Here is a 115,343-nt window from a genome sequence, read left to right as displayed (position 1 = left end):
TCGGGCTCTACCCGGACGTGTTCGCCGCCGGTGCCGCCTACTCCGGCGTACCGTTCGGCTGCTTCGCCACCAACAACGGTTCGGAATGGAACAGCGAGTGCGCCAACGGGCAGGTCATCCGCACCCCGCAGCAGTGGGGTGACCTGGTGCGCAACGCGTACCCGGGCTATACCGGCCCGCGACCGCGGATGCAGATCTGGCACGGCACCAACGACGAGACCCTGCGCTACCCGAACTTCGGTGAGCAGGTCAAGCAGTGGACCAACCTGCACGGGCTGAGCCAGACGCCTACCTTCACCGACAGCCCGCAGGCGGGCTACACCCGTACCCGCTACGGCAGTTCCGGAGGTACTGCTCCGGTCGAGGCGATCAGCATGCAGGGCGTGACGCACAACCTGCCGGTCGACGCCGCCCAGGCCGTACGCTTCTTCGGCCTCAACTCCCCGACCCCGACGTCGTCGCCGACCCCGACGTCGTCGCCGAGCCCCACCCCGTCGCCGACGGTGCCCCCCACCAGCACTCCGCCGCCGAGCCCGACCCTGCCGCCGGGCACCGGATGCCGGATCGGTTACACCGTCAGCGCCTGGAACACCGGGCTGACCGCCTCGGTGACCATCACCAACACCGGCCCCAGCACGGTGAACGGCTGGAGCCTGGCGTTCACCCTGCCCGGCGGGCAGAGCATCACAAACGGCTGGAACGCGACCTACTCGCCCACCTCCGGCGCGGTGACCGCACGCAACGTCTCCTACAACGGCACCATCGCCCCGAACGCCTCGACCACCATCGGCTTCCAGGCCAACCACAGCGGCAACACCGCCAGCCCGACCTCGTTCACCCTCAACGGCACCCCCTGTTCGATCGGCTGAGCCCGGACGCGCCAGTCCTTACCGATCCGTAGATTTCGTTGAGAGGAAATGAATGCTGTTCCAGACAAGGACGCGACGACCACGCCGCTTGCTGGTCGTCGCCGGCACGCTGGCCGTGCTCGGCGCCGCCACGGCGGTCGCCGCGCCGAGCGCGCTGGCCGCCACCGTCGACCCCAACGCCACGTACGTGTTCGTCAACCGACACAGCGGCAAGGCGATGGACGTGTACAACTGGTCCACCGCCGACAACGCCCCGATCAACCAGTACGCCCGCAGCGACGCCGCAGTGCAGCAGTGGCGCTTCGTCGACGTCGGCGGCGGCTACTACCAGGTCCGCTCGGTGCACAGCGGCAAGGTCCTCGAGCTGCCCAACGCCACCGACGGCGTACAGCTGGTGCAGAACGCTGCGGTCAGCGGCAACACCCGTCAGCACTTCCGGCTGGCCGACTCCGACGCCGGCCACGTCCGCTTCATCAACCGGCACTCGAACAAGGCGCTGGACGTCTGGGGCTGGTCCACCGCCGACGGTGGCATGATCTCCCAGTACCAGGACGTCAACGGCGCCAACCAACAGTGGCAGCTCGTCAACCTCGGCGGCGGCAACGGCTGCGGCAGCGGCTCCTTCCAGGCCGAGGCCGTGCTGAGCGGCGGTACGTGGACCGCCCGCAACGGCGGCACCACGGTCTACACCGGCGGCGACATGCGGGCGGCCGTGCAGGCCGCGGTGAACAGCCTCAGCGCGGGCCGGACCAGCAAGCAACGGGTCGTGGTACGCGGCTCCGGCTCGATCAGCGCCGGATCCCGCATCTCGCTGCCCAGCTACACCACGATCGACGTGTGCGGCACGATAAACGTGACCGGCTCCGGCAGCGGTGACCAGGCGCCGATCTACTCGCGCGGCACCACCCAGATCGAGGTGCAGCACCTCACCGTCACCGGTTCCCCGCTGTACGGCATCTTCCTGCGCAACGTCACCGACGTGGTGCTCGGTCAGATCGACATGCGGCTCTCCGGCGGGCTGGGCGTACGCATCGACAACCGGGGTGACACCAGCCAGTGGACCCGCAACGTCCGCATCGACAACGTGTACGTCTCCGGCGCCAGCTCGCACGGCGTGGAGACGTACGGGGTGGACGGGTTGACCGTCGGCACCGTCACCGCGCGCAACGTCGGCGAGTCGGGGCTGCTGCTCAACCAGACGATAAACGCCACGGTGACCACGGTCGACGCCGAGAACGCCGGCACCGGCACCGGGTACGCCGCGTTCCGGATCGCCAACCGGGCCGGCCGGATCGGCTCCGGCTACCCGACAAACATCCGGGTGGGCACCGTACGGGCGCGCGGCGGTGGCCGGGGCATCTTCTGCGTCTCGGAGTCCGGCGGGCTCGCGGTCAACCGGGTGGACATCGCCAACACCGGCAACAACGCGATCCTGCTGGAGAACTGCTACGGCGTGGACATCGCCGCGGGCGGTGGCACGATCAGCGGCGGCGGTGAGGTGCGGCTGGCCGCCCGCACCGAGTTCCCCGGCAACCGGGATCTGACCCTGCGCAACTTCACGCTGGTCAACAGCCGGATCGTGGAGAACCCCTGCACGACCAACCTGACCATCAGCAACATCACCCTGAGCAACTCGACAATCAACCGCTGCTGAGCAGGCCGGCCCGGCCACACCGGGTCGGGCAGTCAGACCGAGCCGGGCCGGCGTACGGGACGCCGGCCCGGCCGGTTTGTTAAGCGGGGCCCCTTGCTATGCACCAGGCGTTAAAAAGGGGCCCTTCCTTTCACTCAGCTGGCGGAGCAGGTGGGGGTGGCGGAGGGACCGGTGCCGGTGCCCTGGAAGCCGAACTCGGTGGTGGTTCCAGCGTTTACGGTGCCGTTGTAGCCGACGTTGCGGAAGGTGACGTTGCCGCTGCTACCGGACGCCTGGGCGTTCCAGGTGTTGGTGACACTGCTGCCACCAGGCAGCGCCAGGCCCACCGACCAGCCGTTGAGGTTGGCGGCACCGGCGGTGACCCGGATTGTGGCAACGTATCCGCCGTTCCACTGGTTCAGCGAGACGGTGGCGGTGCAGCCGTTGCCGCCGGGCGGCGGAGTCGTCGTCGGCGGCGGGGGCGGGGTCGTGGTGGGCGGCGGGGGCGGGGTGGTGGTCGGCGGCGGGGGCGCCGTGGTGGTGGGCGGCGGCGGGGTGGTGCCGCCCGCGTTCAGCGCCTCCAGGGTGGCGTTGTAGGCCTGCTTCTTGTTGCCGTTGTTGTCGAAGAGCAGCGGGGTGCCGTAGGAGCGCCAGGAGTCGCTGTCGCGGATGCCCCACACGGTGATGCCGTTGCAGCGCGGCACCGCGAGGCAGTCCTGGACCACCCGGCGGTACGTGTCGGCCTGTTGGGTACCGGAGCCCTCGATGTCCAGCTCGGTGATCTGCACGTCCACGCCGAGGGCGGCGAAGCTGGACAGGGTGGTGCGGTAGTTGCTGTTGTACGCCGATTGCGCGTTGAAGTGCGACTGGAAGCCGACGCAGTCGATCGGCACGCCACGGCTCTTGAAGTCGCGCACCATGTTGTAGACGGCCTGGGTCTTGGCCCAGGTCCAGTTGTCGGTGTTGTAGTCGTTGTAGCAGAGTTTGGCGCCCGGGTCGGCGGCGCGTGCGGCGCGGAACGCGGCCTCGATCCAGTCGTTACCGGTGCGCTGGAGGTTGGAGTTGCGGCGGGCGCCGTTGTTGCCGTCGTCGAACGCCTCGTTCACCACATCCCACGAGTCGATCTTGCCTCGGTAGTAGCTGGCAACCTGGGTGACGTGGTTGAGCATGGCCGATCGCAGCGCTTGACCTTCCATCCGCTCCATCCAGGAGGGCTGCTGCGAGTGCCAGGCCAGAGTGTGGCCCCGAACCTTCCAGCCCCGGGAGAGGGCGTGGTTGACGATCCGGTCCGCGGTGCCGTAGGTGAAGACGCCCTGCTGCGGCTCGAGTGCGTTGATCTTCATCTCGTTCTCGGCGGTGACCGAGTTGAATTCGCGGTTGAGGATGCCGACGTAGGTGGAGTCGCTCAGCTTGTGCGCCGCGATCGCGGCCCCGAAGTACCGGCCGCTCTCCGCTGCGGCGGCGCCCAGGGTGGTCGCCGCGCTGGCGCTGGAGGCCGTCACCACCACGCTGGCGGCGACGAGGGAGAGACCGACCACCGCCGAGATCAGCGCGGGGCGCGATCGCAGTCGGGTCGCCGGACGCCCGCTGGCGCGGGCGAACGCGTTGTTCATGGCATGAGCCTTTCGACGAAGCCGTCCTGATGGGAGCCGGCCCCGACTACCGCCCAACACGTGGCCTTCCGTCGCTCGCGCGGTCGCCCGGATGCCGCGCAAGCCGGTGCATTCCGCCGGCCAGCGTGAGTAGATCGAGGTCGTTCTATCGAAAACAATATCGAAACACAACCGCAAGCTCAACGTGTCTCGATCGCCTTCGGTGGACCGCCGCAGCTCGCCGCTGCGGTCTGACCGCAGTCAACCACAGCCAGCGGCTCAGAGCGCCGGTTCGGCGGGTACCGGAAGTTTCGGTGCCACGGCCGCCGCGTCCAGCCGGGCGGCCAGCCAGCGTAGCTGGCGCCGGACGTGGGTCGCGTCCCCGTGTTCGTGCCCGTTGAACGGGTAGACGTGCAGTTCCCGGGCCGGCCGCGGGCCACCGCCCGCGCTGCCGTACAGGTTGTGGGCGGCGAAGCCGGTGCTCGGCGGGCAGACCAGGTCGCGCAGCCCGATCCCGAAGTGCGCCGGTGCGGTGGCCCGGCGAGCGAAGCTGACGCCGTCCATGTAGGACAGGGTGCGCCGCACCGCTGGCTCGGCGTCCCGGTTGACCGCGAGGTAGTTGACGATCTCGCCGTACCCGCCGACCTCGGTGATCTCGATGGCCCGTTGCAGGTGGCAGAGGAACGGGGCGGTGGCGAGCACGGCGGCCAGGTCCGGCACCAGCCCGGCGACCGCCAGCGCCAGCCCGCCACCCTGACTGTTGCCCGCGACGACCACCCGCTGCGGGTCGACGCCCGGCAGGGCGCGGGCCGCCTGGACCGCCCGCACCGCGTCGGTGATGAGCCGGCGGTAGTAGTAGCCCTGCGGCGACAGGATGCCCCGGGTCACCGGCGTGGGACCGCCCGGCGCGCTGCCGTGCGGGTCGGCCGTGTCACCCGCGCCGTACTGCCCGGACTGCCCGCGGGCGTCCATCAGCAGGTGCGCGTACCCGGCGACCGGCCAGGTCAGCCGCTCGTGCGGCAGCCCTCGGCCCCGTCCGTAACCGACGTACTCGACGATCACCGGTAACTCGCCGTCCACTCCGGCCGGCCGGTTGTACCAGGCCCGGACGGGGTCACCTGCGAAACCGGCGAAGGTGACGTCCCAGGTGTCGACCAGGCGCAGGTCGGTCGGCTCGGGACGGACGTCGACAAGCACCGGCGGCTTCGCCGCCGAGTCCAGGGTGGTGCGCCAGAACCGGTCGAAGTCGGCCGGCTCGGCCACGGTGGGCGCGTACTCACGCAGTTGGTCGAGGGGCAGGTCGAACAGGGGCATGGCTCCTCGCAGGTGGTAGGGCGGTCAGGTGCGTCGGGGCGGCGCGGTGCTCTCGCGTACGACCAGTTCGGCGACCAGGTCGATCCGGCTGCTGGGCAGGGCCACCTCCCGCGCGAGGTCGAGCAGCATCTTGGCGGCGGTGCCGGCCATGTCGCGCAGCGGCTGGTTGACGGTGGTCAGCGCCGGCCCGATCCAGCGGGCGACCGGCAGGTTGTCGTACCCGACGACGGAGAGGTCACCGGGGACGTCGATGCCGAGCTGTCGGGCGGCCCGCAACACCCCCACCGCCTGCAGGTCCGAACCGGCGAAGATCGCCGTCGGCCGGTCCGGCCCGGTCAACAGCTCGATGCCCTGGTGGTAGCCGGCGTCCGTGTGGAAGTTCCCGGAGCGGACCAGGCGGGGATCGACGGGTACGCCGAACTCCTCGTGGGCGCAGCGGAAGCCCGCCGTACGCGCCCGCGCGCAGAGCACGTCCCGGGGGCCGGAGATGATCGCGATCCGGCGATGGCCGAGTTCCAGCAGGTGACGAGTGGCGAGCAGGCCACCGTTCCAGTTGTTCGAGCCGACGGTGGGCACCGAGGCCGCGCTGGCGCTGTCGGTGTCGACCACGACGACCGGGATCGCCTGGCGCCGCAGCTGCTGCCGCTGCTGGCCGGTCAGGTTGCACATCACCAGCACGATCCCGAGCGGACGCCTGCCGATCACCGCGTCCAGCCAGGACTGCGGCGGTCGGCGGGCGCCGCCCAGCTGGGACAGCACCACGGTCAGCCGCTCGGCGGCGGCCACTGCCTCAACCCCGCGGATGATCTCCAGTGCCCAGTCCGAACCGAACTCGTGGAACACCAGGTCGATCTGGCCGTCGGCGGTCGTCCGGCGGGCCCGGCGGCGGTAACGGTGCCGCTCCAGGCTCGCCTCTACCCGCGCCCTGGTGCCGGCGGCGACGTCCGACCGGCCGTTGAGGACCTTCGAGACCGTCGCCGACGAGACGCCGACCTCCCGCGCGATCGTCGCGATCGTCGCGGAGCCGGGCGCCGTCGGCGGGCGGTCTGCGGTCATCGGAATCCCTGCAACCGGTCGGCGAAAATTCCGGGGAACTGTAGCACGCTGGGAACCTCCGCCGATGACACCTGTCAATGGCGAAGCGGTGGTGGCCAGGCTACGGGCAATCGCTTACCAGCTCGGCATCACCCGCGTGGACAGTGTCTTTCCGGCCCTTGACACAGATTCATCAACGCCTTTAGGTTCCCGACACAGGTGTCGAACTGGTTTCCGAAATTTTCGAGAACCGCCGTGCCGCACGGCGGCTGGTACGGGCCGCCGGGGCGACCTCGCGGGCGCGGCCGGAGGGGTCCGCATGACAAGTCAGTTACCCGTCGACGATCGACTGGCCACACCGGACGCCTACCGATGGCGTGACCCGACGCTGCGACCCGACGAACGGGCCGATGCGCTCATCCCGCTGATGTCGCTTGAGGAAAAGGCCGCCCAACTGGTCGGCCTCTGGGTGGGCGCCGACGCCTCCGGCGAGGGCGTCGCGCCCCACCAGAACGACATGGTCGAACACACCCCACCCTGGCCGGAGGCGATCCGGCACGGGCTGGGGCAGCTGACCCGGCCGTTCGGGACCGCGCCCGTCGACCCGGCCCTCGGTGCCCGCTCCCTGACCGCCTCCCAGGCGCAGATCGTGGCGGCCAGCCGGTTCGGCATCCCGGCCCAGGTCCACGAGGAATGCCTGACCGGCTTCGCCGCCTGGCGGGCCACCGTCCATCCCGCGCCGCTGAGCTGGGGCGCGGCCTTCGATCCCGCCCTGGTGGAGGAGATGGCCGGCTGCATCGGCCGGACCATGCGGGCCGTCGGCGTCCACCAGGGGCTGGCACCGGTGCTCGACGTGACCCGCGACTACCGCTGGGGACGTACCGAGGAGACGATCGGCGAGGACCCCTACCTGGTCGGCACGATCGGCGCGGCGTACGTGCGCGGGCTGGAACGGTCCGGCGTGGTGGCCACGCTCAAGCACTTCGCCGGATACTCGGCCTCCCGGGGCGGGCGGAACCTGGCCCCGGTGCCGATGGGCCCCCGGGAACTCGCCGACGTGATCCTGCCCCCGTTCGAGATGGCCCTGCGGCTGGGCGGCGCGCGGTCGGTGATGCACTCGTACGCCGAGATCGACGGCGTGCCGGTGGCCGCCGACGAGCAGCTGCTGACCCGGGTGCTGCGCGAGCAGTGGGGGTTCAGCGGCACGCTGGTCGCCGACTACTTCGCGGTGCGGTTCCTACAGACCCTGCACGGCGTCGCCGCCGATGCCGGCGAGGCGGCCGGCCTGGCGCTGCGCGCCGGCATCGACGTGGAGTTGCCCACCGTGGACGCCTACGGTGCACCGCTGGTGGCCGCCGTGCGCGCCGGTAGCGTCGACGAGGCGCTTGTCGACCGGGCCCTGCGCCGGGTGTTGATCCAGAAGATCGAGCTGGGGCTGCTCGACGAGGGATGGCGCGGGACGCCCGCCGACCTCGACGAGGTGCGGCTGGACGACGACGGCAGCCGGGCGGCGGCGCTGCGGCTGGCCCGCCAGTCCGTGGTGCTGCTGCGCAACCGCGACGGGCTGCTGCCGCTCGCCGCCGACCGGCACGTCGCGCTGGTCGGTCCGGTAGCGGACGACCCGATGGCCATGCTCGGCTGCTACTCGTTCCCGCTGCACGTCGGGGTGCACCATCCGGAGCACGGGGTCGGGGTGGAGATCCCGTCGCTGCGCGCCGCCTTGCAGCAGCGACATCCTTGGCTCACCCACGTACCGGGCACCGCCATCGCCGGGGACGACACCTCCGGCATCGCCGCCGCCGTCGAGGCCGCGACGGGCGCCGACGTCTGTGTGCTCGCGGTCGGCGACCGGGCCGGCATGTTCGGCCGGGGCACCTCCGGCGAAGGCTGCGACGCCGCCGACCTTGAGCTGCCCGGGGTCCAGGCCGAGCTGGTACGCGCGGTGCTCGCCACCGGGACACCTGTGGTGCTGGTCGTGCTCTCCGGCCGTCCGTACGCGCTCGGCGCGGCGATGGAAACCGCCGGAGCGATCGTCCAGGCGTTCTTCCCCGGCCAGCTCGGCGGCCAGGCACTCGCCGAGGTGCTCACCGGCGAGGTCAACCCGTCCGGGCGGCTGCCGGTAAGCGTGCCCCGGCACGCCGGTGGCCTGCCCGGCACCTACCTCGCCCCGCCGCTGGGCCAGCATACCCGGGTGTCGTCGGTGGACCCGACGCCCGCGTTCCCGTTCGGCCACGGCCTGAGCTACACCACGTTCGAGTGGTCCGACGCCCAGGTGATCGGTGGTTCGGCCGGCACCACAGGTGGACCGGTCGACTGGCCGGTGGACGGTGAGGTGACGGTCGGCATCACGGTCCGCAACACCGGTGCCCGGTCCGGCACCGAGGTGGTACAGCTCTACCTGCACGACCCGGTGGCGCAGACCACCCGACCGGTGGTCCGCCTGATCGGTTACGCGCGGGTGCCTGTGGCACCGGGCGCGGCGGCGCGGGTCACCTTCGTGGTCCCCGCCGACCTCACCTCCTTCACCGGCGTGCGGAGCCGGCGCGTGATCGAGCCCGGTGACGTGTGGCTACGGCTCGGCCGCTCCAGCGGCGAGACCGTGGCGAGTCTGGCGCTGCGGCTGGTGGGCGACGAACGCGAGACCGGTCACCACCGGCAGCTCGTCTCCCGGGTGAGCGTCGAGCCGATCCCGGAGCACCTCCGATGAGCAGCCCGACGACGCTTACCTCGTCCGCACCGGCGGCGGACCCGCCGGCTGCACCCTCCGCTCCCCCACGGGCCGCCCGCAACACCTGGCGCCGGGCGCTGCGGCGGGACTGGCAGCTCTACTCGCTGGCGATCCTGCCACTGCTCTTCTTCCTGATCTTCCGGTACCTGCCGATGCTCGGCAACGTGATCGCCTTCCGCCGGTTCCAGCCCGGCGGCAACATCTTCGGCGAGTACTGGGTTGGGCTGCGGTACTTCAAGATGTTCCTGACCGACCCGACGTTCTGGAACGTCTTCACCAACACCCTGGTGCTGGGCGGGTTGACGCTGCTCTTCTGCTTCCCGCTGCCCATCGTGCTGGCGCTGCTGCTCAACGAGGTACGGGCCCGCCGGCTCAGGCGCCTCGTGCAGTCCGTGTCGTACCTGCCGCACTTCCTGTCCATCGTGATCGTGGCCGCCATGGTCATGCAGTTGCTCTCCGTGGACGGCACGGTCAACCAGCTCGTTGGCGCGGCCGGCGGGGACCCGATCCCGTTCCTGCAACGGCCGGAGTGGTTCCGCACCATCTACGTCTCCTCGGAGGTCTGGCAGACGGTTGGCTGGGGCACCATCCTCTACCTCGCCGCGCTCACCACCATCGACGACAACCTCTACGAAGCGGCCCGCATCGACGGTGCCAACCGGTGGCGGCAGACCTGGCACGTCACGCTGCCGGGCATCCGGCCGACAATGGTGACCCTGCTGATCCTCAACATCGGCACCTTCATGGCGGTCGGGTTCGAGAAGATCCTGCTGCTGTACAACCCGCTCACCTACCCGACGGCGGACGTCATCTCCACGTACCTGTTCCGGGTGGGCTTCGCGTCCAGCAACTTCAGTTACGCCGCCGCGATCGGGCTGTTCGAGGCGGTGATCGGGTTGATCCTGGTCCTGTCGGCGAACCTGATCGCCCGACGCACCGTGGGGACGAGCCTGTGGTGACCATCGACGCCGCCGAGCAACCCACCGAGAGCAGCCCCCGCCCACGTCGGCGGCGCGGCATCCAGGAGACCCGCGGCTACCGGGCGTTCCAGGTGGTGAACGGGATCATCCTGACCCTCGTGGTGCTGGTGACGCTCTACCCGTTCGTCAACATCGTGGCCCGCTCGATGAGTCACGAGGCGTACATCATCGCCGGCGAGGTGAACCTCGTGCCGCGCGGGTTCACGCTTGACACGTACCAGTTGCTGTTGTCGGACTCGCTGTTTTGGACGAACTACCGCAACACGGTGTTCTACACGGTGACCGCCACGATCATCTCGATCACGCTTACCACCTGCTACGCCTACGTGCTCTCCAAGAAGCAGCTCAAGGGACGCGGCGCGTTGGTCGGCATCGCGGTGTTCACCATGTTCTTCACCGGCGGGCTGATCCCCAACTACGTGCTGGTCACCAGCCTGGGGCTGAAGAACAGCGTCTGGGCCATCGCGCTGCCCAACGCGATAAGCGTGTTCAACCTGCTCGTGATGAAGGCGTTCTTCGAAAGCCTGCCGAGCGACCTGGAGGAGGCCGCGGCGGTGGACGGCCTCAACACGTACGGCATCCTGCTGCGGATCGTGTTGCCGCTGTCGAAGGCGATCGTCGCCACCATGGTGCTCTTCTACGCGGTCTCCTTCTGGAACTCCTGGTTCGCGGCCTTCCTCTACATGGACCGGCAGGAGCTGTGGCCGGTCACCGTCTATCTGCGCAACCTCATCGCCGGTGCCACCGGCGCGGAGAACGTCGGGGCCATCTCCGAGGCCAACGAGGTGCAGGCCGAGGCGACGCTCAAGGCCGTGACGATCGTGCTCACCACCCTGCCCATCCTGCTGGTCTATCCCTTCGTCCAGCGGTACTTCGTCCGCGGCATCATGCTCGGCGCGGTGAAGGGCTGAGACGGGCACACCACCCCCCACCACCGAATTCGAAAGGACCCGCCATGTTCCGCAGATCGTGGCGTCACGCGGCGGCAGCCACCGCCGCGCTGCTCGCCCTCACCAGCGTCACCGCCTGTAGCGACGACCCGTCCGAGAACCTGTCGGACAACCGGGCCGGTGCGATGGACAACTACGCCGCCGGTACGCAGTTCAAGGCCACCGAGCCGATCTCCTTCTCCGTCCTCTACAACAACCACCCGAACTACCCGCTTAAGAACGACTGGCTGTTCTGGTCGGAGCTGACGTCCCGGACCAACGTCACGCTGGAACCGGTCGCGGTGCCGCTGAGCGACTACAACCAGAAGCGCAGCCTGCTCATCGGCGCCGGTGACGCGCCGTTGCTCATCCCGAAGACGTACCCGCCGGACGTGCACGCGTACGTCTCGTCGGGGGCGATCCTGCCGGTAAGCGACTACCTCGACCTGATGCCGAACCTCAAGGACAAGATTGAGAAGTGGAACCTTCAGCCTGAGCTGGACACGCTGCGCCAGGCGGACGGCAAGTTCTACCTGCTGCCCGGCGTGCACGAGAAGCCCTGGCACGACTACTCGCTTGCGGTGCGCACCGACATCCTCGACGAGCTGAACCTGGAGATCCCGAAGACCTGGGACGAGGTCTACCAGATGCTCAAGGCGATGAAGGCGAAGTACCCGGACGTCTACCCGTTCTCCGAGCGGTGGAGCCAGCCGAACCCGGCCGGCAACCTGCTCAACCTGCTGGCCGTGTCGTACGGCCTGGAGGGCGCGGGCTGGAACTTCCAGCACGTGAGTTGGAACGCGCAGGCGCAGGAGTTCGAGTACACCGGCGCCACCGAGCAGTACAAGCAGCTGTTGCAGTACCTCAACAAGCTGGTCGCCGAGAAGCTGCTCGACCCGGAGAGCTTCACCCAGACCGACGACCTCGCCCGGCAGAAGCTCGCCAACAGCAAATCCTTCGTGATCGGCGCCAACGCCCAGGCCGTGGTGAACGACTACCGGCCGGACCTGGCCGCGACCAACCCGAAGGCGAAGATCTCGAAGATCCCGCTGCCGATCGGCCCGGCCGGTGAGATCAACCCGGCCAGCCGGCTGGAGAACGGCATGATGATCTCCTCGAAGGCCCGCGACAGCAAGAACTTCGTGGCGATGATGCAGTTCGTCGACTGGCTCTGGTATTCCGACGAGGGCCAGGAGTTCGCCAGGTGGGGCGTGGAGGGCACCACCTACGTCAAGGACGCCGCCGGCAAGGCCAGTCTCGCGCCGGACGTCGACATGATCGGTCTCAACCCGGGCGCGCCCAAGCACCTCCAGAAGGACTTCGGCTTCGCCAACGGGGTCTTCGCCTACGGCGGCAAGCCCGAACTGGTGCAGGCCTTCTTCTCCGCCGAGGAGCAGGAGTTCCAGCAGGTGATGAACGCCCGTACGCCGAAGTCGCCGCCGCCGCCGTACCCGCTCACCGACGAGGAGCGCGAGCAGGTGTCGCTCTGGGAAACCCCACTGAAGGACCACGTGTACCAGGCGACGCTCCAGTTCGTCCTGGGGCAGCGCGACCTCGCCCAGTGGGACGCCTACCTGGCGGAGTTGAAGAGCAAGAACATGGACGCCTACCTGGAGACGGTAAACAAGGCGTACGAGCGCTACCGCGAGGAGCACAGCTGAGGCCGGGCCGGTCCGGTCGAGTCAGCGCGACCGGACCGGCCACCACCTCCGCAGCCGGCACCGATCGAGAGGGACGAGGATGCACATGACCGCCGCCCGTCGGGAGTTCGGCGCGGGGCCGCTGTCCCGCGTCGCCGCGCTGGTCTACACGCTACTCGTGGTCGAGCTGCTGCTGTTGCTCTGCGCGGCCCCCGGTCTGGTCGCGCTCTTCGCGCTGGAACGGCACGTGAGCAACCTGCCGCTGGTCGCCGTCTGCGCGGTGCCGCTCGGTCCGGCGCTCGCCGCCGCGCTGTACGCGCTGCACCACCAGCGGCTCGATCTGACCGAGCTGCGCCCGGCGCGGCTGTTCTGGCGCGGCTACCGGGCCAACCTGGTCGGGTCGCTGCTGGTCTGGGTGCCGATGCTGCTGTGGTTGACCGTCATCGCGGTGAACCTGGTCAACCTGCCGGCGGCCGGGCTGCCCGGCTGGTGGGCGGTGCCCCTGGTACTGGTCGGCGTGGGGGTGGCAGTGGTCGCGGTCAACGCGCTGGTGATCACCGCGCTCTTCACGTTCCGGCTGCGCGACGTCGTCCGGCTGGCCGGGTACTTCGTGCTGCGTACCCCTCAGGTGGCGGTCGGCACCGCGTTGTTGCTGGCGGCGGCGACGGCGCTCACTCTGGTCGCCTCGGAGGCGGCGCTCGCCGCGTTGGGTTCGGTGCTGGCGTTGGCGCTGATCCGGGGCGGCGGACCGATGACCACAATCATCCGGAAGGAGTTCACCCGATGAGGCTGCCCGTCACGGCCAAGGTGCCGTTCGGCGGGGACTACAACCCCGAGCAGTGGCCCGAGCCGGTGTGGGCCGAGGACGACAAGCTCTTCGAACTGGCCTCCATCGACACGGTCACCCTCGGCGTCTTCGACTGGGCGCTGACCCAGCCAGCCCTCCAGACGTACGACTTCACCCTGCTGGACCGAATCGTGCAGCGGGCCACCGAACGGGGCCGGATGATCTGCCTGGCCACCGGCACGGGCGCCCACCCGGCGTGGCTGGCCCGCGCCCACCCCGAGGTGACCCGGGTCGACTTCGAGGGGCGTCGGCACCGGTTCGGGCAGCGGCACAACTCCTGCCCCAGCTCGCCGGTGTTCCGCCGGCTCTCGACCGAGCTGGCGCGCCGGGTGGCCCGCCGGTACGCCGCCAACCCGGCGGTGGTGGCCTGGCACGTCGGCAACGAGTACGGCGGCGCCTGCTACTGCGAACTATGCGCGGCCGGTTTCCGGGTCTGGCTACGCGAGCGATACGGCACCCTGGCGGCGTTGAACAGCGCCTGGTACACCACCTTCTGGTCGCACACCTTCACCGACTGGTCCGAGATCGAGCCGCCGTCGGCGCTTACCGAACACTGGCGCGGGCCGGACCACACCGCCTTCCAGGGCATCACCCTGGACTACCTGCGGTTCATGTCGGAGGCGATGCTCACCAACTTCCGCGACGAGAAGGCGGCCATCCGGGAGTCCAGCGAACTGCCGGTCACCACAAACTTCATGGGCATGTACCGGCCGATCGACTACCACCGCTGGGCCGACTACCTGGACTTCGCCTCCTGGGACAACTACCCGCCCGACGACAGCTCGCCCGAGTGGATGGCGCTCGGCCACGACCTGATGCGCGGGCTCAAGGGTGGCCAGCCGTTCTGGCTGATGGAGCAGACCCCGAGCACCACCGCGTGCCGGGACGTCAACCCGCTCAAACGGCCCGGCGTGCTGCGGCTGTGGAGTTGGCAGGCGATCGCGCACGGCGCCGACGCGGTACTTTTCTTCCAGCTACGAGCCTCGAAAGGCGCCTGCGAGAAGTACCACGGCGCGGTGATCGGCCACGCCGGGCGCGCCGACACCCGGGTCTTCCAGGAGGTCGCCGAGCTGGGCGCGGAGCTGGCTCGGCTCGGCGGTGTGACGCTCGGCGCGCGTACCCCGGCCCGGGTGGCGCTGCTCTTCGACTGGGACAGCTGGTGGGCGCTGGAGATCTCCGACGGCCCGTCCCGGCTGGTCCGCTACCAGCAGGTCGTACTCGCCTACTACCGCGCCCTCTGGGCGGCGGGGGTGGACGTCGACGTGCTGCCGGTAAGCGCGGATCTGGACGGCTACCAGGTGGTGGTCGCCCCGGCGCTGCACATGGTCAAGGACGATCTGGCCGACCGGCTGGCCCGGGTGGCCCAGCGCGGCGGGTCGGTGGTCACCACGTTCCTCTCCGGGAGGGTGGACGTCGACGGCAACGCGTTTCTGACCGACGTGCCCGGCCCGCTGGGACCGCTGCTCGGCGTCCGGGTCGACGAGTGGGACGCCCGCGACGCGGACGTGGTCAACCCGGTCCACCTGGGCACCGGCGCCGACCGGGTCGAGGCCGCCGGCCGGCTGCTCTTCGAGCTGGTCATCCCGCAGGGCGCGGAGGTGGTGGGCAGCTACCGGGCCGACTTCTACGCCGGCACCCCGGCCGTCACCCGCAACGCGTACGGCACCGGCCACGGTTGGTACGTCGGCACCGCGCTGGACCAGCCCGGTGTTTCCTGGGTGCTGCGCCAGGTGCTGGACCACCACCGCCTGACCGGGCCGTACCCGGACGTGCCGGGCCTGGAAACCGCCGTACGGGTCACTCCCGACGGCACCCGCCTGCTGTTCCTGCTCAACCACGCCACCGATCATGTGACGGTGACCGCCGCCATGGACGGCGTCGACCTGCTCACCGGCACCCGGGCCACGCGTGGCCATCCACTGCGCCTCGCCGGCCACGGCGTCATGCTGCTGCGCGAGCAGACCCGCCAACCGACCCGCGAGCCGACCACCGAGACAACGCGCCCCTGACCCGCACTCCCCCAACTCCACACCCGCCGAAGCGCCCCGCCGGCCGCGACAGCCACACCCTCAGCCTGTCCCGGCCCACCTGACGCGACAGCCGCACCCTCAGCCTGTCCCGGCCCACCGGCCGCGGCAGCCGCACCCTCAGCCTGTCCCGGCCCACCTGACGTGGCAGCCACACCCTCAGCCTGTCCCGGCCCACCTGACGTGGCAGCCACACCCTCAGCCTGTCCCGGCCGGACCTCGGCATCGAATACGCGGCCCTGATCCGACATCCCCGCCGCCCAGTGCCGCAGCCAGACCCTCGCTGCCCAGCACCACAACAGCCAAAGCCCCGCCGCCCAGTGTCGCAGGAGGCGGGCGAGGATGCCCGACGATCTGCGCGGCGGCGTCCAGTTGGGGCCAGTAGTCGCCGAGCGCGGGGGCTACTGGCTGACCCTCGCTGTCCAGCGTTGCTGGCTGGCCCTCGCGCCGCCCAAGGCCGCAGCCAGACTTCCGCTGCCCAACGCCGCAGGCTGGCGTCCGGACCCGGGATCTGCCCCTGCCACGACCCTGCCGCCCAACGCCACGGGCTACGGCAAACGGAGATGCTCGACGCTCGCGCCGCCCCAGGTCGCGGCCCAGGTCGCGGCCCAGGTCGCGGCCCAGGTCGCGGCTCAGGTGGTTTTTTCGGAAGCGCTATGCCTGCGGGCGAATTCTGTTGCGCCTCGTGCCGCCCCGGACTCCGCGTGGATTCTGATTCCCGAGCTGACTCGTCGCCCGCCGACGGTTTTTGGCGGACCGACGAAATTGCCCCTTCGGGAAAGCTACCGTGGTTTCGATTCCGTGAACTCACCAACGAGCCCACGGTTGGGCGCTGGTGCTGCTCGGGCGCAATGGTCACCGGGGAACAGCCCGGGACAACGCGCTCACGGCCCGGCTGGGAATCGGCCCGCCCGGTCGCGCGCGACGGCAGCCGACTGGAAGACCGCGTTCGAGCTTGCCGCAAACGGTCGGCATGGCGACGAGCCAGACCCCAGGCGCGGTGTCGTTCGTGGGTGCGGCGAAATTCGTCACGACTCGGGCAGTAGTTGCGGGAAGACCTCCTGTCCCGCATTCTTGCCACCTCGGCGGTGGTGAACAACTGCAGCTGCCGCATACGTTAATTATCTCGCGCCAGAACGATTCCCGCTCGCCCGAAGTAGTATTCGGTCACGTCTTTTCTTAAGGAGACCGGCAATAGGGTCCCGGGGGTTGCGGAGGGCTGGCGTGGTGGGCAGCACGGCCAGCAGAAGTACACGTACGCCCAAGAGCCGCCCGATGGGCGGGGCCGGCGGATCCAGGCCGTCCCTCGGCGCGACGTGCCCTTCGCCACCCGGCCGTGGCCGTGGTGCGCTAGCTGGGCTTCGTGGCGTGGATGCGCTCGATCATGCCCGCCTTGGACCGTTCGGTCTCGACGAGGTGGAAGCCTGCGGCCCGTACGAGTGGTAGCGAACGGCGGGTGAAATGCTCTCCGGCGGTGCGGATGGTGAGCCGCTCGACGAGCCATTGCAGGGCGTACACCGGCGGCCAGGTGCTGCCGACGTGGTCGAGCAGGAGCAGTTGTCCGCCCGGGACGAGAACCCGGGCCATCTCGGCGAGCGCCGCGGCCGGGTCCGGGATGGTGCACAGGGACAGTGCGCAGACGGCGGTGTCGAAGGTCGCGTCGGGGAACGGAAGCCGCTGCGCGTCTCCTTCGCGCAGGTCGGCGGGGCGGCCGAGGTCGGCGGCGCGGCGTCGGGCGATGGCGAGCATCTCCGCGCTGAGCTCGATGCCGGTGAGGTCGGCGTCCGCCGGATAGTGGGGCAGGCTGCGGCCGGTGCCGATGGCGACTTCGAGGATCCGGCCCCGGGCGCGGGCACCGAGCCATTCCCTGGCGCCGGTGAGCAGGTGCCGTTCGGCGAAGCCGATCTGCCGGTCGTAGCTGCCGGCCGTGCGGTCCCAGACCCGCCGCTGCCGTTCGGTCGGGTCTTCCGGTCGATTCGCGCCCACGTCGCACCTTTCCTCGCACGCGCCCCTCTGCGCGCTCCTCAAGTGTTAAGCAGGGGCCCCTTTACTACACCAGGCGTTAACAAGGGGCCCTTCCTTTCACCTGTCAGTGCAGGGGGCGGCCGTGGGCGTCGGGGATGCCGGACTTGCGGTGGAAGTAGGCGTTGATCTGGTCGCACCACTCGCGGGCACTGCGGAGTTGCTCGGTGAGCAGCTCGGCGACCCGGGTGTGCACGGCCGGGTCGATCAGGTCGGCGAGGCGCTGCCAGTGAGCAGCCATCTGCTCGACCTCCCGTACGCCGGTGAAGTGGGTGTCGTAGATGTGCTGGATGACGGTGCTGCCGCTGTGCAGCACGTGGTCGTAGGGCACGTGGTGGAAGAAGAGCAGCAGCTCGTCGGGGCACCGGTCGAGCGACTCGTAGATCTCGGCCCACGGCGACGGGTACTGGCCGGTGAAGCCGGTGCCGGTGGCCCGGGTGCGGTCCACGCCCACCCCGTCGCGGTCGGCGAAATGGTACGTGCCCCACGGCGTGTACTCGTACCCGTCCACGTCGGGGCCGTAGTGGTGGCCGGGGCGGACCATGAAGCCCACGCCCAGCGGGGCGGTGTACCGCTCGTAGCTGCGCCACGAGTCGTCCATGACCTGGTGCAGGGTGGCCCGCAGCAGGTCGGGATCGGGCGACGCCGCCGGGTCGAAGGTCAGGTCGATCCACTCGTCGAGCACCGCCTCCGGGCGCAGCCGGGGGTCCCAGGCGAGCCGGCCGAAGGCGTACAGGTTGGCCTGGGCCAGCGGGTGCCCGGTCCAGAACCGGTCGTCGCCCACGTTCGAGACCGCGACCAGGTCGGCGGTCACCTCGGCGACCGTCCGGTCACCGTCACCCCAGGGCGTGAACCGCAGCACCTCGCTCCACCAGGGGGCCAGGTGGCAGACGTGCCGCTGCTGACCGGTGTACTCCTGGGTCACCTGGAACTCCACAGCCAGCCGGGTGCCGGGCATCGCGGCGATCACCGGGGAGACCGGCTCGCGCGGCTGGAAGTCGATCGGACCGTACTTGACCTGCACGATCACGTTGTCCCGGAACCGGCCGTCGAGCGGGGCGAAGTGGTCGTAGGCGGCTCGGGCCCGGTCCGTCGAGCGGTCCCGCCAGTCCTGCCGGTGGTTGTAGACGAAGGCTCGCCAGTGCACCACACCGCCGTGCGGTGCCAGCGCCTCGGCCAGCAGGTTCGCCCCGTCGGCGTGGTCCCGGCCGTAGCTGAACGGCCCCGGCTGGCCCTCCGAGTCGGCCTTGACCAGGTAGCCGCCGAAATCCGGGATCCGGGCGTACACCCGCCGTGTGGTCTCCGCCCACCAGCCGCGTACCGCCTCGTCGAGCGGGTCGGCGGTGGGCAGGCCGGCGAGGACGACGGGCGCGGCGAAGGTGACCGCCAGGTGCACCCGGATGCCGTACGGCCGCAGTTCGTCGGCGATCTCGGCGACCTCGTCGAGCCGCTCGGTGAGCAGCCGCGCCTCGGTGGCGTGCACGTTTACGTTGTTCACCGCCACCGCGTTGATCCCGCACGCGGCCAGCAGTCGCGCGTACGCCCGCAGCCGGGCCCGGTCGCGTCGGGGTCGGCCGTGCCGCCAGAAGATCGACCCACCGGCGTACCCGCGCTCGACCTGCCCCATCACCGGATGCACGTCGATGTTGTCCCAGTGGTTCAGCATCCGCCGAGGCAGCGCGGGGCGGTGTACCCGCACCGGGTGCGGCGGACCGAACGCCGCCGCTCCGATCCGGACCACCTCGAACAGTCCGTAGAGGAGCCCGGCGGGCGCGTCGGCCAGCACCACCGTGACCCCGCCGGTACGAGCCAGCGCGAAGCCCTCGGCACCGAGCGGCCCGACGTCGGCGGCGACGAGTTCGGCGTGTGCCGCCCCAGCAAACCCGCCGGGATTCCACGCCCGCACGGCGTCAAGATCGCTGTGCGGGGTCAGCGCGAGCACCAGCTCGGCCGGGGGGCCGCCGGGTGGGTCGGCCGCCCGCCGGACGGTGCCGCCGTGTTCGGCGCAGGCCCGCTCGACCTCCCCGAACACCGTGTCGACGAGCGTCCCGGCGCCGAGGACGACTGTGTGCCGGGAGCCGACGGCGCGAAACGCCACCGGCGGCAGCCAGGCCGGATGCGCGTCGGAAACGGGCATGGTCACGGGCACCGCCGGCGATACCGTCGCATTGCGCAGATCGTAATGATCCCCTCGAATGCGTCAAGGTACTTCCGGAAATCGTCGCCTCCCCGAGGTCGGTCGTTTGGCGGGGCCCGGCACGGGTAGACGCACCATCCGTGGCGAGAAGGAGGCCGGCGAGGTGGACGACAACCAGTTCATCGATTCCGTGGCGAACCGCACGGGCGCGTCAGCCGAGCAGGCCACCGCCATCGCGCGGGCCACGCTGACCACCCTGGCCGAACGGATCGACGGCGGCGAGGCACGGGACCTCGCCGACCGGCTGCCGGAGGCGCTGCGGGCGTACACCTTCGCTCCCGGCGAGACCGCCGAACCGTTCGGACTCGACGTGTTCGTGCAGCGGGTCGGCGGCCGGGCGGACGTTGAGCCGGACCTGGCCGAAGCTGGCATCCGGGCGGTTTTCGACACCATCCGCGACGCCATCGGGGCGGGCGACTACGACGACGTCATCGCGCAGTTGCCCGCCGAGCTGTGGCAGGTGGCCGACCCGACGCCGCCGTACGACGGATAGCACCAGCCGGGACCGGGCCTACAAGATCGCCGGTTCCAGGTACACCGGGAGATGATGTCCGGCCTGCGCGCAGAACATGGCCACCTCGTAGGCCATGTCACCGACCTCGGCGTCACCGTCGATGCCGACGGCGAGGATCGCGCCGTTGCCGGTCGTGGCGTGGAACAGGAACGCCCGCGACATCTGCACCACGACCTGGTGCAACTCGCCGTCCCCGCAGACCCGGGCGGCGGCCAGGCCGAGCGACTGGAGGCCGCAGACCATGCTGGACAGCTGCGTGGCGAGTTCGTCGTCGATGTCGCGGGACGCTCCCAGCAGGATCCCGTCGGGCGAGAGCACCACCGCGAACTGGGCACCCGGTACCCGGTCGACGATGTCGTCGAGCGCGCGGCCGAGGTTGTCGGCGGTGGCCACAGCAGGGGTCATGGGCTGTCCTCTCGTTCGGGATCGGTGACTGCGTTCTCGGGCGTCCGGTGCGGCCGGAGCTGACGGTCACGGCGCTCCGTCGGTCCGCCGGATGCTCCCACTTTCGTACCAGAGTCACTCCGGCATCAGGAGCCCCAACGTCCGCCGATTCCGCTCCTCGCTCCGCCCAACGTACGACGTCCCTGCTCACCCCGATCGGACGGGTCGGACCTTTTGCTCGTTCCGGCGCGTCGGCGCGCTCACGCTCGGTAGTTCCAGCACGTTCACGGTGGGTAGCGCGAGCGAGTCCGCCGCGTGGCGGCGATCAGAGCGACCGGGCCGGGCCGCGCAACCCGACCAGACCCGGCACCGTGACCCGCCCGAGTTCGCCGCCGGTGGCCGCCGGGTCGTGCCAACTCACCGCCGCCCGCTGGCCGACGTAGAGCCGGTCGGCGGCGGGGCTGAGGGCGAGGCCGCAGACCGGGTCGACCACCGACCACTCGGCAGCGGTGCCGAGTTTTTCGAGGCCGGCGCTCCACACGGCCGGGCCGGCAGCAACGAAGAGCCGGTCGGCACCGGCCACCGCGTACGCGGATCCGGTGGCGGCGACGAAGGTCGCGGTACGGCGTACGGTCAGTTCCTCGGTGGAGATCTCCGCGACGCGACCGGAGGTGACGTCGACGACGTAGAGTCGGCTGCCGTCCGGGGTGATCGCCATCGCGTGTCCCTCGGCCGGGCCCTCGCCGAACGGGTGCGGCAGGTCGACGCAGTACGCCCAGCGCTGCTCCAGGTGCAGGGTGTGCACGAAGGCGTGCACGTCGCTGCCGGCCCGCCCGCTGATCCGGTCCCGGGTGTGCCGGTGGTCGGGCTGGTGGGTGTAGAGCGTGTAGAGCACGGCGCGGTCCTGGTCGAGCACCGCCTGTCGCCCGTCGCCGCGCATCTCCTCCTCGGCACCGGGCGGGATCGGTGCCTTCAGTCGGGTGAGGAGCGGGCCGGCGCTCCCGGTGGCGAGGTCGACCAGGCGGACCCGGTAACGGTCCGGCGCGTTCGGCGGCAGCCACTCCAGCACGAAGAGCCCGCTGTGGTCGCTGGTGAACGCCTCCGGGACGAAGTTGCCCGGCAGGTCCAGCCGCCGCCCGACGCCGTCGGCGTTGACGATCAGCACGGCGGTGCTGTCCCGCCCGTCCGGGCGTTCCTCGGTGACGCTGACCTCCTCGGTGGTCAGCGCCACCATCGTCCCGTCGGCAGAGACGGTCTGCGGCACCCAGTGGCCGGGCAGCCGCACCCGGTCGCCGGCGGTGCCGCTGGCGGCGTCGACGCGCCACAGGGCGGTGTCGGCGCCGTCGGGTTCGCTGGCGTGGATCAGCCGACCGTCGGCGGTGGCGACCGCCGCCCGGATCTTCTGCCGGTCGGTGCCGCGCAGCACGCCGAGCGCGCCGTCGAACTCGATCAACAGTGGGTCCGGGATCGGGACGGCGTCGGTCCGGGCCGCCGGGCGACGAACCGGATCGCAACCGGCAAGCGCGGCGGCGCCCGCGCCGGCCAGGGCGGTCAGCAGGGTACGGCGGGAGGTCGTGCGCTTCGGATTCATGCCCGGGTGACACCGCCGCATCCGTCGAGGTTCCGTCCCGCGAGACATGCCCGGTGACAACGCCGCACCCCGCCGAGGTTGCTTCCGGCGAAAGTGGAACCGGCACGGCGTCGGCGGTGTCATGACAGTGATCGCACCGGAGGTTCCCCTGGACGACGAGGAGTTCGTCAGCCGAGCTCAGGCCGGCGACCTGGTGGCGTACGAGTCCCTGGTCGCCCGGCACACCGCGTCCGCGTACCGGACCGCGGTGCTGCTCGGCGCGGGCTCGGACGCGGAGGACGTCATCCAGGAGGCGTTCGTGAAGGGCTACCGGAAGTTGTCCCGTTATCGCGGGGACTCCTCGTTCCGCTCCTGGCTGTTGGCGATCGTGGCGAACGAGACCCGCAACCTGCACCGGTCCCGGGACCGACGGCACGGCCTGGCGCTGCGGGCCGCCCGGGTGGCCCCGGGTTCCGAGGTCGGCGAGGACTCTGCGGTCGGCGGGGTCCTCGCCGGGGAGCGCCGGACGGCGCTGGTGCGGGCGCTGCGGTTGCTTCCGGCCCGGGACCGGGAGGTGATCGTCTGCCGGTACTTCCTCGACCTCAGCGAGGACGAGACCGTCGCGATGCTCGGCTGGCCCCGGGGTACGGTCAAGTCCCGGACCTCCCGGGCGCTGGTGAAGCTGCGTAGCCTGCTCGACGTCGAAGAGGTCAGCCATGGATGACCTGGAGCGGGAGCTGCGCGAACTCTCCGGGTGGCTGGCCACCCCCGAGCCGCCCGACGTCACGGCCCAGGTGCGCGCCCGGATCGCCGCCCCGTCCCGCCCGGTCACCGGCGACCGCCGACGACGATGGCGGTACGCGGTGGCCGCGGGGTTGGCCGCGCTGCTCGTCGCGCTGCTGCCGCCCGGCCGGGCCGCCGTCGCCGACGCGGTCACCGGGCTGCTGCGCTTCGCCGGGATCACCATCAGCACATCTGGCCCGCCGGTGCTGCCGACCGGCGTCCCCGCGCCGCTGCCCGGCCAGCGGCCGACCGGGCTGGACGAGGCGCAGCACGCGGTCCGATTCCCGATCCGGGTGCCGGCGGCACTGGGCCCGCCCGAGCGGGTGCTGGTGGCCGATCCGGACGGCACCGGCGGTCACCGGGTGGCGAGCCTGCTCTACCGCGACGGCACCGTACGCCTGGACGCCTTCGACGGTCGGCTCGACCCGGTCTTCTTCAAGCAGCTCGCCGGCATCGGTCCGGAGTGGACGCAGGTCGGTGCGGCATCGGCGATCTGGTTTTCCGCACCGCATCCGGTGTCGTACGTGGATCGCGCCGGCACGGTCCGGCAGGAGAGCGCCCGGCTCGCCGCCGCCACCCTGATCTGGGAAGACCAGGGGGTGACCTACCGGCTGGAGGGCGAGCTGACCAGGGCCGAAGCCGTCGCGATCGCCAGCTCTCTGGGCTGACCGGGCACCCGGCACGGCCCGAGCAACGCTTACCGGGAGTTTTTCCGAAATCGAATCACCCAGATTTGCGGATATAACCGTCTAAATTGGGCGGCTGCATGTCCACGTCGCCCCCTCGATCGCCGCCAACCTGCCCGATCATTCGGGTGGAAGTTTCGGAAACGTGTCTTGTTTTTTTCGGTTCGGTCTGCGACTGTTTTGGCCGTCGGTGGCCCGGTCCTTCCGGTCGACCGCGATGCGATACGGCCGCGAGCCGAGCCCGGACCAGCGCCTGTCGACAAGGGAAGCTCTCCGTCCTCCCTCGATGAATGCCCTGGTCGGCAGCTCCGTTCGCTGGAGAGCTTCAGGTGGACAGTCTCGGCAGGAGAGGAAGTCTGATGAGGGCGAGAAAACTACTTGCGGTATCGGTAGCGCTGGCGACCGGCGTGCTGGGCACAGCCGCCTGCGGTGCCGACGACTCGGCGAACCGCGGCAGCGACGGCAAGGTCACCATGAGCTTCTGGCACAACGCCACCACCGGCGAGGGCAAGGCCTTCTGGGCGAAGACCGTCGCCGACTTCGAGGCCGCCAACTCGAACGTGAAGATCGAGATCCAGTCCATCCAGAACGAGGACCTGGACGGCAAGCTCCAGACCGCTCTCAACTCCGGTGACGCCCCCGACATCTTCATGCAGCGCGGCGGCGGCAAGATGGCCGCGATGGTCAAGGCCGGCCAACTGCTCGACATCACCGACTCGATCGCCGACGCGACCAGGCAGGTGATCTCGGAGGGATCGTTCACCGCGCAGACGATCGACGGCAAGGTCTACGCGATGCCGGTCGCGGTCCTGCCCGGCGGCTTCTTCTACAGCAAGGATCTGTTCGCCAGGGCGGGCATCACCCAGCCGCCGGCCACGCTCGCCGACCTCCAGGCCGCCGTGGCGAAGCTGAAGGCGGCGGGCGTGCAGCCGATCGCCCTCGGTGCGAAGGACGCCTGGCCGGCCGCCTTCTACTACTACTTCTTCGCGCTGCGCGAGTGCAGCTCGGAGACGATCACCCAGGCCGGTCAGACGATGAACTTCGACGACCCCTGCTGGCTCAAGGCCGGTCAGGACGTGCAGAACTTCGCCGCGACGCAGCCGTTCAACAACGGCTTCCTGACCACCTCGGCGCAGCAGGGCGCCGGCAGCTCCGCCGGCCTGCTCGCCAACCGCAAGGCGGCGATGGAGCTGATGGGCGCCTGGAACCCCGGCGTCATCGCCGACCTGACCCCGGACAAGAAGCCGCTGCCCGACCTGGACTGGTTCCCCTTCCCCAGCGTCGACGGCGGCGCGGGCCAGCCCGGCGCGATCCTCGGCGGTGTCGACGGCTACTCCTGCTCGGCCCAGGCCCCCAAGGCGGAGTGCACCGCCTTCCTCAACTACATCGCGAAGACCGACGTGCAGCAGGCCTACTACGTCGCTTTCAAGGCGCCACCGGTGAACAGCGAGGCGCAGGCCGCCGTCGAGGAGCCGCACCTGAAGTCCGTGCTCGCGGCGTACAACGAGGCGCCGTTCGTCTCGCAGTGGCTCGACACGGTCTACGGGCAGAACGTCGGCAACGCCCTGAACACCGCAGTGGTGAACATGCTGGCCGGCAAGGGCGACCCGCAGGGCATCGTCGACGCGGTCAAGACCGCCGCCAAGAGGGCGCAGTAGCTCAACCGCCATGTCTGACACGCAACCCGAGACCGTACGGCTCGCGCCGGACCCGTCGCCGGGTCTGACGGAGGTCGGGGGTGACACGCCCGTCGTGTCGCCCCCGCCTCGGGCCCGTCGACGCAAGGGCATCGGCTGGCCGGCCCGGCTGGAGATCGCGCTGATGACAGGGCCGACACTCCTCGTGTTCCTGTCCTTCGTGATCCTTCCCGTAGCCATGGCCGCGTACTACGGCTTCTACAGCTGGCAGGGGTACGGGCCACCCCAGGACTTCGTCGGCTTCCGCAACTACCTGCTCATCTTCGAGGACGGCACGTTCGTCGACGCCCTGCGACACAACGGCGTGATCGTGGTGCTGTCACTGCTGCTCCAGGGGCCGGCGGCGATCCTGCTCGCGCTGCTGCTGAACCGGCAGATCCGGGGGCAGACGCTCATCCGGGTGCTCGTCTTCATCCCGTACGTGATCTCCGAGGTGGTCGTCGGTACCGGCTGGAGCCTGATGCTGCACGGCGACGGCGTCGTCAACGCCGTCCTCGGGAGGATCGGGCTGGGCTGGCTGCAAGCCGACTGGCTCTCCGATCCGAAGATCGCGATCTGGACGCTGATGGGCATCCTCACCTGGAAGTACATCGGCTTCGCCGTGATCCTCTTCCTGGCCGGGCTACAGGGCATCCCGGACGAGCTGACGGAGGCTGCGGCGATCGACGGGGCGTCGTACTGGCAGATCCAGCGGCGCATCACGCTGCCGCTGCTCGGCCCGACGATCCGCATCTGGGCCTTCCTGTCGATGATCGGCGCCCTGCAACTGTTCGACCTGGTCTACATCATCTGGGGCCAGTACGTGGCGGCGACGGCCGGCACGTCGACGATGGCCACCTACATGGTGGCCAACGGGCGGAACGCGGGCGAGTACGGGTACGGCAACGCGGTCGCCGTGGTCCTCTTCTTCATCTCCCTCGTCGCCGCCCTGTTCTACCAGCGGTTCATCCTGCGCCGGGACACCGAGGGCGCGATCACCGGAGGGAGGAGCTGATGGCCGCCACCGCCGTCTTCGGGCGCCGGGCGAGGCGATCCCGCCAGCGACTGGCGTGGGGAGACCCGTCCGTCTACTTCGTCGCGTTGCTGCTCATCGGGATGATGCTGGCCCCGGTGGTCTACATCATCCTCGGTGGCTTCCGCACCAACGCGCAGATCACCACCGACCCCGCCGGCTGGCCCAGCCCGTGGCGGGTCGAGAACTACCTCGACGTGCTGACCGGCGGGACGTTCTGGCGTCAGGTGTTCAACTCCACGCTCGTCGCCCTGTGCACCACCGCGGGCGTGGTCACCCTCGGCCTGATGACCAGCTTCATCATCGCGCGGTACCGGTTCCGGGGGCGGGGGGCGATGTATTCGCTCTTCGCCGCCGGCCTGATGTTTCCGCTGACCGTGGCGATCACCCCGCTGTACATCCTGGTCAAGAACCTCGGCCTGATGAACACGCTGCCGGGGGTGATCCTCCCGCAGATCGGCTTCGGCATCCCGATGACCATCATCATCCTGGTGCCGTTCGTACGGGCCATCCCCGACGAGATCCAGGAGGCGGCCTCGATCGACGGCTGCGGCCGACTGGGTTTCTTCTGGCGGATGGTGCTTCCGCTGGCCATGCCGGGAGTCATCACCGTGGGCATCCTGACCTTCATCCAGAGCTGGAACGGCTACCTGCTGCCGCTGTTCATCCTGAACCGGGAGGAGACCTTCACGCTGCCTCTCGGCGTGCAGGCCTTCGCGTCGCAGTACTCGGTCGACACGGCCAAGGTGCTGGCGTTCACCTCGCTGTCGATGATCCCGGCGCTGCTGTTCTTCAGCCTGTTCCAGCGACGGATCGTCGGCGGCCTGACCGGAGCCGTCAAGGGCTGACCGACGGACTGCGCGCTTGACCGCCAGGGGGGTGAGGTGCGGGGACTGGCATTGTTCGACTAGACAGTTAGCCGTACCGGATCTTCCTCGGACGGCGGGAGCGCATGTCACCATCCCTGCTCAGCTGGCTGGCCGGCGGTGTGCTGCTGGTCGCCGCCGGCCTCGTCACCACGTTGTTGCCCCGCCGCCGCGCCCGCCTCGAAGAGACCCGGGTGGCCTGGTCGACCGCGCGGGCGGCGATCGACAGCGCCACGGTCAGCCGGGACGCGACCCCGGTACGGGTGGCCGAGGCCGAGCGCCTGCTGGCCCGCGCCGAACTGCTCGCCGCCGAGCGGGGCGGCGCGGCAGCGGCCCGCGCGGCGGCCGAGCACGCGCGCCGCGCCGACGAGTTGTGGCGGGCCGGGTCATGAGGGGCCGGGTACGTCGCGTCGACCTGCTGCGATGGGCGCTGCTCGGTGTGGCCGCGATCGTCCTGGTGGTCTTCCTGCTCGCCCAGCGGCAGAGCATCGACGTCAGCTACGGCCAGTCGCCGGCACCGGCGGCCCGGATCGAGGAGGGCTCGGCCGGGGAGTTGAGCGACGCCACGGTGCCCTCGACGGAGGAGATGACCGCGCTGGTGGCCGCCGACCCGGTGGTCCGGCTGCCCGGTGCCGTGGCCCGCTGGGACGAGCAGCGGGTCCGGGCGGCGATCGGCGACGACGACATCCGGATCCTGGTCGCTCCGCCCGGCCTCGACGAGGCCGAACGCAAGCGGGTTCGGGCGGTCGAGAACGCCACCGTACGGGTGATCGGCACCCAGGTCGGCGGCGGCGCGTACCTGGCGACCCCGGACCGCCTCGACGGTTGGCGGGCCCAGTTCGCCAGCCGCGACGTGACCGGCCAACTGGTCACCATGATCTCCAAGCTGCGCGACGTACCGGCCCCGCCCGGCCGGGACTCTCCGAGCTGGCGCGAACCGTCCACGGCAGAGCTGACCACCGTGCTTGCCGATCTGCGCGCCGACGGGCTGCACAGCGGCCCCGGTGCCACCCTTACCCGAGTGTCCGAGGAGGTCAGCCGGTCCGCCTTTCCCGATGGGGCGTGGTACGTCGCGCTGCCCGCCCAGCCGTACGGCGAACCGCTGCCCGCGTACGGGCCGGCGTTGGCCCGGCTCGCCCCGGACCGCCCGATCCTGGTGATGTACGGCGAGTGGATCGAGTACCACGGTCCGGCCGCCCCGGAGTTCGCGGAGCTGGCCGGGGCGAGCTTCTACGCCCAGTTCGGTGACCGGCTCAGCCGGTACGACTATTCACAGCAGAACGTGCTCGGCGCGTACCTGAGCCGGGTCACCGACATCCGGTACGCGGGTCTGTTCGACCGCCCGCTGCCGTACCGGCCGCTCGACCCGCTGCGGGTGGCGCTGCCGGCGCTGCCCTGGATCTTCGCGGCCTGCGTGGCGGGTTTCGTGGTGCTGTCGGTCCGCTCGCTGCACCGCTCCGGTGTGCTGGGCGGTGGCCGGCGGCAGGCGGCGCGCCCGGCCCGGCTGGCCGGCCTCACCGCGCTCGCCGTCGAAATGTCGCTGCTCACCGATGCCCGCAGCAACCCGGCGCTGACCCGGGGCATCGGCAAGCTCCAGGCCGCCCGAACGGCGCTGGACAAGGGCCTGCCCGCATCCCATGTGGGCCGGCTGCTGGACGACGCGGCGACCGAACTGGACGAGACCGCCCGGCTCGTGGGCATCGCCAGCTATCGGCCCGACCACTACCTCCAGGGCAGGCTCTCGTGATCGCCACGCTGCGTCGCTGGCTCGGCGACCTCTTCGGTACCCGCTTCGGCCGTGCCGTGCTGGCCTGCCTGGCGCTGGCCGGGTGGGCGTTGTGGTCCGGCGGGATCTTCGACGGCCCGATCGCCCGCGAGGTCCGTTCCTCGTCGATGTACGTCGCGCCCGGGGTCGAGCTGGACCGGTCCGCCGCCGAGCGGGCCATCGGAAACCGCCGGCTGGTCGTGCTGCTGATGGCGCCCGGAGACGACCTGCCGGCCGCCTGCCAGCAGACCGAGCGCGCCGCAGCGGGCACGGTCGTGCTGGCGATGAGCCGCAACGAGGACGACTGGGACACGTACGGCTGCTCCCGCATCCCCCGGCAGACCGATCGGGACCTGGGTCGGGCGATGGTGGTGGAGACGACGATCGGCCAGGGTTCCGACGCCTTCGTCGACCAGCCGGTGGAGGCGGTGAAGATGGTCGTGCTCAACTACGACCGGCTGGTCCGCGCCGGCATCGTCCCCGACGGCGCCCGGACGATCAGCCCGTCGCTGCCCCGGTACCTGCTGGCCGGCGCGGCGGTCGGCGGCGTGGTGGCCGGAGCGACGGTGCTCTGGCTCATCGGCCGCCGGGCCGGCCGACTCGCCGACGCCCGGCAGGTTCGCCGCACCGAGCGGGCCGACGCCCGGGCCACGCTCACCGCCGCCACCGCCGCCCTCGCCCAGCAGATCATCGACCTCGACCAGCGGTACGCGGAACGCTCGGGCGGCGACGTCCGCCCGGCGTACCTGCGGCTGGCCGGCGACTACGCTCGGCTGCTCGACGATGTCACGGCGGTCGAGGGCGACGACGAGGCCGCCGTACGCCAGCTACGCCGCCAGGTCAACGCGATCAGCCGGCGGGCGTCCCGGCTCGCCAGCGAGTCCTGACCACAGTCGCTCGTACTTTGGGCCGATCCGCCGGTGCCGTCGGATTCCTACCATTGGTGCGTGCCCGCTCTGCTGCGCTCCGTGTGGGACGAGCCGCGCCCGTCCGGCGCGCCCCGGCGCGGCTGGCGGGACTGGCTGCTGCTCGGCCTCTTCGTGTCGGCCGCGCTGCTCGAAGGGCTGCTCCGGCCGGAGCTTGCCTGGCGGACCGGCACGGTGATCGTGACGGTGGCGCTGATCCCGACGCTGCTGTGGCGGCGGACCCACCCGCTGCTGATGGTGGCGCTCGCCTTCGGGTTGCTCGGCCTGCTGCCGCTGCTGACCGGACCGGAGGTCACGGAGCTGGCCGCCGGGACGTTCGTGCTGCTGCTGGCGTACGCGCTGTTCCGCTGGGGCTCCGGGCGTGAAGCGCTGCTCGGTACGGCGATCATCGTGGGCAAGGTCTGCCTCGGCGCCGCGATCGGGCAGCTCGGGCTCGCCGACCTGCTCGGCGGCTTCGTCGTCCTCTTCGCGGTGCTGGCCGCCGGTGCCGCGCTGCGCTACCGCGCCGGTGCCCGACAACGCGAACTCGACGGCGCCAAGCTGCTCGAACGGGAACGGCTCGCCCGCGACCTGCACGACACCGTCGCCCACCACATCTCGGCCGTGGCGATCCGCGCCCAGGCCGGGCTCGCGGTGGCGGCGACCCGCCCGCAGGCGGCCACCGAGGCACTCCGGCTGATCGAGGTCGAGGCGTCCCGGGCCCTCGCCGAGCTGCGCGACCTGGTCCGGGTGCTGCGCGACGACACGCCACCGGAGCTGGCACCCGTCCCGCAGGTGTCGGACCTGGCCCGGCTCGCCGAAGGTCCACCGACCGAACCCGCCGTGCACGTGGAGATCGTCGGTGACTCCGCAGCCCTCACCCCGGCGGTGGGCAGCACGGTCTACCGGCTGGCCCAGGAGTCGGTCACAAACGCCCGCCGGCACGCCCGGCACGCGACCCGCATCCAGGTCCGCGTGCAGGTGGACGAGCGCACGGTACGGCTCCAGGTGACCGACGACGGCGAAGCCGCCGGCCGATCGGGCGGCTCGTCGGGGTACGGGCTGGTCGGCATGACCGAACGGGCCGGCCTGCTCGGCGGCACCTGCCAGGCCGGTCCCGGCCCGGAGCGGGGCTGGCTGGTCGTCGCGGTACTGCCCCGGACGGCGGCGTGACCGGGCCGCCGACCGCCGCGCCGGTGCCGGCCGGTGCGCGACCGGTGCGGGTGGTCGTCGCGGACGACCAGGAGATCGTCCGGACCGGGCTGGCGATGATCCTCGACGCCCAGCCCGGCATCGAGGTCGTCGGCCAGGCAGCCGACGGCAGGCAGGCGGTCGAGCTGGCCCGGCGGCTACGCCCGGACGTGTGCCTCTTCGACATCAGGATGCCCGGCGTCGACGGCATCGAGGCCACCCGCCTGCTCGCCGGGCCGGCGGTCGCCGAACCGCTCGCCGTCGTCGTCATCACCACATTCGACCTCGACGAGTACGTCTACGCGGCACTGCGCGCCGGTGCCCGTGGTTTCCTCCTCAAGGACGCCGGCTCGGCCCTGCTGGCCCAGGCGGTGCACGCCGCCGCCAACGGTGATGCGCTCATCGCCCCCAGCGTGACCACCAGACTGTTGACGGTCTTCGCCGACAGTGGACCGGCCGTACCGCCGCCGCAGCCGGTCGAGCCGCTCACCGACCGTGAGGAGCAGGTGCTCGCGGCCGTGGCCCGGGGACGGACCAACAGCGAGATCGCCGGCGAGTTCCACATCAGCCTCAGCACCGTGAAGAGCCACATCGCAAGCCTGATGGCCAAGCTCGGGGCCCGGAACCGGGTCGAGATCGCGATCTGGGCGTACGAGACCCGCCGGGTGTCTGGCGGTGGCCGGCGCTGACGCCCGACTTTGGTACGACGACGTACTCGCACCATCGGCCGGGGCGACCGGAGCCCGCGCGCCGATGAGTTCCCGCCGCCAGAACCGCACGATCAGGGCATGTCCGCGAAGCGTCCCGGTCGCCGGGAGTGGTTGATCCCCGCCGGCCTGATCCTGCTCAGTCTCGTACCGGTGGTCGCCGGTGCCGTCCGCGTCGTCCAACTCTCGGTCGGTGTCGCGGTGACGCCGGAGAACGCCCGGTTCGTCGGTGATCCGGCACCGGTGGTCGTACACATCGTCTCCGCGACCCTGTACTGCCTGCTCGGCGCGTTCCAGTTCGCGCCCGGCCTGCGCCGCCGGCAGCCACGCTGGCACCGGCTCGCCGGACGGCTGCTGGTCCCGGCCGGGATCGCCGCCGCGCTCGCCGGAGTCTGGATGGCCCTGTTCTACCCGCTGCTGCCGATCGACGGTGCGCTGCTCATCGGGCTGCGGGTGAGCTTCGGCGCCGCGATGGCGGCGAGCATCGTGCTCGGCTTCGTCGCGGTCCTGCGGCGCGACATCGTCCGGCACCGCGCCTGGATGATCCGGGGGTACGCCATCGGCCAGGGTGCCGGCACCCAGTTCCTGACCCACCTACCGTGGCTGCTGGTGATCGGCCCGCCGAGCGAGCTGACCCGGGCGCTGCTGCACGCCGCCGGCTGGCTGATCAACATCGCGGTCGCCGAATGGATCATCCATCGCGGTACCGCGCACCGAGCGACCGTGCCGCCACGTCGATCGCGGCCGGTCGCCCACGCCGCACAGCCGTGACGAAGGCCGGGCAGCGCCGTATGCTGCCGACGTCATCGAGCCACAGATGGGAGCCACGATGCGCCTCGACATGGTGACGGTCCCCGCTTCGCCGCGAGAGCACGCCGGGCGCTGACCGGTCCACCGCCGGGCCTACCGGCGGTGCGCTGCTCCTCGCCGCGGAGCGGTCCTGTGTCGACCGTTTCCCTTCCTGGCTCGAGGAGCATTTTGCGTGCCCTGTCATCCGCGCGTCTCGGCGCGGACTTCACCAGACTCTGGACCGCCTCGGCGGTCTCCAACATCGGCGACGGAGTCACCATGGCGGCCGGTCCGCTGCTGGTGGCCGCCGTCAGCGACGACCCGGCCCTGATCGCCGGTGCGGTCTTCGCCCAGCAACTGCCCTGGCTGCTGTTCGCCCTGGTCAGTGGCGTGTACGTGGACCGACTCGACAGGCGCCGGCTGGTCGTGGCGGTAAACCTGCTGCGGGCCGCCGCCCTCGCCGCGCTGACCCTGACCGTCGCCACCGACACCGTCACCGTGGCGGTGATCTACGCGGTGGTCTTCCTGCTCGGCACCGGCGAAACCCTCGCCGACACCGCGCTGGGCGCCCTGCTGCCGTCAGTGGTCACCGCCGACCGGCTACCCGCCGCCAATGCGCGGCTGGCCGCCACCTTCACCATCGGCAACCAGTTCGTCGCCAAACCGCTCGGTGCCTGGCTCTTCGTCATCTCCGCCGCCGTACCGTTCGGCCTCAACGCCCTGACCTTCGCCGCCTCGGCGGCGCTGATCGCGACCCTGCCGCCGGGACAGGCCCAACCGGTCAGGCCCACGCACGCCCCGCCGGTCAGGTCGCTGCGCGGCGACATCGCCGAGGGGATGCGGTGGCTCTGGCGACACCGGCTGCTCCGGACCCTCGCCGTGAGCATGGGTCTGGCCAACGTCGCCTTCTGTGCGGCGTTCGCCGTCTTCGTGCTCTACTGCCGGCAGCGACTCGGTCTGTCCGATCTCGGGTACGGCTTCCTGCTGACCACCTTCGCGGTCGGCGGTCTGGCCGGCACCACGGTCGCCGCCCGGCTCGGGCGGACGTTCGGCAATTCGACGGTGCTGCGGACGGGCCTGCTCGTCGAGGTGGCCACCCACCTGGTCCTGGCGGTCACGACCACGCCCTGGGTGGCGGCGACCGCCATCGTCCTGTTCAGCCTGCACGGCATGGTCTGGGGCATCACCGTCGCGTCGATCCGGCAGCGACTGGTGCCGGATGCACTGCGTGGCCGGGTCGGCAGCACGTACGCGCTGCTGGACCTGGGCGGCGCCGCACTCGGTTCCCTGCTCGGTGGCCTGTTCGCCAGCGCGTGGACGGTCACCACGCCGTTCTGGATCGCCGCCGGGACGGTGGCCGTCGTCGCCGCCCTCGCCTGGCGTCCGCTCGGCGAGGCCGCCAGCTGATCACCCGACGCCCGGCCCGCGAGCAGGCACACCCCTCCTCGCGGGCCGGACACTAATCAGCGCCGTACGCTGCGAACTCGGCATACGGCGGGATGGTGGATTTTGGCGTGATACTTCAGCCGGGACGGTGATGACGGGTCGGTGGCATGAGCAGGCCCGCCCGCCAGTACCATGCCGGGATGGGTAGATTCCTGGCACTCTTCAACGGCGCGGCTGATGAGGCCGACAAGGCCGAACTCACCGAACAGCAGCAAACGGAATTCATGAACGCCTGGGTGTCATGGGCGCAGGCCAACGAGAAAGCTCTCATCGATCCCGGTGCTCCGTTGAACGCAAAGAAGTTGGTCACGGCGCAGGGAGTCGAGGATTTCACCGACACTCTGACCGGCTACACCATCGTTGAGGTGGACTCGCACGACGAGGCGGTGCAGATCTTCGCCGGGCACCCGCACCTGAAGCTCTTCGCCGGAAACTCAATCGCAGTCCTGGAGTGTCCGCCTCCGCCCGGCTGATACACCCGTCCGCAGGTTGCTCCGGGCTGAGCTCTCGTTTCGGGTGTGCGGTCGGAGGAAAGCGACCCTCGCCGTGAGTCTGCCGCCCCGGGTCCGCGATCTCCTGCCATTGGTCGAGCGGTACGGCCAGCGCTGCCAGCGAGTACAGGGCGGTGAGCCCGAACTCTCGTCGCTCCACATCATGTCCTCAGGCGTTGATGAGGTCTCGTGCGTCTTGGCAGAACCGGCGGACAGCTGGCGTACGCCGGTATGGCCGCAGAGTGCCGACCAGGTTACGGACGTGCTTGATGCACCTGGCGGAGGTTACCTGCCCGGTGAGGGTCTGCACGGCCTGGCCGCCAAGGGCGAGGGCCTTGTCCAGCTCAGGGTGCGCCTGCTGGACATAGGTGGTGGCGAGCAGCGCGTTGCGCAGCGCACCCTCGCGGGTGTACTCGTTGTCCTGTAGTCGCAGCGCGGTCCGTAGATGGTCGCGGGCGCGTGCCCAGTCTTCGAGCTTGACATAGCAATAGCCCGCCTGAGCGTGGGCCTGCGCCTCGTTGATCCAGTAGGACCAGTCGGGATCGCCATGTTCCGGCCGGCTGTCGGTGAACCGGTCGAACGCGTTGTCGAGCGCGCGGTGGGTGTCGGTCTCCGACCGGTTGTTGGCGTACGCCTCGGCAGCCCGCAGGTCAAGGATTGCCGAGACCTTCGGACTGGTGGCGGGATACGTGGTTCGGGCGGTCTCGGCCAGCGTCACCGCCTGGCGGAGTTGCCCGAGATCCTTGGCCTGGCAGGACATGAAGCCGAGAATGTTCGCGCCGAGGCCGCGGTCACCGGCGGCGTTGGCCTGGTAGAGACCCGCGATCCAGAAGCGTTGTGCCTGCGTGTGCTGGCCGCCGTCGAAGGAGAGCCAGCCGGCGAGGCGGAGCAGCTCACCAGCGGTGCCGTGCAGGCGTCGACCGACACTGTCGGGATAGCTGCGCTCCCGCAGGACACCGACCACGGTGCGCAGATGTTGGCGGACCAGCCCCAGGGTTTGACCGCTGCCGAGATGGTCGTCCATACGTCGCAGGCTGGCCGTGATCGCGTCCAGGTGGTCGACGACCTCGCCGGCCAACGGACGGCCGGTGGTCGACGCGACGTCCTGCGGAGATTGAGCGATCATCCACTCGTGCGCCGGCGCGGTCAGCCCGGAGCCGAGCAGGGCGAGGAACGTCCGTCGCTGCATCATGCCCTCAGGTTCGTTCACCACCTCGCCGCCCTGCGGAGTCCCGCAGAAAGACCGCAGCCCGCCGATCGAGCTGCTTTGCGAATACGGGCAGACGGGGACCGAAGCTGCCCAGACGGATTCGGATGTTCTTTACGGCGACGGACGCTCGGCCGGATTTGACGCCTGCCATCGCATCCATGGCGAGGTTCCAGTTCTCGGTCGCCTCGCGAAGTCGTCCTTGGGCGCATTGCACGCCAGCAAGGTTGGCCAGGGTCAGGCTGTGGATGCGCCGATACGCCTCAGAGTTTCGGGTCACGATCGACCGGCGGAATTGGGCTTCGGCCGCAGGCAGGTCACCGAGGTCGCGGAAAGCCTGGCCGGCTTGGCTGGCGAGGGAAGTCTCAGTGAATCCGCTGGTCCGGATCCAGATTGGCTCGTCGTCGGGCTTTGCCTTTGCGAGGTGAGCCTCGGCCGCCGTTATCGTCGCCGAGGTACGCGCCTTGTCCTTCGTCGCTGCGTGACCACGCGCCGTCAGAATGGTGAACAGTGCCGTCGCCGCCGGAGTCGCTCTACCCCTCGACCATTCGAGTGCTGAGGTTGCGAGTTGCAGCGCCTCCTGCCCATGGCCGAGGTCAACCGCCTGGTGTGCCATGGCCCGCAGCGTGAAGCCGGCGAGGGGTCGATCGTCCGCCTCGTTCGCCAGACGCAGCGCTTGGACGTAGTACCGCTGGGCCAGCCCGTGTAGCGACGAATCAAATGCCTTCCAGCCGGCAAGGTAGGTCATCTCGGCCGCAACGCTGAACATGGCCCTGCGGTCCTGGTCGGAGGAGAAGCGACCCTGGAGGAAGCCTGCCACGTCGGAGGTCAGGTATTGAACAACAGCGAGGCGGGCATGACCACCACCGAACCGCTCGTCAGCCTTGCTGAACACGGCCAGCATGTCCCGTACGGCATCGATCTCGCGAGGACCCACGGCGATCCCCCCGCCCTGAGCGCGCCGCCCCCGCTCCGCGATCTCCTGCCATTGGTCGAGCGGTACGGCCAGCGCTGCCAGCGAATACAGGGCGGTGAGCCCGAACTCTCGTCGCTCCAAGTCGGCTCTCCCGACTGTCAGGAGATCGGTGGCCGGTGCTTGCTCCCACCAATCCAGGCCGCCAAGGTCAGGCTCCAGATTACCGCCTTCAAGTAGGCCCAGATCGATTGGATTCACCACGCGGCCGAGCCTGCGAGAGATCGCTTCGGCCAGAAATCGGCACGTCTTGCCGTGGGGCATCACTCCGGCGACCCAGTGTCCGATGTGCGATCGGTCGCAGGACGAAAGATCCTCCCTATTCTCGCGAGCGACCCCGCGAAGGGCTGCGGCGCAGGCTTCGTACGACCACCGACAGTCTTTGATCGCTGCCAGCAACTTCTCGTTGCGCTGCCTCGGTGTCCGCGCCATCCGCTGGCCTTCCTCTTGGCGGCGTTCAACACGTTCAACGTGCCCGCTGACCTCTCGGCCTATCGAGCGACACAACAAGCCACTTCACTTTACGTAGACATTACGACACAGGAGGTGAGGGTGATCGTGGCTGCTACGGCGATGTTTGTCGTGCTCGGTGGGCTGCTGCCGGGTTTCTTGCTCGGGCTGTTCGCGTTCCGGATCAAGTCCCGCTGGTGTCCACGCTGTGGTGAGTCCACTGCGGCCATGACGTCGGTGGGGCGGCAGCGATGAACCGGCCACACCGACGGGACCACAACGCCGTACCACTCGGGCGGCGGGTGGCCGAGCTACGCGCCCGCCGGGGCATGAGCCAACAAGCCTTCGCCGACCGACTCGGCAAGTCGAAGAGCTGGGTCGACAAGGTCGAACGCGGCGTACGCAGGCTCGACCGCTACTCGGTGATCAGGGAGATCGCCGACGTGCTGCGCCTCGACCCGGAGATCCTGCTCGGCCCCCGCCATCCTCCACCGCCCACGACAGCTGGCCTCGACGGGGTCGACGCCGTCCGCGCTGCGCTGGCCAGCTACCGCCACCTACCGGAACGGACCGGCACGGCGGAGCAGGTCCGCCGGCAGGCCGCGCACGCCTGGATGACGTACCAGCACGCCCGCTACCCGCAACTCCTGAACGCCCTACCCGCCCTGCTCGACGCTGCCCACGGCACCCGGAGCCTGCTCGTGGCCACCTATCGGATCACCGCCGCCGTGCTTGTCAAACTCAGCGAACCCCACCTCGCCTGGCTCGCCGCCGACCGCGCCGTCACGGTCGCTGCCGGCGGCCCAACTCTCACCGGCACCGCCAGCATCGCCGTCAGCGAAGCACTCCGCGCCCTCGGGCAACACCGCCTCGCCCTCACCGCCGCCCTTTCGGTGGCGGACGCCGTAGACGACGCCGTACGTGGAAGTCTTTTCGTCCAGGCCGGGCTTGCCGCCGCCGGCACCGGTGACCGCCGCAACACCCACGACCTGCTCGACCACGCCGCAGACCTCGTAGACCGGCGTGCCGGTCGCCCGGACCCGCAGCACATCAGTTTCGGCTCCGGCGCCGTCCAACTGGCCCGCTGCCTCGCCGCGATCCACCTCGGCGACCTTGCCGACGCAATCCACCGGCACGAGCACGCCATCCGCCACCACGGCTGGCGGCACCTACCACCCGAACATCGAGCCGCCCACCTCATCGAGGCTGCCCGTGCCTACCTTGATAACGGCGACGTCGCAAAGGCGGGACAGAAGCTGGTCGCGGCAGACGGCGTCGCTCCCGCCGAAGTCCGCTGCCGTCCCACCGCCCGTACCCTTCTCGCCGAAATCACCCAACGCGGACCGGCACCAGCCGACGTCGCCCGACTCGGCACTGTCCTCTACGACCGGCCCTTGTAGGTCTTGGACGGAATATGCCCTTCTGGGGGCTGTTTTGGACCAAGATCCATTATGGAGGGTGCGACGGCTTGGCTAGGGTCGGGGGATGCAGGACGTCGACGGGGTGGCAGAGGCGTTTCGGACGGCGCGGGGGTTCGACAGCTCGGCGCTCTACAGTCACCTGCTTCCGGTGGTCGCGGACGATCCGGGGCTGCTCGAACTGGCGGCGCGCACCCGGGCAGGGCAGCAGCCGACCTTCGCGCTCTTCGGTGCCGTCCATTATCTGCTGTTGGGCGGCACCATCGACCCGCTGGCCGAGTACTACCCCTCCGTCGTCGGTGACCGGGCCAGGGCGGTCGACGAGGAGACCGGCCCGACCTTCGCCCGGTTCTGTGCGGCGTACGCCGCCGAGATCGCGGCGCTGCTCGCCACCCGGCTGGTGCAGACCAACCAGGTGCAGCGCGCCCTGGTGACGCGGCTCGGGTTGGCGCTGCTGCGCCGCGCGCACCCGGGGCCGGTCTGCGTGGTCGAGGTGGGTTGCAGCGCGGGCCTGAACCTGCGCGCCGACCGCTACGCCTTCACGGTGGGCGGCACGACGATCGGCGAGCCCACCTCGCCGGTGCACATCCCGGTCGACGTGCCGGACGTCCACCTGCTGCCGGCGCTGGACCGGGTGCCGAGCGTCGCCGAGGCCGTCGGGGTGGATCTCGACCCGCCCGATCTCGCCGACGCCGATGACCGGGCGTGGCTGCGCGCGCTCGTCTGGCCGGAGAACGCCAATCAGGCGGATTTGCTGCGGACGGCGATGGCGGCGGTGGCCGGTGATCCGCCCCGGGTGCTGCGGGGCAACGTGATCGACATCGGTGCCGCCGTCGCGGCGAGCCTGCCGCCAGGAGTGCCGCGGCTGGTCGTACACACCGCGACCCGGATCCACGTGCCGGTCGAGCAGCGCCCGGCCTTCGACGCGGCCATCGCGACCTTCGGGGCGGACGGGCCGATGCTGCACCTCGCGCTGGAGGACGACCAGCGCAGCGCGCCCTCCGGGCGGCCGGGCGTCGGGCTGACCGCTACCGACTCCACAGGCAGCCGGACCGTCGCGGTCGCCGACGGCCACCTGGCCTGGCTGGAACCGTTGCCGGCGATGAACGAGGTACGACTCGGCCGGGGGTGACCAGGGACGGCGACCGAGTGACCAGGGACGGCGACCGAGTGACCAGGGACGGCGACCGGGTCACCTCGTCACTATATCTTGCGGGGCAAGATATAGTGACCGCATGAGTTTCCGGGCAATGAGCGAACCCGCGTTCTTCATCCTCACCGCACTTGTCGACGCCCCCCGGCACGGGTACGGCATCGTCGCGGAGACGGCTGAACTTTCCCAGGGTCGGGTGCGGCTGAAAATCGGCTCCCTCTACGGGGCCCTGGACCGGCTCGTCGGCGACGGCCTGGTCGAAGTGGACCGCGAGGAGGCATGGCAGGGACGGCTACGCCGGTACTACCGGCTGACCGAGCGCGGTCGCCATGCGCTCGATGCCGAGGCCCGCCGGCTGGCCGCCAACGCGCACCTGGCCTCGGCCCGACTGGCCGATTCCGGGAGACCGGTCACTGGAGATTCGTCGTGAGCCGCCTGGAGGAGCGCTACCGCCGGGTGCTGCGCCTGCTGCCCGCCGCGTACCGCCGGGAATGGGAAGACGAGATGGTCGCCGCCTTCCTGGAAAGCATGGCCACCGGCGATCCGGAGACAGACGAGTACCTCGCGGACTACGGCCGGCCGAGCCTGCCGGAGATCGCCAGCGTGCTCTCCCTGGCCGCTCGGCTGCGGCTCGGCGGCGTCGGTGCACCACCCCGGGCGTACGCCTGGGGCCAGGCCGTGCGACTGGCGACGCTGATGGGGCTGCTGGCCAATGCCGTCCTGGCCACCGCCGGCATCGGCGTCATGCTGTGGCTTGCCGGACGGATCCCCTGGTTGCCGGTGCCGGCACCGGACCTGGCGCTCACGGTGCCGGAGCAGAGTTGGCACACCACCTGGCAACTCGCGAGTTACGCCTGGCTGCCGGCCTACCTCGCGCTCGTCCTGGGGCACCGGCGGGTGGCCCAGGCGGTCGCCCTGATCGCCGTCGTCCCCCCGGTCATCAGCGGCGTGATCGAGGCCGTCGGCGCCTCGCCATTCTCCGTGACGACCTGGGCCATGCGGGCGACCGACATCGCGCTGCTGCTCGCCATGTCGGCCTTCCGCCACGACTCCCCTCCGGTGCCACGCCGTCCCTGGCTGCTCGCCGTGCCGGTCGGCATCCTGCTGGTCCCGGTGCCACTCTTCGTCGTCCAGGCCAGCACACCGGCGCTTCAGCTGCTGGACTGGCCGGGCCTGGCCTGCCTGGCGGTCACCGTCGCCATCGCGGTCCACCTGGCGCTGCACGCGGTCGGTCGATCGCCCGATGCCGCGCCCTGGTCGCTGGCGTTCAGCCTGCTCGCCACGGCAGCGCTCATCGTCCGGGTCGCGACCCTGGTCGACTACCGCAACCAGGTGCAGCACGCCGCCCTGGCCACAATCGGCTCGATCGAGGTGATCGCCGTGCTGGCCGTCGGCGTGCCCGTCGCCGTACTCGCCGCCCGAAGGTTGCGCCAGCTTCCACCGGCCACCAAGGTCCCAGCCGGGTAGCCCGGTCAGCCAGCGTCCAGCGCCGCTGGCCGAGATCCCTGCCGGGTAGCCGGCACCCGGTCCCGGTCGCCAGGGACGGTTGTCCCGGCGAACTGGGACAGGGTGACCCGGGTGCTCCGGGTCGCTCGCACGCCAGAGTCGGTGAGCGAACCTGACCGAGGAGGCAACGAGCATGTATCCCGCCACGATGTCGGCGAGCCCGACCGACGACGCGACGCCAGAATCCGTACGCCCGAGACGGGCCTGGGCGCTGACCGGCGCGCTCGGCGGCCTGGTCGGCCTGGTCGGCATCTTCACCACCGCCTCGCTTACCGCACCTGCCGAGGAGTTCCGGGCCGACAACGCCGGCTACGTCGCGGCCATCGCCGACCGCACCGGCCACGTCTGGGCACACCAGGTGGTGACGGTGGTCGCCATCGTCTGCCTGGCGGTCTTCGCGGCCGGTCTGCGCCGGTACCTGGCGGCGCAGGAACCGGCCGACAGCCTGGTGCCGACGCTCGCCGCCACCGGCGTCGGGCTGGTGCTGGTCGGGCTGCTCATCGGCGGCGGCATCTCCACGGAGCTGTTCTTCTCGCTGAGCGAGGCCGACCAGTACGACCCCGACGTGATCGCACCGCAGCTCACCATCTTCGCCACCATGGCCTGGCTCTGGGGCGGTATCGGGCTGACCGCCGCAGCGGTCGCGGTCGGCGGGCTCCGCCATGGTTCGGTGAGCCGATGGTTCGCGGTCTTCAGCGCGGTGATCGCGGTGCTGATCGCGGCCACGCAGGTGGCACCGGTGCAGTACATCTCGCTGGTGCCGGCCGGAATCTGGACGGTCGTCGCCGGGCTGGTGCTGGCGTTCGGCCAGCCGAACCGGTCGTCCGATCCCTCGGGCCAGCTGACCGTCTAGTGTCGGCGGCGCGATGAGCAGCGACCTCACGGCCAGTCAGCCGGACGTGCCGGCGCGCCGGGGCGTGGCCCACCTCGCCTGGGCGCGCCGGGCCGCGTGGCCGCTGGGTGCCGCGACGCTGCTGCTGAGCGCCGTCGCGGTGGGACTGGCCGTGCTCAACCGGGCCGCCGTCAACGACGTCACCCACCTGTTCCTGGTGGTGACCAGCGCGATCGTGGGCGCGACGATCGCCGCGCACCGGCCGGAACATCCGATCGGTTGGCTGGCCCTCACCAGCGGGTTCTGCTTCGCGTTGCAGGAGGCGTGCGGCCAGTACGCGGCGCACGGCCTGCTCGTCGAACCCGGATCACTGCCCTTCGCCGCCGCGCTGGCCTGGCCGCAGAACTGGCTCTGGGTGCCCGGCAACGCGGCGGTGGCGCTGCTCCCGGTCTTCTTCCCCGACGGACGACCGCTGTCGTCGCGGTGGCGGCCGGCGATCTGGGCGGTGGTCGTCACCGGCGTCGTCGCCATGGTCACCGGCGCGGTGCGGCCCGGGGCGAACGAACAGGTCGCCCCGGTCGGCGCGGTCAATCCGCTGGGTGTGGCGAGCTGGCAGCCGGTCGCCGACCTGACCGCCGCCGTGGCCACGCTGACCAGCGCGATCGTCTTCGTGCTGGCGGGCGGCACCGTCGTGTGGCAGGCCCGCCGCGCCCGGGGCAAGCGCCGTCAGCAGGTCCGCTGGTTCGGGTACGCGCTAGCGCTCGCGGTCACGGTGGTGGCCGCCCGGCTCGTGGCCGGCCTGACCGACGGCCGGCCGGGCCTCTTCCCGTACGGGAGCGTGGGGTGGGACCTGGCCGGCGGGATCAGCGCCGCCCTGATTCCGATCGCGATCGGCATCGCCATCCGGCAGCACCGGCTCTTCGACATCGACCTGCTGATCAGTCGTACCGCCGTCTTCGTCGCCCTGTCCACGGCCGTCGGCGGCGCGTACGTGCTCGTCGTGGGCCTGCTCGGGGCCGGCTTCGACGCCTCGGCCAGCCTGCCGATCTCGTTCGTCGGCGCGGCGGTCGCCGCGCTGCTCGTCGCCCCGCTGCGGCACTGGCTGCAACGGCGGGTCAACCTGCTGGTGTACGGCGAGCGGGACGACCCGTACGCGGTCCTGGCCCGGCTCGGGCAGCGGCTGGAACAGACCCAGGACGCCGGTGCCGTACTCGCCACCTGTGCTCGGACCGTACGCGAGGCGCTGCAACTCTCCTATGTGGAGATCGCTACCGTGGACGGCCGGTCCTACCGGCTCGGGAGTCCGCCCGCCGAGCCGGTGCGGCTGCCGCTGGCCGCCGGTGAACCCGTCGGTGACCTGCTGCTCGGGCCACGAGCCGGGGAGAGTTCGCTCGGTGCCCGGGAACTGCGACTGCTGCGTGACCTGGCCCGGCACATCGGCGTCGCCGTGCAGACGGTCCGGGCCCTCGACCGCACCCGGTCCCTCGCCGCCGACCTGCAACGCTCCCGTGAGCAACTGGTGCTCGCCCGCGAGGAGGAGCGTCGGCGGTTGCGTCGGGATCTGCACGACGGGCTGGGCCCCACCCTGGCCGGGTTGACAATGCGCGCCGAAGCGGCCCAGGAACTCGGGCCGGGTGAACCGGCACAGCGGCTGCTGGCGGAGATCGTGGTCGACGCCCGTACCGCCGTGGCCGACGTACGGCGGCTGGTCAACGGCCTGCGACCCCCGGCGCTGGACACCATGGACCTGGTCGGTGCGCTGCGTTCGCACATCGCGGCGGGGACCGACGGGCCGCGGGTGCTCTTCGACGCCCCGGCGGCGCTGCCGGCGCTCTCGGCCGCTGCCGAGGTCGCCGCCTACCGGATCGCGGTGGAGGCGCTCAACAACGCCCGCCGGCACGCCCACGCCGACACGGTCGAGCTACGCCTGCGGGTCACCGACGGAATGCTGCACCTTCAGGTGCGCGACGACGGCCGGGGCCGCCAGCCGGGCCGACCGGACGGCGTCGGCATGCACTCGATGCGGGAACGGGCTGAGGAACTCGGTGGGTCCTGCGTCGTCACCTCGTCGCCGCAGGCCGGCACCCTGGTGACGGCGACCCTGCTCACCGGCGTGAGGGAGAGCGATGGATCAGGTTCGCGTACTGCTTGTTGACGACCACGAGCCGTTCCGGGCCGGGCTACGGGCGTTGCTGGCCACCAGTGCCGACATCGAGGTGTGCGGCGAGGCCGCCAGCGGCGAGGAGGCGCTTGTCGTGTTGGGCCGCCTCCAGCCCGACGTGGTGCTGCTGGACCTCACCATGCCCGGGATGGGCGGCATCGCGGCCACCGAGCGGCTGGTACGGATGAGTCCGCACGTCCGGGTGCTGATCCTGTCGATGGCCGACGACGACGATTCGGTTTTCGCCGCGCTGCGCGCCGGTGCGCGGGGCTACGTGCTCAAGGGCGCCCGCCGGACGGAGATCATCCGTTCGGTACGGGTGGTGGCCGACGGTGAGGCCATCTTCGGTCCCGCCATCGCCACCCGGCTGATGAGTTACTTCGCCGGGCTGGCCCGGACCGAGCCGGCGTTTCCCGAGCTGACCGCGCGGGAGCGGGAGGTCCTCACGCTTATCGCGCAGCACCTGACCAACCCGCAGATCGCGGCGCGGCTGGGCCTGAGCACCAAGACGGTCCGCAACCATGTCTCAAACATCTTCGCCAAGCTCCAGGTCGCCGACCGGGCGCAGGCCATCAGCATGGCCCGCGAGCAGGGGCTGTAGGTCGGTGCGGTCAGCCGGGTAGCTCGGCCAGCCAGCTCTCCAGCGCCTCGGGGGTGTCGAAGAGCAGCACCGGTGGCCCGGACGGGTCGGCGTGCCACGCCCGCATCCGGTGCCGTTCCCGGGCGTAGCCGGTGAGGTGCCAGCGCAGCACGGAGTCCCAGGAGAGCACGCTGCCCAGCGACTCGCGGTTGCCGTTGCAGATCTCCTCTCCCGTGCGCAGCCGGTGCATGGTGCGCCGCCACAGTCGCCGGAAGGAGAGCCCGCGCGGGTAGTCCAGGCCGATGACCAGGTCGGCGCGGGCCAGCGGGACGTCGCGCCAGCCGTGGTAGGCGCCATCGAGGATCCAGCGGTCCCGGCGGCAGATCGCCTCGATCCGGCTGCGCTGCACCGGGACCGGCACCTCGACCCAGCCGGGCTCCCAGAGCAGGTCGTCGACCGGGTACCAGGGCACCCCGAGCCGCTGCGCCAGCTGCTCGGAGAGGGTGGACTTACCGGAACCATGCACCCCGTACACGAGGATGCGAGACGGCGCGTTCATCGCGCGGCAGCCTAGACGGTCCCGTCAGAGGCCCGCCGGGCGGCCGATGGCAGGGCGGCCGCCCGGTACGCCGGTCAGCCCTGCTTCGCGAGGTCGCCGCAGTCGGTCTCGTCGGGCAGCAGCGGGCGCAGGGTGACCGTCCACCGCTTGCCCTCCGACACCCACGGGGTCAGCGCGTTGGCGCTCGCGGCGGCGGTCAGCAGCTCCCGTGCCTGGTCACCGGTGACCGTCACGCAGCCGAGCCCCAGGTCCTTGCCGATCTCGGCGCCGGGCAGGGCCGGGCCGGGCCAGGCCAGCTCGGGCTGCTCGCCGAGTTCGTCGTTGGCGACCCACGGCTCGGCGACGGCCGCCACGGCGGTCGGCGCGTACGCCTCGGTGGCGGTGTGTGCGGTGGCGAGCGGACCTGACTCGCTGGTCAGCGACTCGGCGAACGCGCGCAGCTTGTCGCGGGCCGCCCGCTGGTCGGCGGTCAGGCCCTCCTCGGCGGCCGGGTCGGCGCCGCCCATGGTGAGGGCCTGCACCTCCAGCTCCTCGACGCCACCGGTGTCGAAGACGGCGAACCGGGTGGCCGGGACGTCGGCGACCGGTGGTGTGCCCAGGTCGCTCACGTTGCCCACCCCGGCGGCGCGCGCCGACTCGACAAGCTTCTCCACCTCTTCGGCGCTTACTGTGCCGAGCTGGAGGTTGGGCAGCGCCGGGCCGGGATAGGCCAGGGTCACCGGCCCCTCGGTGATCACGCGCCCGTCGCCGTAGACGCTTATCGAGGGCAGGCGGGCGGCCCGCATGGCCGGCGTCACGAAGCCGCCGACATGATCCATGCGGAAGACCACGGTGTCGGCCGAGTAGAACCGCTCGGGAGAGCCGGAGTCGCCGGCACCGGCGGCGTCGCCCTGCTGGCCGCAGGCCGATGAGGTCAGCATCAGCAGGGGCACCAGAGCCAGCCACCCGCTTCGGGAAGTTCTCATGTCGCTTGGACGTACGCGGACCCGACTTGGTTGCGTCCGCGTACGTGTCGTCGGCGGGGTGCGGTGCCGCGGGTGCGCTCAGGCGTCCCGGTGCAGGAAGGCCACCACCGCCACGGTGCCGACGGCCAGAATCCACCCGAGCAGCACGAGCAGGCCGGTGGCCGGGGTGAGCACGTCGTCCGACCCGGGCCGGTAGAGCAACTCACCCGCGCTCGGCAGATAGCGGGCGTGCCGGGTGACCCCACGCAGCAGCGGCGTCAGGATCAGAACCAGGCAGAGCATGCCGACCAGGGCGGGCAGGAGCCCCCGGGTGAGCACGGCGAGGAACTGGGCGAGCAGCCCGATCAGCACGAGGTAGGCGGTCGCGCCGACGACCGGCCACGAGGTGCCGGTGGCCGGAACGCCCCGAGCGGCCAGTACGACGTGGGCGGTCAGCAACCCGGCGAGCACCGCCGCGACGGCGGTGCCGCTAGCTAAGCCCAGGTAGGCGAGGGTTTGGCCGCTCAGCATGACCCAGCGGTCCGGTACGCAGGCCAGACTCGTCCTGATCTGGTCCCCGGTGTACTCCGTCCCGACGGCCAGCACGCCGAGCAGGATCGTGCCGGCCTGTAGGTACGGCACCGCCTGGAGCACGATCGCGGTGGACCGCTCCGCCCCGACCTGTGCCTCGGCCAGCGCCGCGGTCATCACGATCGCGGCACCGACCGTGCCGAGCGCGGCGGCGACGACGGCCGGCAGGCCACCCAGCTTGACAAGTTCCGCCGTGACCGCCTGCCGAAGCACCGGGCTCATGCGTCCCGCCGAGCGAACACGACACCGGCGAGGACGAGCAACCCCGCCGTCCAAGCGGCCATGACGAGACCACCGGCGAGCGGGGCGAGCGCGTTGTCCAAGGCCAGCAGGTCACCGGCGAACAGGCTGGCGCCCGCGAGGTCCGGCAGGTACCTCGCCAGCGAGGTGAGGTGGGACAGCAGGTACGAGACGGAGACGAGGGAACTGTTGGCCACGAGCACGATGACCGGGATGATCCCGCTGCGGGTGAAGACCGTCACCGCCAGCGCCATCAGCGCCGTGAGCGCCCAGTAGACACCGGCGCCGACCAGACGGGCTGGGGCATCGGCCGGAACGGGTGTGCCGTCGGCGCCGAGGATCCCGCCGGCCAGGGCCAGGGAGGCGGGAATGGCCACGACGGCCGCTGCCGCGACGAGCAGCACGACTGCGGTGGCCTTCGCAGCCAGCACGGTGACCCGGCCGGGAGTGGCGGTGAGAGTGCTGGTGATCTGCCGTCCACCTCCCGTCCTGGTGCTGTTCGCGGTGTACTCGCTGCCCACGGCGACGACGCCGAGCACCACGGCGCCGACCGTACCGAGCGGGACGGCGGAGAGAACCGCCTCCGCGGCCGTGCTGTAGGCGGTCAGCTCGGGCCGTCCGGCCCGCAGCGCGCTGCGGATGGACAGAGCGTTGAGCAGCGTTATCCCGGCCGGACCGAGCACCGCGACGGCCAACGCCACGAGGGCCGCGGGCAGGGTCAGGGTCTTGCGTAGCTCGGCCGCCACGACGTACGGGAACCTCATCGCGCACCCGCCGTCGGCTCGGTGTCGGTGAGCGCGAAGAAGGCCGCTTCCAACGTCGGATGTCCCGCCGTGACCTGGTCGATCGGGCCGGCGGCGACCACCCGGCCACGGGCGATGACGACGAGATCGTCGGCGATCTCGGCGACCTCGCCCATCAGGTGACTGGAGAGCAGCACGGTGCCGCCGGCGTCGGCGTGTCCACGCAACAGTTCCCGCAGCCAGCGGATGCCCTCCGGGTCCAGCCCGTTGACCGGCTCGTCGAGCACCAGCGCCTCGGGTTCACCGAGCAGTGCGGTGGCCAGCCCGAGGCGCTGTCCCATGCCCAGGGAGAACCGGCCGACGCGGGTACGGCCGGCGTCGCCGAGACCGACCTGGTCGAGCAGATCGGCCACCCGTCGCCTCGGGATGCCGTTGCTGCGCGCCACCCAGGTGAGGTGGTTGCGGGCGGTACGGGAGCGGTGCGCGCCGGAACCCTCCAACATCGACCCGACGGTGCGCAGCGGGTCGCGCAGCGACCGGTAGGGCCGACCGTTGACCAGCGCCGTACCGGCGTCGGCCCGGTCCAGGCCCAGCAGGATACGCAGGGTGGAGGACTTACCCGCGCCGTTAGGTCCGAGCAGGCCGGTCACCCGGCCCGGTAAGGCCCGGAAGGTGACGTCGGTGAGGATCTGGCGGTAGCCGCGCCGCTTGACCAGGCGTTCGACTGACAACATGACCACCATGTCAGCCCATGGCCGGGATCGGTGTCATCGGGCCGTGGCCCGGACTTCGCCGCCGCCACCCCGACCGGGGGCGCTCCGACCCAGGTCCGATGGCACGCGAGGGGTTGTTTCCTAGACTCGTGACGTGGCACCTGACGAGCGTCCGGCACGGCGACCCTGGCTGTCCGTCGTCGCCGCCACGGTGCCGGCGGGCCTGGTCCTGTGCCTGGTGACGACGGGTGCCGAAGGGCCGGCCGGGGTGCTCCTGCTGGCAGTGATCACCGTCCTCGCCGTCGCGGCGTCGGTGTGGGCGCTGGTTCGGGCCCGGCGTCAGCACCGGCGGTACGAGGACCGGCTGACCGCTTGGGCGGCCGAGCGGGCGGCCACCGCGGAACGTCTGCGCATCGCACGTGAGCTGCATGACCTCGTCTCGCATGGACTCGGATTGGTCACGGTGCGGGCCGCCACTGCGGCGCGGCTCACGGGTCCGGCCGGCGAAACCGAGCGGCTGACCGCGTTGGCCGACATCGCGCGGGTCAGCCGGGAGACCACCGCCGAGTTGCGGCGCATGCTCGACGTGCTGCGCTCACCTACCGGTGAGCCCGCTCCCCTGCGGCCGATCGACACGCTCGACGCCCTGCCCACGATCCTGCGCGAAGCGAACCACGCGGGCCTGGCGGGCACGCTCGACGTACGCGAGGTCGGGGCGGTATCGCCCGGCGTTCAGCTGGCCGTCTGCGCGGTCGTCCGGGAAGGGCTGAACAATGCCGCCCGGCACGCGGGCCCGACCAGGGTGTGGGTGAGTGTGGCGCGCGACGGCGACGCGGTCGTGGTCGGTGTCCGCGACGACGGCCCGCGCGACGGCTGGCGGTCCAGCCCGGGGGCGGGTCGAGGGCTGGACGGGCTACGTGAACGGGTGTCCACCTTCGGTGGGAAGGTTTCCGCTCGGCCAGCCGGGCCAGGTTGGCATCTCACGGCGCGCCTGCCCGATCGGGAGCCCGGATGAGCGTCGAGCCGTCGGGGCCGCAGCGCAGCGACATCCGGGTGCTCGTCGCGGATGACCAGCAACTGTTGCGGCACAGTCTCGCGATCCTCATCGACAGCACCCCCGGCCTCGGCGTGGTGGGTCAGGCCGCCACCGGCGACGAGACCGTGACGCTCGCCCTGGAACGCCGGCCGGACGTCATCCTCATGGACATCCGCATGCCCGACGGCGACGGCATCGAGACGACCCGCCGCATCACCGGGCACGCCGAGCTGCGTCACAGCAGGGTCGTTGTACTCAGCATGTTCGCCCTCGACGAGTACGTGTCCGCCGCGCTGCGGGCGGGGGCCCGTGGCTTCCTGCTCAAGGATGCGCATCCGGACCGGCTCATCGACGCGATCCGTCGGACGCATGCGGGTGAATCTCTCTTCGCCCCGAGCATCCTCACCCGCTTCGTCGCGCACTATCTCGACCGTCCCGGCCCACCCGCGGGTGGACGGATCGGGGTGCTCACCGCGCGCGAGACCGAGGTGCTGTCGCTGGTGGCGCGCGGCCTGTCCAACGACGAGATCGCGCGATCGCTCACCATCTCGGTCAAGACCGTCAAGACCCACATCGGCAATCTGCTCACCAAGCTCGGTGCCCGCGACCGAGCGCAGCTGGTCATCGCCGCCTACGAGAACGGTCTGGTGGCGGCGGCGCGCTGATCGGCGGTCAGTAGCTCCTCGGCGACCGGATCGGTGGCCGCCCCCCCTGGCCGGGAGACGCTGATCGAGAGAAGCCACGAGTCCGGCGAGGCAACCTTTTCCGCCGTCTCCTGCTCTTCCTTTCGTCGGTGACACCCGAGGACTGGAGAGTGCAGGTGACGGATGACAGCTTCCGTGAGTTCGTCGAGATCCGGTACGCGGATCTGATCCGGACGGCGTACCTACTGACCGGTTCGCGGCACTCGGCCGAGGATCTGGTGCAGAGCGCGCTGATGCGGGCGATGCGCCGCTGGCGGCAGGTGAACGACCCGATGGCGTACGTCCGCCGAATCATGGTCAACGAGCGGGTCAGCCTCTGGCACCGGTTCGGTTCCCGGGAGTTCCTGGCCGGGGTGACCGGCGCCTGGCGGCTGCACGGCGACCGGGGTCGCGGTGCGGACGTGGCGGACGACGTCGTGGTGCGCGACGAGGTGCTCACCGCGTTGCACAGCCTGCCGCCCCGGATGCGGGCCGTGCTGGTGCTGCGCTACTGGGAGGACCTCTCCGAGGCGCAGATCGCCGACACGCTCGGTTGCTCGATCGGCACGGTGAAGAGCCAGACGTCGCGTGGGCTCGCCCGGTTACGCGCGGTGCTGCCGGCCCTCCCCGCCGAGCCGGTTACCACGAATGGAGAGGTGTGAACGATGACTGATGACATCAGGCAGGCATTGACGAGGCTCGCCGAGCCGGTGGTTCCCGGCCCCGACCCGTACCAGCGGCTGCTGGCCCGGGTGCGGCGGCGCCGACAACGGCGGGTGGCCGTGGCGGGCGTGGCGGGCGTGGTGGCGGCGGCGATGGCGCTGCCGGTCTTCGGTGTGGCCGGCCGGCTGACGGTCACCGGGGTGGCCTCCTCGCCACCGCCGCCGGCCGGGACCTACCAGCCGGCGAGCCCGATCGGCAAGCCGATGGTGCGGCAGTTGCTGGACTCGCCGACCCGGGGCAACCTGGCCGACGACCAGACGCTTATCGCGGAGATCGAGCGGCAGTACCGGGCGTCCCGCGACGAACTGCTTGTCGACCCCACGCTCGACGAGGTGAAGGTGCTGCTGGCGCACGACACGGCGAGCGTGCGAACCGTGGTGGTGGCCTTCCGGAACGACTCACACGCGCTGCTGCGGTACGGCTCCTGGCGGGCCCGAGCGTCCGCAGCGGAACTGGTCAGCAAGATGGGCACCCCGGACGAGCCGGAGATCTTGCAGCCGTACGTCTTCTTCAGTCGGCACTCGGCGGTCGACGGCGGGCGGCTCACCGATCTCACGGTCGGGCTCGCACCGTCCGGATGCCTGGTCGAGACCTCCGACGACGGCCGGCTCCAGCCGGACGGCTCGGTCGTCCGGAGCTGGCAGGTGGTGAGCACCGACGGCTTCGTGGTCCGGGGCGCGGGAGAGGAAGCCGAACGGTGGCGGTTCACCTGCGACGGCGTGCTGCGATACGCCGGTCGGGCCGCTGGCGGAAGTGCGAGCGTCTATCCGACGTCGCCGACACCGTCGGTCTCCACCGCCGACGCGCGCGGCTCGGTGGACGCCACACTCGCCGCCACCGCGGTACGCGAACTGCATCATGAGATGAAGGGGCACGGACTCGTCGGAGCGGTGCCCGAGGTGATCTGGGGCGGGCAGTTGCCCGACTGGGTGCCCGGTGCCCCGGCTGCCGTTCTGGTGCGCTCCTGCTCGACCGACGCCGGCTGCGCCGCATCGCTCAAGGTCAAGAAGGTCGAGACCGGCCCGCCGCATACGCCGGGCGTCGGGGTCCCCTCCTCCTACTGGACGGCCACGGGAAGTCCGGATCTGATCGCCGTCCGGGTGCCCGGAGAGGTCGGCGGGGTGCTGGTCTTCGGGCCGGAGTCGGCGGCCCGCGTCAAGCTGCTCGACGGGAAGCAGCAGACGATCGCCAGCGGCCCGCTCGACACCGGCGTGGGCGCGTTCCGCGTCGACCCCGGCAAGGTGAAGCAGGTGCAGGTCTTCGACAACGACGACCGGCTGCTGCGGAGCGCGGCCACGCAGAGCCTCGCCGACTTCGGCCAGCTCGGTGAGCCGACGGTATGGGCCTGGTGACGCCGGCCCGTTGAACGCGACAGGTGGGGGCCGCCCGCGCGGGCGGCCCCCACCCGGGTGTCACTCGAACAGGGACAGGGTCAACGTCGAGGCGTACTCACCGGCAGCGACATCAGTCGGCGTACGCAGGAACAGGTCGGCGTTGACGGTGAACTCGCCACCCGCCACGGCACCCGAGTCGAAGGTCGACACCAGCAGTTCCTGGTCGACCAGACCCACGTTGTTGCCCGGCTGGGTCGGCTCGTCGACGACCGTCACGACCTCCTCGCCCTCGCTCACCAGACCGGTGTCCCCACCGTCGAGCAGCTTCGGACGCCAACCCAGATGCCCCGCGGCGATCGGCTCCTGACCATCAGCCCCGACGAAGTCCGACGCCGAACCCAGCACCGCCCACGCCGAACCCGCCGGCACCTCATCAGCCGTACGCGTGTCCGTCACCGTCACCGTCGGCAACGTCCCCACGAACTGACGCACCAACAACGTCGACCCGTCCTCCGACAGCGCCACCGAGTCGGCCGCCACCGACATCGCCAGCACCCCCGGCTCCTTGATCTCCTCGATGTCGACGGTCACCTCGACATCGGCGTTGTCGCCCGGCTCGGCCGACGCCGGTGCGGCCATCGCCACCGAGCCGACCACCATCGCCCCGGCGGCCACTGACGCGAACAGCTTCCTTTTCTTCATCCCCACGCTCCGTTTGTCAGTTCCTGGTTGCTGGACAGGGTGTCGGTCAGCCGGCGCAGTTGACGCCGGAGTATTCGGCGGTGACGGCCCTCGTCGCGTCCTGGCCGTCGACCGCCCCGCTGGCCCGTACGGTCACCGAGCCGGCCCCGACCTCGGCCGTACGGGTCGCGAACTGCTGGTACGCGTTGCCGCCCGGTGCCACGTCCGCGAAGGACCGCTCGCCGTACGCGGTCTTCAGGGCGATGTCCACCGCCGCGTCGTGGGTGTTGCGGGCCTGCACCGCGACGTACGCCTTGCCGGCGACGCACCGCGCCTGCGCGCTGACCTCGACCGGCAGTTCGGCGGAGGCCGGCTCGAAGGCCCAGGTGTCGATCTCGAACAGATCGGTGCCCTGCGGGCCCGAGTAGGTGAAGTAGACGTCGTGCACGCCGGCCACGCCGTCGAGCGAAGCGGTCAGCTCCGTCCACTCGCCGGTCGGCGCGTCGACCGGGATGGTCCCGACCACCGGTCCGGTGGCCTCGTCCAGTCGGATCTCGATCTTTCCACCGGCGGCCAGCGGGCGGACCTTCGCCGTCACGCTGCGGGCGCCGTCGCCGAAGTCCACGGACGACAGCGCAGTCCAGTCGCCGTTGTCGATGTCGCGGACCACCAGGTTCGGTGCCGCCGTGCCGAATTCGGCGGACGGGCCGTCGATCTTCACGGTCGCGACGCCCTTGCTCCAACCGAACGTCTCCGCCTCGAACACCCGGTACGGGTCGAATTCGCGGACCTGCGAGGCGCCGGCGTAGGTGCCGACGACCTGCTGGATGGTGCCGTCGGCGTTGAACGCCAGCTCCTGGATGTGCGGGCTGCGGTAGCCCTGGGTGGTGTTGCCGTTGATCCGCTTGTTAAGCGTCGGGGCGTGGTACGTGAAGTAGTACTTGCCCTCGTACTCGAAGACGGACTGGTGGTTGTTGCCACCGGTGCCGGTGCCGAAGAACTGCGACTGGTTCGGGAAGAGCACCCCGGCGTAGGTCTCCTTCGGCCACGACATCGGGTCCTCGGAGATCATGTAGCCGATCTGGCCGCCGGCCGGGTAGCCGGGCAACGGGGTCTGCGGGCCACCGAAGTCGTTGCCGCCGAAGTGCGACGAGTACGACAGGTAGTACTTGCCGTCGCGCTTGAACACCTGGGCCGCCTCGAAGGCCACCGGGGCGTCCACGACCGCCGCCGTGCCCTCGGTCGACACCATGTCGTCGGCGAGCTTGATCGCCCGCAGGTTCTTCGGGTTGTTGAACCGCTCGGCCGGCGGCATGTTCGTCGAGGCCGGGCCGCCACCGAAGTAGAGGTACGCCTCACCGTCGGAGTCCACAAGCGGCGCCGGGTCGAACTTCCAGGCGACGTCCTCGGCACCCGGGGTACGGCCGTCGATGAGCGTGCTGGTGCGCTCGCTGGTCCACGGCCCCACCGGCGAGGCACCGGTGATCACGTTGCTGGAGCCGCCGCCGTTGGCGTAGTAGAGGAAGAACTTCTCCTCGCCGTTGACCACCTTCTTGGCCATGCCCGGCGCCCAGGAGTTGCCGGTGAAGGGCGCCACGCCGTTCGGGCCGGCGACCTGGATCTCGCCGTGGTCGGTCCAGTTCACCATGTCCGTCGTGGAGATCACGGTGATCTGGTTGATGTGGCCGTAGTTGATGCCCGGCGAGACGCCGGTGACCGGGTCGGGCGCGTAACCCTGGGTGTCGTTGGTCAGGTACATGTAGACCCGGCCGTCGTGCACGAAGCCGAACCCGTCGGCGCCGAACTTGTGCCCGATCAACGGGTTGTGCTCGCCGGGCAGCTTGCCGACGACCTCGATGGTCTTCGACGGCGCTGCGGGTGGCGCGGCGCCGACGACGGAGACGTCGTCGAGCTTGAAGTCCATCAGGTGAACCTCCGGGTCAGTCGACGGCGTGCTCGTCCAGGGCGTCTCGAAGAAGAGCCGCGCCGTCGTGACGTTCTGCCCCGCCGGGATGGTGAACTGCCCGTTGAACTGCGCCCACTGCCCCCTGGTGGCGGTCACGCTGACCAGGTTGGTGTAGGTGCCGCCGCCGTAGTGCATGGTGGCGAAGAACTGCTTCGTCGCGGGGCTGCCGGGGTTCTCGTACTTTATTCGGGCGGTGAGCGAGTACGTCTGCCCGGCCTGCACCTTGCCGGAGAGGTCCTGCATCGGTCCGGAACCGGTGGTCTGCCGGTTCGTCACGTGTACCGCGCTCGATCCGGAGTAGGCGTCGGTGGTGGGCGACAGGGTCGCGCCGTCGGTGGCGTTGCCGTTGTTGACGAACCAGTTCGCCAGTCCGTCCTCGAATCCGCCGTTGACGATGAGGTTCGTCTCGGCGGCCTGGACGGGTGCCGCCGCGACGGTTCCGGCCAGCATCGCGCCGATCGTCGCGATCGCGGCGATCCGTCGTCTGATAGCCCTGCGCGGATGTTGCGTCACTCGATGTCCTCCTCGGATTGCTTACGGGCGGTGGGATCATCGGAGCCCGGGGCCGGCGTCGGATCCGGCCCCGGGACAGATCGGTTTGGCGGTCAGCCGTCGCAGGTCGCGGCGGGGTACTCGACGGCGCGGACGGTGGTGACCTCCTTGCCGTCGACCGTTCCGGTGACCCGGACGCTCGCCGTACCGGCCGACACCGCGGCGGCACGGGTGCTGAACTGCTGGAATGCGTTGGCACCCGGCGCGACGCTCGCCACCGACCGCTCGCCGAACGCCGTCTCCAGCACGACCCGTACCGGCGCGTCGTGGTCGTTGTGCGCCTGCACCGCCAGGTACGCCTTGTCGCCGATGCACCGCGCCTGCGCGGTGGCGGTGAACGGCACCTCGGGCGAGTCCGTCCTGAGCACGCCGAGCCGGGCCAACTGGTAGCTCAGCGCCCGCTCCGGCGTGTCGATCTGGTTCTGGGTACCGAACTCGCCGGCCCGGGCCGCCGTCGCCGCGGCGAGCGCGGCCCGCATCGCCGCCCAGGCGTCCGCCGGGTAGTCGGACTCGTCAAGCGTGCCCGCGTACGCGATGGCCGCGTCGAGGTCACCGGTGTCGAGCGGCCGGTTCTGCGCGGTCAGCGTGTCGCTGAGCAGGTAGTGGTCGAAGTCGACGTGCCCGCCGGTGCTCCGGGTGGCGTAGTTGAACAGGCCCACCCGGTGCCCCATGAAGTGCGCGAGGCTGCCGTCCAGGGTCTGCGGGCCGACCCGGTTGCCCAGCTGGGTCCAGGTCAGTCCGTCGAGGCTGTAGTAGAAGGTGGTCCAGAGCTGGCCGACCGGTGCGGCGAAGTCGAGGTCCGCCTTCAGGTGCACCTCGGTCGCGTCGCCAAGCGGCACCGTCGTGCCGGGCAGGAAGTTCTCCAGCGTCGCCTGGTCGAGGTCGACGGCGAACGGCTGTCCCCGGTTGACCACGCCCAGGGTGTTCGTGTCACCGGTGCGCTTGACCGCGACGTACGAGAAGCCCCGGTTGTAGGCGGCCAGGCCGGCCACGTCGCCGTCGCGCATGCCGGAGATGTCGAGCTTCGTCTCCACCGACTGCCGGGGCCCGAACGTACGCTGCGAGAGCGTGTTGCGCGCCTCCTCGAACCAGGCCAGCTCGGCCCGGTTGGACAGCTTCGTGTAGACGTAGTTGCCGGTGACCACCTTGCCGTTGGTCAGCCGCAGCCAGCCGTCGCGGTCGGTGAGCGACCAGTACCGGTTGTCCGGGGCGTGGTTCCACTCCCAGACCATGTCCAGCCGCGATCCGTTTGGTGCGATCTCGGCCGCGATCGCCGGGTCCGTCGTGGTCCACTCCTCGTCCATGTACGCCTTGTGCGGGGCGTCGTTGGCGAAGTCGTCGGAGGCGACGATGCTCTTCTGGCGCTCGAAGAGTTCCTCGGCCGGGCTGAGCGGGATCGGCTTGTCGAACAGCCCCTCCACCGGCACCGAGCCGTTGTTGCCGAAGGTCGGCCAGCCGTCGCGCCAGGTGGCGGGGATGAGCGCCGGGATCCGCCCGATCGGGAAGGTGTCCCGGAAGAACATGCCGTACCAGTCGAGGTCACCACCGGAGCGCTCGATCGGCACCAGGCTGCCCTGGGCGAAGCCGTTCGAGTTGAGCACGCCCCGGGCCTCGTAGGTGTTCACACCGCCCGAGGTGTGCCGGCCGAGCAGTTCGGGCGAGCGGAGCATGACCACCTGCCGGCCCTGGCCGGACGGCCAGGTGATCACCACGACGTAGTAGTGCCCGTTGATGTAGTAGAACTGGGCACCCTCGAAGAGGCCGCCGATGAAGGGCTGGCCGGCGTAGTCGTTGGCGCTGAAGACGTTCGGGTAGTCCTGCACGATGGCGGTCAGCCCGGCGTTGAGGCGTACCGCGCTGATGGTGCCGTTGCCGTAGAAGATGTACGGCGTGCCGTCGTTGTCGAAGAAGAGCGACGGGTCGTGCAGCCCGCGACCGAGGGCGGTCCGCTGCCAGGCGCCGTTCTCGATGTCGTCGGTGCGGTAGATGTACGCGCCGCCGAGGTTGTTCGTGTTGAAGGCGACGTAGAACATGCCCTCGTGGTAGCGCAGCGACGACGCCCACTGGCCCTGGCCGTACGAGTTCTGGCCGTTGCGCAGCGAGAACGAGTCACCGATGCTCGCCCGGTCGAAGACGTAGTTGACGATCTCCCAGTTGACCAGGTCGTAGGACTTCATGATCGGTGCACCCGGGCTCAGGTGCATGGTGGTGCTGATCATGTAGTAGATGTCCCGGCCCTCGTCGTTCTCGGCCGCCGGCACCCGTTCCACGCCGATGTCCGGCACGTCGGCACGGAGCAGCGGCACCGAGTACCGACCGTCGCCCCGGTCCGTCGACGTGTACGCCGAACGGGGTGACCATTCCTCAGCGGCCTGCGCCGCGCCGTCGGGGGCCGCGCTCGCCGCGCCGCCGGGGGCGGCCACGCCGGCGCAGAGCAACGTGCTGACCATTGCGAGCGCCATGGTGCGTCGCCGCCGACGCGGGTCCAGCGCGGTGACCAGCTTTCTGAGTGTGGTGGTGATCGACGGCCGCACGGTTGCCGCGCGGGCCGGTCCGGTTCGGGATCGTGGGTCGGAGGCAGCAGCGATGAACACCTGCACGGAAGTCTCCAGACGCGAGTGTTAGGGGCCTCCCATATTTGTGAGCGTTAACATCGACCGTCAAGACCTTGGCCGAGACTCGTCCGAAATATCCCCGTAACAAGCCGCCCACCGGCCCAGATGAGCGCTCCCACGGCCCTCGCCAGGTCAGCCCAGGTCGATCGTGTACTCGGCGGTGTGCACCGTGCCGTCCACTTGAAAGTCGAAGAATGCCCGGTATCGGCCGGGGCTCGGCGCGGTCAACCAGAAGGTGACCGCGCCGTCGACGAGTTCCGGCTCCGGATGGACGTGCACGTAACCGAGGTCGCCCTCGCGTACGACCACCAGATGCCCGTACGCGCCCAGGTAGGGCTCCGGCCGCACCGGGCCGAACGTGCCGGCCCGACCGATCCGGAAGGTGATCGGCGCGCTCACCGCGACCGTCGGCGTACCGTCCATCGTCACCTGGAACGGCCCGGCGGTGGCCTGCGGCTGCGGGGCCGGGAGCGGGGCCGGATCGTAGCCGCCCGGCACGTCGTGGTCGATGCCGAGCACCAGGGGCAGCGGGGTCCCGTCGCCGGCGATCACCGAGAAGTCGGCGTAGATGCGGTAGCCGCCGGGGCGGGCCAGCTTCAGCGGGACGCTCCAGGTGCCGTCGGCGGCCATGCTCGGGTGCAGGTGCTGGTATCCACCGAGGTCACGACCGACCACGATCATGTGCAGTGGTCGTTCGTGGACGGTGGCGAAGTTGGTCGCCGGTTGCCGGTCGGGGCCGACGATCTGGAACCGGTAGTCGGCGGAGACGCCGACGCGGTGGGACCGCTGCACCGGTTGCAGGGTGTAGCCGGCGGCGCTGACCCACGCCCCGGTCGCCTGCGTCTGGTCCGCGCCGTCGCCGGAATGGGTGTGCGCCCCGGTCCCCGGCGCATGCTGGTGCCCGTCCCCCGCCGAGACCGGCGCACCGGCGCCGGCCACCGTGCTCGGCCGCGGGCCGGTGCTGCCCGCCGGGTCGCCCGCGCCGAGCCGTCCCAGCCCGAATCCCGCCAGCAGCGCGACCACCAGTCCGCCCACGAGGAGCCCGAGACGGGTGTTGCCCAGCCGGGAGGCGGGTGCCGCAGCTCCGGCGTCCACCTCCGCGGCCACCGTCGCACCGGTCGGCGCTGCGGCGGCCACGGTTGCGCTGACGCCCGACGTCCCTACGGTCGGCGATGCAGCGGCCGACGGTGCAGCAGCCGAGGTCCCAGCGCCCGACGGTGCAGCGGCCGAGGTCCCTGCGGTTTGCCGGGCAGCGGCCGGTGGGGTGGGCTTGGCCTTCGCTCCGGCCGGCCGGCCGGTGCCGGCCTTCGACGTGGCGGCCCGTCCCGAGCGACTCTTCTTCCCAGCGGTGCCGGGGCGTGCGCCGGCCCGGGCGCGGGCCTTGGGCCGGCGTGCCGGCCGGCTCGAAAGGCCGACCCGGCCGAGGATCGCGCCCACGACGGCCGGCTGCCGCCGCCAGGCGACGAGGGCGACGAGAGCGAGCCCGAGCAGCACCGCCCCGGCGACCCAGACCCAACCGGGCAGCCCGTTCTCCTCGACGGCCGGCATCGGCACGGCGGCCAGCGGGGGCGACGCCGCCACGGACGGCTCGGCGGGCCCCTGCGCCGAGCCGGCGTCGTGCCCGTGCTGCTCGGCCGCCGCCACCAGCGCCGGGTCCGGCTGGTTCGTCGGCGGACTCCAGCCCTGCGGCGCGACGGTCACCGGCCCGGCGTACCGGAAGCTCATCGTGCCCCGCACGGGCTCGCCGTCCGAGGCCACCGAGAGGTAGCTCACCGTGTACTTTCCCACCGCCGGCAGGTGCGCCACCGTCACCACCGCCGGGAAACCGGTCGTGTACTCGCGCGGCTCGAACTTGCCGTCGACCAGGAAGTACTCCCGTACCGGCTGGTCCAGGGGGCGGGGCTGCCCGGACGTCCAGCCATTGTCGACCCGGCCGCCGCCCGGTGCGATCACCGTGAAGTAGGCGTTGGGCACCACCTGCTCGGTGAAGTAGAGCTGCACTGTGGTGAGCGGCTCGGAGACCGTGGCGTCCGCCGCCGGGGTGGACATCGCCAGGCCGCCGTGCGCCGACGCGGGCGAGGCGGACCCGAAGAGGCCGACCGCGGCCACCAGGATCAGCGCGAGCAGACCCGACACGACGCGCCCGGGGCGCGGAGGGAGACGGTGCATCGGATCGTCCTCCCGACGATGCGGCTTCCGGCAAGAGACAGCCATCTTTTCGCCCGGATGGCAAAAGTCATCGTGCTACATGACTCAACCTCGGCGCCATAGATGCGAAACCCTCTATTTGTTCCGGCGGTCAGCTTCGCACCGGGGTGGCGGCGGGCGCCACCACCGGGTGCTGCGCGACGCGGGGCTGGTGGCCAGACGCGAGCGCTAGCCGGCCAGCGCGAAGGCCACCGCGATCGCCGCGATCACCGCCAGCGCGGCCAGCACCGCAGCCGCGATCTTGGCCTTGCTGTACGGCCGCTCGCCGATGACCTCGCCGGTGCGGGCGTTGACAAGCACCTGGTACGACCGTCCGGCGTGCAGGTACGCGGCGATCCACACCGGCAGCAGGAGCAGCTTGTAGCTCACCTCCGAGTAGCTGGTGTCCACGGAGTTGACCTGCTGCTCGTCACCGCCGATGTCCGAGCGGCAGTCCCGCTCGATGACCGGCGCCATGCGGGCCTTCGCCGCCGTCAGCCCGGCCTCCGGCTCGGTGTCGTAGCGCAACGCGTGGTACCCGGCCAGGTAGTCCTTGTCGAAGGCGACCGCCTCGGCCAGCGGCCACGGGGCCAACTCGTCAAGTTGCTCGGTCGGCAGGTGCGTCGTGGCGGGCACGAGCACGTCGTCGAAGTCCCGGCGGACGGTGCCGCTGGCCGGATGCCACCGGGTGTGCCGTACCTGCCGGGTGCGGGTCTCCGACTTGCCGTCCACCGTCACGGTGTACGTCTCGGTGACGTAGTAGTGCTCGCCGCGCTGGCCCCGGTAGTCCGAGACGGTCCGCGCGTCGAAGGTCCAGTGCGGCAGGTAGGTGCCCTTGAGCGTCTCCGCCTCGCTCACCTTCTTCAGGCTGCTCGGGGCGAACCAACGGCTGCGGCACCAGGTGCTCAGAGCGGTACGCACGCCGGCCCGGTCGACGGTGAACGGCAGCACCGCCTCCGGCGCGATCAGCTCCTCCGCCGTCTGCTGCGCCACCAGCGGCGTGGCGCAGAACTGGCAGCGCTGGGCGAGGGCCTGGCTCTCGGTCCGGGCGCCACAGCCCGGGCAGCCGAAGACGTACGCGCCGACGGTGGCGGCCGGCTTGCGTGGCAGGGTGGCCAGCTGGTCGTACGCGTGCTCGCGCACCTCGCGCGCGGCGGGGGCGATCTGGTGCTGGTACCCGCAGTAAGGACACTGCAACACGGTCGTGCCCGGTGCGTGCTCCACCCGGGCACCGCAACCCCCGCAGCCGTACGACGGCGGGGAGACAGCGGTTTCGCTCATCGGCGTACCCTTCCGATCCCGTACCAGCTGGTCACTGCGGCGGCAGCGGCGGCGGGACGCTGGCCAGCACGGCCGCCAGTTCCGGCAGTTGTCCGGCCGGCTGCCACTGCGCCATGCCGGCCCGCCAGACCAGCGTGTCCGGGCCGAGGTTGCCGGCGCCGACCTGCTCGGCCAGCCCACCGAGGTCGAACGGGCCCTGGCGCTGCCCGGCGACGCCGACGAACCACTGCGTCTGGTTCGGCAGCGGCGGTGGCTCGGCCCCGCTCGGCGGTGCGGCGGCCGGCGGTGCAGCGACCGGCGGTGCGGCGACCGGCGGTGCGGCGACCGGCGGTGCGGCGACCGGCGGCGTGTCGCCGGACATCGACCTGGCCATCTGCTGGCCCAGCGCCATGCCCATGCCCATGCCGATGCCGGCGCCCGCCTCGCCACCCGGGTTCTTCGCCGCCGCCTCCAGCGCGGTGGCCGCCTGGTAGCGGGTGAACCGGTCCAGGTCGCCGACCGCGCCCATCTCCGTCCGCTTGTCGAGCGCCCGCTCCACCTCCGGCGGCACGGAGACGTTCTCGATCACGAACTTCGGAATCGCGATGCCGACCTCGGCGAGTTCCTCGGTCAGCACGCCGGCCAGCCGTCGGCCGATGGCGTCCTGGTGGGCCGCCAGGTCCAGCAGCGGTATCCCGGCCGTGGCCAGCGCGCCGCCGAGCCGGCCCACGATGAGCTGACGCAGGTACTCCTGCACCTCCTCGGTGCGGAACTGCGGATCGGTGCCGACCAGCTCACGCAGCAACCGCTGCGCGTCCACCACCCGGGCCGCGTACGCGCCGAACGCCCGCACCCGGACCACCCCGAACTCGGGGTCACGCAGGATCACCGGGTTCTGGGTGCCCCACTTCATCTCGGTGAACTGGCGGGTGTTTACGAAGTACACCTCGGCCTTGAACGGCGAGTTGAAGCCGTACTTCCAGCCCTTCAGGGTGGCCAGGATGGGCATGTTGCGGGTCTCGAGGGTGTACGTGCCGGGCGGGAAGGCGTCGGCGATCTGGCCCTCGTTCACGAAGACCGCCGTCTGGGACTCGCGGACGACCAGCTTGGCACCCATCTTGATCTCGTTCTGGAAGCGGGGGAAGCGCCAGACGATGGTGTCCCGGCTGTCGTCCAGCCACTCGACGATGTCCACGAACTCGCCCCGTAGGCGGTCCAGCAAACTCATCGCGTCCCCCAATTTCTAGATCAACTGTGTGGCGGCGACGATAGCAACCGGGCGCTACCTGCGGTTACCACCGAAAGGCCGACCACCCGCCGGCTCCACGGCCGCACCCGGATCGTCACCGTGTCGCCGTCGTGGCAGTCACCTGCCCACCGGCTCGGCAGCCCCCAGGCGGTCGTCCGGTCACCGCTGCCGTCGTCCACCGCCAGGTAGTGCAGCCAGGGCCGGGACGGCTGACCCTCCCGCTGGGCGGTCGACTTCCACACCTCCAGCCAGAGCACCTCGCCGGTGACGGTGCGCTCGGTGACCAGGTCGCCGAGGGCGCGCAGCAGCGTCCAGCCGCCGGAGAGCAGCAACAACACCGCCACCAGCACGACCCCGTCGGCGACCAGGATGAAGACCCGCTCGAAGCGGCCGGTGGTCGAGGGGGTGAGGTCGAACGACGGGCCGAAGACGTTCAGCAGGAAGCCACCCACCACCAGGCTGATCACCGCGCTGAGCAGCAGCCTCGGCACGGTTCGGCCATAGCGCGGCAGGAACCGCGGGTAGCGGACCCGCACCCGGTGCCAAACGCCGCCGTACGACGACCACACCCGCGTCCGGTCGCCCAGGCCCAGGTCGAGCACGGCGCTGGTCAGGCGGGTCGCGCCGACGGCCGCGCCGTATCCGAGGTAGCGGTCCCAGACCGCCACCGAGGCCGGCGGCAGCTCGTCGAACTGCTCGTGCCCACGCAGCCAGTCCCGCACCCCGAGCCAGCGCGCCGCCACCTGGCGGCCGAGGGGCGTGTCACGCTCCCCCGGGGAGAGCCCGGCGATGCCGGACAGCACGGCGAAGGTGATCAGACCGGCGGCGATACCGGGGTTGTCCTCCGTCTGGCGCCAGCTGCCGTAGTGCCCGGCGGCGAGACCGACGATCACCCCGACGACAAGCGCGGCGGCGGCCAGCAGGCTGCTCACCCTCGGCCCGAAGCGACGCCGGGACAGCCCCGCCGCCCGGGCGTCCGCGACGACCCGCGCGGCCAGCCGCTTGTTCCAGGTCCGGGCCCGCCCCTGGTCCCGGAAGGTCAGCGCGGTCATCGGCAGCACGCCGTGCACCGCGAGGCCGCGTACCCGGTCGAGCACCTGGCGCTCGTACGGCCGCAGCCCGCTGTCGTCCGGCGGCGTCGACGGCAGGTGCAGGGTCGTCTCCATCGGGTCGTCGCCCGGCTGGCGTAGCTCGACGAAGCCCCGGGCGGCGAGGTCGAGCAGCGTCGACTCGGCCGCGTCCTCGGTGACCGACCAGCGGTTGACCAGCAGGCTGACCACGGCGGGCGGCTCCGGCCCGAGTTCCATTGTGGCCGGTGCGGGCGTCGCGGTGACCGGCCGGGTGACCAGCCGGACGAGGCCGTAGCCGGCGAACCAGCCGGCGAGCGCCAGCACTCCCACCGCCAGGTCGAAGAGGAGTCGGTCGTCCATCAGGCGGTCGCGCCCTCAGTAGCGCACCTGGACGGCCGTGCGTTCGCCGTCCAGAGCCTGGAAGAAGTCCGTCGCCCGGAACCCGCCGAGCCCGGCGATCAGGTTGGTCGGGATGGACTGCACGCTTGTGTTGAAGGTCTGCACGGCACTGTTGTAGAACTGCCGGGCGTACGCGATCTTGTCCTCGGTCCGGGTCAACTCGCTTTGCAGGGCGGCGAAGTTCTGGTTGGCCTTGAGCTCCGGGTACGCCTCTGCCAGCACGAACAGCCGCCCCAACGCCTGGGTGAGGGTGTTCTCGGCCACCGCCCGACCGGCCACCGAAGGGGCGCCTGCGGCGGCGACCGCACCGCTGCGGGCGGCCACCACGGCCTCCAGCGTGCCGCGTTCGTGCGCCGCGTAGCCCTGCACCGTCGCCACCAGGTTCGGGATCAGGTCGTGGCGGCGCTTGAGCTGCACGTCGATCTGCGCCCAGGACGCCTGTACCTGGTTGCGTTGCCGGACCAGCCGGTTGTAGGCGACAAGCGCCCAGCCCGCCGGAGCCACCGCCAGCAGGCAGCACAGCCCGCCGACCAGGCCCAGCATGAAGTGCACGTCCATCTGAGCCGTCACCCCCGCCCCGGATCGTCGTGTTCGGATACTGCTGTGCCCGCGGCAGCGTAGGCAATCAGGCGAACGGCCGGCATCTCGGACACCGGCGGAGCGTCGAATCGGCGGGTGACCCGGCCCCGCCGGCCTCGGCCACCGACCGGGCCGCGTAGACTCCCGCAGGACGAATGCCCTGCTCAGAGCCGCATTCAGCGGCGACGCGCCCCTGCCGGCGGCCGTGGTCGGGGACGGATGGTCCGCCGGCCGGCGAGCTTCGGAAAGGTTCATGTTCAAGAGGTACGAGGTGCCGCTGCTTGTGTTCACGGTGGCGACCGGAGCGATCGACGGGGTCAGCTATCTCGCCCTGGACCGGGTCTTCACCGGCAACATGACCGGCAACGTCCTCTTCATCGGCTTCGGTCTGGGCGGTGTCGCCAACCTGCCGGTGCTAAACAATCTGGTGGCCCTGCTCGCCTTCATGCTCGGCGCGGCACTGGCCGCCCGGCTGACCAGGAACGCGTCGGGACCGGCGAAGCTGCCCGGCGCCGGTCTCGCCGTACTCGTCGGCGGCACCGTGCTGACGCTTCTGCTGGCCGGGCTCTGGCTCGGCACCGGCGCACCGGACGAGGTCCGCATGGTGATCATCACCGGGCTGCTGGCCATGGTGCTCGGCGCCCAGGCCGCCGCGGTCCGGCACATCGGCATCCGGGACCTCTCAACGGTGGTGGTGACCATGACGATGGTTAACCTCGCCGCCGACAGCCGGCTCGCCGGCGGCCATGGCGAGGCGTGGCTGCGCCGGTCCGCGGCGATCGTGGCGATGGGGCTCGGCGCCCTGGCCTCGGCGATCCTGACCCTGCGGGTCGGCGGCGCGGTGGCCCTGGTGATGTCCGGCCTGGTGATGGCGGTCGGCACGGTGATGATCGCGGTGGCCCGCCGGCGGGAGACGCGCGCCGTCGTGTCGACGGCCGACCCTACGGGCTGAGTCCCCACGCGGGATGTCAGCATTGCGGCATGGATATCTACGAGGACGAGCGGACCGTGTCGCGGGCGGATCTGGCCGCGTGGTTGCGGCAGGTGGCCAGCCAGTTGGAGACCGGCAAGGTCTTCTACGGCGCCGCGGGCAGCATCGCCGTCGCCGACCAGGTGCACTGTGAGTTGGAGATCGAGCAGGAGGGCAAGGACGAGTTCTCGATCGAGATCGAGTTCTCCTGGGTCAACCCGAAGTCCGCCGCGCCGACCGAAACCGCCCAGGAGGCGGAGCAGGCCGACGAGGACGAGTCGACGGAGACCAACGCGGACGAGGAGCCGGCAGCGATCACCTCCTCCCCCGCCGCGTAGCGGCACCCGAACCGCTCGGGGCGGCCGACGGGCCCGCCCCGGGCGGAACCAGTGACACGGTCAGCGCAGTCGCCGGCCGCCGCCGAGCCAGTCCCGGGAGGCGCGGACGTTGAGCGCCCAGAGCACCCAGGCCAGCAGGGCCAGACCGACGCAGGTGATCATGCCGAAGAGACCGAGCGAGGCCGCGGCCAGCAGCCCGGTCAGGGCGTACGCGGGATAGGGCGCCCAGCGGCGGCGACCGGCCAGGCTGAGTGCCACAAGCGCGCAGGCCACGGCCATCACGGCGAAGAAGACGACGGCACCGAACGAGCCACCCTCGGCCACCAGGCGATGCACCGTCGCCAGGATGAACAGCAGCGAGAGCAGCGCGAAGACGAGGACGGTGACCCGGAGCGGGGTGGGCATCGCGGGGTACCGGAACATGTCCCCGTAGCCGCCGCCGGGGGCGCGTACGACCATACCGACAACGATGGGCGTCCATCTTCTCGCGCGGGCGGCACTGTCGGAAAGGCGACAGTCCTCTCCCGGTCCGGACGCCCTTGCGTTCCACCCCAGAGATAGCGGTCAATGGATGGCGTGGATCGGACACGGGGAGTTCACATGCCTGCCACGAAAGAATTCCGCCGCCTGCTCGCCGCCGCCACGGTCGCCACGCTCACCGGCGTCGCGGTCGTCGCCGGACCGGCCTGGGCCGGCGGCCGGCCGCCACACGTCGACAACCCGTACGCCGCAGGGTCGGGGTACGTCAATCCGCAGTGGCGGGCACGGGCGGAGAGCGTGCCGGGCGGAGACCGGGTGTCGGGCAACCCGACCGGCATCTGGCTGAACCGGGTGAGCCAGATCGCCGGCGAGCCGGGCGAATTGGGGCTACGGGCCCACCTGGACGCCGCGTTGGCGCAGCGGGCCGACTACGTGCAGGTGGTGCTCAACAACCTCCCCGCCCGCGACTGCGCCCGACTCGCCCCGCACGGCGAGTTCGCGGTCGGCGAGGTGGTCCGCTACCAGCGGGAGTTCGTCGACCCGATCGTGGCGATCGAACGTGACCCGAAGTACCGGCGGCTGCGGATCATAAACGTGGTCGAGCCCAACGCGGTGCCCGCCCTGGTCACCGGCATCGGGTTCAGCTCGCGATGCGAGAGCGTGGCCCGCAGCGGCGACTACGTCGACGGCATCCGGTACGCGCTGGACAAGCTGCACCCCTACGCCAACATCTACACCTACCTGGGCTCGGGTAACCGCGCGGAGTTGGGCTGGGACGAGAACCGGTCGGCCGGGGTGCGGCTGATCTCGGAGATCGTCGCCGGCAGCCGGGCCGGCGTACGCGGCGTCGACGGCGTCATCGTCAACACCGCCGGGTACGGCACGCTGGTCGAGCCCTACTTCACCATCACCACCATCGTCAACGGGGTGTCGGTGCGGCAGACCCGCTGGGTGGACTGGAACAACTTCCTCGACGAACTGCCGTACGCGCAGCAGCTGCGGCGCGACCTGGTCGCGGCCGGCTTCCCGGAGACCATCGGCGTGCTTGTCGACACGTCCCGCAACGGGTGGGGCGGCCCGCGCCGGCCGACCGGTCCGGGTGCCACGTCCAGCGTGGACATCTTCGTCGACGGGTCCCGCGTCGACCGGCGCACCTCGGCGGCGAACTGGTGCAACCAGGCCCGTGCCGGCCTCGGTGAGCGTCCGGCCGTCGCCCCGCAGCCCGGCGTCGACGCGTACGTCTGGATGAAGCCGCCCGGCACCTCCGACGGCGCGGGCGACCCGGCGCAGGCTGCCGACCCGCGCAGCGGTTTCGACCCCAAGTGCGATCCGGACTACCGGCCGCCGACGGGCTCCGGGTGGCCGCCCACCGACGCTCGGCGCGGCGCGCCGCCGGTCGGCGCCTGGTTCCCCGCGCAGTTCGCCGAACTCATGGCAAACGCTCACCCTCCCCTGCCGTCGGCCTGACGGACGGGCATCGACGGCTGCGACACCGGTACCAGCCGGCACCGGCGGTGTACGCCGCCAGTGCCGGCGCCGGCCGGGAGTCAGGGGCGGTGCACGGTGGTGAGGTCGGCCAGTCCGGAGATGGTGAGCAGCGGCTCCAGCAACGGGGTGACGACCAGCTGGACGCGCTCGGCGTGCGGAAACAGGGCGGCCAGGCCGGCGCTGTCGAGGTACTCCACCGCGGTGAGGTCGACGACGAGCGGGGCACCCTCGGGGTCAACGGCGGCGGCCAGCCCGGCGGCGAAGGTGGCGGCGTTGCTCATGTCGATCTCGCCGGTGACGGTCAGGACCCGCGTGCCGTCGGGGCGCCGGCTGGTGGCGAGGGAGAGCGCGGTGGTCATCGGGTGATCCTTGCCTGCATGTCGACAGTGGTGCCGGCCGCGCCGGCGGTGACGGTGATCGTGTCCATCAGGGCCCGCATGAGCACGAGCCCACGACCACGGTGGGTGTTGGCCGCCGGTTGCGGCGTCCGCCACCGGCCGGTGTCGGTGATGCTGAGGCGCAGGTCGTCCGCGGTGGCGGCGGCCCGCAGCAGGATCCGCCCGCCGGATGAGTCGCGGTTGCCGTGCTCGATGGCGTTGGCACAGGCCTCACCGGCGGCCACCAGGACGTTGTACGCGCTCGCCGGGGCCAGTCCGCAGCGGTCGAGCCAGTTGCGCAACGCGCTGCGCACCGGGGCGAGATGGGTCGACTCGGCGGGGAACTCCAGCTCCAGTGGACCGGGATGGCGATAGAGGAGCAGGGCGACGTCGTCGTCATAGCCGCCGTCCGGGGCCATCTGCTCCATCACCTCGGTGGCCAGGCTCTCGATGGGTGCGGCACGGCCGGTCTGGATGGCGGCGGCGGCGTGCGCGATGCCGACGCTGAGGGGTTGGCGGCGCCGTTCCACCAGGCCGTCGGTGTACAGCAGGAGGGTGGCCCGCGCGGGCACCACACAGCTGGCCTCGGGCCGAGCGAGACCCGGGCGGACGGCGAGCGGACGGGACCGCCCCTGGTCGAGCAGGTGTGTGGTGCCGTCCGGGTGGGCGATCACCGCCGGCGGATGACCGGCGCTGGAGTAGCGCAGCTCGCCGGTGAAGAGGTCGAGGACACCGCAGAACACGGTGGCGCAGGCGGCGCCGGGCAGTTGGGCGGCGAAGCGGTCGAGCGCTGTCAGCGTCTGGGCGGGGCTGGTGTCCTGGAGCAGCAGTGCCCGGCAGGCGCTGCGCAGCTGCCCCATGACGGTGGCGGCCTGAAGGCCGTGGCCGACGCAGTCGCCGACCACGATGCCGATCCGACCGTCGGGCAGCTCGACGGTGTCGTACCAGTCACCGCCGACCTTCAGCGGGCGGGTGGCGGGCGCGTACCGCACGGCGAAGCCGGCGGGTAGCTGCGCGGGGCCGAGGATGGCCCGTTGCAGTGCCAGGGCGGTCTCCCGCTGCTGGTCGATCTGGTGGACCCGGTGCAGCCCCTGACCGAGGTGCCCGGCCAGCAGGGCCAGCAGGGTCTGGTCCTGGTCGGTGAAGGGCCGCTTCTCCCCCAGGTCGACCCAGATGGCCATGGTGCCGTGTGGGTGCTCCACCGCGATGCCCGCGCCGCCTGCCGAATCGGCGACCGGGGTGAGCAGGGACCGGTCCCGTAGGTCGATGAGGCCGCGACGCCGCTGCTCGGTGAGCGTCTCCCAGCGCAGCTGCGGGTCGGTGGCGGTGATCACGGGAGCGTGGGCGCCGTCGAACACGGCCGCGAGTACGCGGGCGGCCCGCCAGAGCTTGCGCAGCTCGGCCAGGACGCCGTGCAGGGCGTCGGTCAGGTCCTCCGCCTGCGACAGGCGCATGCTCAGCGCCGCCAGAGCACTCTCGCGCTGCACGGCGTAGTGCTCGGCGGTCACGTCCCGGAAGGTACCGACGATCATGCGCCGGCCGCTGTCCGGGTCGTCGACCTGGTTGAAGGTGGCGGCTACCCACAACCGATGCCCGTCGGCATGGGTGACGGGCACCGTGTAGCTGCCCTGGTTCTGCCCGAGCAGCACCTCGGACGCCTCTATCACCTGGCGGTACGCCTCCGGTTCCGCCTCCCGGTCCGGCCACCACGGCTGCATCGGACCGGTGCGCAGATCCTCCGGACCGTAGCCGAGGATGTCGGTGAACGCCGCGTTGATCTCGACGACCGTGCCGTCCTCGGCACAGACGAAGAACGCCTCCTGCAACGAGTCGACAAGGGCCGTACGCCAGCGGGCATGATGGTTGCGCAGCCGGGCCAGTTCGATGTTGGCGCGTACCCGGGCCAGCAGTTCGGCCGCCGAGAACGGCTTCACCAGGTAGTCGTCGGCACCCGCCTCCAACCCCTCGATGGAGGCCTCCTGGCCGGCCCGGGCCGAGAGCAGCAGCACCGGCGTGCCTGCCGTCCGCGGATCGGCACGCAGGGCGGCGACCAGCCGCAGGCCGTCCAGGCGGGGCATCATCACGTCGCTGACCACCAGGTCCGGGGTCTCGGTGCGAGCGGCCTCGAGGGCGTCCAGCCCGTCGGCCACCGCGTCCACCCGATGGCCGGCGCTGCGCAGCAGCCGGATCAGGTACTCCCGCATGTCGGCGTTGTCGTCGGCGACAAGCACCCGGGCCGGCGTGGCGGAACGCAGCTGCCCGATGACGGAGGGGTGGTCGTGCTCCATCTCGGCCCCGGGCTGCGCCGCGCCGGGTAGCCAGCGCAGGGCCTCCTGGACGAACGGTTCGGCAGAGGCGGACACCCCCACCGTGTTGGTGACGGCGGGCACCAGGGCGTCGGCGGGCAGGTGCGCGGTGCCGAAGGGCAGGCGGATCGTGAACATGGTGCCCTCGCCCAGGGCGCTGTCGGCGGTGATGGTGCCGCCGTGCAGCGCGACGAGTTCCTTGACCAGGGCCAGGCCGATGCCGCTGCCCTCGTTCGACCGCGACCGGGCGTTCTCGATCCGGTGGAACCGCTCGAACAGCCGCGGCATCTCCTCCTCCGGTACGCCGATGCCGGTGTCCGCGATCCGCACCACCGCCTGCCCGTCCTCGGCGCGCAGCGTCACCCGTACCGAGCCGTGGAAGGTGAACTTGAGCGCGTTACTGAGCAGGTTGAGCAGGACCTTCTCCCACATCCCCCGGTCGATGTGCACCGGCTCGGGCAGTGGCGGGCAGTCCACCTCGAAGGTCAGGCCGGCGCGTTCGATCGCGGAGCGGAAGACGCTGGCCAGGTCGACGGTGGCCGCGGCCAGGTCGACCGGCTCGTAGCGCGCCTGCATCCGGCCCGCCTCGATGCGGGAGAAGTCCAGCAGGCTGTTGACCAGCTTGCCCAGGCGCAGGCCGTTGCGGCGGATGGCCTCCAGTTCCTCCTGCACCGGCTGCTCGGCGTCGTGCAACCGGACGCGCAACTCCTCCAGCGGACCCATGATCAACGCAAGTGGGGTGCGGAACTCGTGGCTGATGTTTGAGAAGAAGGCGGTCTTGGCCCGGTCCAGCTCGGCCAGTTCCTCCGCCCGCCGCTGCTGGGCCTCGTAGCTACGGGCACTGGCGATGCCCGCCGCCACATGCCCGGCCGCCAGCTCGATGAATCCCCGGTAGCCATCGTCGAGCGCCCGGTAACGGTTCGTCCCGGCCACCAGGAACCCGTACGGTGTGTCGCCCTGCCGCAGGAGCGGCACCAGCAACGCCTCGGTAGGAGGCCTGGGCCAGTCCCCCGTCGGCAGCCCCGCGAACCTCGGCTCATCAAGTGCCATCCGCGCCGACTCGCTCGCCAGCAGCCGCCCCGCCGGCCACAGGGCATCCGGATCCGTGGTCGACAGCGTCTGCGGAGCGGCGGGGTGCCCGACCGCGAGCCCGGTGGCGGCGGCCAGTCGGGCCTGCCCGTCCTCCTCGAACAGGTAGGTCAGGGTGAACGGCAGGTCCCGCCGATTCCGGTCCAGCTGCCGCCCCGCGAAGGCGAGCATCTCCTGTTCGGTACGGACCACGCTGGGGTCGGACCCGAGATCCCGCAGCGTCGCCATCCGGCGCTCGCCGATCACCTGGTCGGTGTCCTCCCGGACGACACAGAGCATGCCGACCAGCGCGCCATCGTCGTTGCGAAGCGGGCTGTAGGAGAACGTGTGGTACGTCTCCTCCCGGTAGTCGGACCGCTCCAGGAACAGCAGCAGCGCATCGTCCCAGGTCGCCTGCCCGGTGGTCAGCACGGTGTCGATCCGGGGACCGATGTCGTCCCAGATCTCCGCCCACACCTGGCTCGCCGGACGACCCAACGCCCACGGATACTTGCGGCCCAGCGTGTCGCGCCGGTAGGCGGCGTTGCAGAAGAAGGTCAGCTGCGGTCCCCAGGCCATCCACATCGGGAACCGGGACGACAACAGGATGCGTACGGCCGTCTGGAGGCTCTGCGGCCAGTCGGCCGGCAGCCCCAGGGGGGTCTCCGCCCAGTCCACCCGGGCGAGATCGCGACCGATTTCCTCGGCGACGGCGAACACGTCGGCATTGCCGCGCGGCTGCTGTTCACCACTGCTCATCGCGTCGACGTCTCCCTCACCCTGAACCTGCGACGCTCCGTCGCCACCCGCCGCCCCGCCTGAAAAATACGTGGTCCGAGCCGTCGCGGCATCCTGGCCCGCACGCCGACCCCGATCCGGCCCGATCAAGCGGCTCGGCAGGCATGTCAGCACGATAGCCCCGGCCCGGGGAGCGGAACGCGCCGACCGGGCCGCCGACCGGAGCCGCGGCACCGCTCGACGCCGCGCTCACGGCCGTTCGGCCAACTGCTTCCCCGGGAACCTCGCCGCATCAACCAGCAAGTTGCAGCCGTCAATGCATATCGGCAACCTAAGCGCACCGGAAAGATCCGTCCGGATCGGGGCTCCGCTCGAAACAGGGCCTGCGATAGCGCATCCCTGAAGGCGGGTCAAGGACGCAAAGCTATGCATTCCTTATGCATCACCTGTGAATCGTCTGCGACATGGCAGCGACTGACACTTCTGCCCGCAGGGGACTTTGCGGACGCGGCACGATAATTTACGATCCTCAATGTCTGCGAATTCACCCGCTGTTCAGCTTGCCGACAGCCGGCGTTCGGTTTCCCGACCGCGTGACCAGTGCAGACCCCGTCTTCGAGGAACAGGACCAGCATGAGACCAACCGCGTGCAGAACCGCCGTCGTCGCAAGCCTCGCCGCCGCCCTGTTGACCGGCCCGCTCGCCGTCGCAGCCGTCGCCGCGCCGACCGCCACCATCACCCTCAACGGATCCGGTGCGAGCGTCTCGGGCAGCAATGTCACAGTCTCCGGTGGCGCCGTCACGATCACCGCCCCTGGCTCGTACCAGATCAGCGGCACGCTCAACAACGGCTACGTACGGGTGGACTCGGCCGCCACCGGCACGGTGGAAATCATTCTCAGTGGCGCCTCGATCACCAACGCCAGCTCCTCGGCGCTCTACGTCACCAATGCCAGTTCGGTCCTGCTCACCCTGGCCGCCGGCACCAACAACACACTCACCGACGCCACCAGCTACACGAACACCGGCGAACCGGACGCGGCGTTGTTCAGCGCGGCCGACCTCACCATCGCCGGCACCGGATCACTCTCCGTACGCGCCAACTACGCCGACGGCATCGTCAGCAAGGACGATCTGGTCATCCAGTCCGGCACGATAACCGTCAACGCGGCGGACGACGCCATCCGCGGCAAGGACTCGCTCACCGTCAACGGCGGCACCATCAACGTGACCTCGACCGGCGGTGACGGGCTCAAGTCGAACGAGACCGACGCCGGCAAGGGTGTCGTGAACATCACCAACGGCACGATCACGGTCTCCGTGGCCGACGACGGCATCAAGGGCGAGAACGCGCTGAACATCTCCGGCGGCACGATCAACGTGACCAGGTCGTACGAGGCGCTGGAAGCGCTGCAACTGACGATCAGCGGCGGCAACCACACCGTCGTGTCGACCGACGACGCGGTAAACGCCGCGGAAGAGGGCGTGCCCGAGATGACCCCCTCGACGAGGGCGTTCATCCGGGTGACCGGCGGCACGGTGGTGGCCACCGGCGGGACCGACGGCTTCGACTCCAACGGCTCGCTCACCTTCGCCGGTGGCACGGTCGTGGCGGGCAGCACCAACAGCAGGGGTGGCGGCGAGGGCGCGCTCGACGCCGACGGGCCGATCACCTTCACCGCGGGCACGGTGGTCGGCGCCGGCATGACCTCGATGGCCGTGTTCCGGACGGTGCCCAACACCGGGCAGGGCTGGGTGGCTCCCCGCTTCACCACCAACTACGCCGCCAACACCATCGTGCACGTCGTCTCCGGCAACACCGTTCTCGCCTCGTACCGCACCCCCCGGAGCGGCCGGGAGATCCTCGTCTCGTCGAACCGGATCACCAACGGTCAGCGGTACGACATCTACACCGGCGGCAGCGTGAGCGGCACCAACGTCGGCGGCCTGTACACCGGCGGCAGCATCACCGGAGCCACCCGGGTGCTCACCGGCGTCACCGCCGGCCAGTACGCCCGGCGCTGAAGCATCCCGCCATCCGCTGCTCGGCCGGAGCAGAGCGGCCCCGGCCGGGCGGCGGATGGCGGACACCTCCATACCTCATCGATCGACCGTCCCGGCGACCGGATCCGCGTACCAGCGGCACCCGGTAGCCACCGGAAGGAGCACAAATGTCGCAGTTGGTCCTGGCCGGGATCGACCTGGCCGCCGTGGGCCTGCTGGTCTTCGCGCTGTACTTTCCCCGCCATCGGCGGCGTGACCTGGCAGTGTCCTACCTCGGGGTGAACGTCGGCGTCTTCGCCGTCGCCACCTCGCTCGGCAGCGGCAACGTCGGTGCCGGGCTCGGGTTGGGGCTCTTCGGCGTGCTCTCGATCATCCGGCTCCGCTCCACCGAACTCGACCAGCACGAGGTGGCGTACTACTTCTCCGCGCTCGCGCTCGGCATCCTCGGGCCCATCGGCGGCAGCTCCATCTGGGTCGTCGCCGCCCTGACCGCGCTGATCCTCGTGGTGATGTACGTCGGCGATCATCCCCGGCTGCTGCACCGGCACCGGCGGCACGTCATGGTGCTCGACACCGCGTTCACCGATCCGGTCGCGCTCACCGCGCACCTGGAACAGCTGCTCGGCGCGCGGGTGCACGCCGCCAACGTGGAGCGGGTCGACCTGGTAAACGACACCACCGTGGTCGACGTCCGTTACTCACGGCCGAGGGCGGCTGCCGTCCGACGCCCGGTGCCGGCGGGTGCGACGCGATGACGCCCTTCACCGTGCCCGGCCCGACGCTTACCGAACTCACCCCCATCGGGCTCACCGAACTGGTCGAGCGTGCCGCACTACAGACCCGGTTCGACCGCAAGTACCTGCTCCCGCTCGCCGAGGTACCGGACCTGGTCGCCGGGCTCGCCCCGGACAGCCAGGTGCTGGAGATCGACGGCCTGCGGACCTTCCGCTACGAATCGGTCTACTTCGACACCCCCGACCTGGTCTGCTTCCGGCTCGCCGCCCGTCGGCGGCGCCGCAGGTTCAAGATCAGGACGCGGACGTATCTGGACTCGGGCCAGTGCTGGCTCGAGGTGAAGACCGAGGGCGTGCGGGGCGGCACGGTCAAGGACCGGTTGCCCTACCGACTCGACCACAGCGGCCAGCTCTCCCCGGGGCGGGCGTTCGTGGACGGCGCGCTTGCCGCCCTGAGCACCACCGCCGACCTGGCCTTCGCGCCGACCCTCACCACCGCGTACCGGCGCAGCACGCTGTACTTCCCGTCGACAGCCAGCCGGGCCACCATCGACGTCGAGTTGAGCTGGTGGGACAGTCGCGGCAACCGGTTGGAGCTGCCCCGACTGGCGATCGTCGAGACGAAGACCGGGGCCCGGGCCTCGCAACTCGACCGGCTGCTCTGGCGCTGCGGTCACCGCCCCGTGGCCGTCTCCAAGTACGCGACCGGGTTGGCCGCCCTCGACCCCGACCTGCCCGCCACCCGCTGGCGGCGCATCCTGAAGCGGCACTTCGTGCCGGCCACCGACCCGCAGCCGGCGGCCCGGTACCCGGCGGTCCTCCAGGCGGCCCTGCTCGACCCGTAACCGTCCGCGTCGACGGGGTAGCGCTGGAACGGCCGAACGGGCATGATCGAACGTCGTTCGCGAAGAGTCGTTCGAGCGGGGTGGGAAGAGGGCCGACGTCGATGACCCCGGCACAGCTGCGTGCGTACGTCGCGGTGGTCCGGACGGGCTCCGTCAAGCAGGCCGCCGCCCAGCTCGAGGTCTCCGAATCGGCCATCTCGCTACACATCGCCCAGTTGCGCAAGGAGTTCGGCGACCGATTGTTCTCCCGTACGTCGGTCGGGCTCGCGTTCACCCCGGGTGGTCTGCGGCTGGCCAGCCGCGCCGCCGAACTGCTCGGCCTACAGGACCGCACGGTGGCGGAGGTGAACGCCGCGGCCCGGGGTCGGCGGCTGTTGCGGGTCGCCGCCTCCAGCATGTTCGCCGAACTCGCCGCACCGGGGCTGATCGAGCTGTTCACCAGGCGCGCCGCCGACCTCGACGTCGAGCTGAGCGTACGCAGCCCGCGTTCGTTCGAGACGCTGCTGCTCACCCGCGCCGCCGACCTCGCGATCGGGCCCCAGGCGCCGGTCGTCGACCAGGCGATCGCGTCCCGGCCGGTGATGAACTACCGGTTGGTGATCGTCGTCGGGCCGGACCATCCGCTGGCCGGGCAGCGGGCCTCGGCCGCGCAGCTGCGCGAGCAGACCTGGCTGCTCGGGCCGTCCGCGGCCACCGAACTGGGCGCGGTCCAGGCGATGCTGCGCCGGCTCGCCGTACCCGACGACAGGCAGCAGATCTTCCAGAGCCACGCGGCCGCACTGGGTGAGGCGAAACGTGGCCGGGGCGTGGCGCCGGCCCTGTCGTTCACCGTCGCGCCGGAGGTGCGTACCGGCCATCTCGTGCTGCTGGACGGGCCGCACACGACGGTCGAGGCGGTCTGGCACTCGCTGGTGCTCACCGGCCCCGGCGCGCTCTCGGCGGCGGCCGAGCTGTCCCGGTTCGCGTGCACGTCGCGGGCGATCCAGGCGATGATGCGCGGCGCGGGCGTGAGCCTGGGTCACTTCCGGCCGGCGGTCCACGTGACGCTCTGGAGCTGACCGGCGGCGGCCAGCAACTCCTGGAACGTCCCGGCCGGCAGCAGCCGGTCGCAGTAGGGCAGCGCCGCGGCCATGCCCGCCACCAGGGGCGCGAAGCCCGGCACGCCGGCCCGCGGGTTCAACCAGACGACGAGGTGCGCCCGGCGACGCAGCCGCGCCATCGCGGCGGCGAGTTCCTCCGGCGGATCGCTGTCCCAGCCGTCCGAGCCGATCACCACCACCGCGCCCCGGAGCGCGTCGCCGTGCCTTGACCCGAGCAACGTACGCAGGTTGGTGGCGATCCGGGTGCCGCCGAACCGGTCGGTCACGACCGCACCGGCCTGGGTGACCGCCGCGACGGGTGAGGTGTGCCGCAGCGCCACCGTGAGTCGGTTCAGCGTCGTCCCGAACGCGAACACCTCGGCGTCGGCGACCGCCGCGAAGGCCCGCATCAGGTGCAGGTACGCCGTCGCCTGCGCCCGCATCGACTCGCTGACGTCACAGAGCAGCACGACCCGCCGGGGTCGCCGCACCTGTCGCTCGCGTACCACCTCGACGGGTTCCCAGGCGGTACGGCGGGCGCGGGCGATCGTCGGTCGCAGGGCGAGTCGCCGCCCGGCCGGGCTGACGGCGTGCCGCCGGGTACGCCGGGTCGGCCAGCCGGCGACCGCCGCACGCAACGCGTCGCCGAGCAGTGCCACCTGCGTCTCGTCGAGTTCCTCGAACGGCCGGTCGGCCAGCCCGGCGAGCGCGGCGGGACGCCGCTCGGGAAGCCGCATGGCGCTCTCGTCCTCGGCCGCCTCGGCGACGGCCGGTGGCAGTGTCGCCCAGGGCAGCCCGCCGCCGGGTCCCGCCTCGGCGTTCGCCGCCGGCACCGGGACGTGCACGTCGTCGCGGCGGCCGGGCGGTGCCGGGGGCCGGGCCGGCGGCACCACCGGCGCCTCGGCGAAGACCGCCGCGAAGACCCGGTCGAAGACCTCGATGTGCTCGTGCCGGCGGACCAGGCTGATCCGGGCGGTCCAGTAGAGGGTGCGGCGGCGTACCGGCGGATCGGCGGCCAGCGCCCGGACGAAGTCCTCGACCTCGGTGAGCCCGGCCGGGACGCCGGCCCGTCGCAACCGCTCGGCGAGGGCCACGGCGAACGCCGCCCGGTCGGTCCCGCCCGGCAGGCTCACCGCCGGGCGACCAGCCAGGCGATCACCGCGCCGACCGCGACGACGCCGACAAGTACCGGCACCAGCCGCTTGGCCACCGAGCCGCCCGCGACGTCGAGCAGGTCGAGCGCCGCCGGCTCGGCGGCCGGTTCCGCAGTGGACGCCGTACGCCCGGCCGGCGCTGCGGCGGGTACCCCCGGGCGCCCCGCGACGGGGCCGCCCGACAGCTCCTCGCCGACGGGCGCGGACACGGGCTCGACCGGCGCGGGCGCGGTCGACGACGGTCCGACCGGCCCGGGCGCGGTCGGCGATGGCCCGGGCGCGGTCGGCGATGGCTCGACCGACGCGGTCGCGGCCGACGGTGGCTCGACCGGCGCGGGCGCGGTGGGCAACGGGTCGACCGGCGCGCCTTCGCTGGCGAGTTTGGCCTCCAGGTTGGCGACGAACTGGGCGAGGAGCTTGCCGGAGACCTCTTTGATCATGCCGCTGCCGAACTGGGCCAGCTTGCCGGAGATCTTCAGGTCGGTGTCCACGCTCACAAGCGTCCGCTCGCCCTCCGGCCGCAGCTCGGCGGTGATCAGCGCGGCGGCGTTGGCGGCCGACCGGGCGTCGCGGCCCTTCGCGTCGATCACCGCGCGGTGCCGCGCGTCGTCCTTCTCCACGAACCGGGCGGTGCCCGCGAACTCGGAGACGACCGGACCGACCTTGACCTTCACCTTGCCCTGGTGGACGTCGCCGTCGATCCCGGTGAGCTGGGCACCGGGCAGGCAGGGCGCGATGCCTGCCAGGTCGGTGAGGGCCGTCCAGGCCCGCTCGACCGGGATGTTTACCGCGAACTCGTTGGTGATCTTCATAGCTGACTCTCCTGATGGGTGCTACCCGGCACCGGGCCCCAGGCGTCGCCGGCGAGCGCGGCGGCGACGGTGGCCCGGTCGTCGGGGGTCTTGGCGATGGCGCCGATGGTGCGCGGTACGGCGGCGGAGGCGAGGTCGTCGACGCCCAGCACCGACAGCGCGGCGACCCAGTCGATCACCTCGGCCATCCCGGGCGTCTTCTCCAGTTCCAGGTCCCGCACGCCGCGGACGAACGCGGTGGCGGTACGGATCAGCGGCTCGACCGCACCGGGCACCGCACGGCGGACGATCTCGGCCGCCCGGCCCGGCTCGGGGAACTCGATCCAGTGGTAGAGGCAGCGGCGGCGCAGCGCGTCGTGCAGTTCGCGGCTGCGGTTGGAGGTGAGTACGACGATCGGTGGCGTGGCCGCGGTGAACGTGCCGAGTTCGGGAATCGTGATGCCGGCCTCGCCGAGGAACTCGAAGAGCAGCGCCTCGAACTCGTCGTCGGCGCGGTCGATCTCGTCGATCAGCAGCACCGGCGGCACCGGCCCGGAATGGCGTACCGCCCGCAGGATCGGCCGTTCCTGGAGGAACTCGGCGCTGAACAGGTCGGCGTCGGTGAGCCGGGCCTGCTGCGCCTCGGCGAGCCGGATGGCGAGCAGCTGCCGCTGGTAGTTCCACTCGTAGAGCGCCTCGCCCGCGGTCAGCCCCTCGTAGCACTGCAACCGGATCAGCGTGGTGTCAAGCGCCCGGGCCAGGGCCTTGGCCGCCGCCGTCTTGCCGACCCCCGGCTCGCCCTCCAGCAGCAACGGCTTGCCCAGCCGCAGGGCCAGGAAGAGGGCCATCGCCATGCCCTCGTCAGCCAGGTAGTCGACGGCGTCGAGGCGGCGGACGACGGCGGCGGGATCGGGCAGCGCGAGCCGCCCGTCGGCGGAGCCGTTCATGGCGCCTCGCCGGCCAGCAGCCGCTGGTAGTCCGCGCGGGTGTCCACGTCGATCGGCACCGGCCCGTCGACGGGTACCTCGGTGACCGGGTGCCGGCCGGAGTGCAGCAGCTTCCACACCGCCTTGTCGCCGTGCAACTCGGCCAGTTCGGGAAAGACCTCGCGGGAGAACCGGAACGGATGGCCCAGGCCGTCGGCGTACCGGCAGACGGCGAGCGCGCTTCCCGCCCCGGCGACCCGCCGGACGTCGGCGGCCCGCACGCCGGGCTGGTCGCCGAGGAGCAGCACCAGTCCGTCGGCGCGCGGATCGACCTGCCGCACCGCGGTACGGATCGACGACCCGCAGCCGGTACTGAACTCGGTGTTCGCCACGACCTGGACCCCGGTCAGGTCGACCCGGGCGCGGATCTGCTCCGCCGCCCCGCCCAGCGTCACAAGCAGCTGGTCGAAGCCACACGAGCGGGCCAGGTCCAGGGTCGCGTCGAGCAGCGTCCGCCCCCGGTACGGCAACAGCTGTTTGGCCTCGCCGAGGCGGACGGATGCGCCGGCGGCGAGCACCAGTCCGGTCAGGAACACCGTCATGCCGCCGTGAAGGCCGCGCGGCAACCGGGACAGCAGAACCAGTGATCCTGCCCGTCGTGCAGCACGTGGGGCGTCTCCGCCGCGATCATCACCGTCATCCCGCAGACCGGGTCCACCGCCTGCCGCGGTCGTAGCGTGGGCGGGTCGGCGGGCGGGGCCAGTCCGTCGCGCCGGACCGCCCGGACCACCTCGGCCAGGATGGCCAGGGCGATCTCCGGCGGCGTACGCGCGCCGATGTCCAACCCGGCCGGTGAGTGCACGCGGGCCCGCTCGGCGTCGGTGAGGCCCAACTCGTCGAGCAGGGCGGCGGCACGCCGGCCGCTGGCGACCAGCGCGACGAAACCCACACCCGCGTCGAGCGCGGCCCGGATCGCCTCGGCTTCGCCCTTGCCGAGCCCGGCCACCACGACCGCGGTCGCACCGGCGAAGTCACCGGCGGTCGAGACCTCGAAGTCGAGGAACTCCGCAAGCGTCGCCACCGCGGCGCTGATCGGCGTGTCACCGGCCAGCCCGAGCACCGGCACCGGCCGCACCGGCCGCAGGAAGATCTCGATCGCGCCACCGGAGTGGCACGGGTTGACCACCACCCGCGCGCCCGGCGTCTCGGGGAAGCTGGCCGCCCCGTCGGGCAGCACCCGCAGCAGCAGCGGGTCGCCGTCGCGCAGCAGGTCGAGCGCGGCGGCGCGGACGGAACCCGCCGCGCACGCCCCGCCGACGAAACCCTCGATCGTGCCGTCGGGCAGGATCAGCGCCGCGTCGCCCGGCAGCGCCGACGTCGGCTCCTGGGCGCGGACCACTGTGGCGTGCACGTACGGCTCGCGCGATTCGGTCAACTCGCGCATCCGCTCGGCGATCGTCGTCGACATCCGGCCTCCTCAGATCGGCGGCCGGGCCTGGCCGCGCATCGCGTCCCAGACCCGCGACGGCGTCAACGGCATGTCCGCGTGCCGTACGCCGAAGGGCTTCAGGGCGTCCACGACCGCGTTGACGATCGCCGGAGGCGAGCCGACGGTGGCCGACTCCCCCACGCCCTTCGCGCCGATCGGGTGGTGCGGCGAGGGGGTGACGGTGAAGCCGGTCTCCCAGTCGGGCACCTCCAACGCGGTCGGGATCAGGTAGTCCATCAGCGACGCGCCGAGGCAGTTGCCGTCCTCGTCGAACGCGATCATCTCCATCAGCGCCATGCCGACCCCGTCGGTCAGCCCGCCGTGCACCTGACCCTCGATGATCATCGGGTTGATCCGGGTGCCGCAGTCGTCGACCGCGATGAACCGGCGCACGGTGACCTGCGCGGTGCCGGGGTCGACGTCCACCACGCAGATGTACGCGCCGTGCGGGTAGGTCAGGTTCGACGGGTTGTAGCAGATCTGCGCCTCCAGCCCGCCCTCGACACCCTCGGGCAGGTCGCCGGCGCCGTGCGCGCGCAGCGCGATGTCCTGGATGGTGACGGACTTGCCCGGGTCGCCCTTGACGTGGAACGCGCCCTTCTCCCACTCCAGGTCGGCGACGGAGACCTCAAGCATGCCGGAGGCGATGATCCGGGCCTTGTCGCGGACCTTGCGGGCCACCAGGGCCGCCGCCGCGCCGGAGACCGGCGTCGACCGGCTGCCGTACGTGCCGAGGCCGAAGGGGGTGTTGTCGGTGTCGCCGTGCACCACGTCGATGTCGGCCGGCGGGATGCCGATCTCCTCGGCGACGATCTGCGCGAAGGTGGTCTCGTGCCCCTGCCCCTGCGACTGCACGCTGAGCCGCACCACGGCCTTGCCGGTCGGGTGTACCCGCAGCTCGCAGCCGTCGGCCATGCCCAGCCCGAGGATGTCCATGTTCTTGCGGGGGCCGGCGCCGACCGCCTCGGTGAAGAACGCGATGCCGATGCCCATCAGCTCGCCCCGGGCCCGCTTCTCCGCCTGCTCGCGCCGCAACTCGGCGTAGCCCGCCATGTCCATCGCCAGCCGCATGGTGGGCTCGTAGTCGCCGGAGTCGTAGACCCAGCCGGTCTTGGTGGTGTACGGGAACTGCTCGGGCCGGATGAAGTTCTTCAGCCGCAACTCGGCCGGGTCCATGCCCAACTCGTCGGCGAGGCAGTCGACGATCCGCTCGACCAGGTAGACGGCCTCGGTGATCCGGAACGAGCAGGCGTACGCGACGCCACCGGGTGCCTTGTTCGTATAGACCGCGGTCATCTTGCAGTACGCGGCCTCGATGTCGTAGCTGCCGGTGAAGACGCCGAAGAAACCGGCCGGGTACTTGACCGGCGCGGCGGTGCCGTTGAAGGCGCCGTGGTCGGCGAGCACGTTGGTGCGGATGGCCAGGATCCGGCCGTCCCGGGTCGCCGCGATCTCGCCGCGCATGATGTAGTCGCGGGCGAACCCGGTGCTGATCAGGTTCTCCGACCGGTCCTCCATCCACTTGACCGGCTTGCCGGTGACGATGGAGGCGACGATGGCGCAGACGTACCCGGGATAGATCGGCACCTTGTTGCCGAAGCCGCCGCCGATGTCCGGCGAGATCACCTGGATCTTGTGCTCGGGGATGCCGGCCACGATCGCGTAGAGGGTCCGGTGCGCGTGCGGCGCCTGGGTGGTGGACCAGAGCCGCAGCTTGCCCTCGACCGGGTCGAAGTCGGCGACCGCACCGCAGGTCTCCATCGGCGCCGGATGCACCCGTGGATAGACGATGTCCTCGCTGACCACCACGTCGGCGCGGGCGAAGACCGCTTCGGTGGCCGCCTCGTCGCCGGTCTCCCAGTCGAAGCAGTGGTTGTCGGACTTGCCTTCCAGGTCGTCGCGGATCACCGGCGCGTCCGGTGCCAGGGCCCGGCGCACGTCGATCACCGGGTCGAGGACGTCGTACTCGACGTCGATCAGTTCCAGGGCGTCGCGGGCGGCGTAGCGGTCCGCCGCGACCACGAACGCCACCTCCTGCCCCTGGAAGCGCACCTTGTCGGTGGCGAGCACCGCCTGCACGTCGTTGGAGAGGGTAGGCATCCAGGCCAGGTTCAACTCGGCCAGGGCCGCCCCGGTCACCACCGCCTGCACCCCGGGTGACGCCTCGGCGGCGCTGGTGTCGATGCTGACGATCCGGGCGTGCGCGACCGGCGCCCGCAGGATCGCCAGGTGCAGCATGCCGGGCAGTTGCACGTCGTCGACGTACCGCCCCCGGCCACGGACGAAGCGCGGATCCTCCTTGCGCAGCATCCGGCCGTACCCGACGGGCTTCTGGTCGTTGTCGTGGAAGGTGTCCACGCGCTCGTGCACGGTCGTCATGCGGGGCTCCCGGCGGGTTGACCGGCGTTGTCGATCGCGCCGGCATCGGGTGCTTCGGTGGTCTCGGTGACCCGGGCCGCGGCCTGCTGCTCGTGCACGGCCGCCCAGCGCACCGAGCGCACGATCGTGGCGTAGCCGGTGCAGCGGCAGATCTGGCCGGAGATGGCCTCGCGGATCTCCGCCTCGCTGGGGTCCGGGTTGCGGTCCAGCAGCGCCCGGCAGGTCATCATCATCCCCGGGGTGCAGAAGCCGCACTGGAGGCCGTGGCACTGTATGAAACCCTGCTGGATCGGGTCCAGCTCCGCGCCCTTGGCCAGCCCCTCGACCGTACGCACCTGGTGGCCGCCGGCCATCGCGGCCAGCACGGTGCAGGACTTCACCGGCTCACCGTCCAGCCAGACCACGCAGGTGCCGCAGTTGCTTGTGTCGCAGCCCCAGTGCGTGCCGGTCAGGCCGAGCACGTCCCGCAGGAAGTGCACAAGCAGCAACCGGCCCTCAATCTCCCGGGTGACCTCGACGTCGTTGACGGTCATCGTGACCTGCATCTTCAACTCCTCGCCCGCGCGGTGGCCCGGCGCAGGGCCCGCTTGGTCAGCTCGGCGGCCAGATGCCGCTTGTAGTCGGCGCTGCCCCGCTGGTCGGTGACCGGGTCGCAGCTGCGGGCCGCGATCTCCCCGGCCCGCTCGAAGAGGCTCTCGGAGGGCTCCTGGCCACGCAGCGCCGCCGAGACCGCCGGGATGCCTGTGGTGTTCGGGCCGACCGCGGCGAGCCCCACCCGGGCGTCGGCGATCACGCCGCCGTCGAGCCAGATGGCCGCGCCGGCCGAGACCACGGCCCAGTCGCCGGCCCGCCGTTCGACCTTCTCGTACGCGCTGCCGCCGCCCGGCCGTACCGGCAGCCGGATCTCGACAAGCATCTCCGCCTCGCCGACCGCCGTCTCGTACGGCCCGACGTGGAACTCCTCCATCGACACGATCCGCTCGGTCCCACCCGACCCGCGGATCACGCAGCTCGCGTCAAGCGTGGTGCAGACGGCGGAGAGGTCCTCGGACGGATCGGCCTGACAGAGCGAGCCGCCCAGCGTGCCCCGGTTGCGTACCACCGGATCGGCGATCACCCGCTCGGCGTCGGCGAAGATCGGAAAGGCCGCCGCCAGCTCGGCCGATTCGAGCAGCTCGCGGTGCCGGGTGAGCGCTCCGATCCGCAACTCGTCGGGCCCGGGCCGGATGTAGCCCAACTCGCCGTGCAGATCGTTGATATCGATCAAATAGTCGAAGTTGGCCAGGCGAAGCTTCATCATCGGCAACAGGCTGTGCCCGCCGGCGATCAGCCTCGCCGTGCTGCCCAGCCGCTCCAACAGGCCGATGGCCTCGTCCACAGTCGTGGCTCGCTCGTACTCGAACGGCGCCGGAACCTGCATCTCGCACCTCCGCGGTCCCGGCAGACCCTGGTATCAAGGTCCACTCAAGTCAACGACGACTTAAGGGATCGCTTAGGTCGACTTGACGATCCCCCGCCGCGCACGGATCGTGCTGGGATGCGGGAGATCGCCGACGGGCTGGTGGCCTGGCGCGCCAGCGGCGTCGGGTACGCCGTGGCGACCGTCGTACGGACCTGGCGGTCGGCACCCCGACAGCCGGGCGCCACCATGGCGGTCTCCGCCGACGGCGAGGTCCTGGGCAGTGTCTCGGGTGGCTGTGTCGAGGGGGCGGTCTACGAACTCTGCCGGGAGTCGATCGAGACGGGCAAGACCCGGACCGAGACCTACGGCGTCAGCGACGACGACGCGGTGGGCGTGGGTCTGACCTGCGGCGGCACCGTCGAGATCATGGTGCAACCGGACGTGGCGCTGACCGAGGCGGACGAGGTGCTCGCCGCGATCCGGCAGGGCCGGCCGGTGGCCACCGCGTCGACCGGCGACGCCCAACTGGTGCTCTGGCCGGACCGGACCGCCGGCAGTCTCGGCGACCCCGGGCTGGACCGCGCGGTGGCGCAGCAGGCGGCCGGGATGCGCGCCCTCGGCGCCACCGGCATGCTCCACCTCGGTACGCACGGCGAACAGCGCCGCGACGAGGTGGCCGTCTTCGTCCAGTCCTACCTGCCCCCGCCCCGCATGATCGTCTTCGGCGCGATCGACTACGCCGCCGCGGTGGCCCGGATCGGCCGGTTCCTCGGCTACCACGTCACGGTCTGCGACGCCCGCCAGGTCTTCGCCACCCGCAGACGGTTCCCGGAGGCCGACGAGGTCGTCGTCGGGTGGCCGCACCGCTACCTCGCCTCGACGATCGTCGACGAGCGGACGGTGCTCTGCGTGCTGACCCACGATCCGAAGTTCGACGTACCGCTGCTCGAGGTCGCCCTGCGTACCCCCGCCCGCTACATCGGGGCGATGGGCAGCCGGCGTACCCACACCGACCGGCTGCGCCGGCTACGCGAGGCGGGGGTGCCGGAGGCGGCACTGGCCCGGCTCTGCTCGCCGATCGGGCTGGACCTCGGGGCCCGTACGCCCGAGGAGACCGCCGTGGCGATCGCCGCCGAGATCATCGCCCGAGCCGGCGACGGCTCGGGCCGCCCACTCACCGAACTGGACACCCCGATCCACCGGCACTGATCTTCGGTCGTGCGTGGACGGTGCACCCACCGGTGCCGGGGCCCGCAACATCGCCATGGCATCATCGGCGCATGCCGCATGTGATCGACTCGTCACGCACCGCACCGACGGGGCACCGACCCCACCTCGCGCGCACCGAGCCGAACCGCTTCGGTCTGCTGCTGCGCCGGCACCGCACCGACTCCGGCCTGACCATCGACGAATTGGCCACCGCCTCGGGGGTCAGCGTCCGGGCGATAAGCGACATGGAGCGCGGCCGTAGCCGGGTACCGCAACGGCGTACGGTCGAGGCGCTGGTCAGGGCGCTGAACCTACCGACCGGCGCGGCCACCGCCCTGCGCGACAGCGCCCGCGCCGGTCGCCGCGAAGGGCGGACGGCACCGGCGCTGGCACCGCCGCGTACCGTCGCCGACTTCACCGGCCGGCACGGCGAGCTGGCCTGGGTGGGCGAACTCGTCGCCCGTGGCGCCGAACCGGCGGACCGACCCGACGCACCGGTGGTCGCGGTCGTCTCGGGGCCGCCCGGCCTCGGCAAGACCGCGCTGATGGTGCAGGCCGCGACCCGGTACGCCGCCTCGTTTCCCGACGGGGTGCTCTTCGTCGACCTGCGCGGCCTGGACGCCGATCCGCCCCGCCCGGACGATCTGCTGCTCCGCCTGCTGATCGCGCTCGGGGTGGAGGAGAGCCGGGTACCGGCCGACCAGCATTCCCGGGGTGCCCAGTACCGGGCCCTGCTCCGCGAGCGGCGCAGTCTGCTGCTGCTCGACAACGCCGCCGACGAGGCACAGATCCGTCCCCTGCTGCCGGGCGCCGGCAGCACCATGACGATCATCACCAGCCGGCGGGCGCTTGCCGGTCTGGAGGCGGTCGACCGGCTCACCCTGCCCGCCCTCACCTCGGGTGAGGCGGTCGCCCTGCTGCAACGGATCATCGGTCCGGCCCGCGCCACCGAGCCGGAGGCCATGCTGCTCGGCCTCGCGCGTGCCTGCGGGCACCTGCCGTTGGCGTTGCGGATCGCCGGTAACCGCCTGCTCAGCCGGCCGGACTGGAGCATCGAGTATCTGCTGTCCCGGCTCGCCGACCAGGACAACCGGCTCGACCTCCTGGTCGCCGGGGACCTGCAGATCGCGGCACCGTTCATGCTCTCCTACCGGCAGCTCTCCCCTGCCGCGGCGCAGACCTTCCGGCGGCTGGCGGTGCTACCCGGGCCGGACACCGGGCTGGACCTGGCCGCCCAGGCGGCCGGGCTGGACCTGCGACAGACCGAGTCCGCACTTGAGGAACTGGCCGAACTCGGGCTGCTCCAGCCGGCCACCGACGGCCGCTACCGGTTCCACGACCTGATGCGTCTCTTCGCCCGGGCCCGGCTGGCCGCCGAGGAGAGCGCGGCGGCGCGGCAGCAGGTCGAGGCGCGGGTGATCACCTGGTTGCTAACGACCGCGATCGCGGCCGGCCGGTGGTTCGAGCCGAGGTACGCCACCGCGCCCGATCCGACAACGGCCCAGCTCTCCGGTCAGGGCTGGGCCACCGCGCAGGACGCCGGCCGCTGGATCGAGCAGGAGAGCCGCAACTGGTTCGGCGCGCTGCGCTGGGCCGTCGCCGCCGGCCGGCACGCCGAGGTGCTGGCCGTCGCGGACGCCATGCACTGGTTCTCCGACCGGTGGGTGCACTGGGAACACTGGCTTGAGGTGTACCAGATGTCGGCCGACTCGGCCGCGGCGCTCGGCGACCCACGCGACCGGGCGATCCACCTGAACTACCTCTCCTGGGCCTACACCACCTGCGCACACCTGCCCGATCTGGCCGAGCCGCCGGCCCGCGAGGCGCTGCGCCTGGCCGCCGTGGCGGGCGACCTGAGCCAGCAGGGTTGGGCCTGGACCTACCTCGGGCTCGCGGCCCGGCGGCGGGGCGACTCCGCCGGGGCCGAAGCGGCGGCCGGGCAGGCGCTGCCGCTCTTCGAGGCCGGAGCGGACTGGGACGGGTACGCGCAGGGGCTCGCCCTGCTGGCCGGCAGCCTCGCCGCCGCCGGCCGGCACCGCGAGGCCATCACCCGGTATCGGCGGCTGGACGCGCTGCTGACCGACCCGGACCGGGCACCGTCCCCGCTTGTCGTCGAGGTGACCGCCGGTCACGTCCACCTGAACATCGGGCAGTGCCTGCTGGCGTTGCGGCGCTGGACGGCCGCCGCAGCAAGCTTCCGGGCCGCGCTGCCCCGGCTGCAACGATCGGGGGTACGGCAGAGCGAGGCGCGTTGCCGTCACGGGCTGGGCAGCGCGCTCGCCCGGTTGGGCCGGCCGGACGAGGCCCGCACCGAACTGCGCCGGGCGGTCCGCATCGCCCGGCATGTCGGCCCGGCGGAGCTGGTCGACGCGGCGCTGCATCAACTCGCCGAACTCGCCCCGACCGGGTGAGCCGCGCCGCTGCGGCCCAATGGCGGTGGCCTGGCCGGGCCGGATACCGCCACTGCGCCGCAGCGGGGTCGGTCAGCTCAGGGCGTAGGCCCGTTGGACGGTGGTGGTGACTGTGTTTCCGGCGCTGTCGACGGCGGTGGCCCGCAGCGACACGAAGCCCGACGCCTTTCTCGGGTGCTGCACCGTGGCGGTCCAGGTGCCGTGCCGCTGCGCCGTCCGGGCCGGGGTCCACGTCCGGCCGTCGTCGTACGACACCGACACCTGCACCGAACGCACCTGGCCGGCGGACTGTTGCCGGGCCACGGTCAGCGGGATGGTCAGCGCGGCACCGGCCGGGGCGCTGTTGTCCAGCCCCAGCGCCGGCTGGAAGCCGATCGAGGTGAGCGGCAGCGGGCCCGGTTGGGCGGCACTGGTGCGGAAGGTCCACACCGTCTCCAGGTGCCGGGACAGCCGATACGGGGCGGACAGCTCGAAGGCGTACCGCAGCCGGTAGGTGGTCGGTTCGGCGGCCACCGGCCACGACCCGTACAGGTAGTCGAACTCGCCCACCAGCTCCTCGCCCCGGTGCAGGGTGAACTGGTGCCGGTGCATCGGGTACGGCAGCCCCAGGTGGCCGGCCCCGTCGCGATAGCTGCTCAGGCTGGCCCGGATGGTGTCGCCCTCCCGCGTCACGAGCGGCGAGTCGGCCGACTGCGGGGTCAGGGTGGTGTCCAGCACCGCGCCGTTCCACCGCTCCGCGTAACGGCGGCCCGGCCGGTAGCCGGCCTCCTCAGGTCGGGCCAGGGCGAGGACCAGGAGGTCGTTGGCGACGGTCCGCTCCTGGATGCCGGAGCGCCACGGCAGGTCCCCGTGGTAGTACTCGGTGCGGACCCCGGGCGTGGCGACCGCCGGCAGCTCACTGCTCAACGGGATGCCGCCCGGTGGCGCCTCCGGGTCGAAGGTGCTGTTGGTACGCCAGGCCGCCACTGCGGTGGCGTTCTGCGCGTACCCGGCCTCGACCGTGGCCAGGTCGCGCCGCGCGACGTGCCGGACCAGCCCGGTGATGAAGGAGCCCCGGATCCGCCAGCCCAACTGGTAGACGTCCGGCGCCCGACCCCGGCGGGTGGGGCCCTGGAAGATCGCGTGGACCTGGGTGGTCACGCCCGGCAGGTCGCCCGGACCGAGATCGGCGGTGCGGATGGTGGCCGGCTCGCCGCTGAGACCGGCGTAGGTCGGGTAGGTGTCGGCCGTGCGGGTCACCAGGACCGAGGCTTCGTAGGGACGGGCCTGCGGATCGGGCACGGTGATCCGGAGCGGCCGGGCCTTGTCCAGTTCGAGCAGCACGTCCCGGTCGGCGTCGGCGACGAGCTGGTTGTGGGTGATCAGCGCCGCGGTGCCGTCGACGTCCTCCACGTACGCCGACAGCCGCCAGGAGCTGTGCAGCGGTACCCGCACCGATGCGCTCGACGTGTAGAACGTGTGGCTGGTGTAGTTCCCCGGATCGGGGTTGACCAGTTCGATCAGGACCTTGGCCGGGGCGGCGCCGCCTCGGCCGCGTGCGGAGATCCGCAGGCTCGCCGCCGGCTCCTCGTGGTAGACGCTCACCGGCGTGTGCAGGCTGACGTCGCCGCCGGTGGCCACCAGGCGTCCGCTGTAGAGGCCGTACTCGGTGCTCGCCTGCTCGTCCACGTGCACCTGCACGCTGGCGGTGCCGCCGGCCGGCACGGTCAGCCGACCGGCACCGAGGGTCAGCAGGCCCTTCGGCGCGTCACTCGCCAGGTCCAGGTCGAGCGTTACCGGCCGCTCGCCCCGGTTCTGGTAGGTCATGGTCCGGGCGGAGGGTTCCTCGGTGTGCGGCCAGTCGAGCACACCGAGGCTCAGGGACGCCGGGCTGACGCTTACCGGCTGGCTCATCGCCCGGGCCACGTCGACGAAGCCGGCCCCCTGGGCGAACACGTCGTACGCCGGATTGGGCGACGCCGTGGCCATCAGGCTCTCCTTGAGCTGGCTGGCCTGCCAGCCGGGATGTGCCTGGGCCAGCAGCGCGGCGGCACCGGCCACGTGTGGCGAGGCCATCGAGGTGCCGGTCGCGGCGAAGTACGGCCCCGGCGGCAGGTGGTCGAGGGCGCTCGGCGACCGCGCCGCGTTGATCTCGGTGCCCGGTGCCCCCAGGTCCGGCTTGACGCCGAAGTCGCCGATCCGTGGGCCGCGCAGCGACGACCAGTTCAGCGCTCCGCTGCGGTCCACGTTCGCCACCGCCAACGCGGCGTCCGCCGTCGCGGGCGAGGAGACCTGCCGCTGCCAGCCGTCGGCGTTGCCGGCGGCGATGACGAAGAGCGTGCCGTACTCGGCGGTCAGGTCGTTGACGGCCTGTTCCAGCGGGTCGACACCGGGCTGGTCCGGGCCGCCCAGACTCATGTTGACGATGGCGGCGCCGGACTCGGCGGCCCACTGCATGCCGGCGAGGATGGCCGAGTCGGAGCAGAGGCCGCGCCCCTGGTCGTTCCAGCACACCTTGCCGTCGAGCACGTTCGCACCGGGCGCCACGCCCCGGTTGCGGCCCCCGGAGGCGGCACCGCTGCCCACGATGGTCGAGGAGACGTGGGTGCCGTGCCCGTTGAGGTCCAGCGCGGTTTCCCGCTCGGGTACGAAGTTGCGCCGCGCCACCACCTTGCCGGCGAGGTCGGGGTGACTGTCGTCGACGCCGCTGTCGAGCACCGCGACCCGTACCCCGGTGCCGTCGTACCCGGCGGACCAGGCGGTCGGCGCGCCGATCATGGGCACGCTGGTCTCCAGCTTGGATCGGCGTACGCCGTCGGCCCAGAGCTTGCCCCGGGTCAGCGAGGTGCGGGTGGTCTGCCAGGTCCTCGCCAGGTCGGCGACGGGTACCTTGGTGGCGAACCCGTCCACCGCCGCCAGCTCGGGTCCGGTGGCGAGTCCGCGCACGGCGGTCGCGTCGGAGACCACGAGCGGCAGGTGCGGCAGGCGGTCGAAGCCGAACTCCAGCAGCGCAGTGACGTCGAACAGCCGCTCGTCCAGCCGGTCGGCCTTGAGCAGCGGGATCGCGTCAGAGGGGATGACGTGGTCGGAGTCGTTGCGCGCCAGCCGTACGAAGTGGACGCCCTCGCGTGGGGCGACGGTCACCTCCCGGCCGCGTACCGTCACCCGGTCGCCGGTGATCAGGGTGAGCGTCCGGACCGGCTCGGCGGCGGGCGCCGGCGATGGTGCCGTGCCGGCTCGGGGGGCGATGGATTCGGCGGCGGCCGGCGGGGTCGCGACCAGCAGGGTCGCCAGTACGGCGCCGAGTGTGCCGGTCGCCAGTAGGCGGCGTTGTCGCATCAGGTGTCTCCACTCCAGGTCGACCGGTCGGTCTCCGATCGGTGTGCGGGGTGCTTGCCATGAATCCACCCGGACGTTTCGCGACAGTGGCGCAGTGGTTACCCCGGCCGGCGACGCGCGCCCCGGCGATTGCCATCGGCGCAGCTCAACCCGACGACGCCGGGCCCGGCGTGTGACAATCACCATCCTGAATGGCGCGTTTTCCGCATCCGTTTCTGCCGGTCGTTCCGCCGCCGCCACGGGCCCGACCAGCGGCCGATCGGGGGAAGGCGACGGCGCGGGCCGTTCGCCACCGGATGCCAGGCAGCAGCAGACCACGGCCGAAACCGGTGACCTTCCGCTGCCGCGGGCATACTGATCGTATGCGGCATGATGTGCACCGCCATGGCAGGACCGGTCGACCAACGGCAGCGACCCACGAGCCACGCGACGGGGCGGCCACGTCACCCACCAGCATCCACGGTCATCACGGCATCGAGCGCCGCCACCTGTTCGGCGGGCACCGCTTCGACAATGCCGGGCACCTGTTGGCGCTGCAACGCGCGGTGGGTAACCGTGGCGTCGGCGAGCTACTCACCGCCCAGCGGATGAATCAGGGCCAGGACCAGGACCAGACGCAGGGCCAGGCAGCCGGAACGGGACCGGCGCCCGTGGTTACCCCCGCCGAGATCGAGCAGCTCCGGGCGTATCACCAGACCACCACCAACCGGCAGGTGCGGACGCTGCTCGACGAGCTGATCCCGCACCTTGCGCGAGTTGCGACCTGGACCCCGGGGCCGGGCACGGGCGGTGGCCACACCCGCAACCTCGGCCCGGCCCCGGCCGGCGGCTCCCAGTACGAGATCAGCTATGCCAGCGGCGGTTCGGACTCGGAACGGATCGCGGTGCTGGTGCACGAACTGACCCACGTCGCGGTCAACGAGTCCTACGACTCGGACATGCTCAACTACCCGGTGGCGCCGCTGCCGGCCGGCTCGACCGCGGCCGGCGAGGAGGCCCGGCAGAACGCGCGGGTCCGGGCCACCAATCAGGACCAGCTCAACGCGTTCCAGGCGCACGCGGTCCGCAACGCGGCCGAACTGCTGGAGCTGCTGCCGGCTGCGGGGTTCAGGTCGGCCAGGATGCAGGAGGCGGCCAACAAGCTCAGCGGCCACACCGCCCAGAAACCGCTGTACGAGTACGACGCCGTCCTCAGCCACCTGCTGGTGTGGGCCGACCGCGACGGGGTGCCCCGCACGACGCAGTTCTACCAGCGGCTGACCGCGTGCGTGGCCGAGGCCGCCGGCTGGCGGCAGGCCGGCGCGATCAACCCGACCGCCACCGCCGACAGCCTCGACGAGCAGCGGGACCGGGTGATGAACGCACGGTTGGCGATCCCGGCCCCGACGCCCGCCCCGGCCGCGGCTACCGCGGGCCCGAGCAGCGCCGGCCCGGGCGCGGCGGCTCACCGTTCCATCCGGGACCAGGCGAAGAACACGCTCAACAGACTGGCCGGGCGGTTTCCCCGACGCGACGAGAGCTGAACGCCGGCAGAGGGCGGCGGCAATGGGCCGCCGCCCTCTTCGACGGGTCCGTCACTCGCCCGTCCCGGCGGGCCGGGACTGCTTGTCGAGTACGCGCCGGAACTCGGCAAGGGTCTTCTTGTCGGCCTTGTCAAGGGCGCCCGCCTTGCCGGTCAGCCGCTGCGCCAGGGTCGAGGCCGGCACGTTGCTGCTCACCACACTCACCTGGAGGGTGGCCTGGAAGCAGCGCGGTGCGCTGGCGCAGTCACCCTGCTGGCCGTCGATCGTCTGGCTGCCGAGCGTCCGGTACGCGGGCGGGAACGACACCAGGCTGGCGAAGCCGAGGAACTGCGGTGGCAGCGGGCTGTCGTCCTCCAGCACGGTCACCACGGCGGCCAGCGGGGCCAACTCCTCCAGGGTGACCACGATCGACCGGTTCGCCGGCAGGTCGACCGCCGAGTTGTCGTCGACGTCGTTGTCGGCGAAGGTGAAGCACCGCACATTGCGGACGGTCTGGCCGAGCACGTTGCAGCTGGCGGTGGGGTCGAGGACCCCGACGATTATCGGGTCCCACTCCCCCGTGCCGGCGATGCCCTGGTCGCCGTCGGCGAAGGAACGCATGCTGGCCAGGGTGACCCGCAGCGTGGTCCGCTGCGGCACCACGGTGGCCGCACGGGTCACCGTGTTGTTGTTCTCCGCGCCGCCCGGCTCCACCACCTCGTTGAAGACGTCAACGGTGGCCGCGGTGGTGATCGCGCCGGCCTGGAAGTAGGTGCCCTGGAGGGTCACCGTCTGCGACTCACCGGCGTTGAGGCCGTCGATCCGGGCCGTCGGGCCGAACGCGTCGCTCTGCCGCAGCCGCCACTGCACCGAGAACGGCTTGGCCGCGATGGGCCCGTCGTTGCGGACCGTGATGCGGGCGGTGGTGGGCACGCCGCGTACCGGTGACGTCGGGTCGAGAGTGAAGTTGGTGATCACCAGGTCGATGGGGGCCGGCTGCACCGTCACCGCCCGGACGAAGCGGTTGTTCGCCTCGTTGGTCTCGGTGACGTTGTTGAAGGCGTCCACCAGGGCCACCGTGCTGAAGTTGCCGGGCTTCGGGTAGGCGAAGGTGAAGGTGACAGTGGTCGTCGCCCCGGCGGCGAGGCCGTTCACCTGCCGCGAGACGGTGGACAGGCTCGGGGTGTTGACGTAGAAGGCGTCCGGGTTCCATTCCAGCAGGAACGGTCCGGCCGCGGTGTTCCCGGTGTTGCGGATCCGGATCGACACGGTTGCCGGTGCCGCCTGGGTCGGCGACGACGGGGCGATCGTGACGTCCTCGATCAGCAGATCGACGGTGTTCGGCGCCACCACCACCTGGAGCTGGAAGGTGTTGTTTGCCTCGTTCAACTCGGCGACCTGGCCGTCCGGGTCGACCGTCACCGTGCCGGGGAACGTGCCGGCGAAGGGGAAGGTGTACGCCAACGGCACGGTGGTGCTGGCACCGGCGGCGAGGCCGGCCACCCGGACGGACACCGGCGGCGCGAGCAGCCGAGGTCGCCACAGCACCCGGAACTCGGTCGCCGCGGTGTTGCCGGTGTTGCTGACCGTGATCGACGCGGTGGTGCTCTGACCGACGACCGGGGTGGAGGGCGTCAGGACGACCGCCGTCACGACCAGGTCCGCGCGGGGCGGATCGACATTCACCGTACGGGTGAGGGTGTTGTTGCCCTCGTTGCTCTCGCGTACCGCGTTTGTGGGATCCACGGTGACCGTGCTCGCCCAGGCACCGGCGACCGGGAAGGTGAACTCGATCGACACGACGGTCGAGGCACCGGCGGCCAGGCCGCCCACCTGCCGGGTCAGCGTGGCGGCCAGTGGCCACGGCCGCCAGGACACCAGGAACGCGCCAGCCGCGCTGTTGCCGTTGTTGGTGATGGTGATCCGGCCGCTGGCCACCCGGCCGGTCACCGGGCGGGCCGGAACGGTGTCGAGGGCGCTGACCACCAGGTCGACGGTGGCGGCGACCACGGTCACCGGCAGCAGCGCCAGGTTGTTCGCCTCGTTGGTCTCCACCACGCTGTTCGCGGTGTCCACCACCGCGACGGTCTCGAAGTTGCCGGCCGTCGGGAAGGTGAAGGCGAAGGTGAGGTCGACCGAGGTGTTGGCCGCCAGGTTCGCCACCGGGGTGGACGGTCCGCTCGGCGCGAAGGGATTCTGTCGCCACTGCACGACGAATCCGGTCGCCGCGCAGGTGCCGGTGTTGCGTACGGTGACGGTGAAGGTGGCGGCCTGACCCTGGACGGGCTGGCTCGGTGTGACGGTGAACCCGGTCACGCTGAGATCCGCGCAGGGTGCCTGGGCCTGTGCCGCCTGCGGGACGGTCAGCGTCAGACCGAGCCCGAGCAGCACGGCTCCGGCCGCCCCGAGCAGGCGACGCAGTGGGCCACGTTGTCCTGACATGATGCACCTACCTCTTTTGGTGCCGCCCCGCGGTGGTACGCCGCCTGCCGTGCTCAGGCGAGCGTCCGTCCGCGTTGCTCTGGAACTGCGGGAAGGCCCAGCAACGACTGGATCGTCGGGGCCACGTCGAGAAGTGACATTCCGGCACGGTAACCGGCATCGATCCGGTCGCCGGCCATGACGAGGACGCCCTGTTCGGCGTGGTTGGCGTCGTCGGGGCCGGTGTCGTTCTCGAAGCTGTACAGGTCGGTCGTCGGTCCGATCGTGCCCGCGGCCCGCCAGCGCAGATCACCGAAGTACACGATCAGGTCCGGTGGGACGCCTTCCACCTGGGGGTACACGTCCTCCGGCCGGATCACCCGGGTACCCATCGGCCGACCCCGGTGATCGACGAGCGCCGCCAACTCGGTGCTGAGCAGGTCGCGGACGTGCTCGTACTCGCTCGGCGGGACGGTGCCCTGCGGCTCGCGTCCCGCCACGTTTATGAAGAGGCGACCGTAGTAGCCGCCCTCGGCCCAGGCCGTCGTCCGCCGCCAGTCGACCCGGCACTGCGAGATGGGCACGGCCGAGGGCGGCTGCTCGGCGAGGACGAGCAGGCCACGCCGGCGCAACCACTCGTTGATGTGGAAGCCGCCCACCATCGGTTGGGCGCCGTGATCGCTTGCGATCACGACGGTGGTGTCGTCGTCCAGATCGGTCAGAAAGGCCGCGAGGTGGCGGTCCAGTGCCCGGTAGTAGTCGCGGAAGATCGTCTCGAAGGGGTTGCCCGGCCGGTACCCGGGATGGTCCGGGTCGCAGTACCGCCAGAATCCGTGGTGCAGCCGGTCGGGGCCCATGTCGACGAAGGAGAAGAACGTCCACGGGCGGGTCCTGGCCAGGTACCGGGCCACGGTGAACCGTTGCTCGGATAGGTCGAAGATCTGCTGGCTGATCCGGGCCTTGTCGTCCGTCCGGAAATCCGTCACGTCGAGCAGGTAGCCGTTGGTCAGCCGGTGGATCTCGGTGCCCAGCTCGGTGGGCCAGGTGTAGTCGGTCTCAGTGGACGGCGCGAGGAAGCACGAGACGAGACAGCCCCTGACCGGGCTCGGCGGATACGTTCCCGGCACCCCGAGGACCACGCTGTCGCCGCCCGCCGCCCCCACCATGTCCCAGATCCGGGGTACCCGGACGGACCGTGAGGTGGCGATGCTGAGCCGGTCATAGCTGTGATCCGCCCGGTTGCGGAAACCGTAGATCCCGATCTCCCCGGGCGAGCGGCCCGACATCATGCAGGACCAGGCGGGCACCGTGATCGGTGGGACAACGCTGGTGAGCGGACCCCACAGCGACCGTGACCGCAACGCCGTCAGGGTGGGCATGTCGTCCGCGTACCGGTCGAAGAGTAGCTGGGGCGCCACGCCGTCGAGCCCGATCACGGCGAGCCGGCCGGTCCTGCCCATCACTGCCTCCGCATCTCCCGCCCCGCCTCGACGGCGCGGGTCGCCGCCGCTCACCCTGACGTCCGGGGCGTGACCCCTCCGTCACCCGTCCGTCATCGCACCCCGGCCGCGGGCGACGACGCGGTGACGGAACCCGAGTTTGCTTGGGGCCGACCTGCGATCACGTTGTCCTGCCAGGCATGGGGTGGTGGCGTGCCAGCCGAGACGTACCGAACAGCCCTCGACTTCCTCGTCTTCTCGCCGCCCGGACTTCCGGACCCGGCACTCGCCATCGCCGCCAGCCGCGCCGGGGCCATCGGGATCCTGAACCTCCAGTTCACCGCCGACCTCGAAGCGGCGCGGGCCGGGGTGCGGCGGTTGGCCGACCGGGCGCGGGGCCGCTGGGGCGTGCTGGTCGACGACGGGGCAACCCTTGTCGAACCGCTGCTCGGCGCGGCTGACCAGCGGCCGGACGTGCTGGTGGTGCCGGCCGGCGTACCGGAGCTACCGGCCGTGGTGGCGGCGGTCCGCGCGGCAGGCGCGGCGGCCTTCGTGGTGGCGACCGACCTGGCGGCGGCCGAACAGGCGGCGGACGCCGGGGCCGACGCCGTGATCGTGAAGGGCAACGAGGCCGGCGGTTGGGTGGGCGAGGAAACCTCCTTCGTGCTCGTGCAGCGCTGCCTGGACACGCTCCGGCTGCCGCTCTGGGTGCAGGGCGGGATCGGCCTGCACACCGTGGCCGCCTGCCAGGCGGCCGGCGCGGCCGGCGTGGTGCTCGACGGTCAGGTGCTGCTGGCCCGGGAATCGTCGCTGCCGCCCGCCTGGCGCGCCCGGCTACTGTCGGCCGACGGCGCGGAGACGGTGTGCCGGGGCGAGGAGGCCGGCCCGCGGTTCCGCGTTCTGGGCCAGGGTCCCCCATCGGCGGACCTGCTCCGCGACGTCGTGGCGGGTGCCGGCCGGCCGGCGGAGCACGACGGTGTCCTCGCCGTCGGCCAGGAGGTCGCCTTCGCCGCCGACCTGGCCCGTCGCTTCACGACGGTGGGCGGGATCATCGGTGCCCTGCGCGACGCCGCCGTGGCCCAGTGCCACACCGTACGCGCCGACAACCCGCTACGGGCGCAGAGCCCGCTGGCGCGCTCCCACGGCACCCGGTTTCCGTTGGTGCAGGGGCCGATGACCCGGGTCAGCGACCGGACCGCCTTCGCGGCGGAGGTTGCCGAGGCCGGTGGTCTGCCGTTCCTCGCGCTGAGCCTGATGCGTGGACCGGACGTCGCGGCGCTGCTGGCGCATACTCGAGCCCGGCTGCCCGACCACCCGTGGGGCGTGGGCATCCTGGGTTTCGTTCCCCCGCAACTGCGCGCGGAGCAGTTGGCGGCGATCGTCGCCGACCCACCGCCGTTCGCCCTGATCGCCGGCGGCCGACCGGACCAGGCCCGCGAGCTGGAGGCCCACGGGATCGCCACCTACCTGCACGTGCCCTCCCCGACGCTGCTCTCGATGTACCTGCGCGACGGGGCTAGACGCTTCGTCTTCGAGGGCCGCGAGTGCGGCGGCCACGTCGGCCCACGGAGCAGCTTCGTGCTCTGGGAACTCGCGGTCCGGACGCTGCTGGCGGAGCTGCCGGCCGGAGCGGACGCCGGGGAGTACCACGTCCTGCTGGCCGGTGGGATCCACGACGGCAGGTCGGGGGCGATGGCGGCGGCGATCGCGGCCCCGCTGGTGGCCCGCGGCATCCGGGTCGGCGCGCTTATGGGCACGGCGTACCTGTTCACCGGGGAGGCGGTCGACTCCGGTGCGGTGACCGCCGACTTCCAGCAGGCGGCGCTCTCCTGCCGGAGCACGACCCTGTTGGAGACCGGCCCCGGCCACGCCACCCGGTGCGCGCCGTCGCCGTACGTCGACGACTTCGCCGCCCGCAAGCAGCAGTTGCGGCGGCAGGGCGCCAGCCCGTCGGCGGTACGCGACGAACTGGAACGGCTCAACGTGGGCCGGCTGCGCATCGCCACCAAGGGTCTCGACCGGCGCCCCACCGCCGACGGAACGGGCACCGAACTGGGCACGGTGGACGCGGCCGAGCGGTGGCACCAGGGCCTCTACATGATTGGTCAGGTCGCGGCGCTGCGTACCGAGGTCGGCACCATCGAGGAGCTGCACCGCGAGGTCTGCGAAGGCAGCACGGAGCGGCTCGGGTCGCTACCTGTCGCGCCGGCCCGCACCGAACCCGTACCGGCGCCGGTGGACGTGGCCGTGATCGGGATGAGCTGCATCCTGCCCGGCGCCGCCGACCTGGCCTCGTACTGGGCCAACATCCTCGACAAGGTCGACGCGATCACCGAGGTGCCGCCCCGACGCTGGGACTGGCGCCGCTACTACGACCCCGACCGGGCCGCCCGGGACCGGGTCTACTCCCGGTGGGGCGGCTTCGTCGACGAGGTCCCGTTCGACCCGGTGGCCTTCGGCATGCCACCGCACTCGCTGCCCTCCATCGAGCCGTTCCAGCTGCTCGGGCTCGTGGTGGCGCAGGCAGCGCTTGGCGACGCCGGCTACCTCGAACGACCGTTCCCCCGGGACCGTACCGCCGTGGTGCTCGGTGCCGGTGGTGGCGGCGCCGACCTCGCCGGTGGATACCTGGTGCGTTCGGCGCTGCCCGCGCTCTTCGGCGACGACGCCGCCCGGATCACCGCCGAACTCGGACCCGCGCTGCCGGAGTGGACCGAGGACAGCTTCCCGGGGCTGCTGGTCAACGTCGCGGCCGGCCGCATCGCCAACCGGCTCGACCTGGGCGGAAGCAACTACACCGTCGACGCGGCCTGCGCCTCGTCGCTCGCCGCGCTCCATCTCGGCGTCCTGGAGTTGGCCAGCCACCGCAGCGACCTGGCGGTCGTCGGTGGCGTCGACGCGCTCCAGAACCCCTTCACCTACCTCTGCTTCAGCAAGACCCAGGCACTGTCACCGAGTGGTCGCTGCCGCCCCTTCGACGCCTCGGCGGACGGCATCGCCATCAGCGAGGGCTTCGCCGCGGTGGTGCTCAAGCGGTTGACCGACGCCGAGCGCGACGGCGACCGGATCTACGCCGTCATCCGGGGCGTCGGCTCGTCGAGCGACGGCCGGGACCGCAGCCTCACCGCACCCCGACCTGAGGGGCAGATCCAGGCGCTGCGCCGGGCGTACGCGCAGGCCGGCAGCTCACCGGCGAGCGTCGGGCTGGTCGAGGCGCACGGCACCGGCACGGTCGCCGGTGACCTGGCGGAATCCCAGGCGCTGACGACGGTGTGGCGCGAGGCCGACGCCGAGGCGCAGTCCTGCGCCGTCGGTTCGGTCAAGTCGATGATCGGGCACACCAAGGCCACCGCCGGGGTGGCCGGGCTCATCAAGGCCGCGCTCGCGCTGCACCACAAGGTGCTGCCGGCCACCCTCGGCGTGACGGCACCGAACCCGAAGGCCGGGCTCACCACCGGCCCGCTCTACGTCAACAGCGAGAACCGGCCCTGGCTGGCCCCGCCCGACGGCACCCCGAGACGGGCCGGGGTGAGTTCGTTCGGCTTCGGCGGCACCAACTTCCACCTGGTCCTGGAGGAGTATCCGGGCGACTTCCTGCCCGCGCCGCCCGTCCGGGAGCACTGGCCCGCCGAGCTGTTTGTCTGGCGCGGCCAGCACCGGGACGAACTGACCGAGGCAGTCGCTGCCCTGCTCGGCCGGCTCGATTCGCTGCCGCCGGCCGAACTGCCCCGGCTCGTCGACCTGGCCGCCGCGCACGCCCGGCACCGCCCGGTTCCGGGCTCGCCGGTGAACCTCGCGCTCGTCGCCACCTCGCCGGCCGACCTGATCGCCAAGCTGCGCCGGGCCCGCGACGTCCTCGCCGCGCCGGCAGCCCGGGTACACACCGCCGACGGCCTGCACTTCACCGCCGACGGCGGGCTGCTGGCCGACGGGCGCACGGCCTTCCTCTTCCCCGGACAGGGCTCGCAGTACGTGGACATGGGACGCGACATCGCCCTGCTCTTTCCGGCGGTACGGGAGAGCTTCGAGCACGCCGACCGGGTGTTGGCGGGGCGCTGGGACGGGCCGTTGAGCCGTACCGTCTTCCCGGTACCGGCCTTCACCGGCGAGCAGGCGCAGGCGCAGACGGCGGCCCTGGCGCGTACGGACGTCGCCCAGGCCGCGCTTGGCGCGCTGGAGTTGGCGTACCTGACGCTACTGCGCCAGGCCGGTGCCGAGCCGGACCTGGTCGCCGGGCACAGCTACGGCGAGTTCGTCGCGCTGACGGCGGCGGGCTGCCTGCCCGCGGACGACCTGCTGCGGCTCTCCGAGGCCCGGGGACGGTTCATCCGCGAGGAGTCCACAGGCGTGGACGGCGCGATGGCGGCGGCCCGGGCCACGCCGGAGGACCTGCGGCCCCACCTGGACGGATCGGACCTGGTGGTGGCGAACCTGAACGCACCGGCGCAGACCGTCGTCTCCGGTCGGCGGGCCAGCGTCGACGCGTTCGTGGCGCGGTGCCGCGCGGCCGGGATCGCCGTCCGCACGCTGCCGGTCTCCTGCGCCTTCCACTCGCCGCTTGTGGCACCGGCCCGGAAACGCCTCGCCGAACTGCTGCGCGGCACCGCCTTTGCCGCACCCCGGATGCCCGTCTACGCCAACACCACGGCCGCCGCCTACCCGCAGGAGCCGACGAAGCTGGTCGAGTTGCTCGCGGATCACCTGGTACGCCCGGTGCGCTTCGTCGAGCAGGTGGAGGCGATGTTCGCCGCCGGTGCGCGGGTGTTCGTTGAGGTGGGCCCCAGAAACGTCCTCTCCGGTCTGGTGGCCGGCATTCTCGGCGACCGACCGCACCTGGCCGTACCGGTGGACGTGCCCGGCCGACCGGCACTTGCCACCATGCTCGGCTGCCTGGCGGCGCTCGCGGCGGAGGGCGCGCCCGTCGACGTACGCCCCTGGTTCGCGGGGCGGTCAACGGGCGACCTGGACCTCGCCGCGCTCGCCGACCGCCCCGCAGCCCGTCCCGGCCGTTGGCTGGTGGACGGCGGACGGGCCCGACCGGCGTCCACACCGACGCCACGGCAAGCGGCGGCTGGCAGCGCCGACCGTCTCGACCAGCTCGATTCCGGAGGGCAGCAGGTGACCCAGAGCGTGACGCCGTCGTCGAACGGCAAACGGACCGACCACGGAGTCCCACCCCGGCTTCTCGATCCGCCGGCCGCCGGCCCGGTAGCCCGGTCGGCGGCCGCCGCCCAACCGGCCGGTACGCCGGCCGCCGGCCGGGCGGAGCAGGTGATGGACTCGTACCACCAGGTGATGCAGCAGTTCCTGGAGACCCAGCGCAACGTCATGCTGGCGTACCTCGGGGTGGGCGTCGACCTGCCCGACCCGACCGAACAGGTCGAGCCCGCCGCCGCCACCCACCAGCTGCCGACCACCCGCCAGTGGCCGGCGATAACCGGGCCGCCCGAGACCAGCCCGGCGGTGACCAGCCCGGCCGTGACCAGCCCAGCGGTGACCAGCCCGGCCGTGACCAGCCCAGCGGTGACCAGCCCGCCCGGGACCATACCGGCGATGACCGTGCCGGCCGTGACCGTGCCCGCCGCGCGGCCCGCAGCCGACGGGGCACGGCCGGACGAACCGGGCCGGGCGGAGTTGGGTCGGGAGGAACTGACGCGGCGGCTGCTCCAGGTGGTCAGCGACCGCACCGGCTACCCGGAGGAGATGCTGTCGCTCGACGCCGACCTCGAGGCCGACCTGGGCATCGACTCGATCAAGCGGGTGGAGATCGCCGGCCTGATGCTCCAGTCCCTGACGCTGCCGCAGGGTGCCGACCCAGACCTGGAGAGCATGCGGACCGGCCGCACCCTGCGGCAGATCGTCGCGGCGATCGAGGAGCTGACCGGGACCGGCGAGCCCGAGCTGACCACGAACCGGAACCAGCGCCCTTTTGAGCCAGTGCCGACCGACGACCGGCGGATCGGTCGGCACCTGCCCCGGGCGGTCGCGGCACCGCACCCGGGTACGCCGGGCGGGCTGGCCGACGGTGCGCTCCTCGTGGTCGACGGCGGATGCCCGATCGGCACCGCGACGGTCGACCGGCTGCGGGCCGAGGGACGGCGGGTGATCCGGGTGGTCGTCGGAGCGCCCGGTACATCCGGGACGGACCTCGCCGTCGACGAGCCCGCCGACCCGGCGGCCGTGACGCGGTTGCGGCATGGCCTCCGGCAGCACGCGGAGCGCATCACCGGGCTGATCCACCTCGTCGCGCTCGCGCCGCGCGACCCGGCCGGCGGGCAGGACCCTGCGGCGGTGGACCGGGCCTGCGGGCTCTTCCTGCTGGTCCGCGAGCTGGCCGCCGATCTGGAGGCGGCGGCGCAGGCGGGCGGCGCCGTCGTACTGACCGCCACCGCACTCGGCGGCCAGCTGGGCCTGGCCGGCACCGGTGCGGGCGGCGCGGCCGACGCCGCCCTGCTCGGTTTCGTCAAGAGCCTGGCCCACGAATGGCCCACGGTCCGGGTGAAGGCCGTGGACCTGGCGCCGGAGCCGGCGGAACGGGCCGCCGGCCAGTTGCTCGCCGAGTTGACGGCGGACGACGGACTTGTCGAGGTCGGCTACCGCGACGGCGTACGCACGATGGTCGCCCTGGAACCGGCCGAGCTGGTCGACCGGGAACGCTCCGAGCCGCTCGGTCCCGACAGCGTGCTGCTGGCGATCGGTGGAGCGCGCGGGATCACGGCCGAGACGGTGTCGGCGCTGGTCGAGGACTCCCCGGGCGGCACCGTGGTCCTGGTCGGGCGTTCGCCGGCCGTCGCCGAGGCGCAGGCCACGGCGGGGCTGACCGACCCGCGCGAGCTGCGGCGCACCCTGCTGAGCCGGCTGCGGGACGCCGGGGAGCCGCATCCACCGGCGGCGGTCGAGGCGGCGTACCGGAAACTGCTCGGGCAGCGCGAGGCCGCCGCCACCGTGCGGCGGCTGCGCGCGGCGGGCGCCCGGGTGGAGTACGTCGTCTGCGACGTGCGCGATCCGGCCGCGTTCGGCGCGCTCGTCGACGACGTGTACGCCCGGCACGGGCGCATCGACGGCGTCATCCACGGCGCGGGCGTCATCTCCGACCGGCTGGTACGGGACAAGCAGCTGGACTCGCTCCGGCAGGTACTGGCCACCAAGCTCGTCCCGGCCGAGGTGCTCACCGCCCGGCTGCGCCCCGACACGCTCCGGTTCGTCGCGTTCTTCAGCTCCGTCGCCGCCCGGTACGGCAACGCCGGCCAGGCCGACTACGCCGCCGCGAACGAGGTGCTCAACAAGCTCGCCACCGAGTTGGACGCCCGCTGGCCGGCCCGCGTGTTCGCGGTCAACTGGGGCCCGTGGGAGTCCGGGATGGTCACGCCGGAGCTGCGCCGGCGGTTCGCCGAGCGCGGCATCGCCCTGATCGCCGCCGAGGTGGGCCGCCGGCGGTTCGTCGAGGAGCTGACGTACGGGCGCAAGGGCGAGACCGAGGTGCTGATCGGCGGCACCTCCTGGGATTCGACCCCGGTCGCCGGGACCGACGCCCGACGTACGCCACCCCGGCCGCTGCTCGCCCGGGCGACCGCCGACGGCACCGGCCTGCGGTACGCCTTCGACCTGGCCCACGACACCTACCTCGCCGACCATCGGCTCGACGGCCGGCCGGTCGTGCCCTTCGCGGTGGCCCTGGAACTGATCGCGGAGGCGGCGGAGGCGGGCTGGCCGACGCGGAGCGTGGTCGGCGTGCGGGACATGCGGCTGCGGCAGGGCATCCTGCTGCCCGCCGGACCCGAGCCGACCCCGGTCGAGGTGCTGGTCACCGCCGGACTGAGTGCGGCGGCCGACCCGCCCGACGGCGAGGTCGTCCGGCCCTGCGCCGGGCAGGAGAGCCTGCCGAGCGCCGGTGTGCTCAGCGCCGAGGTGACAGTAGCGGCGGCGACCCAGCCGACGCAGGTGTACTACCGCGCGACGGTGGACCTCGGCACCGGCGTGCCGCCCCCGCCGGTCGAGCCCGGACCGTCGCCGCTGGGCACGTTGCCCGCGTTTCCGGTCGACGTCGCCGAGGCGTACGCGACGATGCTGTTCCACGGCCCCGTCTTCCAGGGCATCGCCGAGTTCCACGGCATGGACCGGCGCGGCGCCCGGACCAGCCTGCGTCCCTCTACGCCGGCCCGCTGCCTGCGCGCTGCGGAGGAGGCCCGCTGGCTGCTCGACCCGATCCTGATCGACGCCGCCCTCCAGGTGCAGGTCCTCTGGGCGCGGACCCAGTGGGACCTGACCCTGCTCCCCACCGAACTGGGCCAGCTGCGGCGCTACGCCGACCTGGCCCCGGCCGGCACCCCGGGGTCCGGGGCGCCGACCGGAGATCCGGAGGCCGGCACGCGGCCTGGCGACCCGGAGGCCGGCGTACTGGTCCGGCACGAACTGCGCATCCGGCCCGGGAGCCAGCCCCCGCTCTGCCACGCGGACCACTACTTCCGCGACGCCGACGGCCGACTGCTCGCCGTCATCACCGACATGGTGGGCGTCGGCAGCCGGGCGCTGCACCGGCTCGTGGAGACCCGACACGACACACCAGCCGCGACGACGGTCGGCTGAGCCCGATGGACAGTCCCGACGACCGGAGGACGCCGGTGACCGAGGTGAGCGCCGAGCCACGGGCGATCGAGGTGGACGCCGAGCACGTCGACTCCGACGGGCCGGCCGGTATCGCCATCATCGGCATGTCCTGCACCTTCCCGGCAGCCCCGGACGTGGCGACCTACTGGAGCAACATCCTGCGCAAGGTCGACGCCGTGACCGACCCACCGCCGCAGGCCTGGGACAGCGGCATCTACTACGATCCCGACTTCGCCGACGAGGACAAGGTGTACTGCCGGCGTGGCGGCTACCTGGGGTCGCTCGCGTCGTTCGACCCGCTGGCGTACGGCGTACCGCCGGTGGCGGTGGGCGGGGAGCCGGACCAGTGGCTCGCGCTGCGGCTGGCGCGCGACGCGCTCACCGACGCGGGCTGCACCGACCTGCCGGCGGAGGTACGGCACCGCACCGCGGTCGTGCTCGGCAAGGGCACCTATCTCAACGGCGGGAACGCCACCGCCATCCAGCGTGGCCTCATCGTCGGCCAGACCGTCGAGCTGCTCCGCCAACTGCACCCGGGCTGTTCCGCCGAGTGGTTGCAGCTGCTGCGCCGGGAGCTGCAACGGGTCCTGCCGCCGCTCGGGCCGGACGTCGTACCGGGGCTGATCCCGAACATCATCGTGGGCCGGATCGCCAACCAGTTGGACTTCATGGGTCCCACCTACACCGTGGACGCCGCCTGCGCCTCCTCCCTGGTGGCGGTGCAGTTGGCGATGCGGGACCTGCTGGCCGGCGAGTGCGATCTGGCGCTGGCCGGCGGATCGCAGGTGTGGATGCCGGTCCCCGCGCTGAACGTGTTCTGCCGGCTCGGCGCGCTCTCACCGACCGAGCGGATCCTGCCCTTCGACGAGGACGCGGACGGCACGCTGCTCGGCGAGGGCATCGGCATGCTGGTCCTCAAGCGGGTCGCCGACGCGGTCCGCGACGGCGACCGGATCTACGCCGTGATCCGGGGCGTGGGCGTGGCGAGCGACGGGCACGCGGTGAGCGTCATGGCACCCCGGGCCGACGGCGAGGAGTTGGCCCTGCGCCGCGCGTACGAGCAGGCCGGTGTCGATCCCCGGACGGTGGGCCTGATCGAGGCGCACGGCACCGCGACGCCGCTCGGCGACGTGGTGGAGGTCCAGGCGCTGCGGCGGGTCTTCGGGCACCGGGAGGGCGGGCGGCCCTGGTGCGCGCTCGGGTCGGTCAAGTCCATGATCAGCCACACCATTCCGGCGGCCGGCGTGGCGAGCCTGATCAAGGTGGCGCTGGCGCTGCACCAGAAGGTGCTGCCGCCCACGCTGTGCCGCAAGCCCAACCCGAAGCTCGGCCTCGACGACAGTCCGTTCTACCTCAACACCGAGACCCGTCCGTGGGTGCACGGCGGCCCGCATCCCCGGCGGGCCGGGGTCAACGCCTTCGGCTTCGGCGGCATCAACGCGCACGCCGTGCTGGAGGAGGCGCCGGGCGAGGCCGATCCGGTCCGGCTGCCGGCCTGGGACAGCGAGGTGTGTGTGCTGGAGAGCGACTCACCGAGCGGGCTCGCCGAGCTGGCCGATCAGCTCGCCGGCACCCTCGCCCGTACGCCGGCCGGGCCGGTTGGGTACACCCTCACCGACGTCGCGTACTCGTTGAGCACCCGGCTGGGCCGGATCGAGCGGCCGGTGCGGCTTGCCGTCGTCGCGACCTCACTTGCCGACCTCGCCGGCAAGCTGACGAAGGCGGTCCGACGGCTGGCCGAGCCGGACTGCCGGCGGATCCGGACGGTCACCGGCACCTACTTCGCGGCGGATCCGCTGGCCCGCACGGGCACCCTCGCCTTCCTCTTCCCCGGCGAGGGCGCCCAGTACGCCGGCATGCTCGCCGACCTGTGCCTCAACTTCCCCCGGGTGCGGGAGGTCTTCGACCGGGTCGACCGCCGGCACGGTGGCGAACCGGGCGGCGACCGGCCGAGCGACCACATCTTTCCGCGTCCCGCGTTCTCGGTGGCCGAGCGGGCCGCCGCCGACGCCCGCCTGAACGAGCTGGACACCGCCGTCGACGCGGTCCTCGCCGCCAACGCGGCGCTGCTGGTGCTCGCCGGCGAGCTGGGCCTGCGGCCCGACGGCGGGTGCCTGGGCCACAGTTCGGGCGAGTACTCCGCGGCGATCGCCACCGGAGTCCTCGCCGTGCGCGACGAGGCTCGGCTGGGGCGGTTCGCCGCCCGGCTGCGCGCCCTCTCGGCGCAGGCACGCGCCCGCGACGAGCTGCCGCACGCGGTGTTGCTGACGGTGGCCGCCGACCGGGACCGGGCGGTGCGACTCGCCGCCGAGGCGGGCGGCCTGCATCTGGCCATGGACAACTGTCCACACCAGGTGGTGCTGGTCGGCGACCGGGCGGCCACCGACCGGGCCCGGGAACTCGCCACCAGGGCGGGGGTGCTCTGCGACGAGCTGCCGTACGACCGGGCGGTGCACACTCCCCGCTTCGCCCCGTACGCCGCCGGGCTGCGGGAGGTCATCGCCGACCTGGAGATCGCCGCGGCGCACGCGCCGCTCTACTCGGGCGCGACGGCGGCGCCCTATCCGACCGACCCGGAGGAGGTACGCCGGCTGCTCGTGGAGCAGTGGGTCCGGCCGGTCGAGTTCCGGCGCACGGTGCAACGGCTGCACGCCGACGGGGTGCGCATCTTCGTCGAGGTCGGACCGCGCGGCAACCTCACCTCGTTCGTCGAGGACATCCTGCGCGGTCACCCGTTCTGTGCGGTGCCGGCGGACGTGCCGCGACGCACCGGCACGACCCAGCTCAACCACCTCGTCGGCATCCTCGCCGCGGAGGGAGTGGCGGTGGACCCGTCGGTCCTCTACGCCCGCCGGGGTGCGCGGCTGGTCGACCTCACCGCGCCCGGACCGCCGCTGGCGGGACGCGCCAGCGCGGTGGTGCCGCTGGCGACGGGCTGGCCGATGCTCCGGCTGCCGGACGACGCCCTCGCCGCGCTCGCCGACGTACCCGCTGGCCCGGCGACACCGGGGACGACCGCCGCACCCGAGCCCGCCGCCCCGGCAGCGGCAGCACCGGCGCCCCGGCCCGAACCGGCGAGCTTCACGCCGGTTACCGAACCGGCGGGTCTCACGCCGGCGCCGCCGGGCACGCCGGCGGCGAAGGGACCGGTGCCGCCGGGCGGGCGGGCCGATGCCGTGCTGGCCGAACATCTGGCCACCATGCGGCGGTTCCTGTCGGTGAGCGAGCAGGTGGTGCGGACCTATCTGGGCAGCCCGGTGCCGGCCGGCACCGGCCCGGAGTGGCGGCTGCTCGGCAGGCCGGTGCGCTGGTCGGCCGGTCGGGAACTCGTCGCGCGGCGCGCGGTGGACCCGGCACGCGACGAGTACCTGCGCGATCATGCCCTGGGCGGCGCAGTCTCCGCGCTCGATCCCGGCCTGCGCGGGTTGGCCGCCATGCCGCTGACGATGAGCCTGGAGATCCTCGCCGAGGCGGCCGCCCGCCTGGTGCCCGGCCGGACCCTGGTCGGCCTGCGCGACGTGCGCGCCCGCTCCTGGCTGGCCTGGGACGACCGGCCGCAGACGCTTGAGGTGAGCGCGCGACGGCTGGCACCGGAGCAGGGCCGCGAGCGGGTCGAGGTACGACTGCGCGCCCTCGGCGGGAGCGGCCCCGACAGCCTCCCCGCCGTCGAGGGCACGGTGCTGCTCGGCGTACGCCATCCGACGCCGCCGCCGGCGCTGGGCCCGCCGCCGGAGGCCACCGGATCCCGGTGGCGGACCGAGCAGCTCTACACCGACGGCATGTTCCACGGTCCCTGCTGGCAGGGCGTTGCGGCGATGGAGCTGACCGCCCGGCGCGGCTCGGTCGGCCGGCTGCGGGTGCTTCCCCTTGACCGGCTGCTGCCCGACGCGCCGGAGCATCCGTTCCTGCTCGATCCGGTGGTGCTGGACGCCGCCGGTCAGGTCATCGGCTTCTGGGCCGCGGAGCAGCTGGACTCCGCCGCGGTGGTCTTTCCGTACCAGGTCGCCGGGGTGGACGTGTTCGGGCCGCGCCCGCCGGTCGGGACGCAGCTGCGCTGCACCGCCCGCACCGAGCTGATCGGCGACCGGGTGGTCCGCTCCGACATCGACGTGAGCACCACCCGGGGCGAGGTGTGGCTGCGCCTGACCGGCTGGACGGACCGCCGCTTCGAGCTGCCGGCCGAGCTGCGTCCCCTGCTGCTGCCACCGGACCGGGCCGGCCTGTCCCACCCGTGGCCGCAGCCCGGGCTCGCCGGCACCGCGACCTGCCGGCGGGTGTCGGCCGCGCCCGGTGACGATCGGGACTTCTGGCTCCGGGTCTGGGCGACGCGGGTACTCGGCCCCGCGGAACGCCGCCGCTTCGCGGCGCTGCACCTGCCGGCGGGTCGACGCAGCGATTGGCTCGCCGGCCGGACGGCGGCCAAGGAGGCCGCCGCCCAGCTGCTGGCCGACCGGTACGGCATCCGGCTGCTACCGGCCGACATCGAGGTGGTGACGGATCCCGAGGGCCGCCCGCTGGTGCGGGGTGGCTGGCAGCGGGACGTACCGGCGGTGCCGGCCGTGTCGATCACCCACGTCCCGGAGGGCGCGGTGGCGGTGGCCACGCTGCCGGAAACCGTCCCCGGGTCACCCGTTGTCGTGCACCACGCCGAAAGGGATTCCGATGTCCGCTGACCCGCGCATCCTCGCCGACGTCATCGCCCTAGTGACGGAGCTGGCGGGCGACTGGGAGTACGACGACCCGATCACCCCCGACACCCGGTTCCTCGCCGACCTGGGCCTGGAGTCGCTGGATCTGGTCGTACTCGGCACCGCGCTCCAGCACCGGCACGGGCCCCTGCCGTTCGCCGAGTTCCTCGCCGAGCTGGGCCAGCGTCCGGTCGAGAGCCGGGACGTCACCGTCCTGGAACTGGTGGACTTCCTCAGCGCGAACCAGCCGGTGCCGGCGCCGGGGGGTGCGCTCTGATGGTGCAGACGCTGCTGATCGGCCTGGACGGGGCCACCTTCACCGTGCTGGACCCGCTGATGCGCGCCGGGGTCATGCCCACCCTGCGGGACCTGGCTCAGCGCGGGGTCCGCGCCCCGCTGCGTAGCGTGATGCCGCCGCTGACCCCACCCGGCTGGACGTCGCTGGTGACCGGGCAACGTCCGGGCCGCCATGGCGTCTTCGACTTCTTCCGCAAGGAGTCGGCGCAGAGCGAGTACTTCCGGCTCACCACCGCCCAGGACATCGCCACGCCCACGATCTGGTCGCTGGCCAGCGCGTACGGCAGGAAGGTGGTGGCGCTGAACTTCCCGGTGATGTTCCCGCCACCGGCGGTGCACGGCTACGTGGTGCCGGGCGGCTGGATGCCGTGGCGGCAGTTGCGCCTCGGCTGTCACCCGCCGGACCTCTTCGACCGGCTCCGCGAGCTGCCCAGCTTCAACCCTCGGGAGCTGGCGCTGGACATGGCGCTGGAGGCGAAGACGGTGGAGGGTTGCCCCGACGACGAGTACGCCGACTGGGTGGACCTGCATGTCCGGCGCGAGCAGCGGTGGTTCGAGGTGGCCCGGCACCTGCTCACCCGCGAGCCGGCCGACCTGGTGGGTGTGGTCTTCGACGGCGTCGACAAGCTCCAGCACCTCTGTTGGCGGTTTCTCGACCCGGCCGCGCAGGCCACCCCGCAGGCCGGTTGGGAGGCGGACATCGCGGCGCGCTGCCTGCGGTACTTCCGGGAGTTGGACGGTCACCTCGCCGCCCTGCTGGACCTGGCCGGACCGGAAGCCACGGTCGTGCTCGCCTCGGACCACGGCTTCGGTCCGACCACCGAGATGTTCTACCTGAACGCCTGGCTCGCGAAGGCCGGCTACCTCGGCTGGGCCGACCGCGACGCCCACCCGGACGGCGCCGCCCCGCGCGTCGGCTTCCACGACATGACCCGGCACGTCCAACTGCTCGACTGGAACCGGACGCTCGCCTACGCCGCGACCCCGAGCAGCCAGGGCATTCACGTCGTCGCCCGGGAACCCGGCACCGACCGGCCACTGCCGCAGCAGCGGCGCCGGCAGATCCGGGCGGACCTGATCGCCGATCTGCGCGCCGCCCGGCATCCGGAGACCGGCGAGCCGCTGGTCGCACGCGTCTGGACCGCCGAGGAGGCGTTCGCCGGGCCGTTCCAGGATCTCGCACCGGACGTCTCCATCGAGCTGTACGGCGGTGCCGCGATCTCGATCCTGCGGTCCGACACGGTGGTCCGGCCGCATCCGCAGCCGAAGGGCAACCACCGGTGGGAGGGCATCTTCATCGCCTGCGGTCCGTCGATCCGCTCGGGGCTGTCCGTGCCGGAGCTGTCGATCGTGGACGTCGCCCCCCTCGTGCTGCGCAGCCTGGGCGTGCCGGTCCCCGACGACCTGGACGGTCGGCTGCCGGCGGCGGTGCTGGTGCCGGGCGCGGCCACCGAGCAACCCGTACCGCCCGCCGCCCCGCCGCCGCTCGTTCCGCCCCCGGCTCAGCCGGCGGCAACTGAGTCGACGGCGACCGAGTCGGCGTACGACAGCGAATCGGAACTCGTGATCGTCTCGCGCCTACGGGCGCTCGGATATCTGGACTGACGGAGGGCTGACATGCCGAAGGTATCCCTTCCGAGCGGAATCAGGCTGCACTACCAGCGGATAGGCGAGGGGCCCGACGTGGTCATGGTGCATGGCCTCACCGGCAACCTCGCGGTCTGGCACCTGCGCATCGCGTCCCTGCTTGTCGACCGCTTCCGGCTGCTCACCTACGACCTGCGCGGCCACGGCTACAGCGACATGCCGCCCTCCGGTTACAGCCTCGACCAGATGGCCACCGACCTGCTCGACCTGCTGGACGCGCTGAACATCGAGCGGCCGTACGTCGTCGGGCACAGCTTCGGGGCGGACATCGCGCTCTACTTCGCCCACCACCATCCCGAGCGGGTACGCGCCGTGGTCGCCATCGAGGCCGTCCTGCCGGCCATGATGTACCTGCGGGCCGGTGCCGACTGGCAGGGCTGGTCGGACTGGGCGGCCGTACTGGAACGCTCCGGTCATCCCGTCCCGCCGGAGCGCCGTACCGACCTGGGTTACCTGCTGCGGCTGAGCCTCAAGGTGCCGAAACGGTGGGGACCGTTGCAGGGCCTGCCACGCAACCCCGCGCCGTTCCTGCGACTGCTCGACGACACAAGCATGGCGACCGAGGTCGCGCAGGTCGGCGGGCTGCCGGCGGAGGCGATCCCGGAGATCCGCTCCAGCGTCACCCTCGTCTACTGCGAGGGCTCTGCCCTGCTGGGGACCTTCGACTATCTGCGCGAACGGCTGCCGGACGTGCATCCGGTGCTGCTACCGCGCACCGATTGGGGACATTTCGGGCCGCTTGAGCAGCCGGACGAGGTGGCCCGACACATCCTCGGCGCCCTCGGTCGCGCCGAACCGTCGACCGCTACCAGGCAGGGCTGAGCCGTGAGCAGACGATCTCGGCAGCGCAGGACGGGCCCGGTCCTGGTGACCGGCGCGTCCGCTGGACTGGGCCTGGAAACGGCGCTCTACCTGGCGGAGCAGGGACTGCCGGTGTACGCGACGGTACGCGACGACGCCACCCGGGCCGACGTCCTGCGGGCGGCGGCCGAACGGAACGTCGCGCTGCGCGTGCTGCGGCTGGACCTGACCGATCCGGCCAGCATCGACCGGGCCGTCGGCACGGTGCTCGACGAGGCGGGCGAGATCTACGCCCTGGTCAACAACGGTGGCATCGGGCTGCGCGGCTGCCTGGAGGACCTGTCGGACGCCGAGATCCGGCACCTGTTCGAGACGAACGTGCTCGGCACGCTTGCCGTGACCCGGGCGGTGCTGCCGCACCTGCGTGCCGCGGGCCGGGGCCGGGTGGTGACCATCTCGTCGGTGGGCGGACGGATCTCGTCCTTCGGCGTCGGTGCGTACTGCGCCACCAAGTTCGCGCAGGAGGGCCTCGGCGAGGCGCTCGCCCTGGAGCTGGCCCCGTTCGGGATCCGGTCGGTGCTCATCGAACCGGGAATGATCAAAACGACCCGGTGGACCACCAACCGGGCGACCTCGCCCGGTGCGCTGGATCCGCGCAGCCCGTACCGGGAGATGTTTCTCGCCGCCGAGGAGCTGGCGGACCGGATCGTCGGTCGAAGCCGGACCCGCCCGGTCGACGTGGCGAAGGCCGTGCACCGCGCGATCACCACCGAGCACCCGCGGATGCGGTACGTCGTCGGCAGGCCGGCGTCCGTGGTGATCCGGATGCGCCGGTTCCTGCCGGAGCCGCTCTTCGAACGCGTCTACTTCGGCCCGTTCCTGCGGCGACTGCAACGGGCGCGGGCCGACGGCACGCCGCCACCTGCCGTCGAGCCCCGGGCCGGCGCACGCGGAGGTGTGTGATGGCCCGGTTCCTGGTCACCTGCTGGCCGTTCGAGGGGCACGTGTTCCCCCAGCTGAGCATCGCCGTGGCGCTGCGCGAACGGGGCCACGAGGTGGCCTTCTACACAGGCGAGACCGCCCGGTCCACGATCGAGACGGCCGGCTTCCCGGTCTTTCCCTTCGATCGGCTCGCGGCGGATCACTGGCAGGTCGTACAGGAGATGGAACGTCGGCACGCCACCCGCCGCGCATCGCGCCGGGTGGCGTACCAGGCGTTCCGGCACTGGTTGGTGGAGTCGATCCCCGACCAGGTGGCCGACCTGGAGTCGCTGCTGCTGCGCTGGCAGCCGGACGTGCTGGTCACCGACCTGTCGATGTGGGCACCGATCGTGGTGCTCTGGCAACGCGACCACATCCCGGTCGCCCTCTCCAGCACGATGATGGGTCCGATGATTCCCGGGCCGGACGCG

The 115,343-nt window shown here is 71.7% G+C and carries 86 protein-coding genes (1 of these 86 running past the window's edge); 50 read left to right on the top strand and 36 right to left on the bottom strand.

The genetic code is table 11. The features are described from left to right. Together AC507J_RS10225 and AC507J_RS10220 are read left to right on the top strand one after the other, a co-directional pair. Nucleotides 1-869, top strand: the 3' portion of a protein-coding gene (locus AC507J_RS10225) for an extracellular catalytic domain type 1 short-chain-length polyhydroxyalkanoate depolymerase (protein WP_496288860.1). Its footprint begins 475 nt before the window's first position; the window shows 869 of its 1,344 coding nt (coding positions 476-1,344); its start codon lies off the left edge, out of view; it ends in the stop codon at nt 867-869. A gap of 52 nt (nt 870-921) precedes the next feature. Further along, the gene (locus AC507J_RS10220) at nt 922-2,523 is read left to right on the top strand and encodes an RICIN domain-containing protein (RefSeq protein ID WP_496288859.1); all 1,602 of its coding nucleotides are present in this window, start codon (nt 922-924) and stop codon (nt 2,521-2,523) included. Between the two features lie 134 nt (nt 2,524-2,657). On the opposite strand, the gene AC507J_RS10215 is transcribed toward AC507J_RS10220, so the two are convergent. The 3 genes from AC507J_RS10215 to AC507J_RS10205 form a co-directional block, all read right to left on the bottom strand. Further along, nucleotides 2,658-4,115 (bottom strand): endo-1,4-beta-xylanase, encoded by a 1,458-nt coding sequence (locus AC507J_RS10215; RefSeq protein WP_496288858.1) that lies wholly within the window; start codon nt 4,113-4,115, stop codon nt 2,658-2,660. A 258-nt stretch (nt 4,116-4,373) separates the two neighbouring features. Then, nucleotides 4,374-5,408 (bottom strand): acetylxylan esterase, encoded by a 1,035-nt coding sequence (locus tag AC507J_RS10210; RefSeq protein WP_496288857.1) that lies wholly within the window; start codon nt 5,406-5,408, stop codon nt 4,374-4,376. Nucleotides 5,409-5,432: 24 nt separating this feature from the next. Next, the gene (locus AC507J_RS10205; RefSeq protein WP_496288856.1) at nt 5,433-6,464 is read right to left on the bottom strand and encodes a LacI family DNA-binding transcriptional regulator; all 1,032 of its coding nucleotides are present in this window, start codon (nt 6,462-6,464) and stop codon (nt 5,433-5,435) included. Between the two features lie 298 nt (nt 6,465-6,762). On the opposite strand from AC507J_RS10205, the gene AC507J_RS10200 reads away from it, so the two are divergent. The 6 genes from AC507J_RS10200 (at nt 6,763) to AC507J_RS10175 (ending at nt 15,576) form a co-directional block, all read left to right on the top strand. Next, nucleotides 6,763-9,150, top strand: a complete 2,388-nt coding sequence (locus AC507J_RS10200; RefSeq protein WP_496288855.1) for a beta-xylosidase/alpha-l-arabinosidase — start codon at nt 6,763-6,765, stop codon at nt 9,148-9,150. Further along, entirely contained in the window at nt 9,147-10,130 is a 984-nt protein-coding gene (locus AC507J_RS10195) for an ABC transporter permease (RefSeq protein ID WP_496288854.1), read from the top strand. The genes AC507J_RS10200 and AC507J_RS10195 overlap by 4 nt, the downstream gene beginning before the upstream one ends. Then, nucleotides 10,127-11,062, top strand: coding sequence for a carbohydrate ABC transporter permease (locus AC507J_RS10190; RefSeq protein WP_496288853.1), 936 nt, complete (start codon nt 10,127-10,129; stop codon nt 11,060-11,062). The genes AC507J_RS10195 and AC507J_RS10190 overlap by 4 nt, the downstream gene beginning before the upstream one ends. A gap of 44 nt (nt 11,063-11,106) precedes the next feature. Next, nucleotides 11,107-12,741 carry an ABC transporter substrate-binding protein gene (locus AC507J_RS10185; RefSeq protein ID WP_496288852.1) on the top strand — a complete coding sequence of 545 codons (1,635 nt, stop codon included), beginning with the start codon at nt 11,107-11,109 and terminating at the stop codon, nt 12,739-12,741. 85 nt (nt 12,742-12,826) lie between these two features. Further along, nucleotides 12,827-13,507, top strand: coding sequence for a DUF624 domain-containing protein (locus AC507J_RS10180; protein WP_496288851.1), 681 nt, complete (start codon nt 12,827-12,829; stop codon nt 13,505-13,507). Then, nucleotides 13,504-15,576, top strand: a complete 2,073-nt coding sequence (locus AC507J_RS10175; protein WP_496288850.1) for a beta-galactosidase — start codon at nt 13,504-13,506, stop codon at nt 15,574-15,576. The genes AC507J_RS10180 and AC507J_RS10175 overlap by 4 nt, the downstream gene beginning before the upstream one ends. Nucleotides 15,577-16,944: 1,368 nt before the next feature. On the opposite strand, the gene AC507J_RS10170 is transcribed toward AC507J_RS10175, so the two are convergent. Continuing rightward, nucleotides 16,945-17,580 carry a class I SAM-dependent methyltransferase gene (locus AC507J_RS10170; protein WP_496288849.1) on the bottom strand — a complete coding sequence of 212 codons (636 nt, stop codon included), beginning with the start codon at nt 17,578-17,580 and terminating at the stop codon, nt 16,945-16,947. A gap of 103 nt (nt 17,581-17,683) precedes the next feature. Beyond that, nucleotides 17,684-19,753 carry an alpha-glucuronidase gene (locus tag AC507J_RS10165; protein WP_496288848.1) on the bottom strand — a complete coding sequence of 690 codons (2,070 nt, stop codon included), beginning with the start codon at nt 19,751-19,753 and terminating at the stop codon, nt 17,684-17,686. 163 nt (nt 19,754-19,916) lie between these two features. Between AC507J_RS10165 and AC507J_RS10160 the strand changes: the two genes are divergently transcribed. Then, nucleotides 19,917-20,306, top strand: coding sequence for a DUF2267 domain-containing protein (locus AC507J_RS10160; RefSeq protein ID WP_496288847.1), 390 nt, complete (start codon nt 19,917-19,919; stop codon nt 20,304-20,306). A gap of 18 nt (nt 20,307-20,324) precedes the next feature. Here the strand turns inward: AC507J_RS10160 and AC507J_RS10155 are convergent, their stop codons facing one another. After that, on the bottom strand, nt 20,325-20,732 hold the full coding sequence (locus AC507J_RS10155; RefSeq protein ID WP_496288846.1) for a roadblock/LC7 domain-containing protein: 408 nt from the start codon (nt 20,730-20,732) through the stop codon (nt 20,325-20,327). 304 nt (nt 20,733-21,036) lie between these two features. Further along, nucleotides 21,037-22,302, bottom strand: a complete 1,266-nt coding sequence (locus AC507J_RS10150; protein WP_496288845.1) for a YncE family protein — start codon at nt 22,300-22,302, stop codon at nt 21,037-21,039. A 121-nt stretch (nt 22,303-22,423) separates the two neighbouring features. Between AC507J_RS10150 and AC507J_RS10145 the strand changes: the two genes are divergently transcribed. The 13 genes from AC507J_RS10145 (at nt 22,424) to AC507J_RS10085 (ending at nt 34,601) form a co-directional block, all read left to right on the top strand. Continuing rightward, nucleotides 22,424-23,005: an RNA polymerase sigma factor gene (locus AC507J_RS10145; protein WP_496288844.1), complete on the top strand. Its 582-nt coding sequence runs from the start codon at nt 22,424-22,426 to the stop codon at nt 23,003-23,005. Then, nucleotides 22,998-23,732 (top strand): hypothetical protein, encoded by a 735-nt coding sequence (locus AC507J_RS10140; protein ID WP_496288843.1) that lies wholly within the window; start codon nt 22,998-23,000, stop codon nt 23,730-23,732. Before AC507J_RS10145 ends, AC507J_RS10140 begins: the two co-directional genes overlap by 8 nt. A 377-nt stretch (nt 23,733-24,109) precedes the next feature. Further along, nucleotides 24,110-25,408, top strand: a complete 1,299-nt coding sequence (locus AC507J_RS10135) for an ABC transporter substrate-binding protein (protein ID WP_496288842.1) — start codon at nt 24,110-24,112, stop codon at nt 25,406-25,408. 10 nt (nt 25,409-25,418) lie between these two features. After that, nucleotides 25,419-26,441, top strand: a complete 1,023-nt coding sequence (locus AC507J_RS10130; RefSeq protein ID WP_496288841.1) for a carbohydrate ABC transporter permease — start codon at nt 25,419-25,421, stop codon at nt 26,439-26,441. Beyond that, a complete protein-coding gene (locus AC507J_RS10125; RefSeq protein ID WP_496288840.1) occupies nt 26,441-27,307 on the top strand; it encodes a carbohydrate ABC transporter permease in 867 nt (288 codons plus the stop codon). Before AC507J_RS10130 ends, AC507J_RS10125 begins: the two co-directional genes overlap by 1 nt. A 104-nt stretch (nt 27,308-27,411) precedes the next feature. Next, the gene (locus AC507J_RS10120) at nt 27,412-27,717 is read left to right on the top strand and encodes a DUF6403 family protein (protein WP_496288839.1); all 306 of its coding nucleotides are present in this window, start codon (nt 27,412-27,414) and stop codon (nt 27,715-27,717) included. Beyond that, entirely contained in the window at nt 27,714-29,072 is a 1,359-nt protein-coding gene (locus AC507J_RS10115; RefSeq protein ID WP_496288838.1) for a hypothetical protein, read from the top strand. Before AC507J_RS10120 ends, AC507J_RS10115 begins: the two co-directional genes overlap by 4 nt. Then, the gene (locus tag AC507J_RS10110) at nt 29,069-29,977 is read left to right on the top strand and encodes a hypothetical protein (RefSeq protein WP_496288837.1); all 909 of its coding nucleotides are present in this window, start codon (nt 29,069-29,071) and stop codon (nt 29,975-29,977) included. The genes AC507J_RS10115 and AC507J_RS10110 overlap by 4 nt, the downstream gene beginning before the upstream one ends. Before the next feature lie 60 nt (nt 29,978-30,037). Beyond that, the gene (locus AC507J_RS10105) at nt 30,038-31,168 is read left to right on the top strand and encodes a sensor histidine kinase (protein WP_496288836.1); all 1,131 of its coding nucleotides are present in this window, start codon (nt 30,038-30,040) and stop codon (nt 31,166-31,168) included. Continuing rightward, a complete protein-coding gene (locus tag AC507J_RS10100) occupies nt 31,165-31,875 on the top strand; it encodes a response regulator (protein WP_496288835.1) in 711 nt (236 codons plus the stop codon). The genes AC507J_RS10105 and AC507J_RS10100 overlap by 4 nt, the downstream gene beginning before the upstream one ends. Nucleotides 31,876-31,974: 99 nt before the next feature. Beyond that, nucleotides 31,975-32,664, top strand: coding sequence for a DUF2306 domain-containing protein (locus tag AC507J_RS10095; protein WP_496288834.1), 690 nt, complete (start codon nt 31,975-31,977; stop codon nt 32,662-32,664). Nucleotides 32,665-32,871: 207 nt separating this feature from the next. Beyond that, complete coding sequence (locus AC507J_RS10090; RefSeq protein ID WP_496288833.1) at nt 32,872-34,089, top strand: MFS transporter; 1,218 nt, start codon at nt 32,872-32,874, stop codon at nt 34,087-34,089. Nucleotides 34,090-34,268: 179 nt separating this feature from the next. Beyond that, the gene (locus tag AC507J_RS10085) at nt 34,269-34,601 is read left to right on the top strand and encodes a YciI family protein (protein WP_496288832.1); all 333 of its coding nucleotides are present in this window, start codon (nt 34,269-34,271) and stop codon (nt 34,599-34,601) included. A 187-nt stretch (nt 34,602-34,788) separates the two neighbouring features. On the opposite strand, the gene AC507J_RS10080 is transcribed toward AC507J_RS10085, so the two are convergent. Then, nucleotides 34,789-35,811, bottom strand: a complete 1,023-nt coding sequence (locus AC507J_RS10080) for an NsdA family TPR-like regulatory protein (protein ID WP_496288831.1) — start codon at nt 35,809-35,811, stop codon at nt 34,789-34,791. Between the two features lie 4 nt (nt 35,812-35,815). After that, nucleotides 35,816-37,231, bottom strand: a complete 1,416-nt coding sequence (locus AC507J_RS10075; RefSeq protein WP_496288830.1) for an NsdA family TPR-like regulatory protein — start codon at nt 37,229-37,231, stop codon at nt 35,816-35,818. 269 nt (nt 37,232-37,500) lie between these two features. Here AC507J_RS10075 and AC507J_RS10070 point away from each other — a divergent pair, with 269 nt between their 5' ends. The 7 genes from AC507J_RS10070 to AC507J_RS10040 all read left to right on the top strand — a co-directional run bounded on the left by AC507J_RS10070 (nt 37,501) and on the right by AC507J_RS10040 (nt 44,920). Continuing rightward, on the top strand, nt 37,501-38,649 hold the full coding sequence (locus AC507J_RS10070; protein WP_496288829.1) for a helix-turn-helix domain-containing protein: 1,149 nt from the start codon (nt 37,501-37,503) through the stop codon (nt 38,647-38,649). An 85-nt stretch (nt 38,650-38,734) separates the two neighbouring features. Then, nucleotides 38,735-39,799, top strand: coding sequence for a DUF2332 domain-containing protein (locus AC507J_RS10065; protein WP_496288828.1), 1,065 nt, complete (start codon nt 38,735-38,737; stop codon nt 39,797-39,799). Nucleotides 39,800-39,902: 103 nt separating this feature from the next. Continuing rightward, nucleotides 39,903-40,250 carry a PadR family transcriptional regulator gene (locus AC507J_RS10060; RefSeq protein ID WP_496288827.1) on the top strand — a complete coding sequence of 116 codons (348 nt, stop codon included), beginning with the start codon at nt 39,903-39,905 and terminating at the stop codon, nt 40,248-40,250. Beyond that, nucleotides 40,247-41,287 carry a hypothetical protein gene (locus tag AC507J_RS10055; protein ID WP_496288826.1) on the top strand — a complete coding sequence of 347 codons (1,041 nt, stop codon included), beginning with the start codon at nt 40,247-40,249 and terminating at the stop codon, nt 41,285-41,287. Before AC507J_RS10060 ends, AC507J_RS10055 begins: the two co-directional genes overlap by 4 nt. Nucleotides 41,288-41,459: 172 nt before the next feature. After that, complete coding sequence (locus AC507J_RS10050) at nt 41,460-42,179, top strand: hypothetical protein (protein ID WP_496288825.1); 720 nt, start codon at nt 41,460-41,462, stop codon at nt 42,177-42,179. 13 nt (nt 42,180-42,192) lie between these two features. Continuing rightward, the gene (locus AC507J_RS10045) at nt 42,193-44,313 is read left to right on the top strand and encodes a sensor histidine kinase (protein WP_496288824.1); all 2,121 of its coding nucleotides are present in this window, start codon (nt 42,193-42,195) and stop codon (nt 44,311-44,313) included. Next, nucleotides 44,285-44,920 (top strand): response regulator, encoded by a 636-nt coding sequence (locus AC507J_RS10040; protein ID WP_496288823.1) that lies wholly within the window; start codon nt 44,285-44,287, stop codon nt 44,918-44,920. The genes AC507J_RS10045 and AC507J_RS10040 overlap by 29 nt, the downstream gene beginning before the upstream one ends. Before the next feature lie 10 nt (nt 44,921-44,930). On the opposite strand, the gene AC507J_RS10035 is transcribed toward AC507J_RS10040, so the two are convergent. From AC507J_RS10035 to AC507J_RS10015, 5 genes are all read right to left on the bottom strand, one after another. Then, a complete protein-coding gene (locus tag AC507J_RS10035) occupies nt 44,931-45,458 on the bottom strand; it encodes an AAA family ATPase (RefSeq protein ID WP_496288822.1) in 528 nt (175 codons plus the stop codon). A gap of 74 nt (nt 45,459-45,532) precedes the next feature. Then, nucleotides 45,533-46,423, bottom strand: a complete 891-nt coding sequence (locus AC507J_RS10030) for a hypothetical protein (RefSeq protein WP_496288821.1) — start codon at nt 46,421-46,423, stop codon at nt 45,533-45,535. Between the two features lie 78 nt (nt 46,424-46,501). Further along, nucleotides 46,502-47,215, bottom strand: a complete 714-nt coding sequence (locus tag AC507J_RS10025; protein ID WP_496288820.1) for a hypothetical protein — start codon at nt 47,213-47,215, stop codon at nt 46,502-46,504. Beyond that, entirely contained in the window at nt 47,212-47,997 is a 786-nt protein-coding gene (locus AC507J_RS10020; RefSeq protein ID WP_496288819.1) for a hypothetical protein, read from the bottom strand. The genes AC507J_RS10025 and AC507J_RS10020 overlap by 4 nt, the downstream gene beginning before the upstream one ends. Next, a complete protein-coding gene (locus tag AC507J_RS10015) occupies nt 47,994-48,710 on the bottom strand; it encodes an ABC transporter ATP-binding protein (RefSeq protein WP_496288818.1) in 717 nt (238 codons plus the stop codon). The genes AC507J_RS10020 and AC507J_RS10015 overlap by 4 nt, the downstream gene beginning before the upstream one ends. Nucleotides 48,711-48,843: 133 nt before the next feature. Between AC507J_RS10015 and AC507J_RS10010 the strand changes: the two genes are divergently transcribed. From AC507J_RS10010 to AC507J_RS09995, 4 genes are all read left to right on the top strand, one after another. Further along, nucleotides 48,844-49,704, top strand: a complete 861-nt coding sequence (locus AC507J_RS10010) for a sensor histidine kinase (protein ID WP_496288817.1) — start codon at nt 48,844-48,846, stop codon at nt 49,702-49,704. Next, nucleotides 49,701-50,390 carry a response regulator gene (locus AC507J_RS10005; protein ID WP_496288816.1) on the top strand — a complete coding sequence of 230 codons (690 nt, stop codon included), beginning with the start codon at nt 49,701-49,703 and terminating at the stop codon, nt 50,388-50,390. Before AC507J_RS10010 ends, AC507J_RS10005 begins: the two co-directional genes overlap by 4 nt. Nucleotides 50,391-50,545: 155 nt before the next feature. Further along, nucleotides 50,546-51,070 carry a SigE family RNA polymerase sigma factor gene (locus AC507J_RS10000; protein WP_496288815.1) on the top strand — a complete coding sequence of 175 codons (525 nt, stop codon included), beginning with the start codon at nt 50,546-50,548 and terminating at the stop codon, nt 51,068-51,070. 3 nt (nt 51,071-51,073) lie between these two features. Then, a complete protein-coding gene (locus AC507J_RS09995; protein WP_496288814.1) occupies nt 51,074-52,483 on the top strand; it encodes a hypothetical protein in 1,410 nt (469 codons plus the stop codon). Between the two features lie 60 nt (nt 52,484-52,543). On the opposite strand, the gene AC507J_RS09990 is transcribed toward AC507J_RS09995, so the two are convergent. The 8 genes from AC507J_RS09990 to AC507J_RS09955 all read right to left on the bottom strand — a co-directional run bounded on the left by AC507J_RS09990 (nt 52,544) and on the right by AC507J_RS09955 (nt 65,002). Continuing rightward, entirely contained in the window at nt 52,544-53,167 is a 624-nt protein-coding gene (locus tag AC507J_RS09990) for a hypothetical protein (protein ID WP_496288813.1), read from the bottom strand. 46 nt (nt 53,168-53,213) lie between these two features. Beyond that, nucleotides 53,214-55,625 (bottom strand): family 43 glycosylhydrolase, encoded by a 2,412-nt coding sequence (locus tag AC507J_RS09985; RefSeq protein ID WP_496288812.1) that lies wholly within the window; start codon nt 55,623-55,625, stop codon nt 53,214-53,216. Between the two features lie 92 nt (nt 55,626-55,717). Beyond that, complete coding sequence (locus tag AC507J_RS09980) at nt 55,718-58,264, bottom strand: glycoside hydrolase family 43 protein (RefSeq protein WP_496288811.1); 2,547 nt, start codon at nt 58,262-58,264, stop codon at nt 55,718-55,720. Nucleotides 58,265-58,411: 147 nt separating this feature from the next. Continuing rightward, nucleotides 58,412-60,448: a copper resistance CopC family protein gene (locus AC507J_RS09975; RefSeq protein ID WP_496288810.1), complete on the bottom strand. Its 2,037-nt coding sequence runs from the start codon at nt 60,446-60,448 to the stop codon at nt 58,412-58,414. Nucleotides 60,449-60,655: 207 nt separating this feature from the next. Next, complete coding sequence (locus AC507J_RS09970) at nt 60,656-61,747, bottom strand: TFIIB-type zinc ribbon-containing protein (protein WP_496288809.1); 1,092 nt, start codon at nt 61,745-61,747, stop codon at nt 60,656-60,658. Nucleotides 61,748-61,778: 31 nt separating this feature from the next. Beyond that, nucleotides 61,779-62,954 carry an SPFH domain-containing protein gene (locus tag AC507J_RS09965; RefSeq protein WP_496288808.1) on the bottom strand — a complete coding sequence of 392 codons (1,176 nt, stop codon included), beginning with the start codon at nt 62,952-62,954 and terminating at the stop codon, nt 61,779-61,781. A gap of 20 nt (nt 62,955-62,974) precedes the next feature. After that, nucleotides 62,975-64,405, bottom strand: a complete 1,431-nt coding sequence (locus AC507J_RS09960) for a DUF2207 family protein (protein ID WP_496288807.1) — start codon at nt 64,403-64,405, stop codon at nt 62,975-62,977. A gap of 15 nt (nt 64,406-64,420) precedes the next feature. Beyond that, a complete protein-coding gene (locus tag AC507J_RS09955) occupies nt 64,421-65,002 on the bottom strand; it encodes a LemA family protein (protein ID WP_496288806.1) in 582 nt (193 codons plus the stop codon). 274 nt (nt 65,003-65,276) lie between these two features. Here AC507J_RS09955 and AC507J_RS09950 point away from each other — a divergent pair, with 274 nt between their 5' ends. After that, entirely contained in the window at nt 65,277-65,975 is a 699-nt protein-coding gene (locus AC507J_RS09950; protein ID WP_496288805.1) for a YoaK family protein, read from the top strand. Between the two features lie 29 nt (nt 65,976-66,004). Then, entirely contained in the window at nt 66,005-66,331 is a 327-nt protein-coding gene (locus tag AC507J_RS09945) for an amphi-Trp domain-containing protein (protein WP_496288804.1), read from the top strand. 60 nt (nt 66,332-66,391) lie between these two features. On the opposite strand, the gene AC507J_RS09940 is transcribed toward AC507J_RS09945, so the two are convergent. Further along, on the bottom strand, nt 66,392-66,790 hold the full coding sequence (locus AC507J_RS09940; RefSeq protein WP_496288803.1) for a hypothetical protein: 399 nt from the start codon (nt 66,788-66,790) through the stop codon (nt 66,392-66,394). Between the two features lie 141 nt (nt 66,791-66,931). Here AC507J_RS09940 and AC507J_RS09935 point away from each other — a divergent pair, with 141 nt between their 5' ends. Next, nucleotides 66,932-68,278 (top strand): glycoside hydrolase family 6 protein, encoded by a 1,347-nt coding sequence (locus tag AC507J_RS09935; protein WP_496288802.1) that lies wholly within the window; start codon nt 66,932-66,934, stop codon nt 68,276-68,278. Nucleotides 68,279-68,358: 80 nt separating this feature from the next. Here AC507J_RS09935 and AC507J_RS09930 read toward each other — a convergent pair whose 3' ends face one another. Both AC507J_RS09930 and AC507J_RS09925 read right to left on the bottom strand, forming a co-directional pair. Further along, on the bottom strand, nt 68,359-68,658 hold the full coding sequence (locus AC507J_RS09930) for an STAS domain-containing protein (RefSeq protein ID WP_496288801.1): 300 nt from the start codon (nt 68,656-68,658) through the stop codon (nt 68,359-68,361). After that, the gene (locus AC507J_RS09925) at nt 68,655-72,809 is read right to left on the bottom strand and encodes a SpoIIE family protein phosphatase (protein WP_496288800.1); all 4,155 of its coding nucleotides are present in this window, start codon (nt 72,807-72,809) and stop codon (nt 68,655-68,657) included. Before AC507J_RS09925 ends, AC507J_RS09930 begins: the two co-directional genes overlap by 4 nt. 612 nt (nt 72,810-73,421) lie before the next feature. Here AC507J_RS09925 and AC507J_RS09920 point away from each other — a divergent pair. From AC507J_RS09920 to AC507J_RS09905, 4 genes are all read left to right on the top strand, one after another. After that, nucleotides 73,422-74,813: a carbohydrate-binding domain-containing protein gene (locus tag AC507J_RS09920; protein ID WP_496288799.1), complete on the top strand. Its 1,392-nt coding sequence runs from the start codon at nt 73,422-73,424 to the stop codon at nt 74,811-74,813. A 146-nt stretch (nt 74,814-74,959) separates the two neighbouring features. Then, complete coding sequence (locus AC507J_RS09915) at nt 74,960-75,547, top strand: DUF4956 domain-containing protein (RefSeq protein ID WP_496288798.1); 588 nt, start codon at nt 74,960-74,962, stop codon at nt 75,545-75,547. After that, entirely contained in the window at nt 75,544-76,371 is an 828-nt protein-coding gene (locus AC507J_RS09910; protein ID WP_496288797.1) for a polyphosphate polymerase domain-containing protein, read from the top strand. The genes AC507J_RS09915 and AC507J_RS09910 overlap by 4 nt, the downstream gene beginning before the upstream one ends. Nucleotides 76,372-76,472: 101 nt before the next feature. Then, nucleotides 76,473-77,429 carry a LysR family transcriptional regulator gene (locus AC507J_RS09905; RefSeq protein ID WP_496288796.1) on the top strand — a complete coding sequence of 319 codons (957 nt, stop codon included), beginning with the start codon at nt 76,473-76,475 and terminating at the stop codon, nt 77,427-77,429. Here AC507J_RS09905 and AC507J_RS09900 read toward each other — a convergent pair. Genes AC507J_RS09900 through AC507J_RS09865 form a run of 8 tightly spaced genes read right to left on the bottom strand, consistent with a single transcriptional unit; the run spans nt 77,390 to nt 85,609 of the window. Next, nucleotides 77,390-78,583, bottom strand: a complete 1,194-nt coding sequence (locus AC507J_RS09900; protein ID WP_496288795.1) for a vWA domain-containing protein — start codon at nt 78,581-78,583, stop codon at nt 77,390-77,392. The two genes, AC507J_RS09905 and AC507J_RS09900, sit on opposite strands and share 40 nt — an antisense overlap. Next, the gene (locus AC507J_RS09895; RefSeq protein ID WP_496288794.1) at nt 78,580-79,416 is read right to left on the bottom strand and encodes an SRPBCC family protein; all 837 of its coding nucleotides are present in this window, start codon (nt 79,414-79,416) and stop codon (nt 78,580-78,582) included. The genes AC507J_RS09900 and AC507J_RS09895 overlap by 4 nt, the downstream gene beginning before the upstream one ends. Beyond that, the gene (locus AC507J_RS09890) at nt 79,413-80,342 is read right to left on the bottom strand and encodes an AAA family ATPase (RefSeq protein ID WP_496288793.1); all 930 of its coding nucleotides are present in this window, start codon (nt 80,340-80,342) and stop codon (nt 79,413-79,415) included. Before AC507J_RS09890 ends, AC507J_RS09895 begins: the two co-directional genes overlap by 4 nt. Then, nucleotides 80,339-80,923, bottom strand: coding sequence for a nucleotidyltransferase family protein (locus AC507J_RS09885; RefSeq protein WP_496288792.1), 585 nt, complete (start codon nt 80,921-80,923; stop codon nt 80,339-80,341). Before AC507J_RS09885 ends, AC507J_RS09890 begins: the two co-directional genes overlap by 4 nt. Then, entirely contained in the window at nt 80,920-81,789 is an 870-nt protein-coding gene (locus AC507J_RS09880) for an XdhC family protein (protein ID WP_496288791.1), read from the bottom strand. The genes AC507J_RS09885 and AC507J_RS09880 overlap by 4 nt, the downstream gene beginning before the upstream one ends. 9 nt (nt 81,790-81,798) lie before the next feature. Continuing rightward, entirely contained in the window at nt 81,799-84,189 is a 2,391-nt protein-coding gene (locus tag AC507J_RS09875; RefSeq protein ID WP_496288790.1) for an aerobic carbon-monoxide dehydrogenase large subunit, read from the bottom strand. Next, entirely contained in the window at nt 84,186-84,734 is a 549-nt protein-coding gene (locus AC507J_RS09870; RefSeq protein ID WP_496288789.1) for a (2Fe-2S)-binding protein, read from the bottom strand. Before AC507J_RS09870 ends, AC507J_RS09875 begins: the two co-directional genes overlap by 4 nt. Nucleotides 84,735-84,736: 2 nt before the next feature. Further along, nucleotides 84,737-85,609: an FAD binding domain-containing protein gene (locus AC507J_RS09865; protein WP_496288788.1), complete on the bottom strand. Its 873-nt coding sequence runs from the start codon at nt 85,607-85,609 to the stop codon at nt 84,737-84,739. Between the two features lie 117 nt (nt 85,610-85,726). On the opposite strand from AC507J_RS09865, the gene AC507J_RS09860 reads away from it, so the two are divergent. Continuing rightward, a complete protein-coding gene (locus AC507J_RS09860) occupies nt 85,727-86,800 on the top strand; it encodes an XdhC family protein (RefSeq protein WP_496288787.1) in 1,074 nt (357 codons plus the stop codon). Nucleotides 86,801-86,871: 71 nt separating this feature from the next. Further along, complete coding sequence (locus AC507J_RS09855) at nt 86,872-89,211, top strand: helix-turn-helix domain-containing protein (RefSeq protein WP_496288786.1); 2,340 nt, start codon at nt 86,872-86,874, stop codon at nt 89,209-89,211. A gap of 72 nt (nt 89,212-89,283) precedes the next feature. On the opposite strand, the gene AC507J_RS09850 is transcribed toward AC507J_RS09855, so the two are convergent. Beyond that, nucleotides 89,284-92,529, bottom strand: a complete 3,246-nt coding sequence (locus AC507J_RS09850) for a S8 family serine peptidase (RefSeq protein WP_496288785.1) — start codon at nt 92,527-92,529, stop codon at nt 89,284-89,286. 362 nt (nt 92,530-92,891) lie between these two features. On the opposite strand from AC507J_RS09850, the gene AC507J_RS09845 reads away from it, so the two are divergent. Then, nucleotides 92,892-94,052 (top strand): hypothetical protein, encoded by a 1,161-nt coding sequence (locus AC507J_RS09845; RefSeq protein WP_496288784.1) that lies wholly within the window; start codon nt 92,892-92,894, stop codon nt 94,050-94,052. 51 nt (nt 94,053-94,103) lie between these two features. Here the strand turns inward: AC507J_RS09845 and AC507J_RS09840 are convergent, their stop codons facing one another. Together AC507J_RS09840 and AC507J_RS09835 are read right to left on the bottom strand one after the other, a co-directional pair. Beyond that, complete coding sequence (locus AC507J_RS09840) at nt 94,104-96,473, bottom strand: CARDB domain-containing protein (protein WP_496288783.1); 2,370 nt, start codon at nt 96,471-96,473, stop codon at nt 94,104-94,106. Between the two features lie 53 nt (nt 96,474-96,526). Then, nucleotides 96,527-97,912 carry an alkaline phosphatase family protein gene (locus tag AC507J_RS09835; protein ID WP_496288782.1) on the bottom strand — a complete coding sequence of 462 codons (1,386 nt, stop codon included), beginning with the start codon at nt 97,910-97,912 and terminating at the stop codon, nt 96,527-96,529. 192 nt (nt 97,913-98,104) lie between these two features. Here AC507J_RS09835 and AC507J_RS09830 point away from each other — a divergent pair, with 192 nt between their 5' ends. The 7 genes from AC507J_RS09830 to AC507J_RS09800 form a co-directional block, all read left to right on the top strand. Beyond that, on the top strand, nt 98,105-106,477 hold the full coding sequence (locus tag AC507J_RS09830; protein WP_496288781.1) for an SDR family NAD(P)-dependent oxidoreductase: 8,373 nt from the start codon (nt 98,105-98,107) through the stop codon (nt 106,475-106,477). 5 nt (nt 106,478-106,482) lie between these two features. Beyond that, the gene (locus tag AC507J_RS09825) at nt 106,483-111,171 is read left to right on the top strand and encodes a beta-ketoacyl synthase N-terminal-like domain-containing protein (RefSeq protein ID WP_496288780.1); all 4,689 of its coding nucleotides are present in this window, start codon (nt 106,483-106,485) and stop codon (nt 111,169-111,171) included. Beyond that, nucleotides 111,161-111,463 carry a phosphopantetheine-binding protein gene (locus AC507J_RS09820; protein WP_496288779.1) on the top strand — a complete coding sequence of 101 codons (303 nt, stop codon included), beginning with the start codon at nt 111,161-111,163 and terminating at the stop codon, nt 111,461-111,463. Before AC507J_RS09825 ends, AC507J_RS09820 begins: the two co-directional genes overlap by 11 nt. Next, entirely contained in the window at nt 111,463-113,088 is a 1,626-nt protein-coding gene (locus tag AC507J_RS09815) for an alkaline phosphatase family protein (RefSeq protein ID WP_496288778.1), read from the top strand. The genes AC507J_RS09820 and AC507J_RS09815 overlap by 1 nt, the downstream gene beginning before the upstream one ends. 12 nt (nt 113,089-113,100) lie before the next feature. Next, nucleotides 113,101-113,952 carry an alpha/beta fold hydrolase gene (locus AC507J_RS09810; protein ID WP_496288777.1) on the top strand — a complete coding sequence of 284 codons (852 nt, stop codon included), beginning with the start codon at nt 113,101-113,103 and terminating at the stop codon, nt 113,950-113,952. Between the two features lie 3 nt (nt 113,953-113,955). Continuing rightward, nucleotides 113,956-114,894 (top strand): SDR family oxidoreductase, encoded by a 939-nt coding sequence (locus tag AC507J_RS09805; RefSeq protein ID WP_496288776.1) that lies wholly within the window; start codon nt 113,956-113,958, stop codon nt 114,892-114,894. Further along, a partial coding sequence (locus AC507J_RS09800; protein WP_496288775.1) for a glycosyltransferase occupies nt 114,894-115,343 on the top strand: 450 nt, incomplete at its 3' end. The genes AC507J_RS09805 and AC507J_RS09800, both read left to right, overlap by 1 nt.

The sequence above is a fragment of the Micromonospora sp. PRAS1 genome, from assembly GCF_059553435.1.
Note: the sequence above shows the minus strand (reverse complement) of the source record. Positions and strands in the feature narration are given on the sequence as shown.

Coding starts and splice junctions, on each gene's coding strand:
- AC507J_RS10095 (WP_496288834.1), top strand. CDS start 31,975: ATGTCCGCGAAGCGTCCCGGTCGCCGGGAGTGGTTGATCCCCGCCGGC.
- AC507J_RS09935 (WP_496288802.1), top strand. CDS start 66,932: ATGCCTGCCACGAAAGAATTCCGCCGCCTGCTCGCCGCCGCCACGGTC.
- AC507J_RS10050 (WP_496288825.1), top strand. CDS start 41,460: ATGTATCCCGCCACGATGTCGGCGAGCCCGACCGACGACGCGACGCCA.
- AC507J_RS09950 (WP_496288805.1), top strand. CDS start 65,277: ATGTTCAAGAGGTACGAGGTGCCGCTGCTTGTGTTCACGGTGGCGACC.
- AC507J_RS10195 (WP_496288854.1), top strand. CDS start 9,147: ATGAGCAGCCCGACGACGCTTACCTCGTCCGCACCGGCGGCGGACCCG.
- AC507J_RS09860 (WP_496288787.1), top strand. CDS start 85,727: ATGCGGGAGATCGCCGACGGGCTGGTGGCCTGGCGCGCCAGCGGCGTC.
- AC507J_RS10180 (WP_496288851.1), top strand. CDS start 12,827: ATGACCGCCGCCCGTCGGGAGTTCGGCGCGGGGCCGCTGTCCCGCGTC.
- AC507J_RS10120 (WP_496288839.1), top strand. CDS start 27,412: ATGTCACCATCCCTGCTCAGCTGGCTGGCCGGCGGTGTGCTGCTGGTC.
- AC507J_RS10210 (WP_496288857.1), bottom strand. CDS start 5,408: ATGCCCCTGTTCGACCTGCCCCTCGACCAACTGCGTGAGTACGCGCCC.
- AC507J_RS10205 (WP_496288856.1), bottom strand. CDS start 6,464: ATGACCGCAGACCGCCCGCCGACGGCGCCCGGCTCCGCGACGATCGCG.
- AC507J_RS10215 (WP_496288858.1), bottom strand. CDS start 4,115: ATGAACAACGCGTTCGCCCGCGCCAGCGGGCGTCCGGCGACCCGACTG.
- AC507J_RS09890 (WP_496288793.1), bottom strand. CDS start 80,342: ATGAACGGCTCCGCCGACGGGCGGCTCGCGCTGCCCGATCCCGCCGCC.
- AC507J_RS10175 (WP_496288850.1), top strand. CDS start 13,504: ATGAGGCTGCCCGTCACGGCCAAGGTGCCGTTCGGCGGGGACTACAAC.
- AC507J_RS10025 (WP_496288820.1), bottom strand. CDS start 47,215: ATGAGCCCGGTGCTTCGGCAGGCGGTCACGGCGGAACTTGTCAAGCTG.
- AC507J_RS09945 (WP_496288804.1), top strand. CDS start 66,005: ATGGATATCTACGAGGACGAGCGGACCGTGTCGCGGGCGGATCTGGCC.
- AC507J_RS09920 (WP_496288799.1), top strand. CDS start 73,422: ATGAGACCAACCGCGTGCAGAACCGCCGTCGTCGCAAGCCTCGCCGCC.
- AC507J_RS09915 (WP_496288798.1), top strand. CDS start 74,960: ATGTCGCAGTTGGTCCTGGCCGGGATCGACCTGGCCGCCGTGGGCCTG.
- AC507J_RS09990 (WP_496288813.1), bottom strand. CDS start 53,167: ATGAAGAAAAGGAAGCTGTTCGCGTCAGTGGCCGCCGGGGCGATGGTG.
- AC507J_RS10030 (WP_496288821.1), bottom strand. CDS start 46,423: ATGAGAACTTCCCGAAGCGGGTGGCTGGCTCTGGTGCCCCTGCTGATG.
- AC507J_RS09895 (WP_496288794.1), bottom strand. CDS start 79,416: ATGAAGATCACCAACGAGTTCGCGGTAAACATCCCGGTCGAGCGGGCC.
- AC507J_RS09930 (WP_496288801.1), bottom strand. CDS start 68,658: ATGACCACCGCGCTCTCCCTCGCCACCAGCCGGCGCCCCGACGGCACG.
- AC507J_RS10015 (WP_496288818.1), bottom strand. CDS start 48,710: ATGTTGTCAGTCGAACGCCTGGTCAAGCGGCGCGGCTACCGCCAGATC.
- AC507J_RS10135 (WP_496288842.1), top strand. CDS start 24,110: ATGAGGGCGAGAAAACTACTTGCGGTATCGGTAGCGCTGGCGACCGGC.
- AC507J_RS09845 (WP_496288784.1), top strand. CDS start 92,892: ATGCGGCATGATGTGCACCGCCATGGCAGGACCGGTCGACCAACGGCA.
- AC507J_RS09955 (WP_496288806.1), bottom strand. CDS start 65,002: ATGGACGTGCACTTCATGCTGGGCCTGGTCGGCGGGCTGTGCTGCCTG.
- AC507J_RS09885 (WP_496288792.1), bottom strand. CDS start 80,923: ATGACGGTGTTCCTGACCGGACTGGTGCTCGCCGCCGGCGCATCCGTC.
- AC507J_RS09815 (WP_496288778.1), top strand. CDS start 111,463: ATGGTGCAGACGCTGCTGATCGGCCTGGACGGGGCCACCTTCACCGTG.
- AC507J_RS10140 (WP_496288843.1), top strand. CDS start 22,998: ATGGATGACCTGGAGCGGGAGCTGCGCGAACTCTCCGGGTGGCTGGCC.
- AC507J_RS10020 (WP_496288819.1), bottom strand. CDS start 47,997: ATGAGGTTCCCGTACGTCGTGGCGGCCGAGCTACGCAAGACCCTGACC.
- AC507J_RS09925 (WP_496288800.1), bottom strand. CDS start 72,809: ATGAGCAGTGGTGAACAGCAGCCGCGCGGCAATGCCGACGTGTTCGCC.
- AC507J_RS10085 (WP_496288832.1), top strand. CDS start 34,269: ATGGGTAGATTCCTGGCACTCTTCAACGGCGCGGCTGATGAGGCCGAC.
- AC507J_RS09970 (WP_496288809.1), bottom strand. CDS start 61,747: ATGAGCGAAACCGCTGTCTCCCCGCCGTCGTACGGCTGCGGGGGTTGC.
- AC507J_RS10035 (WP_496288822.1), bottom strand. CDS start 45,458: ATGAACGCGCCGTCTCGCATCCTCGTGTACGGGGTGCATGGTTCCGGT.
- AC507J_RS09940 (WP_496288803.1), bottom strand. CDS start 66,790: ATGGTCGTACGCGCCCCCGGCGGCGGCTACGGGGACATGTTCCGGTAC.
- AC507J_RS09850 (WP_496288785.1), bottom strand. CDS start 92,529: ATGCGACAACGCCGCCTACTGGCGACCGGCACACTCGGCGCCGTACTG.
- AC507J_RS10165 (WP_496288848.1), bottom strand. CDS start 19,753: ATGCCCGTTTCCGACGCGCATCCGGCCTGGCTGCCGCCGGTGGCGTTT.
- AC507J_RS09840 (WP_496288783.1), bottom strand. CDS start 96,473: ATGTCAGGACAACGTGGCCCACTGCGTCGCCTGCTCGGGGCGGCCGGA.
- AC507J_RS10150 (WP_496288845.1), bottom strand. CDS start 22,302: ATGAATCCGAAGCGCACGACCTCCCGCCGTACCCTGCTGACCGCCCTG.
- AC507J_RS09975 (WP_496288810.1), bottom strand. CDS start 60,448: ATGCACCGTCTCCCTCCGCGCCCCGGGCGCGTCGTGTCGGGTCTGCTC.
- AC507J_RS10075 (WP_496288830.1), bottom strand. CDS start 37,231: ATGGCGCGGACACCGAGGCAGCGCAACGAGAAGTTGCTGGCAGCGATC.
- AC507J_RS09875 (WP_496288790.1), bottom strand. CDS start 84,189: ATGACGACCGTGCACGAGCGCGTGGACACCTTCCACGACAACGACCAG.
- AC507J_RS09810 (WP_496288777.1), top strand. CDS start 113,101: ATGCCGAAGGTATCCCTTCCGAGCGGAATCAGGCTGCACTACCAGCGG.
- AC507J_RS10125 (WP_496288840.1), top strand. CDS start 26,441: ATGGCCGCCACCGCCGTCTTCGGGCGCCGGGCGAGGCGATCCCGCCAG.
- AC507J_RS09905 (WP_496288796.1), top strand. CDS start 76,473: ATGACCCCGGCACAGCTGCGTGCGTACGTCGCGGTGGTCCGGACGGGC.
- AC507J_RS10060 (WP_496288827.1), top strand. CDS start 39,903: ATGAGTTTCCGGGCAATGAGCGAACCCGCGTTCTTCATCCTCACCGCA.
- AC507J_RS09835 (WP_496288782.1), bottom strand. CDS start 97,912: ATGGGCAGGACCGGCCGGCTCGCCGTGATCGGGCTCGACGGCGTGGCG.
- AC507J_RS09865 (WP_496288788.1), bottom strand. CDS start 85,609: ATGCAGGTTCCGGCGCCGTTCGAGTACGAGCGAGCCACGACTGTGGAC.
- AC507J_RS10145 (WP_496288844.1), top strand. CDS start 22,424: ATGACAGTGATCGCACCGGAGGTTCCCCTGGACGACGAGGAGTTCGTC.
- AC507J_RS09910 (WP_496288797.1), top strand. CDS start 75,544: ATGACGCCCTTCACCGTGCCCGGCCCGACGCTTACCGAACTCACCCCC.
- AC507J_RS09965 (WP_496288808.1), bottom strand. CDS start 62,954: ATGAGTTTGCTGGACCGCCTACGGGGCGAGTTCGTGGACATCGTCGAG.
- AC507J_RS09855 (WP_496288786.1), top strand. CDS start 86,872: ATGCCGCATGTGATCGACTCGTCACGCACCGCACCGACGGGGCACCGA.
- AC507J_RS09820 (WP_496288779.1), top strand. CDS start 111,161: ATGTCCGCTGACCCGCGCATCCTCGCCGACGTCATCGCCCTAGTGACG.
- AC507J_RS09960 (WP_496288807.1), bottom strand. CDS start 64,405: ATGGACGACCGACTCCTCTTCGACCTGGCGGTGGGAGTGCTGGCGCTC.
- AC507J_RS10040 (WP_496288823.1), top strand. CDS start 44,285: ATGGATCAGGTTCGCGTACTGCTTGTTGACGACCACGAGCCGTTCCGG.
- AC507J_RS09880 (WP_496288791.1), bottom strand. CDS start 81,789: ATGTCGACGACGATCGCCGAGCGGATGCGCGAGTTGACCGAATCGCGC.
- AC507J_RS10115 (WP_496288838.1), top strand. CDS start 27,714: ATGAGGGGCCGGGTACGTCGCGTCGACCTGCTGCGATGGGCGCTGCTC.
- AC507J_RS10220 (WP_496288859.1), top strand. CDS start 922: ATGCTGTTCCAGACAAGGACGCGACGACCACGCCGCTTGCTGGTCGTC.
- AC507J_RS10065 (WP_496288828.1), top strand. CDS start 38,735: ATGCAGGACGTCGACGGGGTGGCAGAGGCGTTTCGGACGGCGCGGGGG.
- AC507J_RS10005 (WP_496288816.1), top strand. CDS start 49,701: ATGAGCGTCGAGCCGTCGGGGCCGCAGCGCAGCGACATCCGGGTGCTC.
- AC507J_RS10130 (WP_496288841.1), top strand. CDS start 25,419: ATGTCTGACACGCAACCCGAGACCGTACGGCTCGCGCCGGACCCGTCG.
- AC507J_RS10045 (WP_496288824.1), top strand. CDS start 42,193: ATGAGCAGCGACCTCACGGCCAGTCAGCCGGACGTGCCGGCGCGCCGG.
- AC507J_RS09825 (WP_496288780.1), top strand. CDS start 106,483: ATGGACAGTCCCGACGACCGGAGGACGCCGGTGACCGAGGTGAGCGCC.
- AC507J_RS09995 (WP_496288814.1), top strand. CDS start 51,074: ATGACTGATGACATCAGGCAGGCATTGACGAGGCTCGCCGAGCCGGTG.
- AC507J_RS09870 (WP_496288789.1), bottom strand. CDS start 84,734: ATGCAGGTCACGATGACCGTCAACGACGTCGAGGTCACCCGGGAGATT.
- AC507J_RS10155 (WP_496288846.1), bottom strand. CDS start 20,732: ATGACCCCTGCTGTGGCCACCGCCGACAACCTCGGCCGCGCGCTCGAC.
- AC507J_RS10200 (WP_496288855.1), top strand. CDS start 6,763: ATGACAAGTCAGTTACCCGTCGACGATCGACTGGCCACACCGGACGCC.
- AC507J_RS10185 (WP_496288852.1), top strand. CDS start 11,107: ATGTTCCGCAGATCGTGGCGTCACGCGGCGGCAGCCACCGCCGCGCTG.
- AC507J_RS10070 (WP_496288829.1), top strand. CDS start 37,501: ATGAACCGGCCACACCGACGGGACCACAACGCCGTACCACTCGGGCGG.
- AC507J_RS10080 (WP_496288831.1), bottom strand. CDS start 35,811: ATGATGCAGCGACGGACGTTCCTCGCCCTGCTCGGCTCCGGGCTGACC.